Annotated in this window: 118 protein-coding genes (1 of these 118 running past the window's edge); 58 read left to right on the top strand and 60 right to left on the bottom strand. The window is 61.8% G+C overall.

Features of this window, described 5'->3' with window-relative positions:
* The 4 genes in view from glgB to HFC70_RS03765 are tightly spaced (at most 15 nt apart) and all read left to right on the top strand, a layout consistent with a single transcriptional unit that may run on beyond the window.
* On the top strand, positions 1-30 hold the 3' end of the coding sequence (gene glgB / locus HFC70_RS03780) for a 1,4-alpha-glucan branching protein GlgB (RefSeq protein ID WP_168471879.1). It extends 2184 nt beyond the left edge of the window; only the last 30 of its 2214 coding nucleotides appear in the window; the start codon falls outside the window, past its left edge; the stop codon is at positions 28-30.
* A 15-nt stretch (positions 31-45) separates the two neighbouring features.
* Entirely contained in the window at positions 46-1308 is a 1263-nt protein-coding gene (gene glgC, locus HFC70_RS03775; RefSeq protein ID WP_168471878.1) for a glucose-1-phosphate adenylyltransferase, read from the top strand.
* A gap of 5 nt (positions 1309-1313) precedes the next feature.
* Complete coding sequence (gene glgA / locus HFC70_RS03770; protein ID WP_168471877.1) at positions 1314-2747, top strand: glycogen synthase GlgA; 1434 nt, start codon at positions 1314-1316, stop codon at positions 2745-2747.
* A 7-nt stretch (positions 2748-2754) separates the two neighbouring features.
* Positions 2755-4383, top strand: a complete 1629-nt coding sequence (locus HFC70_RS03765) for an alpha-D-glucose phosphate-specific phosphoglucomutase (protein WP_168471876.1) — start codon at positions 2755-2757, stop codon at positions 4381-4383.
* 200 nt (positions 4384-4583) lie between these two features.
* Here the strand turns inward: HFC70_RS03765 and HFC70_RS03760 are convergent, their stop codons facing one another.
* Both HFC70_RS03760 and HFC70_RS03755 read right to left on the bottom strand, forming a co-directional pair.
* Positions 4584-5030 carry an SRPBCC family protein gene (locus HFC70_RS03760; RefSeq protein ID WP_168471875.1) on the bottom strand — a complete coding sequence of 149 codons (447 nt, stop codon included), beginning with the start codon at positions 5028-5030 and terminating at the stop codon, positions 4584-4586.
* 4 nt (positions 5031-5034) lie between these two features.
* Entirely contained in the window at positions 5035-5652 is a 618-nt protein-coding gene (locus tag HFC70_RS03755; RefSeq protein ID WP_168471874.1) for a TetR/AcrR family transcriptional regulator, read from the bottom strand.
* Positions 5653-5871: 219 nt separating this feature from the next.
* Here HFC70_RS03755 and glgX point away from each other — a divergent pair, with 219 nt between their 5' ends.
* From glgX to HFC70_RS03740, 3 genes are all read left to right on the top strand, one after another.
* Positions 5872-7842, top strand: coding sequence for a glycogen debranching protein GlgX (glgX, locus tag HFC70_RS03750; protein WP_168471873.1), 1971 nt, complete (start codon positions 5872-5874; stop codon positions 7840-7842).
* Between the two features lie 97 nt (positions 7843-7939).
* Positions 7940-8428, top strand: coding sequence for a MaoC family dehydratase (locus HFC70_RS03745; protein WP_168471872.1), 489 nt, complete (start codon positions 7940-7942; stop codon positions 8426-8428).
* A gap of 1 nt (position 8429) precedes the next feature.
* Positions 8430-9485: a DUF2332 domain-containing protein gene (locus HFC70_RS03740; protein ID WP_168471871.1), complete on the top strand. Its 1056-nt coding sequence runs from the start codon at positions 8430-8432 to the stop codon at positions 9483-9485.
* A 324-nt stretch (positions 9486-9809) separates the two neighbouring features.
* On the opposite strand, the gene HFC70_RS03735 is transcribed toward HFC70_RS03740, so the two are convergent.
* From HFC70_RS03735 to HFC70_RS03715, 5 genes are all read right to left on the bottom strand, one after another.
* On the bottom strand, positions 9810-10100 hold the full coding sequence (locus HFC70_RS03735; RefSeq protein WP_168471870.1) for a type II toxin-antitoxin system ParD family antitoxin: 291 nt from the start codon (positions 10098-10100) through the stop codon (positions 9810-9812).
* Positions 10101-10200: 100 nt separating this feature from the next.
* A complete protein-coding gene (locus HFC70_RS03730; protein ID WP_168471869.1) occupies positions 10201-10755 on the bottom strand; it encodes a sarcosine oxidase subunit gamma in 555 nt (184 codons plus the stop codon).
* On the bottom strand, positions 10748-13744 hold the full coding sequence (locus HFC70_RS03725) for a sarcosine oxidase subunit alpha (RefSeq protein ID WP_168471868.1): 2997 nt from the start codon (positions 13742-13744) through the stop codon (positions 10748-10750). The genes HFC70_RS03730 and HFC70_RS03725 overlap by 8 nt, the downstream gene beginning before the upstream one ends.
* Positions 13741-14055, bottom strand: coding sequence for a sarcosine oxidase subunit delta (locus HFC70_RS03720; protein WP_168471867.1), 315 nt, complete (start codon positions 14053-14055; stop codon positions 13741-13743). Before HFC70_RS03720 ends, HFC70_RS03725 begins: the two co-directional genes overlap by 4 nt.
* A 19-nt stretch (positions 14056-14074) precedes the next feature.
* Positions 14075-15328 (bottom strand): sarcosine oxidase subunit beta family protein, encoded by a 1254-nt coding sequence (locus tag HFC70_RS03715; RefSeq protein ID WP_168471866.1) that lies wholly within the window; start codon positions 15326-15328, stop codon positions 14075-14077.
* A gap of 300 nt (positions 15329-15628) precedes the next feature.
* Between HFC70_RS03715 and rpsU the strand changes: the two genes are divergently transcribed.
* A complete protein-coding gene (gene rpsU, locus HFC70_RS03710) occupies positions 15629-15868 on the top strand; it encodes a 30S ribosomal protein S21 (RefSeq protein WP_168471865.1) in 240 nt (79 codons plus the stop codon).
* A 132-nt stretch (positions 15869-16000) separates the two neighbouring features.
* Positions 16001-16879, top strand: coding sequence for a tetratricopeptide repeat protein (locus tag HFC70_RS03705; RefSeq protein ID WP_246735641.1), 879 nt, complete (start codon positions 16001-16003; stop codon positions 16877-16879).
* Positions 16880-16963: 84 nt separating this feature from the next.
* Here HFC70_RS03705 and HFC70_RS03700 read toward each other — a convergent pair whose 3' ends face one another.
* The 4 genes from HFC70_RS03700 to HFC70_RS03685 all read right to left on the bottom strand — a co-directional run bounded on the left by HFC70_RS03700 (position 16964) and on the right by HFC70_RS03685 (position 21766).
* The gene (locus HFC70_RS03700) at positions 16964-17758 is read right to left on the bottom strand and encodes an alpha/beta hydrolase (protein ID WP_168471864.1); all 795 of its coding nucleotides are present in this window, start codon (positions 17756-17758) and stop codon (positions 16964-16966) included.
* Between the two features lie 212 nt (positions 17759-17970).
* The gene (locus tag HFC70_RS03695) at positions 17971-18195 is read right to left on the bottom strand and encodes an aa3-type cytochrome c oxidase subunit IV (RefSeq protein ID WP_168471863.1); all 225 of its coding nucleotides are present in this window, start codon (positions 18193-18195) and stop codon (positions 17971-17973) included.
* Positions 18196-18329: 134 nt separating this feature from the next.
* The gene (locus HFC70_RS03690; protein ID WP_168471862.1) at positions 18330-19091 is read right to left on the bottom strand and encodes a hypothetical protein; all 762 of its coding nucleotides are present in this window, start codon (positions 19089-19091) and stop codon (positions 18330-18332) included.
* Positions 19092-19462: 371 nt separating this feature from the next.
* Positions 19463-21766, bottom strand: coding sequence for a bifunctional diguanylate cyclase/phosphodiesterase (locus HFC70_RS03685; RefSeq protein ID WP_168471861.1), 2304 nt, complete (start codon positions 21764-21766; stop codon positions 19463-19465).
* A 390-nt stretch (positions 21767-22156) separates the two neighbouring features.
* Between HFC70_RS03685 and HFC70_RS03680 the strand changes: the two genes are divergently transcribed.
* On the top strand, positions 22157-22720 hold the full coding sequence (locus HFC70_RS03680; protein WP_168471860.1) for a TRAP transporter small permease subunit: 564 nt from the start codon (positions 22157-22159) through the stop codon (positions 22718-22720).
* A 1-nt stretch (position 22721) separates the two neighbouring features.
* On the top strand, positions 22722-24560 hold the full coding sequence (locus HFC70_RS03675; protein WP_168471859.1) for a TRAP transporter large permease subunit: 1839 nt from the start codon (positions 22722-22724) through the stop codon (positions 24558-24560).
* A gap of 140 nt (positions 24561-24700) precedes the next feature.
* Here HFC70_RS03675 and HFC70_RS03670 read toward each other — a convergent pair whose 3' ends face one another.
* Entirely contained in the window at positions 24701-25807 is a 1107-nt protein-coding gene (locus tag HFC70_RS03670; RefSeq protein WP_168471858.1) for a TRAP transporter substrate-binding protein, read from the bottom strand.
* Positions 25808-26108: 301 nt separating this feature from the next.
* Here HFC70_RS03670 and HFC70_RS03665 point away from each other — a divergent pair, with 301 nt between their 5' ends.
* On the top strand, positions 26109-26861 hold the full coding sequence (locus tag HFC70_RS03665; RefSeq protein WP_168471857.1) for a gamma-glutamyl-gamma-aminobutyrate hydrolase family protein: 753 nt from the start codon (positions 26109-26111) through the stop codon (positions 26859-26861).
* Positions 26862-26867: 6 nt separating this feature from the next.
* Here HFC70_RS03665 and HFC70_RS03660 read toward each other — a convergent pair whose 3' ends face one another.
* The 3 genes from HFC70_RS03660 to HFC70_RS03650 all read right to left on the bottom strand — a co-directional run bounded on the left by HFC70_RS03660 (position 26868) and on the right by HFC70_RS03650 (position 29497).
* On the bottom strand, positions 26868-27827 hold the full coding sequence (locus tag HFC70_RS03660; protein ID WP_168471856.1) for a 2-hydroxyacid dehydrogenase: 960 nt from the start codon (positions 27825-27827) through the stop codon (positions 26868-26870).
* Positions 27828-27836: 9 nt separating this feature from the next.
* Positions 27837-28853 carry a LacI family DNA-binding transcriptional regulator gene (locus HFC70_RS03655; RefSeq protein ID WP_168471855.1) on the bottom strand — a complete coding sequence of 339 codons (1017 nt, stop codon included), beginning with the start codon at positions 28851-28853 and terminating at the stop codon, positions 27837-27839.
* A 152-nt stretch (positions 28854-29005) separates the two neighbouring features.
* Complete coding sequence (locus tag HFC70_RS03650; protein WP_168471854.1) at positions 29006-29497, bottom strand: MarR family winged helix-turn-helix transcriptional regulator; 492 nt, start codon at positions 29495-29497, stop codon at positions 29006-29008.
* A gap of 102 nt (positions 29498-29599) precedes the next feature.
* On the opposite strand from HFC70_RS03650, the gene HFC70_RS03645 reads away from it, so the two are divergent.
* From HFC70_RS03645 to HFC70_RS03635, 3 genes are all read left to right on the top strand, one after another.
* Positions 29600-30424 carry a creatininase family protein gene (locus HFC70_RS03645; protein ID WP_168472190.1) on the top strand — a complete coding sequence of 275 codons (825 nt, stop codon included), beginning with the start codon at positions 29600-29602 and terminating at the stop codon, positions 30422-30424.
* A 113-nt stretch (positions 30425-30537) separates the two neighbouring features.
* Positions 30538-31659, top strand: coding sequence for a GTP-binding protein (locus HFC70_RS03640; protein ID WP_168471853.1), 1122 nt, complete (start codon positions 30538-30540; stop codon positions 31657-31659).
* Positions 31659-32645, top strand: a complete 987-nt coding sequence (locus HFC70_RS03635) for a WD40 repeat domain-containing protein (RefSeq protein WP_168471852.1) — start codon at positions 31659-31661, stop codon at positions 32643-32645. The genes HFC70_RS03640 and HFC70_RS03635 overlap by 1 nt, the downstream gene beginning before the upstream one ends.
* Before the next feature lie 94 nt (positions 32646-32739).
* Here the strand turns inward: HFC70_RS03635 and HFC70_RS03630 are convergent, their stop codons facing one another.
* The 6 genes from HFC70_RS03630 to odc2 form a co-directional block, all read right to left on the bottom strand.
* A complete protein-coding gene (locus tag HFC70_RS03630) occupies positions 32740-33231 on the bottom strand; it encodes a chemotaxis protein CheW (RefSeq protein ID WP_168472189.1) in 492 nt (163 codons plus the stop codon).
* Positions 33232-33382: 151 nt separating this feature from the next.
* Positions 33383-34075 (bottom strand): OmpW family protein, encoded by a 693-nt coding sequence (locus HFC70_RS03625; protein ID WP_168471851.1) that lies wholly within the window; start codon positions 34073-34075, stop codon positions 33383-33385.
* A gap of 312 nt (positions 34076-34387) precedes the next feature.
* Positions 34388-34789, bottom strand: a complete 402-nt coding sequence (locus tag HFC70_RS03620) for a response regulator (protein ID WP_168471850.1) — start codon at positions 34787-34789, stop codon at positions 34388-34390.
* Between the two features lie 20 nt (positions 34790-34809).
* Positions 34810-36552 (bottom strand): PAS-domain containing protein, encoded by a 1743-nt coding sequence (locus HFC70_RS03615; RefSeq protein ID WP_246735640.1) that lies wholly within the window; start codon positions 36550-36552, stop codon positions 34810-34812.
* Between the two features lie 249 nt (positions 36553-36801).
* Positions 36802-37392: a GNAT family N-acetyltransferase gene (locus HFC70_RS03610; protein ID WP_168471849.1), complete on the bottom strand. Its 591-nt coding sequence runs from the start codon at positions 37390-37392 to the stop codon at positions 36802-36804.
* 91 nt (positions 37393-37483) lie between these two features.
* Complete coding sequence (gene odc2, locus HFC70_RS03605) at positions 37484-38617, bottom strand: ornithine/lysine decarboxylase (RefSeq protein ID WP_168471848.1); 1134 nt, start codon at positions 38615-38617, stop codon at positions 37484-37486.
* Positions 38618-39161: 544 nt separating this feature from the next.
* Between odc2 and HFC70_RS03600 the strand changes: the two genes are divergently transcribed.
* The 3 genes from HFC70_RS03600 (at position 39162) to HFC70_RS03590 (ending at position 41834) form a co-directional block, all read left to right on the top strand.
* Positions 39162-40055 (top strand): LysR family transcriptional regulator, encoded by an 894-nt coding sequence (locus HFC70_RS03600; RefSeq protein WP_168471847.1) that lies wholly within the window; start codon positions 39162-39164, stop codon positions 40053-40055.
* Between the two features lie 79 nt (positions 40056-40134).
* Positions 40135-40779, top strand: coding sequence for a DUF1007 family protein (locus HFC70_RS03595; protein ID WP_168471846.1), 645 nt, complete (start codon positions 40135-40137; stop codon positions 40777-40779).
* Entirely contained in the window at positions 40773-41834 is a 1062-nt protein-coding gene (locus tag HFC70_RS03590; protein ID WP_168471845.1) for a nickel/cobalt transporter, read from the top strand. The genes HFC70_RS03595 and HFC70_RS03590 overlap by 7 nt, the downstream gene beginning before the upstream one ends.
* Here HFC70_RS03590 and HFC70_RS03585 read toward each other — a convergent pair.
* The 4 genes from HFC70_RS03585 to HFC70_RS03570 form a co-directional block, all read right to left on the bottom strand.
* Positions 41825-42043: a hypothetical protein gene (locus HFC70_RS03585; protein WP_168471844.1), complete on the bottom strand. Its 219-nt coding sequence runs from the start codon at positions 42041-42043 to the stop codon at positions 41825-41827. The two genes, HFC70_RS03590 and HFC70_RS03585, sit on opposite strands and share 10 nt — an antisense overlap.
* The gene (locus HFC70_RS03580) at positions 42040-42732 is read right to left on the bottom strand and encodes a GNAT family N-acetyltransferase (RefSeq protein ID WP_168471843.1); all 693 of its coding nucleotides are present in this window, start codon (positions 42730-42732) and stop codon (positions 42040-42042) included. The genes HFC70_RS03585 and HFC70_RS03580 overlap by 4 nt, the downstream gene beginning before the upstream one ends.
* A gap of 86 nt (positions 42733-42818) precedes the next feature.
* Positions 42819-43526: a tellurite resistance TerB family protein gene (locus HFC70_RS03575; RefSeq protein WP_168471842.1), complete on the bottom strand. Its 708-nt coding sequence runs from the start codon at positions 43524-43526 to the stop codon at positions 42819-42821.
* A gap of 113 nt (positions 43527-43639) precedes the next feature.
* A complete protein-coding gene (locus HFC70_RS03570; protein ID WP_168471841.1) occupies positions 43640-44278 on the bottom strand; it encodes a 2-dehydro-3-deoxy-phosphogluconate aldolase in 639 nt (212 codons plus the stop codon).
* 157 nt (positions 44279-44435) lie between these two features.
* Here HFC70_RS03570 and HFC70_RS03565 point away from each other — a divergent pair, with 157 nt between their 5' ends.
* From HFC70_RS03565 to HFC70_RS03545, 5 genes are all read left to right on the top strand, one after another.
* Entirely contained in the window at positions 44436-44924 is a 489-nt protein-coding gene (locus HFC70_RS03565) for a CYTH domain-containing protein (RefSeq protein ID WP_168471840.1), read from the top strand.
* Positions 44908-45819, top strand: coding sequence for a CHAD domain-containing protein (locus tag HFC70_RS03560; RefSeq protein WP_168471839.1), 912 nt, complete (start codon positions 44908-44910; stop codon positions 45817-45819). Before HFC70_RS03565 ends, HFC70_RS03560 begins: the two co-directional genes overlap by 17 nt.
* Before the next feature lie 76 nt (positions 45820-45895).
* Entirely contained in the window at positions 45896-46597 is a 702-nt protein-coding gene (locus tag HFC70_RS03555; RefSeq protein ID WP_168471838.1) for a YafY family protein, read from the top strand.
* Positions 46598-46675: 78 nt separating this feature from the next.
* Positions 46676-47041 carry a VOC family protein gene (locus HFC70_RS03550; protein ID WP_168471837.1) on the top strand — a complete coding sequence of 122 codons (366 nt, stop codon included), beginning with the start codon at positions 46676-46678 and terminating at the stop codon, positions 47039-47041.
* A 124-nt stretch (positions 47042-47165) separates the two neighbouring features.
* Complete coding sequence (locus tag HFC70_RS03545; protein WP_168471836.1) at positions 47166-48110, top strand: rhodanese-related sulfurtransferase; 945 nt, start codon at positions 47166-47168, stop codon at positions 48108-48110.
* A gap of 33 nt (positions 48111-48143) precedes the next feature.
* Here the strand turns inward: HFC70_RS03545 and HFC70_RS03540 are convergent, their stop codons facing one another.
* Positions 48144-49199, bottom strand: a complete 1056-nt coding sequence (locus HFC70_RS03540; protein ID WP_168471835.1) for an AraC family transcriptional regulator — start codon at positions 49197-49199, stop codon at positions 48144-48146.
* Positions 49200-49372: 173 nt separating this feature from the next.
* Here HFC70_RS03540 and HFC70_RS03535 point away from each other — a divergent pair, with 173 nt between their 5' ends.
* The 4 genes from HFC70_RS03535 to HFC70_RS03520 all read left to right on the top strand — a co-directional run bounded on the left by HFC70_RS03535 (position 49373) and on the right by HFC70_RS03520 (position 52620).
* The gene (locus HFC70_RS03535) at positions 49373-50125 is read left to right on the top strand and encodes a hypothetical protein (RefSeq protein WP_168471834.1); all 753 of its coding nucleotides are present in this window, start codon (positions 49373-49375) and stop codon (positions 50123-50125) included.
* An 84-nt stretch (positions 50126-50209) separates the two neighbouring features.
* On the top strand, positions 50210-50782 hold the full coding sequence (locus tag HFC70_RS03530) for a TetR/AcrR family transcriptional regulator (protein WP_168471833.1): 573 nt from the start codon (positions 50210-50212) through the stop codon (positions 50780-50782).
* Positions 50783-50859: 77 nt separating this feature from the next.
* Complete coding sequence (locus HFC70_RS03525; RefSeq protein WP_168471832.1) at positions 50860-51897, top strand: NADP-dependent oxidoreductase; 1038 nt, start codon at positions 50860-50862, stop codon at positions 51895-51897.
* A 48-nt stretch (positions 51898-51945) separates the two neighbouring features.
* Positions 51946-52620: a type 1 glutamine amidotransferase domain-containing protein gene (locus tag HFC70_RS03520; protein ID WP_168471831.1), complete on the top strand. Its 675-nt coding sequence runs from the start codon at positions 51946-51948 to the stop codon at positions 52618-52620.
* Between the two features lie 84 nt (positions 52621-52704).
* Here HFC70_RS03520 and HFC70_RS03515 read toward each other — a convergent pair whose 3' ends face one another.
* The gene (locus tag HFC70_RS03515) at positions 52705-53769 is read right to left on the bottom strand and encodes a sensor histidine kinase (RefSeq protein ID WP_168471830.1); all 1065 of its coding nucleotides are present in this window, start codon (positions 53767-53769) and stop codon (positions 52705-52707) included.
* A gap of 282 nt (positions 53770-54051) precedes the next feature.
* Here HFC70_RS03515 and HFC70_RS03510 point away from each other — a divergent pair, with 282 nt between their 5' ends.
* Positions 54052-55665 carry a hypothetical protein gene (locus HFC70_RS03510; RefSeq protein WP_168471829.1) on the top strand — a complete coding sequence of 538 codons (1614 nt, stop codon included), beginning with the start codon at positions 54052-54054 and terminating at the stop codon, positions 55663-55665.
* A 10-nt stretch (positions 55666-55675) separates the two neighbouring features.
* On the opposite strand, the gene HFC70_RS03505 is transcribed toward HFC70_RS03510, so the two are convergent.
* From HFC70_RS03505 to HFC70_RS03495, 3 genes are all read right to left on the bottom strand, one after another.
* Complete coding sequence (locus tag HFC70_RS03505) at positions 55676-56059, bottom strand: hypothetical protein (protein ID WP_168471828.1); 384 nt, start codon at positions 56057-56059, stop codon at positions 55676-55678.
* Between the two features lie 123 nt (positions 56060-56182).
* On the bottom strand, positions 56183-56689 hold the full coding sequence (locus HFC70_RS03500; protein ID WP_168471827.1) for a GNAT family N-acetyltransferase: 507 nt from the start codon (positions 56687-56689) through the stop codon (positions 56183-56185).
* 110 nt (positions 56690-56799) lie between these two features.
* Positions 56800-57459 (bottom strand): hemolysin III family protein, encoded by a 660-nt coding sequence (locus HFC70_RS03495; RefSeq protein ID WP_168471826.1) that lies wholly within the window; start codon positions 57457-57459, stop codon positions 56800-56802.
* A 161-nt stretch (positions 57460-57620) separates the two neighbouring features.
* Between HFC70_RS03495 and HFC70_RS03490 the strand changes: the two genes are divergently transcribed.
* On the top strand, positions 57621-57995 hold the full coding sequence (locus HFC70_RS03490) for an MAPEG family protein (protein ID WP_168471825.1): 375 nt from the start codon (positions 57621-57623) through the stop codon (positions 57993-57995).
* Positions 57996-58007: 12 nt separating this feature from the next.
* Here HFC70_RS03490 and HFC70_RS03485 read toward each other — a convergent pair whose 3' ends face one another.
* Together HFC70_RS03485 and HFC70_RS03480 are read right to left on the bottom strand one after the other, a co-directional pair.
* Positions 58008-58328 carry a TraR/DksA C4-type zinc finger protein gene (locus HFC70_RS03485; protein WP_168471824.1) on the bottom strand — a complete coding sequence of 107 codons (321 nt, stop codon included), beginning with the start codon at positions 58326-58328 and terminating at the stop codon, positions 58008-58010.
* Positions 58329-58376: 48 nt separating this feature from the next.
* Positions 58377-58787 (bottom strand): universal stress protein, encoded by a 411-nt coding sequence (locus HFC70_RS03480; RefSeq protein ID WP_168471823.1) that lies wholly within the window; start codon positions 58785-58787, stop codon positions 58377-58379.
* A gap of 237 nt (positions 58788-59024) precedes the next feature.
* Here HFC70_RS03480 and HFC70_RS03475 point away from each other — a divergent pair, with 237 nt between their 5' ends.
* Positions 59025-59888 (top strand): VOC family protein, encoded by an 864-nt coding sequence (locus HFC70_RS03475; RefSeq protein ID WP_168471822.1) that lies wholly within the window; start codon positions 59025-59027, stop codon positions 59886-59888.
* A 119-nt stretch (positions 59889-60007) separates the two neighbouring features.
* Positions 60008-61123, top strand: coding sequence for an AI-2E family transporter (locus HFC70_RS03470; RefSeq protein ID WP_246735650.1), 1116 nt, complete (start codon positions 60008-60010; stop codon positions 61121-61123).
* A gap of 4 nt (positions 61124-61127) precedes the next feature.
* On the opposite strand, the gene HFC70_RS03465 is transcribed toward HFC70_RS03470, so the two are convergent.
* Positions 61128-63074, bottom strand: coding sequence for an EAL domain-containing protein (locus tag HFC70_RS03465; protein WP_168471820.1), 1947 nt, complete (start codon positions 63072-63074; stop codon positions 61128-61130).
* A gap of 370 nt (positions 63075-63444) precedes the next feature.
* Here HFC70_RS03465 and HFC70_RS03460 point away from each other — a divergent pair, with 370 nt between their 5' ends.
* Both HFC70_RS03460 and HFC70_RS03455 read left to right on the top strand, forming a co-directional pair.
* Positions 63445-64734, top strand: coding sequence for an NAD(P)/FAD-dependent oxidoreductase (locus HFC70_RS03460; protein ID WP_168471819.1), 1290 nt, complete (start codon positions 63445-63447; stop codon positions 64732-64734).
* A gap of 138 nt (positions 64735-64872) precedes the next feature.
* On the top strand, positions 64873-66996 hold the full coding sequence (locus tag HFC70_RS03455; protein WP_168471818.1) for a S9 family peptidase: 2124 nt from the start codon (positions 64873-64875) through the stop codon (positions 66994-66996).
* Positions 66997-67077: 81 nt separating this feature from the next.
* On the opposite strand, the gene HFC70_RS03450 is transcribed toward HFC70_RS03455, so the two are convergent.
* A complete protein-coding gene (locus HFC70_RS03450) occupies positions 67078-67698 on the bottom strand; it encodes a glutathione S-transferase family protein (protein WP_168471817.1) in 621 nt (206 codons plus the stop codon).
* A 234-nt stretch (positions 67699-67932) separates the two neighbouring features.
* Here HFC70_RS03450 and HFC70_RS03445 point away from each other — a divergent pair, with 234 nt between their 5' ends.
* Positions 67933-68244 carry a hypothetical protein gene (locus tag HFC70_RS03445; RefSeq protein ID WP_168471816.1) on the top strand — a complete coding sequence of 104 codons (312 nt, stop codon included), beginning with the start codon at positions 67933-67935 and terminating at the stop codon, positions 68242-68244.
* Between the two features lie 12 nt (positions 68245-68256).
* On the opposite strand, the gene HFC70_RS03440 is transcribed toward HFC70_RS03445, so the two are convergent.
* Positions 68257-68931 carry a TetR/AcrR family transcriptional regulator gene (locus HFC70_RS03440; protein WP_168471815.1) on the bottom strand — a complete coding sequence of 225 codons (675 nt, stop codon included), beginning with the start codon at positions 68929-68931 and terminating at the stop codon, positions 68257-68259.
* 165 nt (positions 68932-69096) lie between these two features.
* Positions 69097-69813 carry a cation transporter gene (locus HFC70_RS03435; RefSeq protein ID WP_168471814.1) on the bottom strand — a complete coding sequence of 239 codons (717 nt, stop codon included), beginning with the start codon at positions 69811-69813 and terminating at the stop codon, positions 69097-69099.
* 84 nt (positions 69814-69897) lie between these two features.
* Here HFC70_RS03435 and HFC70_RS03430 point away from each other — a divergent pair, with 84 nt between their 5' ends.
* A complete protein-coding gene (locus tag HFC70_RS03430) occupies positions 69898-70311 on the top strand; it encodes a helix-turn-helix domain-containing protein (protein ID WP_168471813.1) in 414 nt (137 codons plus the stop codon).
* A 381-nt stretch (positions 70312-70692) separates the two neighbouring features.
* On the opposite strand, the gene HFC70_RS03425 is transcribed toward HFC70_RS03430, so the two are convergent.
* The gene (locus HFC70_RS03425; RefSeq protein WP_168471812.1) at positions 70693-70968 is read right to left on the bottom strand and encodes a type II toxin-antitoxin system ParD family antitoxin; all 276 of its coding nucleotides are present in this window, start codon (positions 70966-70968) and stop codon (positions 70693-70695) included.
* Between the two features lie 266 nt (positions 70969-71234).
* Here HFC70_RS03425 and HFC70_RS03420 point away from each other — a divergent pair, with 266 nt between their 5' ends.
* Positions 71235-71723: a GNAT family N-acetyltransferase gene (locus HFC70_RS03420; RefSeq protein WP_168471811.1), complete on the top strand. Its 489-nt coding sequence runs from the start codon at positions 71235-71237 to the stop codon at positions 71721-71723.
* 45 nt (positions 71724-71768) lie between these two features.
* Positions 71769-72335, top strand: coding sequence for a DJ-1/PfpI family protein (locus HFC70_RS03415; RefSeq protein WP_168472187.1), 567 nt, complete (start codon positions 71769-71771; stop codon positions 72333-72335).
* A gap of 34 nt (positions 72336-72369) precedes the next feature.
* Here HFC70_RS03415 and HFC70_RS03410 read toward each other — a convergent pair whose 3' ends face one another.
* The 4 genes from HFC70_RS03410 to HFC70_RS03395 form a co-directional block, all read right to left on the bottom strand.
* Positions 72370-72594, bottom strand: coding sequence for a hypothetical protein (locus HFC70_RS03410; protein ID WP_168471810.1), 225 nt, complete (start codon positions 72592-72594; stop codon positions 72370-72372).
* Between the two features lie 90 nt (positions 72595-72684).
* Positions 72685-73602, bottom strand: a complete 918-nt coding sequence (locus HFC70_RS03405; protein WP_168471809.1) for a cytochrome c — start codon at positions 73600-73602, stop codon at positions 72685-72687.
* Positions 73603-73701: 99 nt separating this feature from the next.
* Entirely contained in the window at positions 73702-74145 is a 444-nt protein-coding gene (locus HFC70_RS03400) for a cytochrome c (protein ID WP_168471808.1), read from the bottom strand.
* A gap of 202 nt (positions 74146-74347) precedes the next feature.
* Positions 74348-74977, bottom strand: a complete 630-nt coding sequence (locus HFC70_RS03395; protein ID WP_168471807.1) for a LysE family translocator — start codon at positions 74975-74977, stop codon at positions 74348-74350.
* Between the two features lie 122 nt (positions 74978-75099).
* On the opposite strand from HFC70_RS03395, the gene HFC70_RS03390 reads away from it, so the two are divergent.
* The gene (locus tag HFC70_RS03390) at positions 75100-75795 is read left to right on the top strand and encodes a YafY family protein (RefSeq protein WP_168471806.1); all 696 of its coding nucleotides are present in this window, start codon (positions 75100-75102) and stop codon (positions 75793-75795) included.
* Here the strand turns inward: HFC70_RS03390 and HFC70_RS03385 are convergent.
* On the bottom strand, positions 75792-76643 hold the full coding sequence (locus tag HFC70_RS03385) for a metallophosphoesterase (RefSeq protein ID WP_168471805.1): 852 nt from the start codon (positions 76641-76643) through the stop codon (positions 75792-75794). The two genes, HFC70_RS03390 and HFC70_RS03385, sit on opposite strands and share 4 nt — an antisense overlap.
* 239 nt (positions 76644-76882) lie before the next feature.
* Between HFC70_RS03385 and HFC70_RS03380 the strand changes: the two genes are divergently transcribed.
* The 3 genes from HFC70_RS03380 (at position 76883) to HFC70_RS03370 (ending at position 78170) form a co-directional block, all read left to right on the top strand.
* Positions 76883-77374: a histidine kinase gene (locus HFC70_RS03380; RefSeq protein ID WP_168471804.1), complete on the top strand. Its 492-nt coding sequence runs from the start codon at positions 76883-76885 to the stop codon at positions 77372-77374.
* 101 nt (positions 77375-77475) lie between these two features.
* Positions 77476-77727, top strand: a complete 252-nt coding sequence (locus HFC70_RS03375) for a type II toxin-antitoxin system Phd/YefM family antitoxin (RefSeq protein WP_168471803.1) — start codon at positions 77476-77478, stop codon at positions 77725-77727.
* Positions 77724-78170 carry a type II toxin-antitoxin system VapC family toxin gene (locus tag HFC70_RS03370; protein WP_168471802.1) on the top strand — a complete coding sequence of 149 codons (447 nt, stop codon included), beginning with the start codon at positions 77724-77726 and terminating at the stop codon, positions 78168-78170. Before HFC70_RS03375 ends, HFC70_RS03370 begins: the two co-directional genes overlap by 4 nt.
* 111 nt (positions 78171-78281) lie before the next feature.
* Here the strand turns inward: HFC70_RS03370 and HFC70_RS03365 are convergent, their stop codons facing one another.
* Positions 78282-78884: a superoxide dismutase gene (locus tag HFC70_RS03365; protein WP_168471801.1), complete on the bottom strand. Its 603-nt coding sequence runs from the start codon at positions 78882-78884 to the stop codon at positions 78282-78284.
* Between the two features lie 213 nt (positions 78885-79097).
* Between HFC70_RS03365 and HFC70_RS03360 the strand changes: the two genes are divergently transcribed.
* Entirely contained in the window at positions 79098-79424 is a 327-nt protein-coding gene (locus tag HFC70_RS03360; RefSeq protein WP_168471800.1) for a hypothetical protein, read from the top strand.
* Positions 79425-79430: 6 nt separating this feature from the next.
* Here the strand turns inward: HFC70_RS03360 and HFC70_RS03355 are convergent, their stop codons facing one another.
* Together HFC70_RS03355 and HFC70_RS03350 are read right to left on the bottom strand one after the other, a co-directional pair.
* Positions 79431-79775 (bottom strand): YkgJ family cysteine cluster protein, encoded by a 345-nt coding sequence (locus HFC70_RS03355; protein WP_168471799.1) that lies wholly within the window; start codon positions 79773-79775, stop codon positions 79431-79433.
* 55 nt (positions 79776-79830) lie between these two features.
* Positions 79831-80712, bottom strand: a complete 882-nt coding sequence (locus tag HFC70_RS03350) for a branched-chain amino acid aminotransferase (RefSeq protein WP_168471798.1) — start codon at positions 80710-80712, stop codon at positions 79831-79833.
* 311 nt (positions 80713-81023) lie between these two features.
* Here HFC70_RS03350 and HFC70_RS03345 point away from each other — a divergent pair, with 311 nt between their 5' ends.
* Complete coding sequence (locus HFC70_RS03345) at positions 81024-81767, top strand: SDR family oxidoreductase (RefSeq protein WP_168471797.1); 744 nt, start codon at positions 81024-81026, stop codon at positions 81765-81767.
* A 95-nt stretch (positions 81768-81862) separates the two neighbouring features.
* Here HFC70_RS03345 and HFC70_RS03340 read toward each other — a convergent pair whose 3' ends face one another.
* The 3 genes from HFC70_RS03340 to xylF form a co-directional block, all read right to left on the bottom strand.
* On the bottom strand, positions 81863-82648 hold the full coding sequence (locus HFC70_RS03340) for an ATP-binding cassette domain-containing protein (protein WP_168471796.1): 786 nt from the start codon (positions 82646-82648) through the stop codon (positions 81863-81865).
* 12 nt (positions 82649-82660) lie between these two features.
* Positions 82661-83971: a sugar ABC transporter permease gene (locus HFC70_RS03335; RefSeq protein ID WP_168471795.1), complete on the bottom strand. Its 1311-nt coding sequence runs from the start codon at positions 83969-83971 to the stop codon at positions 82661-82663.
* Between the two features lie 149 nt (positions 83972-84120).
* Positions 84121-85158, bottom strand: coding sequence for a D-xylose ABC transporter substrate-binding protein (gene xylF / locus HFC70_RS03330; RefSeq protein WP_168471794.1), 1038 nt, complete (start codon positions 85156-85158; stop codon positions 84121-84123).
* A 241-nt stretch (positions 85159-85399) separates the two neighbouring features.
* On the opposite strand from xylF, the gene HFC70_RS03325 reads away from it, so the two are divergent.
* The gene (locus HFC70_RS03325; RefSeq protein WP_168471793.1) at positions 85400-86629 is read left to right on the top strand and encodes an ROK family transcriptional regulator; all 1230 of its coding nucleotides are present in this window, start codon (positions 85400-85402) and stop codon (positions 86627-86629) included.
* Between the two features lie 9 nt (positions 86630-86638).
* On the opposite strand, the gene HFC70_RS03320 is transcribed toward HFC70_RS03325, so the two are convergent.
* Positions 86639-88753 (bottom strand): EAL domain-containing protein, encoded by a 2115-nt coding sequence (locus HFC70_RS03320; protein WP_168471792.1) that lies wholly within the window; start codon positions 88751-88753, stop codon positions 86639-86641.
* A 189-nt stretch (positions 88754-88942) separates the two neighbouring features.
* Between HFC70_RS03320 and HFC70_RS03315 the strand changes: the two genes are divergently transcribed.
* From HFC70_RS03315 to HFC70_RS03300, 4 genes are all read left to right on the top strand, one after another.
* Positions 88943-89593: a haloacid dehalogenase type II gene (locus HFC70_RS03315; protein WP_168471791.1), complete on the top strand. Its 651-nt coding sequence runs from the start codon at positions 88943-88945 to the stop codon at positions 89591-89593.
* 228 nt (positions 89594-89821) lie between these two features.
* Positions 89822-91216 (top strand): family 16 glycosylhydrolase, encoded by a 1395-nt coding sequence (locus HFC70_RS03310; protein ID WP_168471790.1) that lies wholly within the window; start codon positions 89822-89824, stop codon positions 91214-91216.
* 47 nt (positions 91217-91263) lie between these two features.
* Entirely contained in the window at positions 91264-92034 is a 771-nt protein-coding gene (gene tam / locus HFC70_RS03305) for a trans-aconitate 2-methyltransferase (RefSeq protein ID WP_168471789.1), read from the top strand.
* Between the two features lie 133 nt (positions 92035-92167).
* Positions 92168-93439: an MFS transporter gene (locus tag HFC70_RS03300; protein ID WP_168471788.1), complete on the top strand. Its 1272-nt coding sequence runs from the start codon at positions 92168-92170 to the stop codon at positions 93437-93439.
* Between the two features lie 42 nt (positions 93440-93481).
* On the opposite strand, the gene HFC70_RS03295 is transcribed toward HFC70_RS03300, so the two are convergent.
* The 3 genes from HFC70_RS03295 to HFC70_RS03285 form a co-directional block, all read right to left on the bottom strand.
* Positions 93482-94234 (bottom strand): ABC transporter ATP-binding protein, encoded by a 753-nt coding sequence (locus HFC70_RS03295; RefSeq protein ID WP_168471787.1) that lies wholly within the window; start codon positions 94232-94234, stop codon positions 93482-93484.
* A complete protein-coding gene (locus HFC70_RS03290) occupies positions 94228-95295 on the bottom strand; it encodes an iron ABC transporter permease (protein WP_168471786.1) in 1068 nt (355 codons plus the stop codon). The genes HFC70_RS03295 and HFC70_RS03290 overlap by 7 nt, the downstream gene beginning before the upstream one ends.
* A gap of 121 nt (positions 95296-95416) precedes the next feature.
* Positions 95417-96556 carry an ABC transporter substrate-binding protein gene (locus HFC70_RS03285; protein WP_168471785.1) on the bottom strand — a complete coding sequence of 380 codons (1140 nt, stop codon included), beginning with the start codon at positions 96554-96556 and terminating at the stop codon, positions 95417-95419.
* Positions 96557-96669: 113 nt separating this feature from the next.
* Here HFC70_RS03285 and HFC70_RS03280 point away from each other — a divergent pair, with 113 nt between their 5' ends.
* Entirely contained in the window at positions 96670-97482 is an 813-nt protein-coding gene (locus HFC70_RS03280; protein ID WP_168471784.1) for a class I SAM-dependent methyltransferase, read from the top strand.
* A gap of 49 nt (positions 97483-97531) precedes the next feature.
* Here HFC70_RS03280 and HFC70_RS03275 read toward each other — a convergent pair whose 3' ends face one another.
* A complete protein-coding gene (locus HFC70_RS03275; protein ID WP_168471783.1) occupies positions 97532-98425 on the bottom strand; it encodes a LysR family transcriptional regulator in 894 nt (297 codons plus the stop codon).
* 145 nt (positions 98426-98570) lie between these two features.
* On the opposite strand from HFC70_RS03275, the gene HFC70_RS03270 reads away from it, so the two are divergent.
* From HFC70_RS03270 to HFC70_RS03255, 4 genes are all read left to right on the top strand, one after another.
* On the top strand, positions 98571-99752 hold the full coding sequence (locus tag HFC70_RS03270; RefSeq protein WP_168472186.1) for an MFS transporter: 1182 nt from the start codon (positions 98571-98573) through the stop codon (positions 99750-99752).
* A 32-nt stretch (positions 99753-99784) separates the two neighbouring features.
* On the top strand, positions 99785-100822 hold the full coding sequence (locus HFC70_RS03265) for an aldo/keto reductase (protein WP_168471782.1): 1038 nt from the start codon (positions 99785-99787) through the stop codon (positions 100820-100822).
* Between the two features lie 121 nt (positions 100823-100943).
* Positions 100944-101885: an SHOCT domain-containing protein gene (locus HFC70_RS03260; protein ID WP_168471781.1), complete on the top strand. Its 942-nt coding sequence runs from the start codon at positions 100944-100946 to the stop codon at positions 101883-101885.
* Between the two features lie 15 nt (positions 101886-101900).
* Positions 101901-102158 carry a BrnA antitoxin family protein gene (locus HFC70_RS03255; RefSeq protein WP_168471780.1) on the top strand — a complete coding sequence of 86 codons (258 nt, stop codon included), beginning with the start codon at positions 101901-101903 and terminating at the stop codon, positions 102156-102158.
* 87 nt (positions 102159-102245) lie between these two features.
* Here the strand turns inward: HFC70_RS03255 and HFC70_RS03250 are convergent, their stop codons facing one another.
* On the bottom strand, positions 102246-102635 hold the full coding sequence (locus tag HFC70_RS03250; protein ID WP_168471779.1) for a hypothetical protein: 390 nt from the start codon (positions 102633-102635) through the stop codon (positions 102246-102248).
* A gap of 235 nt (positions 102636-102870) precedes the next feature.
* Here HFC70_RS03250 and HFC70_RS03245 point away from each other — a divergent pair, with 235 nt between their 5' ends.
* The 3 genes from HFC70_RS03245 to HFC70_RS03235 all read left to right on the top strand — a co-directional run bounded on the left by HFC70_RS03245 (position 102871) and on the right by HFC70_RS03235 (position 105137).
* Positions 102871-104454 carry a helicase HerA-like C-terminal domain-containing protein gene (locus HFC70_RS03245; protein ID WP_168471778.1) on the top strand — a complete coding sequence of 528 codons (1584 nt, stop codon included), beginning with the start codon at positions 102871-102873 and terminating at the stop codon, positions 104452-104454.
* A 129-nt stretch (positions 104455-104583) separates the two neighbouring features.
* Entirely contained in the window at positions 104584-104832 is a 249-nt protein-coding gene (locus HFC70_RS03240; protein WP_168471777.1) for a BrnT family toxin, read from the top strand.
* Entirely contained in the window at positions 104829-105137 is a 309-nt protein-coding gene (locus HFC70_RS03235) for a BrnA antitoxin family protein (protein ID WP_168471776.1), read from the top strand. The genes HFC70_RS03240 and HFC70_RS03235 overlap by 4 nt, the downstream gene beginning before the upstream one ends.
* Before the next feature lie 66 nt (positions 105138-105203).
* On the opposite strand, the gene HFC70_RS03230 is transcribed toward HFC70_RS03235, so the two are convergent.
* The 3 genes from HFC70_RS03230 to HFC70_RS03220 are packed head-to-tail and all read right to left on the bottom strand — an operon-like array spanning position 105204 to position 107724.
* Complete coding sequence (locus HFC70_RS03230) at positions 105204-105983, bottom strand: MetQ/NlpA family ABC transporter substrate-binding protein (RefSeq protein WP_168471775.1); 780 nt, start codon at positions 105981-105983, stop codon at positions 105204-105206.
* Between the two features lie 42 nt (positions 105984-106025).
* A complete protein-coding gene (locus HFC70_RS03225) occupies positions 106026-106694 on the bottom strand; it encodes a methionine ABC transporter permease (protein ID WP_168471774.1) in 669 nt (222 codons plus the stop codon).
* Positions 106684-107724: a methionine ABC transporter ATP-binding protein gene (locus HFC70_RS03220; RefSeq protein WP_168472185.1), complete on the bottom strand. Its 1041-nt coding sequence runs from the start codon at positions 107722-107724 to the stop codon at positions 106684-106686. Before HFC70_RS03220 ends, HFC70_RS03225 begins: the two co-directional genes overlap by 11 nt.
* A 408-nt stretch (positions 107725-108132) precedes the next feature.
* On the opposite strand from HFC70_RS03220, the gene HFC70_RS03215 reads away from it, so the two are divergent.
* Entirely contained in the window at positions 108133-108609 is a 477-nt protein-coding gene (locus HFC70_RS03215; RefSeq protein ID WP_168471773.1) for a MarR family winged helix-turn-helix transcriptional regulator, read from the top strand.
* Entirely contained in the window at positions 108606-109055 is a 450-nt protein-coding gene (locus HFC70_RS03210) for a hypothetical protein (protein WP_168471772.1), read from the top strand. Before HFC70_RS03215 ends, HFC70_RS03210 begins: the two co-directional genes overlap by 4 nt.
* Positions 109056-109107: 52 nt before the next feature.
* Here the strand turns inward: HFC70_RS03210 and HFC70_RS03205 are convergent, their stop codons facing one another.
* From HFC70_RS03205 to HFC70_RS03195, 3 genes are read right to left on the bottom strand one after another with little or no spacing between them, the layout of a single operon-like run.
* Positions 109108-110481 (bottom strand): GH1 family beta-glucosidase, encoded by a 1374-nt coding sequence (locus HFC70_RS03205; RefSeq protein ID WP_168471771.1) that lies wholly within the window; start codon positions 110479-110481, stop codon positions 109108-109110.
* Complete coding sequence (locus HFC70_RS03200; protein ID WP_168471770.1) at positions 110478-110642, bottom strand: hypothetical protein; 165 nt, start codon at positions 110640-110642, stop codon at positions 110478-110480. The genes HFC70_RS03205 and HFC70_RS03200 overlap by 4 nt, the downstream gene beginning before the upstream one ends.
* 55 nt (positions 110643-110697) lie before the next feature.
* Positions 110698-111186, bottom strand: coding sequence for a nucleoside deaminase (locus HFC70_RS03195; RefSeq protein WP_168472184.1), 489 nt, complete (start codon positions 111184-111186; stop codon positions 110698-110700).
* Positions 111187-111194: the final 8 nt, after the last annotated feature.

The following is a 111194-nucleotide window of genomic DNA, read 5'->3' as shown; positions in this document are numbered from 1 at the left end:
GCCGTGATCATGCTCGAACTCGAAAACTGATGCGGGAGGAAAACAATGACGGGTAAACGGGTACAACCTCTGGCACGCGATGCCATGGCTTATGTTCTGGCCGGCGGGCGCGGCAGCCGCCTGAAGGAACTGACGGATCGGCGCGCCAAGCCGGCCGTCTATTTCGGCGGCAAGGCGCGCATCATCGATTTCGCCCTGTCCAACGCCATGAATTCCGGTATCCGCCGCATCGGGGTCGCCACGCAATACAAGGCCCATTCGCTGATCCGCCATCTGCAGCACGGCTGGAACTTCTTCCGGCCCGAGCGCAACGAAAGCTTCGATGTTCTGCCGGCCAGCCAGCGCGTCTCCGAGACGCAGTGGTACGAGGGCACGGCCGACGCGGTCTACCAGAACATCGACATCATCGAGCCCTACGGCCCGGAATACATGGTCATCCTGGCAGGCGACCATATCTACAAAATGGACTACGAACTGATGCTGCAGCAGCATGTCGACACCGGCGCCGATGTCACCATCGGCTGCCTCGAGGTGCCGCGCATGGAGGCCGTCGGCTTCGGCGTCATGCATGTCAACGAAAAGGACGAGATCAGCGCCTTCGTGGAAAAGCCGGCCGATCCGCCGGGCATTCCGGGCAACGAGGATTTCGCTCTCGCCTCCATGGGCATCTACGTCTTCCACACCAAGTTCCTGATGGAAGTCCTCAAGCGCGACGCCGCCGATCCCAATTCCAGCCGGGATTTCGGCAAGGACATCATTCCCTACATCGTCCAGAACGGCAGAGCCGTCGCCCATCGCTTTTCCCAGTCCTGCGTGCGCTCCGATTTCGAGCGCGAGCCGTACTGGCGCGACGTCGGCACGATCGACGCCTATTGGCAGGCCAATATCGACCTGACCGACATCGTGCCCGAGCTCGACCTCTACGACAAATCCTGGCCGATCTGGACCTATGCCGAGATCAATCCGCCGGCCAAGTTCGTGCATGACGACGAAGGTCGCCGCGGCTCGGCGATCTCCTCGCTGGTCTCCGGCGACTGCATCATCTCGGGTTCGTCGCTGTTCAAGAGCCTGCTGTTTACCGGAGTGCGCGCCAATTCCTATTCGCGGCTTGAAGGCGCCGTCATCCTGCCGAAGGTCCAGATCGGCCGGCACGCGCGCCTCACCAATGTGGTGATCGACCACGGCGTGGTCATTCCGGAGGGCCTCGTGGTCGGCGAGGATCCGGAAATCGACGCCAAGCGCTTCCGGCGCTCCGAAAACGGCATTTGCCTGATCACCCAGGCGATGATCGACAAACTGGATCTGTGAACCTCATGAATGTTCTTTCGGTCGCCTCCGAACTCTATCCGCTGATCAAGACGGGGGGGCTTGCCGATGTCGTCGGCGCGCTACCCTTGACGTTGAAGAGCCACGGGATCGCGACCAGGACGCTCATCCCCGGTTATCCCGGCGTCATGGCGGCGATTACCGGGGCCACCCCTTGCCTGGAGTTCGACGACCTGCTCGGCGAACAGGCCGTGGTGCTGGAGATCCACCACCAAGGCCTCGACCTGCTGGTGCTCGATGCGCCCGCCTATTTCGACCGCCCCGGCGGACCCTATGTCGACCAGGCCGGCAAGGACTTCCCGGACAACTGGAAACGGTTCGCCGCGCTCTCCATGGCCGGCGCCCGCATTGCCGCCGGCGCTCTGCCGGGCTGGCAACCTGATATGGTCCATGTCCATGACTGGCAGTCGGCCCTCACCCCGGTCTATATGCGCTACGCCGCGGCGCCGGAACTGCCAAGCCTCATCACCATCCACAATATCGCCTTCCAGGGGCAGTTTTCGGCGCAGATCTTTCCCTATCTCGGCCTGCCCGGCCATGCCTATTGGGAAGCGCTCGAATATTACGGAACGATCAGCTACCTGAAGGGCGGCCTCGCCACCGCCCATGCGATCAGCACAGTCAGCCCCTCCTACGCCGACGAGATCCGGACGGCGGAATTCGGCGTGGGCCTGGAAGGCGTGATCGCCAGCCGTGCCGCCGATCTCTACGGCATCGTCAACGGCATCGATGCCCGCACCTGGGATCCCGGCAGCGATACGCTGATCGCCGGCAATTATACAGCAGCCACCCTGAAGAAACGCGAGGCCAACCGAACGGCGCTGGCCGAACAGTTTGGCCTTGTGCAAGACAGCGGCCCAATTTTCTGCGTCATCTCGCGCCTCACCTGGCAGAAGGGCATGGATGTTCTGGCCGAGGTCGTCGACGATCTAGTGGCCCAGGGCGGCAAGCTTGTCATTCTCGGGGCTGGCGACAGGGCACTCGAAAGCGCCCTTTTGGGCGCCGCCGCCCGCCACCCCGGCTGGGTCGGCATGACGGTCGGATATAACGAAGCCCTTGCCCATCTGATGCAGGCCGGTGCCGATGCCATCATCGTGCCGTCGCGTTTCGAGCCCTGCGGCCTGACCCAGCTCTACGCCCTGCGCTACGGTTGCGTGCCTGTCGTGGCGCGCACCGGCGGGCTGAACGACACCATTATCGACGCCAACGAGGCGGCGCTTGCCGCCCGGGTGGCGACCGGAATACAATTCGCCCCGGTCAGCGCCGACAGCCTGCGCCAGGCCCTGCGCCGCACCTTCCGCCTTTATGCGGACGAAAAGGTCTGGCAGCAGATCCAGAAGCAGGGGATGAAATCCGACATATCCTGGGGCAAGAGCGCCGAGCGATATGTCGACCTCTACAACCGCCTCGTGAAAGGTTGAGACGAGCATGATCAATACGGTAGCGACAAAGCCCTATCTGGACCAGAAGCCCGGCACGTCGGGCCTGCGCAAGAAGGTGCCGGTTTTCCAGCAGGAGAACTATGCGGAGAACTTCATCCAGTCCATCTTCGATTCGCTGGACGATTTCGCCGGACAGACGCTGGTGATCGGCGGCGATGGCCGTTTCTACAACCGCGAGGTCATCCAGAAGGCCATCAAGATGGCCGCCGCCAACGGCTTCGGCAAGGTCATGGTCGGCCAGGGCGGCATTCTCTCGACGCCGGCCGCCTCCCATGTGATCCGCAAATATGAAGCCTTCGGCGGCATCATCCTGTCGGCCAGCCACAATCCCGGCGGTCCGACCGAAGATTTCGGCATCAAATACAATATCGGCAATGGAGGTCCGGCACCGGAAAAGATCACCGACGCGATCTTTGCCCGCACCAAGGCAATCGACAGCTACAAGACCGTCGAGGCCGCCGACATCGACCTCGATAGCATTGGGACGTCTGACGTCGCCGGCATGACCGTCGAGGTCATCGATCCCGTCACCGACTATGCCGACCTGATGGAAGAACTGTTCGACTTCGGCGCCATCCGCGACCTGATCAAGTCGGGCTTCCGCGTGGTGATCGATTCCATGAGCGCCGTGACCGGCCCCTATGCCATCGAGATCCTCGAAAAGCGCCTGGGCGCCGCTGCCGGCTCCGTGCACAATTCTGTTCCGCTGCCCGACTTCGGCCACCACCATCCCGACCCGAACCTCGTGCATGCCAAGGAACTCTATGACGACGTCATGAGCGCGGATGGCCCCGATTTCGGCGCGGCCTCCGATGGCGACGGCGACCGCAACATGGTGGTCGGCAAGGGCATGTTCGTCACCCCGTCCGACAGCCTGGCAATGATCGCCGCCAATGCCACCTGCGCGCCGGGTTATGCCAAGGGCATCGCCGGCATCGCGCGGTCCATGCCGACCAGTGCTGCGGCCGACCGTGTCGCCGAAAAGCTCGGCATCGGCATGTACGAAACGCCCACCGGCTGGAAATTCTTCGGCAACCTGATGGATGCCGGCAAGGTGACCATCTGCGGCGAGGAAAGTTTTGGCACCGGCTCGAGCCACGTGCGCGAAAAGGACGGTCTCTGGGCCGTGCTGTTCTGGCTCAACATTGTCGCTGCCCGCAAGGAAAGCGTGAAGGATATCGTCTTCAAGCACTGGGCGGAATACGGCCGCAACTATTATTCGCGCCACGATTATGAGGGCATCGACACCGACAAGGCCAACGGCCTGGTCGCAGCCCTGCGCGAAAAACTGGCATCCCTGCCCGGAACGAAAATAGGCGGCCTGATCGTCGCTTCCGCCGACGATTTTTCCTATCACGACTCGGTCGATCAGTCCGTCAGCAAGAACCAGGGCATCCGCATCCTGTTTGAAGGCGGCAGCCGTGTAGTGTTCCGCCTGTCGGGCACCGGCACGTCGGGAGCGACGCTGCGCGTCTATGTCGAACGCTACGAGCCCGATGCCACCCGTCATGACATCGAAACCCAGACAGCGCTGGCCGACCTGATCGCCGCCGCCGAAACACTGGCGGACATCAAGACCCGCACAGGGTTTGATGCGCCGACGGTGATCACCTGAACGGAGGCGGCGGGCTTCAGCCTGCAGCACCGCGTCTTGTTGTTTGCAGGCGGCGTTGCCTCGGTTTCCGTCATCCCGGCCTTGAGCCCGGATCCAGCCTGATCAAGTCCTTGATCACAAGAGACTCTTTCACGGCGCAGACGCGCCGTGACTAGATTCCAGCTTTCGCTGGAATGACGGCAGGGCGAGGTTACCCCGCCCTACTCCGCGATATTCGGCTCGACCAGCGTCGCCAGTTGCATCAGCGATTCCTGCCAGCCGAGATAGCAGGCCGCTTCCGGAATCACTTCCGGCACGCCCTCCTGGACGATCGAAAGTTCCGTTCCGCAGACCACCTCTTTCAATGTCACCGTCACCGTGATTACGCCCGGCAAGTTCGGGTCGTCGAATTCATCGGTATAGCGGAGGCGCTCGTTCGGCACGAGTTCGAGATATTTGCCGCCGAAGGAATGGGTCTGCTGCGTCGTGAAATTGCTGAACGACATCTTGAATGTGCCGCCGACTTCGGGCTCCAGATGATACATCTTGCCCGTGAAGCCATAGGGCGGCAGCCATTTGCACATGGCATCGGCATCGAGAAAGGCGCGATAGACCTTTTTCGGCGAGGCTTTCAGGACGCGGTGCAGTCGAATCGTGTGGGTTCCCATGGTCTTACTCCTCCTTTGACACGGGTTTTGAAAAGAGATGGTCGAGATAGGCGCGCAGGTGCCGCAGGCTGCCGCGCGCAATGTCGGGGTCTTGTTTGGCCTTGGCGTAGATGAAGGCCCCCTGCAGAACGGATTGCATGAAATAGCCGACGCTTGCCACGGTCCAGGTTGCATCCGGCGCATAGAGCGCCTTGGCCGCTTCAATGTCGCGCATCAGAACTTCGATATGCCCGGTCATGCCGAGATCGCAGGCCTCACGCAACGCCGGATGGGTGGCATAAGTCTCCTGCACGAGCGTTCCGAGCAGGCAGGTAAACTCCTGCACATCGCGGTCGAGGATATCAGTGCGGAAATCGACATAGGCCAGCAGCCGGTCGCGCGGGTCAGGCAAGGCCTGATAAGGCGCGCTTTCGAAGATCGAGCCGGTAAAGCGGTTCCAGTGGTCGACCGCCGCCAGAACCAGATCCTCCTTGCTCTTGAAATGATGAAAGAAACTGCCTTTGCTGACACCGGATGCGGCACAGATATCGTCGACCGTCGTCGCCGTATAACCCTTGGCCCGGATGACGCCGATGGCCGCTTCCAGAAGCTTTAGACGCGAAGGATGTTGAACATCACTCATCACATTGCCCTGCATACCGATTGGTTGGTATGCAGTAAACCAACCAATCGGTATGCTGTCAAGTCTACACCGAAAACAACTGCCTTTCCGGAACCTGCAAAGCGGCTGGCCGGAGATTGGACGAATATTGCCCGCCGAGGAATATCACTCGCCAACGCACCATTCTTCTGCACAATGGTCGCCAGGATGGATTCGCAACCCCAGCCGCGAAAGAGCCCCATGAGCCATACGCATCCAAGCCAGGGCGGTGTCAGCCTGACCAAGACAGGGGCGGACTTCACCGTCTGGTCCCACCATGCCGAACGGATCGAGCTCTGCCTGTTCGATACATCAAACGGAACCGAATTGTGCCGCCTGCCGATGGAGCGGACCGAGGGCGACCTGCATCGCCTGCATGTGGAAGGCACGCGCGAAGGCGCCCATTACGGTTATCGCGCCCACGGGCGTTACGAGCCTGATCACGGCTTCTGGTATGATCCGTCGAAACTGCTGGTCGACCCTTACGCCAAGGAGCTGGATCGTCCCTTCGTGCACGACGCGCGACTGAGCACTTTCGGCGAAGAGACCGCCGATCTGGTGCCGAAAGCCATCGTCACCCGCGACCGACCGGCCAAGGTGCTGATGCCGTTCCTGCCGCCTGGCGGCTTCATCTACGAGGTTGCCGTCCGGCCCTTCACGAAACTCCACCCCGGCATCCCCGAAAAGCTGCGCGGCACGGTCGGCGCGCTGGCCCACCCCGCCGTGCTCGAGCACCTGAAGAAGCTCGGCGTCGATGCCATAGAGCTGATGCCGATCACCGCCTGGATCGACGAGCGTCACCTGCCGCCGCTGGGACTGACCAACAGCTGGGGCTACAACCCCATCGCCCTGATGGCGCTCGATCCGCGCCTGGTGCCCGGCGGCGTTGCAGAATTGCGCGCCACCGTCGACGCGCTGCATGCCGAAGGCATCGGCGTGATCCTCGACCTGGTGTTCAATCACACCGGCGAGAGCGATCGCTACGGCACCACGCTGTCGCTGCGCGGTCTCGACAATCTGGCCGCCTATCGCCATGTCGAGGGCAATCCCGGCACGCTGGTCAACGACACCGGCTGCGGCAATACGCTGGCTTGCGACCACACCTATGTGCGAAGGCTGATCACCGACAGCCTGCGCCACTTCGTCCTCAATGCCGGCGTCGATGGCTTCCGCTTCGATCTCGCACCGATCCTCGGGCGCACCTCTCATGGCTTTCACACCACATCGCAGACCCTGCATGCCATCACCGCCGATGATGTGCTGGAGGATCGGCTGCTGATTGCCGAACCCTGGGATATCGGGCCGGGCGGCTACCAGCTCGGCAATTTTCCAAAACCCTTTCTCGAATGGAACGACCGGGCGCGCGACAACCTGCGGCGCTACTGGCGTGGCGACAGCCATATGACCGGCGCGCTGGCAACGGCACTGGCCGGCTCCTCGGATATCTTTGCGCGAAACGGCGACCGCCAGACCCGCAGCGTCAATTTCATCGCCGCCCATGACGGGTTTACGCTGTGGGATCTGGTCTCCCACACCCACAAGCGCAATGGCCGCAACGGCGAAAACAACCGCGACGGCCATGACGAGAACTACTCCTGGAATAATGGCGTCGAAGGCGAAACCCACGACAAGACCATCACCAAGAACCGCAAGCGCGATGTCGCGGCCCTGCTCTCGACGCTGTTTTCCAGCCGCGGCGCCATCATGCTGACCGCCGGAGACGAGGGCGGACGCACCCAGCACGGCAACAACAATGCCTATTGCCAGGACAACGAACTCACCTGGCTCGACTGGAAAAGCATAGACAGCGACCTGGTCGAATTGACCGCCGCGCTATCGGCCATGCGCAAGCGGTTTGCAGTCTTCGCCGAGACGACCTTCTTCATCGGCGAAAACGGCGATGTCGCATGGATCTCCTCCACCGGCGCGCCGATGACCGTGTCGGAATGGGAGGCGGCAGAAGGCCCGGCTATTGCCATGGTTCTGACCACCAAAGATCTAAAGCGCGGCGGCAATGCTCGCCTTGCCGTGCTGTTCAACCGCGCGCAGGAGGCCTGCGATTTCGAACTGCCGGCGGCCGCAGGGCTGAAATGGCGCCGCGTCTCGTCGGGCAAGAGCGTCGGCACCCTCCGCTTGAAGCCGCGCTCTGTCGAATTTCTGGTAGAACATTAAGGATTTAGCGGCCGTAACCCCCGGTCGCTGTATTCGCCGGCCGCGCCACACTCTATAAGACGCGCAAATACATTTTCAAAAGGATCGGTGAGCACATATGCCACGGGAGATTTCGCTGGCCGAAGTCGAGAGTTTGGTCGGGACGGAAGTCGGCCTGTCCAACTGGATGACCGTCGACCAGCCCATGATCGATGCTTTTGCCGCAGCCACCAACGACCACCAGTTCATCCATGTCGACCCCGTCCGGGCCAAGGCGGAATCGCCGTTCGGCGGAACGATCGCCCACGGCTTCCTGACCCTGTCGCTGCTCTCGGCGATGAACTACGATTGCCTGCCGGTGATCCGCGAACAGACGATGGGCATCAACTACGGCTTCGACAAGGTGCGCTTCATGTCGCCGGTCAAGAGCGGCACGCGCATCCGCGGCCATTTCACGCTGGCCGAAGCCCGCTTTCGCGGCGCCGGCATGCTGATGACCACCTATGAGGCCAGCATCGAGATCGAGAACGAGCGCAAGCCCGCCCTGACCGCGACCTGGATAACCATCGTCCAGTTCGACCCGAAAGATCGCCCAGCCGGAGTGTGAGATGCTCGAACCTGATCCGATCCGCCAGTCTTTCCGGCGCCAAGCAAGGGCCTGCGAGGATCTCGGCTCTTCATTCACGGCACGGCTTTGCACCCTGGCAGCGGACAATCTAGATGACCGCACCGCGGTCGGCAGGCGGGTCCTCGCCTGGACCGGCGAGCCGAGTGGTACAGGCGACGCCCTGGCGCTGCGCCTTGCCGGCTGCCTGCATGCCTTGGTGCTATCCGGCGCGGACAAGAGCCTTGCGGCGGTCTATCCGCCCCATGCAACGGATGACGACATCCTGTGGACCGCCTGCATTGAGGCGTTCAGGCGCAACGAGGCCTTCATTCTCGAGCGTCTGACATCGCCACCGCAGACCAACGAGGTGCGCCGCTCGTCAGCCCTGCTGCCCGGTTTCCTGGCCATCGCAAAGCTGTTCGGCAAGCCGCTCATCCTGTCGGAACTCGGCGCCAGCGCCGGGCTGAACCTGCAATGGGACAGCTACGCCTATCGCTTGGGCGACACGACCTGGGGCGGACAGTCGCCGGTGATGCTCTCGCCCGACTGGGAGGGCCCTGCCGCGCCGGAGGCAGACATCACGATTGCCGGCCGCGCCGGCTGCGACCTGAACCCGCTCGACCCCGCCTCACCGGATGATCGGCTGCGGATGCTCTCCTATATCTGGGCCGACCAGGCCGACCGGCTGGAGCGCATCCGGCTGGCGCTTGATATGGCTGTTCAGAGCGGCCTGAAAGTCGAGCGCGCCGATGCCATCGACTGGCTGAAAAGCCGGCTGGCCATGCGCCATACCGGCACCACCCATGTCATCTATCACTCGATCGCCTGGCAATATTTTCCAGAGGCCCTGAAGGCCGAGGGCGATGCCCTGATCGCGGCGGCCGGCGATAAAGCCACGCCTGACGCGCCGCTGGCGCGCCTGCAGATGGAAGCTGACGGCAAACCGGATGGCGCCGCCCTGACCCTGCAGATCTGGCCGACCGGCGAACAACACGACATCGGCCGCGCGGACTTCCACGGCCGCTGGATCAAATGGTCGGGCTGGCCGGGGGTTTAGTCGTTCTGCGGTGGCTGATCGGGATCGGCAGCATCGCGATAAAGTGCTTCGAAATTGCGCCCTCCATAGAAGATGTTCACGATCCGAACATTATTGTCTTCGACTTTATAGGCGATCACGGCAGAGCGTTCGAAAGCAATCGTTCTCAAACCCGGCTCAAGGTCGTCACGAGGGCGCCCACCAAACGGAACATTGCCGATATCGACGCATCGGCGCCTGATCCTGGACACGAAACCTCATGCAACAATCGCCGACTGGCTCAATTCCAATACAAAATGGAAAATATCAGTGAGATCTCTGACCGCTTCTGGTCGGAACGTGACCCTAACGGCCCGCACGGTCGCCCGCCGGCTTTGACGCTGCAAACAGCGCGTCCAGATGGGTGTCGACCTCTTCGATCGTCACATCACCTCTTGGGTCATCCAATGATCGACGAATGCGGTTGCGGATCAAGGACAATTGCTCGACCTCGCCGTTTCGCTGCTCCTGCCACTCCCGCAACGCATCGCCGATGGCGTCGTCTGCCGACCCGTAATCTCCGGCGGCCATGACCTCATGCAACGCACGCATGGTGTTGGGACTGACTGAAATTTCGATTTTATCGGCCTTTTTCATGCCATGGCCCTAGGAAAGCTCTGGACATTTCTAGCATGAAAACAGGCAATGACAAAAGAGGCAGCCCGGCAGCAAGTCAGCCGGACTGCACTGCCACAAATCACGCCGCCGCGTCTTCCGCGGCTTCCGCCAGCAGGCCGAAGGCGTATTCGGCAAATGAGCGCCAGCATTCCAGGCGGAACGTGTCGTCCGCCAGCCGGTAGAGCACGATCTCGATCTTGCCGAACACCGTGCGGGTGACTGCCCCGACCGGGAAGGCGGCAAGCGACAGGTCGAGCGGGCAGCCGGCATTGAGCGTGTTTTCGGCACCCGGACCGGAGACCATGATGGCGGTGTTGCGGTGCGACACATCGGTGGCCGAATGCACGGCACCGGACGAGGCGCAAAGCCCCATCAGGTCGCCACCCGTCTCGTCGATCAGCAGCCATTCGTCCGGACCGATCCAGAAGGCCGAACGGCCGTTGAGCGACGCCGAGGTCTTCGGCGTGACAGGCAGGGTAAGGCCAAGCGCCTTGGAAAGAGCAGCGACGGCATCCGCCCCTGCCCGCAGCGCCACCCGCGTGGCCGGAGCGGCAGGCGTCAGACGAACCAACAAGGATCCGCCGTGAAAGCCCTCGAGTACGGATTTGCGCGAAGCAACCAGACCATCAACCATGGATGCGTCCCCCTTCCTTGTCAAAGAACACCATGTCCGTCACCTCGACCGCGATGGTCTTGTCCTTCATCGGCACATAGAGCGTCTCGCCCAGCCGCGCCCTTCCGTTGGCGACCATGGCGAAGGCGATCGAGCGGCCGAGATTTTCCGACCAGTAGGACGATGTCACATGGCCGAGCATGGTCATGGGCTTGGGCTGGTTCGGATCGGCCACGATCTGGCCGCCCTCCTCCAGCACTTCGCCCGGATCCTTGGTCAACAGGCCGACCAATTGCTTGCGGCCCTGACGCATCAGGTCGGGGCGCTTCAGGCCGCGAATGCCGACGAAATCGGTCTTCTTCTTGGAGACGGCCCAGGCAAGGCCGGCATCGTCCGGGGTCAGCGTCCCGTCGGTGTCCTGACCGACGATGATATAGCCCTTCTCGGCGCGCAGCACATGCATGGTCTCGGTGCCGTAGAGGCAGGCACCCATGCCTTCCGCCCGCTCCCAGATGGCCTTGAACACGTCTGGACCGAAATCGGCCGGCACGTTGACCTCAAAACCAAGCTCGCCGGTGAACGACACGCGGAACAGACGCGTCGGCACGCCGCAGAATTTGCCTTCGGCCACACTCATATGCGGGAAGGCCTCGTTGGAGATGTCGATGCCCTCCACAAAGGGCGCGATGATATCGCGGGCCTTCGGTCCCTGCACGGCAATCACCGCCCACTGTTCGGTGGCCGAGGTCAACCAGACCTTCAGATGCGGGAATTCCGTCTGCAGATAGTCTTCCATGTGATTGAGAACGCGCGGGGCACCGCCGGTCGTCGTCGTCACATGGAAGCGATCCTCGGCGATGCGGCCGACGACGCCGTCGTCATAGATGAAGCCATCGTCGCGGGTCATGATGCCGTAGCGGCATTTGCCGGGCTTCAGCGTATCCCAGGCATTGGTATACATCAGGTTGAGGAACTGCGCCGCATCCGGGCCGACCACCTCGATCTTACCGAGCGTCGAAGCGTTGAACACGCCGGCCGTCTCGCGGGCGGTCTTGCATTCGCGGTTCACCGCCGCATGCATGTCCTCGCCGGGGCGCGGATAATACCAGGCACGTTTCCAGTTGCCGACATCCTCGAACTCGGCGCCCTTCGACGCCTCATAGGCATGCATCGGCGTCTTGCGGGTCGGGTCGAACAGGTCGCCGCGCGAATGGTTGATCAGCGTGCCGAAGGTCACCGGCGTATACGGCGCGCGGAACGTGGTGAGGCCGACCTGCGGGATCTCCTTGCCGAGCATTTCGGCGGCAATCGCCAGGCCGTGCATGTTCGACAGCTTGCCCTGGTCGGAGGCCATGCCATTGGTGGTGAAGCGCTTGATATGCTCGATCGAGTGCATGCCTTCGCGCACCGCCAGGCGGATGTCCTTGGCACAGACATCGTGCTGGAAGTCGATAAAGGCCTTCACGGTCGTATCGCGCCCTGCGCCTTCCGCAGCACCGATCATGCCGCCGGTCCAGTCAAAGGCGTTTGCGCCGATCAGCGCCGCATTGACGGCGCCCTTGGCGCCGACGGCCACCGCCATGTCGCGACCGGCCGCATAGGCCTCGTCGAGCACGGCCTGCAAATCGTCGGTGCCGTTGCAGGTGCCAACGCACAGGCTTTCCTGCGCGTAAACGTCCGGCAGGAAGCGATCGCGCGCCGCATCGAATTTCAGCTTGCCGCGCGATTGCGAGAACAGATGCACCGACGGCGTCCAGCCGGCCGAGATCAGCAGCGCGTCGACCTCGATCTTGCGGGCAGACCCGCTGCCGCCATTACGCCTGACGCTCATCGACTTGATGCGCAGCCGGCCTGCCGTATCGACCACGGAATGGCCGGTCAGGACCTCGATGCCCAGCGCCTTTGCTTCCGACAGAACCCTGTCGCCCGGCTTTTCCCGGCAATCGACGATGGAAGCGATGGTGACGCCGGCCCTCTTCAGGTCGAACGCCGCCTCATAGGCCGAGTCATGCGCCGTATAGACGCCGACCTTGGCGCCGACAGCCACGCCGAAATGGTTGAGATAGGTGCGGCCGGCAGACGCCAGCATGATGCCGGGACGGTCGTTATTGGCAAACACCATGTGCCGCTCGATCGAGCCGGTGGCCAGGATCACCTTCTTGGCGCGCACCTGCCACAGCCGTTCGCGCGGGCTGGTCTTGCCCGGCTTGGCGACATGGTCGGTCACCCGCTCGGCAAGGGCGACGAAATTGTGGTTGTAGTAGCCGAAAGCCGTGGTGCGGCTCATCACCCGGACATTGGGCATGGCGGCCAGCCGCGCCGCGGTCACCTGCGCCCAGTCATAGCCGTTATGGCCATCGATCACGGCACCCGTATCATAGTGCAGCGCGCCGCCCATTTCCGGCTGCTCGTCGCAGAGAATGACCTTGGCGCCGGCTTCGGCCGCGGCAAGGGCAGCGGCCAGACCAGCCGCCCCACCGCCGACCACCAGAACGTCGCAATGGGCGTAGCGGTTGGCGTAGTGATCCGGATCTTCTTCCTTCGGCGCGACGCCGAGACCGGCAGCCCGGCGGATGAAGGGCTCATAGACCGTGTGCCAGGCGGCCTTCGGCCACATGAAGGTCTTGTAGTAGAAACCGGCGGCAAAAAACGCCGAGAAGAAATCGTTGACGACGCCGACATCGAAGGTGAGCGACGGCCAGCGGTTCTGGGTCTCGACCTTCATGCCGTCGAACACTTCCTGCACCGTGGCGCGCACGTTCGGCTGCTTGCGCGCCGAATCCCGGGAAATGTCGAGCAGGGCATTGGGCTCTTCGGGGCCAGCCGTCAGGATGCCGCGCGGCCGGTGATACTTGAACGAGCGTCCGGCCAGATGCAGGCCATTGGCCAGCATGGCGGAGGCGACGGTATCGCCTTCGAGCGCCGTCAGACAGCGGCCGTCGAGGGTGAAGCGGGCGGTTCTGGCCGGGGTCAGGCGGCCTTTGCCGGGAATACGATTGGCGCCGCTCATTTCGAGGCTCCCTTCGAGATGGCGTCGAGGACGGACGCATCGGGCTTCGGCTCGCCGGCCTTGTAGGTCAGCAGGAAGCGGTCGCTGACGGTGTCGCGCACCGCGTTGAAGAAGCGGCCGCAGCCATGCATATGGCGCCAGCGCTCGAAAATCAGGCCCTTGGGATTGTCCCGCAGGAAGAAGAACTCCGCGAATTCGTCATCGGAAATCTCGGCGATATTGGCCGGACGCACGATATGCGCCTCGCCGGCGCCGCGGAATTCGAGTTCGGCGCGCTCTTCCTCGCAATAGGGGCATTTGATCAGCAACATGATGGGCGATCCTTCGAAATCAATGTGCCACAGCGGCCGCGGCCGCTTCGTCGATCAGACGGCCGGTGCGGAAACGGTCCAGCGTCAAACCAGAGGCCAGACGATGCGGCTCGCCGCGTGCGATCAGATGGGCAAACAGGTTGGCCGAACCGGGCGTCGCCTTGAAGCCGCCGGTGCCCCAGCCGCAATTGACGAACAGGTTCGGAACCGGCGTGACGCTCTGGATCGCCGAGCGGTCGGGCGTATTGTCGGTAATGCCGCCCCATTGGCGCATCATCTTGACGCGGCGGAACATCGGGAACAGTTCGCAGATCGCATCCAGCGTATGGGTGATGATCTGCAGACCGCCGGTTTGCGAATAGGAATTGTACTGGTCGGTGCCGGCGCCGATGACGAACTCGCCCTTGTCCGACTGCGAGATATAGGCATGCACCGTGTTGGACATGACCACGCAGGGGAAGATCGGCTTCATCGGCTCGGAGACCAGCGCCTGCAGCGGCGTCGAATGCAGCGGCACGCGCACGCCGGCCATCTGCATGACAACCGAGGAATGGCCGGCCGCCGACACGCCGACCTTCTTGGCGCCGATGAAACCGCGCGATGTCTCGACGCCGATCACCTCGCCGCTGGGGGCCCGGCGGATGCCGGTCACTTCGGTATTCTGGATGATGTGCACGCCGCGATCGGACGCGGCACGGGCATAACCCCAGGCCACGGCATCGTGACGGGCGGTACCGCCGCGCCGCTGCAGCGCTGCACCGTTGATCGGGTAGCGGGCGGATTTCGAGATATCGAGCGGCGGACAGAAGGCCTTGGCCTGCTCCGGCGTCATCCATTCGTTGTCGATGCCATAGAGATTGTTGGCATTCACATGGCGCTTGAACGACTGCTGGTCATGCACATTGTGCGACAGCATCAGCACGCCGCGCGGCGAGTACATGACATTGTAGTTGAGATCCTGGCTCAGGCCCTCCCAGAGCTTCAGCGAATGCTCGTAGATGTCCATGCTCTCTTCGTAGAGATAGTTGGACCGGATAATCGTCGTGTTGCGGCCGGTATTGCCACCGCCAAGCCAACCCCGCTCGATCACCGCGACATTGGTGATGCCGTGTTCCTTGGCCAGGTAATAAGCCGCCCCCAGGCCATGACCACCGGCCCCGATGATGATCACGTCATAGGCTTGCCGCGGCTCCGGCGAGGTCCACTGGGCGTCCCAGCCTTTGTGGCCACGCAGCGCTTCGCGCGCCACGGCAAAAACGGAATATTTGCGCATTCGCCTCAAACTCCTATGGTTCAGGCAATTGGGTAGGACCATACACCTCGCAAATCAAGTTGCGACGCACAGTTCGTTTTGCGACGCATTGACGCCCATCTTTCGACACGGCGCAAATAAGCGCCTTACCCTTTGCATTTTTCCGCGGCAAACTGCAGTCCGCATCTGGACTTTGAAATCACGATCTGTTATTTCGCGCCAAAATCGCCGGAAATGCGTTCCGGCGGATGTTTTACTTTGTTCCGCTGATGGCAGCATTGTTGCGGATCAACAACACGAAACCAAAGGAACGGGATAGACGTGCAGGTACTTGTCCGCGACAACAACGTTGACCAGGCGCTTCGCGCTTTGAAGAAGAAGATGCAGCGCGAAGGTATCTTCCGCGAAATGAAGATGCGCGACTTCTACGAGAAGCCGTCTGAAAAGCGCGCCCGCGAAAAGGCGGAAGCGGTTCGCCGCGTTCGCAAGCTGGCCCGCAAGCGCATGCAGCGCGAAGGCCTGATTGCTGCACCGGCACCCCGCGCAGCAGCTGCCCGTTAATCGGTCGCTATTTAGACGTTTTCCGATGTTAGAGGGCGGGGGCGACTGGTTCGCCGCCGCCCTTCCAGTTATAATGATCAGCATCATGGCCCGTCCAGGGCTTTGCATGCAGAACGGAAAGCTTGCCGCATAATGGCTGACACGATCGCTTTGTCTCGACCCTTTCTCTCCCGCTCGCCCTTTGCAAACTGCACGCGCTCTGCCGCGTCGGCAATGATGATCCTCGGTGCGCTGACCTTGGCAGGCTGCCAGTCGACCAGCCAGACGGACGACATGATCCGCGTCGACCGGGCGCAAGGCTCGGAAGAAAACATTGCGTCGCTGTCTTCGGTGATCAACAGCAATCCCCAGGATCCGGAAGGCTACAACGTGCGCGGTTCGGCCTACGGCCGCGCCGGCGAATTCAGCCGGGCGCTTGCCGATTTCAACCGCGCCCTGGAGCTGAACCCGCGTTTCTACCAGGCCTATGCCAATCGCGGCCTCGTCTATCGCAACATGGGCAAGCCGGTCGAAGCCGCCGCCGACTATAATGCGGCCTTGAAGCTCAATCCCAATTACGATGTCGCCTATATCGGTCGCGGTAACGTCTATCGCCAGGCCGGCCGCATCGACGAAGCCTTCGGCGACTTCAACCGCGCCATTCAGCTCGACACCACCGATGGTCGCGCCTATCACAATCGCGGCCTGATCTACCAGTTGCGCGGCCAGCACGACAAGGCGATCGACGATTTCTCCAAGGCGATCTCGCTGTCGCCGAGCGCACCGGAGCCCTATAACGGCCGCGGGGTGTCCTATGTCGCGCTGAACGACGACGAGAATGCCTTCGCCGATTTCAACCACGCCATCGAACTGGACGGCAAGGTCGCCGAATCCTGGGCCAATCAGGCGCTGATCTACGAGCGCCGCGGCGACAAGGCGCGCGCTGCGAAGTCCTATGCCCATGCGCTCGGGCTTGACCCCAAATACACACCGGCCCAGGCCGGCCTGGCGCGAACCCGGGCCGGAAGCTGAAAAAAGCCACATAGCCTGAAGACATCTGCGATGCCGGCACCGTCAGGGGTCGGCATTTTCATGTCGGGCTGCGGTCATTCACCGTCAGACCAGATTCTCGGCCCAGTTCAGCGCATAGTCCGCCACCTCTTCCCAACCGGGTTCGGACAGGATGAAATGCGAGCGTCCGGCAAACTGCTTGAAATCCGTACGGCTCGGCGATTTCCTCTGCTTCTCGAAGGCCGTACGGGCCATGGAAGGCGTCACCGTGCGGTCCATTTCTCCCTCGATGATCAACAGCGGCTGCAACCTTTCCTTCGGATGGATGACAAGGCCGATCCCTGTCGCTGCCTGATAGAAGATCCGCCCCGATGTCGGCACCACCAACCGCTCAAAGGCCGCCTGCTGGCTGGCCGCGTCCACCGTATTGGCGAAGTTCATGGCAAAGTGCTGGTGGCTGATCGTATAGGGCCGGTTCCATCCGTTCCAGCGCAGCAGGATGGGCAAGGCGCCGGCAAGCGTCGTACCATCGGGCACGATGCCGGCAAACGGTGCGGGGGCCACGGCTACCCCGGCCCGGCCGATACCCCGGTCGAGCAGCAACTGCGCCACCAGTCCGCCGAACGAATGGCCGATGATCAGCGGCGGCACCGGCAGCGTATTGATGATTCGCGCATAGTGATCGACGATCGTGCCGACCGTCATGCTGCCGAGGCCTGCCGGCGGATGGCTGCGCAGGGCAGCCGCCGGGCCGTCGATGAAGGGCCAGGCGGGAGCAAGGACCCGATATTCGGCAGCCTCGAAAACGGTTGTGAAGGGATCCCAGCACGCCGGCGTCATCCAGGCGCCGTGAATGAAAACCACAGGTTTGCGACTCGTATAGGGCACTTCATTGCTCATGGCGCTACCCTCAATATTGGCCGAAACTGCGTCGCCTACCCCTTATACTTTGCAAATGCCAATTATGACCGGGGGATGATCAACTAAAAATTGCCGATAGGCAATTGGTTTTGCTTCAGGGCGCAGCGGACAACAAAAAGCGCATCGGAAGCATGAAACCTCCGATACGCTGGGATAGGCCCGATTTTATGATGTCCGTATGCCGCTACTGCTTAGCGCAGCATGAAGACGCCCGCGACGCTCAGCACGATGAAGACCAGCACACCGCCGAGGAAACCGGCAGAGCTGAAGAAGCCCGCCGCCATGGCGATCATCAGCGCGACCATGATGGCCGTGCCGTACTTGGCGCCGGCGATGAAATAGTCGTAGGTCTTTTCGTGCGACGCATAGTCCATCGATGCGCCGGTTTCGACCGGACCCGTGTGATGTTCGCTCATAGTTTCGCTTCCCTCGAAATGGTCGGCGCTGCTGCCGAAGCCCTTGGTTCAGGCAGCGATATCAATCCCTGCCGCTATAAACCGAATACACAACGGATCTTAAAGACGCAACAAGATCGCGCAACACTTGAATCTCAGTAATCGATCCCGGCCTGCGCCCCCAAGATTGCCCCGGAAGCGACGAGGCGGGCAGAAGGAAGCACCGTCAGGCTCGGAGAGCCTCCCTGTTCGGGTCGGCCGAACATCAGCCGACGCTCGTGACTGGCCGAATCGAAGAACGGGTAGCGCCGAAGAAGCTTGTTGCCAACCGTATGGGTATTGGTTGACATCAATGTAAGCTCGAGCCCGTAGATTTCCGTCATCCGCCGCTCAACCAGCGTGTCAGCGTAGAATACCCTCTTGTAGAAGGCCGCATGGGGTGGCCGCACATGTTGCAGCACTCGGTCCGCCCTGAAATAGGCGGCTGCGACAATGCTGGGGCGGAGGGTGATATAGGGAATTACCGGCAACTCGGCAGCGACCTGCGGATCAGCAGCAAATCGAGCAGGATCAATGAGGGTCAACCCGGCGTCCAGCAGATCGTCCATGATATCAGGAAACACACCTGCCGACTGGGATACCCGATGGTCCGGCGTCACATAATGCAACCGGATCGTACTGACCAACTCCTCAAAGTAGTAGACCCCGAACACATAGGCATTCGGATCGAAATCCACATCGTCGATGAGCGTGTGGGAACCTACCGGCAGAACGCCGGCGGCCTTGTAGGCCTTGAAACGCAACCTTTCGATGTCACCGAAATCCTCGCTGCTCTCGATGCGGCGATACTCGATATTGTCTAGCAACGCCATCATCTTGTCGGGAAAGCTCTCGGCCGCAGGTTTAAAATCACTCATATGATCACTCATCAAAACCGTTAAAATTTTGAAAATATGATTACCATTTGGATAACGCCATCGCAGCATCAAACTGGTCCCTTTTAGTCAATTACTTTGTATTAAGGTTAACGAAAGAAACAGGGATTGCTAAAATCACCTAACAATTAAGGGGTTTTCCGCTCTCGCACCCTCAAAATGCGAAGACACCTCACAATTTCAGGAGGCTGTTTGGAAGCCGCTTTCGGTCCACGTGTTAAGCATAAGGCGGCCTCGCCGGCAGAGGCATCTGCACTTCGGCCGATGCCGCATGCCCGCCGTTCACCGGCATTGGGGGCACGGCGGCGGGCCGAGATATCGCTTGCGGATCTTGTCTTCGGGATGGGGAAATGTCAGGCGACGCGCGGGCCGCGACGCTGCAGCGGGCGCTTTTCGGCCTCGTTGCTTAAGGCCCGGATCTTCTCGGAGGCCACCGGCATCGAGAACAGATAGCCCTGGATCAGATCGCCGCAATTGTACTTGTTGATCAGCGCCAGCTGGTCTTCCGTCTCGACGCCCTCGACGACGATCTCCAGGTCGAGCTGGCGCGACAGGTTGACGATGCCGCGCAGCAGCTTGAGCCGGCGTGCATCCTCGCCGATGTTGCGCACGAAGGAGCGGTCGATCTTGACCACGTCGATCGGCAGCGTGTCGAGATAGCTGAGGCTTGAGAAGCCGGTGCCAAAATCGTCGATGGCGATGGTAATGCCCTTGGCACGCAGCATTTCGAGCAAGGCACGGACGGCAGACAATTCCTCCATCAGGCTGCTTTCGGTCACTTCCAGATGCAGCCGCGACGCAGGCAGGCCGGTCTCAGCCAGCGCTTCGATGATGGTGTCGGCGATCGCTCCGTCCCGCAGGTCATGCACCGACAGGTTGACCGATACCGCGATATGTTCCGGCCAGGTCATGCAGTCGCGGCAGGCCTGGCGGATCATGAACCGGGTAATGTCGGAGACGATGCCCATCTCTTCGGCAATCTGGATGAAGACATTCGGCGGAATGGCGCCCTTCTCGGGATGGGTCCAGCGTGACAACGCCTCACAGCACTCGATCCGCGAACCATCCGGCTTGAACATCGGCTGGTAGACGGCATTGAGCGACTGGGATTCGACGGCGGCACGCAGATCGGACTTCAGACGCTGGCGCTCGATATAGCGGGCATCCATCTCTTCGGCGAACAAAGTGAAGGCGCCCTTGCCGCGCGACTTGGATTCAAACAGCGCCAGATCGACCTTGATCTGCCATTCGTCCATACGCAGATCCTCACTGAGCATCATCACGCCGCCGGCCGAGAAGTTGACCCGGAAGGTCGATCCGTCGACCTCGTAGTCTCCGGCTGCCTGCACATGAATGGCGCGCATGCGCGCCTCCAACTCGATCGGGTCAGCAGCATCTGCCAGGAACAGCACGAACTGGTCGCCGACCAGATGCCCGGTCAGAACGTCGCTTCCGGCCGCTGCCGACAGCCGGTTGGCAATGGCCAAAAGCAGGCGGTCACCCGTCAGGTGGCCCTTTACGTCGTTGACATGCTTGAAGTCGTTGACGTCGAGGACGAGGAAGCCGACAGGACCGCTGCTTGTCCGATGATCGATACGGTCCTTGACAAGCTCGGCGAAATAATTGCGGTGCGGCAGGCCGGTCAGCGCATCGAACCGCACCATCTGCAGGATCTTGCGCTCGGCCCGCGCCCGCGCCGTCACGTCCTCGAAGATCAGCACCACGCCGCCTTCGGGGCGACGGCTGGCGGAAAACTCCAGGATCAGGTCGTCGGAGAACTGCATGACAGCCCGCGAGATCGATCCGTCGATCATCTGAGTCAGTTGCCTCTGGATCAGCGCCGGCATCGATCCGTCAACGAAAGTGTGCCGGACGCCATAGCGCAGCACCACATCGATATCGCAATTCTTCAGCCGGTTGCGCTCCCCCAGATGCAGCAGTTCGCAGGCCTTGCGGTTGATCACCTGGATCCGGTTCTGCGGATCGAGCATCAGCAGGCCATGCGTCATGTTGTTCAGCGCCGTATCGAAACTGTCGGCGATTTTCCGCATTTCGCGGGTGGCGATGACGTTTTCGTAAAGAAACTCCCTGACACCCTTGGCCATGACCTGCGTGGTCAGCACGAACGGTACCAGCATGATCGAAAGCAGCACCTTGTAGGGATCGTCCGAGAAAATGGCCCCGACGATGATCGGCAAGCAGCAGGCCAGGCTCTGAAGATTGACCGCGAGGCGCGAGCCGTAATTGCGCCCGACGACCGAGACCATCGACGCCATCGTGACGGAAATGCAAGCAAGTTCGACGAACGTGTCCTCGTAGGCGAGGATCGAATAGCCACAGCCCACGCCGAGAATGGCGGCGGTCGCGCCGCCACCCAGCACATAGCGGATTTCCCATCGGCGAATGTCGGTCACGTTCCACGCCGATTTGTCCACGGCGCTAAACTTGATGAACCAGAAGATGCGGTAGGCGAACACGGCCGCGAATCCGCAGGACAGATAGATGAAGTAAGGGTCCTGCGTCTTATGGAAGACAGCGACATAGGTCAGGATATGGACGACCATACCGGTGAAAAGTGTCTGGCGGTTGCCAAATAGCGAACTCACAAACGACAGATAGACATCGGTCGGCACAGTGTTCGCGGCGCGGGCCTTCATCTGTCGTCTCCTTTTGCAGGCCCGACAGTAGGATAAAACGTTTTAAAATTTGCTATCCAAATCGACGGGGTTTTACGCATTTTTGTAAGTGGTCCTTTACAGTCATAGCGAATTCCAGGCCCCGCAAACCGACCAAACCACCGTAAAGCCAAACCCTTAGCGTCCGTACTGCACAAACGCACAGCCCTGGCGCCACCCCCGATCCGGCCCATCTGCCATCATACCTCCCCGGATGCGGCGCCATCAAGGCGCAACTCCAATCGCGCAGACTATCAGGATCGACGAAAGTCCTATGAAGTATGGACTTTCGCCGTTCGAGACCTGCATGACGCCAGTTGCACGAGGTCGGCGCATGTTCTATGGACATGGTCAAGTCTAGGGGAGAAAAAAATGGGATTGCTATTGGCGATAAGCCGCCTGATCGACCGGATCAACGAGACAATCGGTCGATCAGTGTCTTGGTTGCTGCTCGCAGCCGTACTCATCAGCACGGGAAATGCGATCGTCCGCAAGATGTTCGACATCTCGTCCAATGCTTGGCTCGAACTGCAATGGTATCTTTTCGGCACAGTCTTCATGCTGGCGGCCGCCTATGCGCTTCTCAAGAATGAGCATATCCGCATCGATATCGTATCGAGTTCCTGGTCGAAAAGGACGCGCGACTGGATCGACCTGATCCTTCACACGATCTTCCTCGTGCCCTTCTCCTTCCTGATGGCCTACCTTGCCTGGCCATGGTTCTGGCGATCCTTTGCCAGCGGTGAAATCTCTTCCAGCGCCGGCGGTTTGATCATCTGGCCCGCCAAGGCAGCGGTCCTGCTCGGCTTCATGCTTCTGACGGCACAGGCCTTTTCCGAAATCATCAAGCGGGCCGCAATCCTCTTCGGCTATATGGAAGATCCGGTCGACACTGCTGCGGCAGCCGCCGAAACGCACAGCATAGAGGGCCGCTAGGATGATCGATTTCATCGCCCACAATCTCGCGCCGATCATGTTCACGACGGTCATGCTGATGCTGCTGCTCGGCTATCCCGTCGCCTTTACGCTGGCTGCCGGCGGACTGATCTATTTCGCCCTCGGTGTCGAGCTGTCCACCATCTCGCCGGAGATCCGGCTGTTCTGGCCGCTGCTGCAATCCCACCCGGAACGCATCTACGGCATCATGTACAATGACACGCTGCTGTCGATCCCCTTCTTCACCCTGATGGGACTGATCCTCGAGCGGTCGCGCATGGCGGAAGACCTGCTGGATACGATCGGTCAGCTGTTCGGACCGATCCGTGGCGGTCTTGCCTATGCGGTCATCCTGGTCGGCGCCCTGCTGGGCGCCACGACCGGCGTCGTTGCGGCATCGGTGATGGCGATGGGGTTGATCTCGCTGCCAATCATGCTGCGCTATCATTATAACCAGCCCCTGGTGGCCGGCACCATCGCCGCATCCGGTACGCTGGCACAGATCGTCCCGCCCTCACTGGTGCTGATCGTCATGGCCGACCAGCTCGGCCGCTCGGTCGGCGACATGTATGTCGGCGCGCTCTATCCAGCCCTGCTGATCGTCGCCGCTTACTGCCTCTACATCTTCGCCGTCACCATGGTTCGCCCCGACTGGGCGCCGGCCCTGCCGAAGGAAGCGCGCACGCTCGGTGATGGCGTGACGTCGCTGTTTGTGATGCTGGCCATCTCGGTGGCCCTGTATTTCCTCGGCCATGAAGTGCTTTTCCTCGGCATTGCCAGCCCGGAATGGCGGCTGGTTGCAGCCCTGGCCTTCGGAGTGATCACGGTCTACCTGATCGCGCTGGCCAATCGAACCTTCAGCCTGAACGTCATTTCCAGGCTGACCCAGCAGGTGGTCATCGTGCTGATCCCGCCGCTGGCGCTGATCTTCCTCGTGCTGGGCACCATCTTCCTCGGCATCGCCACGCCAACCGAAGGCGGCGCCATGGGGGCCGCAGGTGCCTTGCTGATGGCCGCGATGAAAGGCCGCCTGTCCATGGCGACCCTCAAGCATGCCTTGGATGCCACGACCAAGCTGTCGGCTTTCGTCATGATGATCCTGATCGGCGCACGCGTCTTCGGCCTGACCTTCTACGGCATCAACGGCAATGTCTGGATCGAGGAACTGCTGCTGGCACTGCCGGGCGGCGAATATGGCTTCCTGATCGTCGTCACCATTATTGTCTTCATCCTCGGCTGCTTTCTCGACTTCTTCGAGATCGCCTTCATCATGGTCCCTCTGCTGGCGCCGGTGGCCGACAAGCTCGGCATCGACCTGGTCTGGTTCGGGGTCATCCTCGGCATCAACCTGCAGACCTCGTTCCTGACGCCGCCCTTCGGCTTCTCGCTGTTCTACCTGCGCTCCATCACGCCGGCCGGTTCGTGGAAGGACCAGGTGACCGGCAAGATGATGGCCGGGGTCAGCACGATCGCTATTTACAAGGGCGTTTTCCCTTACATCGTCATCCAGTTCATCATGATCCTGGTGGTCATTGCCTTCCCCGGTCTGGTGATGCGCTACAAGAGCGGGCACGAAACCGTGGATCCCAGTACCATCCAGATCCAGATCCCGGGCTTTGGCAACAACAACTCCAATGCATCGGGTGCGACACCGCAGGCACCGGGTGGTCTCGGATTGCCACCGCTCGGCTCCGACGGCAAGGGCGGTCAAGGTCAAGCTCCGGCCTTCGGTCTGCCGCCGCTGGGCGGCAACGGCAACAACGGCTTGCCCGGCCAAGCTCCGGCCACGACCACCCCTGCCCCCGGCATGGACCTCAGCCAGCCGCCGAAGTTCAACTAGCGGCATTGTCGCAAGACGAGCTATGAAGGTATTTGAAAAGGCCCCGCATCGGGGCCTTTTTTCATCAAGCAGACGCCATGCAAAAAGCCTCGGGACGATGGTCATCCCGAGGCTTTCTCATGAAACGAGGCAGGAGAAGCTTAGAGCTTGCCGTTGCGCTGCTGGATCATCATGAAGGTGTCGAACGTGTATTCCGACAGCTGCATCCACAGATAGCCTTCGCGCTTGAAAGCCACCTGGTCTTCGTAGATCTTCTTGAAGTCGGCATTGGTCGCCGAAATCTCGGCATAGACTTCGAGGGCGGCATTGTAACAGGCCTCGAGGATTTCCTGGCTGAACGGACGCAGGATCGTGCCTTCGCCGACCAGCTGCTTGATCGCCGTCGGGTTCTTGGAATCGTATTTCGCCATCATGTTGGTATTGGCGAAAGAGCAGGCATCCTGCAGAATGGCCTGGTAGCCCTTCGGCAGGTCGTTCCACTTGTCGAGATTGACGAAGGAGTGGATGACCGGGCCGCCTTCCCAGAAGGCCGGGTAGTAGTAATACTTGGCCACCTTGTAGAAGCCGAGCTTGTGGTCGTCATAGGGGCCGACCCATTCGGCGGCATCGATCGTGCCCTTTTCCAGCGCCGGATAGATATCGCCGCCAGCGATCTGCTGCGGAACACCGCCGAGCTTTTCGATGACCTTGCCGGCCAGACCGGCGATGCGCATCTTGACGCCCTTGATGTCGTCGACGGTGTTGATTTCCTTGCGGAACCAGCCACCCATCTGCGCACCGGTATTGCCGGAGATCATGCCGTAGAGATTGTGCTTGGCATAGAACTCGTTGAGCAGCGTATTGCCGTTGCCGTTATAGAACCACGAATTGGTCAGGCGGGCATTGAGGCCGAAGGGAATGGCCGTACCGATCGCGAAAGTCGGATCCTTGCCGACATAGTAGTAGGAGCAGGTATGGCACATCTCGACCGTGCCCGCGCTGACGGCATCGGCTGCCTGCAGGCCCGGAACGATTTCGCCGGCGGCAAAAGTCTGGATCGTGAAATTGCCGTCCGTCGCCGCAGCGACCCTGGCCGCGACATCTTCCGCGCCCCCAAAAATCGTGTCGAGCGACTTCGGAAATGACGACGTGAGACGCCAGGTGATTTTCGGATTTGTCTGCGCGATGGCAGGGGCTGCGAGTACAGTGGACGCGGCAGCACCTGCACTGGCGACACCTGCGTTTTTGATAAATGAACGACGATCCATGCATTGACCTCCCAACATGGTTGCTCTGCCAACAAGTACCTTGCGGCCTCCTCCCAGCAGCAATGCTGGCGAGCTAACCATTTTGTCCAAAGCGTTTCAAGCACGATGCCGATATTCTTTTGACTAATGCCGCGAAGGACTTGCACAAGGGCAATCACTTGCGGACAAAGGTGCGGCGGAATGCTTTCACGCAGGCGCAACCTGAGAGAAGAAACGTGCGGTGCGCGGCGCGATTATCCGTTGACTTGCCCTGGACACTGGCCGCACAAAGCCATGACAGACGAATATCCCGGAGCCTTCCATGCCCAAGCCGATCATCGCCATTCCCGCCGATATCAGAGAATTCGACGGAACGACTTGGCATGCCGCGCAGAATCAGTATGTCCGCGCCGCCCTGAAGGTGGCCGATGTCATGTCCTTCATCATCCCCGCCTTCGAGGCCGGCAATGACACGGACGCCATTCTCGACCGAGTCGACGGGCTGCTGGTCTCGGGCTCGGCGACCAATGTCCATCCCTCGCTCTACGGCCAGGAAGCCCGCGACAGCGACGGCCCCTTCGATCCGGCCCGCGACGCCACCACCATGCCGCTGATCAAACGGGCGCTCGATCGCGGTATTCCGCTGCTGGCCATCTGCCGGGGTATTCAGGAATTGAACGTCGCCCTTGGCGGAACATTGGCCAGCGAGATCCAGGAGCAGCCTGGCGTCTGGGACCATCGCAAGCCGGCCGATGTCGACCGCGACACGGCGTTTGCGGTCCGCCAGAACGTCATCGTCGCCAAAGGATCCTGCATTGCCCGCTATCTCGGCACGGGCGAGGTCATGGTCAACTCCCTGCACCGCCAGGCGATCTCGAAAACGGCACCCCGCCTGCAGGTCGAAGCCGTCGCCGAAGACGGCACGATCGAGGCCGTCTCGGTGATCGATGCCAAGGGTTTTGCCATCGGTGTGCAATGGCACCCGGAATACTGGGCAGAGACGGATGCCCCGTCCCGCGCCCTGTTCGAAGCCTTTGGCAACGCGGTCCGCGCCTATGCGGGCGACCGCAGCTAGTCCGAGCTATTTCGGCGGCGTTTCCGGAACCGGCGTCAGCACTGTGCCGTTGCCAAACCAGCTGATCAGGTTGTCGACCACCAGGTCTGCCATGGCATTGCGCGTCGGCACGGAGGCCGAGGCGACATGCGGCAGAAGCGAGGCGTTCGGCAGGTCGATCAGCGCCTGCGGCACCTTCGGCTCCTCCTGAAACACATCGAGCCCCGCGGCAGCGATCGTGCCGTCCTGCAAAGCGGCGATCAGCGCGTCTTCGTCGACGCTCCAGCCGCGGCCGACATTGATCAGCACGCCGTTAGGCCCCAGCGCCTTCAGCACCGCGGCATCGATCGCCTTATGGGTCTCGGCTGTCTTTGGCACGATGCAAATCAGCGTATCGACCGCAGCGGCCAGATCCAGCAACGAGGCGTGATAGCCATAGGGGCAATCGGCCTTCGGCCGGCGGGTGTGATAGCTGATCTTGACCTTGAACGGCTCCAGCCGCTTGGCGATCTCGCCACCGATGCGCCCGAGGCCAAAAAGACCGACATGGCGACCGCGCAGCGACAGCGGCGAGAGCGGGAATGGCCCGTTGTTGGCCCAGCGTCCCTCCCGCAGATAGGCCTCGGTCCGCGGCAATTGCCGGACCGTGTTGATCAGCAGCGCAATGGTCGTGTCGGCCACTTCGTCGTCCAGCACATCGGGCGTATTGGTGACGATGATGCCACGGCTGGCGGCGGCCGCCACATCCACGCCATCATAGCCAACGCCGAAATTGGCGATGATTTCCAGATTGGGCAGCCGTTCCATCCAGGCAGCCGGAACCGCGCCGGACACGGCAATGCCGCGCACCCGCGCCGCATCCGCCTCGCCAAGCTCCAGTGGCGCGCCTTGCGGCGCCGTCAGGATATCGAACTCGGCCTGCAACCGGTCAAGGACGCGCGGGTGTATCTTGCCCGGCACGAGAATGGCGGACTTTTGCTGGCTCATCGTCTCTCCTTAGCGTTTGATTGGTCCGGTCGACTGCCGGATCCGCATTTCCGGCTTGATCAGGTGGATGCCGTCCGGCTCGTGACTGCCGGCCAGCTTATCCAGAAGCGCGCGGGCTGCAAGCCTTCCGACCTCGGCCTGACCATTCCATACGGTCGTCAGCGATGGCGTGGCGATGGAGGCCTCCTCCAGATCGTCATAGCCCGTCACGGAAATATCCCGGCCCGGCGTCAGGCCGGCGCGCGCGATGCCGTTCATCAGGCCGATGGCCACCAGATCGTTCCAGCAGACGGCCGCCGTCGGCTTTTGCGGCAGCGACAGGAAATTCACCGCAGCCTCGAACCCGCCCTGCTTGGTGCGCGGGCCTGGGATGCGAAGCTCGGGATCCACCTCGATTCCGGCCTTGCGCAGCGCGTTGACATAGCCTTGGTAGCGGTCGCGGCCGGTCGAGGTCTGATCGGTGCCGCCGATCATGGCGATGGTGCGGTGGCCAAGGCCGATCAGGTGATTGGTGGCCAGCGATATGCCGTAGCTGTCGTCGCCGCGATAAGTCGGCAGGTCGACCCCGTCCATGGAACGCGCCACGAGGATCGCCGGCATGCCGTTTTCCTCGGCGAGCATCACATCCTCCGGCGGCGTGCCGATGGCCGGCGACATGATCACGCCGTCGCCGCCGAGCTGCAGCAGGGTTTCGATGAACATCCGCTGCTTTTCGACGGAATCGTAATGGTTCGACAGGATGAAGGTCTGGCGGCTACGGTCGAGCTCGCTTTCGATGGCTTTCAGAATCTCGCCGTAGAACGGATTCATGATGTCGTGAACGACAACGCCGATAATGCCGGAGCGCGACGTTCTGAGACTGGCGGCACGGCGGTTGTAGATATAGCCGAGAAACCGCGCCTGTTCCTTGATCTTCTCGCGTGTGTCAGTCGCCACAAGCGGACTGTCGCGCAGGGCCAGCGATATGGTGGCGGTGGACAGGCCGAGACTCTCGGCGATCGTTGACAGCTTGATTTTCTGTGCCACGTGTCCTCCCACTCGGCAGATCAAACAGGACCCGGCGCCAATCTGGACGCGCAAGTTCGATTAAACATTTTAATTAAACAATTTAATCCCGTTTCGCAATTGCCTTTTTCTTTGGAAATTCAGTCCCGCCGACGGCCTGCGTCAGCGTGCCATTACGGATCACTCGACTGCAGATTGGCATCCATTGTCGCCAGCAGCCGCAGCAGCTGCTTCACTTCCTTGCCCGACATGCCCTTGGTGGCGCGTCGGTCGCAATCCACTGTTGCCGCCTCGATGCGCTCAGACGAACTGCGTCCCGTTTCCGTCAGGTAGACCTTGGTCAGCCGTGCGTCCCGATCGTCGGCGCGGCGTTCCAGAAAACCTTGCGCCTCCATGCGGCCGATGGTGCGGGTCATCGTCGGCGCCTTGACGCCGAGCTGCTGGGCAAGCGCACCGGGCGTCTGGCCGTCTTCCGCCGACAGGAGAAGAATGACGCCGTCCTGACCCGCATAGAGCCCGCTCGCAGACAGGCTGCGCGACTGCAGGGTACGCATGCTGCGCGCCGCCTGAGTAATGGCGGCGCCAAGACCGGCCAGCGAGACGTCGTCTGCCTCTTTTTTCTTGCCCGATTTGTTTTTCTTGTCGCCCTTGTCTTTTTTCGACATCTTCCCCCCTGTGCCGCCCGCGGCGTTTGGCCGGCTATTCCTATGCCGGCTAACGTTTATACGGCCTTAAAAGCAATGTCGAGAATGAGAAATACACTGCCGATGCACCGCCCCGACCCGCATTTTCCGCAAAACGATCCGTATCTGACACCGGCGGCGCGCGCAGGCTGGATTGCCGTCCTGCCGCTCGGCGCCCAGGAGCAGCACGGGCCGCATCTGCCCTTCAACACCGACACGCTGATCGCCGCAGGGCTGGTGCAAAGGCTGATTGCCGCCCTGCCCGCCGATCTGCCTGCAACCTTCCTGCCGACCGAACCCATCGGCTATTCGATCGAGCACATGGATGTGGCCGGCACGCGCACCCTGGCCTTCGACGAAGCGGTGTTTCGCTGGCTCGGCATTGCCGAAAACCTGTCGCGCCAGGGCATCCGCAAGTTCGTCATGCTGAACGCCCATGGCGGCAATGCGCCGCTGATGACCATCGTTGCAACCGAGGCCCGCATCCGCTTCGGCATGCTGGCGGTCGCCACCAGTTGGACCCGGTTCGGCCAGCCGGAGGGCTGGATCAGCCCGAGCGACAAGGCGGTCGACATCCATGGCGGCGATATCGAGACCTCTGTGATGCTGGCCCTCCATCCGGACAAGGTCGACATGGCCAAGGCCGCCGATTTCCCCTCCAGACAGTCCGAATTCGCCACCCGCTTCACCCATCTGCGCGCCTATGGACCCCATGCCTTCGGCTGGAAGATGACCGACCTCAACCCTGACGGCGTAGCCGGCAATGCCGCAGCGGCGACGGTCGAAAAAGGCGAACGCCTCCTCGCCCATGCGGTAACGGGCATCATCGACCTGCTGCGGGATGTCGATCGGTTCGATATCACCGCTGATTTTGCCCCGGTCCATAGTGCACCGACAATACCAAGGTAGCGGCGGCACGCATACACCAACAAAACCCTTTGAACTCATGCGCGGCTGCGCCTATATGGAGGTAATACCATAACAGCGCGCATTGCCGCCCATCCCATCGATCGAGGTTTTCCATGACCGAAACTGCTGCCATCAAGCCTATTCCCGTGACCGTTCTGACCGGCTATCTCGGTGCCGGCAAGACGACGCTGCTGAACCGCATCTTGTCGGAAAACCACGGCAAGAAATATGCGGTCATCGTCAACGAATTCGGCGAGATCGGCATCGACAACGACCTGATCGTCGAATCGGACGAAGAAATCTACGAGATGAACAATGGCTGCGTCTGCTGCACCGTGCGCGGCGACCTGATCCGTGTCGTCGAAGGCCTGATGCGCCGCCCCGACCGCTTCGACGGCATCATCGTCGAAACCACCGGCCTTGCCGATCCTGTTCCGGTTGCCCAGACCTTTTTCATGGACGACGACGTGCGCGCCAAGACGGAACTGGACGCCGTCGTGGCGCTGGTCGACGCCAAGCATCTGCCGCTGCGCCTGAAGGACAGCCGCGAGGCCGAAGACCAGATCGCCTTTGCCGATGTCGTTGTGATCAACAAGGCCGATCTCGTCAGCCACGACGAACTGCATCACATCCAGGATATCGTGCGCGCCATCAACCCTTCGGCCCGCGTCTACACGACGACCCGTTCGGGCGTCGACCTCGGAAAGGTCCTGAACCAGGGCGCCTTCAACCTCGAGCGGGCGCTTGAAAACGATCCGCATTTCCTCGATCACGACGACCCGGACCATGTCTGCGGCCCCGATTGCGGCCATGACCACGGGCACGATCATCACGACCATGGTCATGACCATCATGATCATCACCACCATGATCACGATCATGCGCATGGCCACGGCCATGATCACCACGATCACGGTCCGTCGGCCATCCATGACGTAACCGTCGTCTCGGTGTCGTTGCGCGGCGGCGAGATGAACCCCGAGCGGTTCTTCCCCTGGATCCAGAAGGTGACGCAGACGCAAGGCCCGAACATCTTGCGGCTGAAGGGCATCATCGCCTTCAAGGGCGACGCCGAACGCTATGTCGTGCAGGGCGTGCACATGATCATCGAAGGCGACCACCAGCGCGCCTGGAAGGATGGCGAAAAGCATGAAAGCCGTCTGGTCTTCATCGGCCGCGATCTCGATCGCGAAAAGCTCGAAAAGAGCTTCCACGCCTGCGAGGCCGCCGCCTGATGCCGACGGTTGCTCCGCTTGATCTTGAAGGCCATGTGCTGACGGCTAGTTTTCTCGGTGATATCCCGGTTTTTGCAACCTCCGCCGGCACCATCCACCGCATGGACGGCGGCGAGAAGGTGACAGAGTTGCATCAGGGCTTGCTGACCTGCGTCAAGGATACCGCGAACCAGACGCTGCTGACCGGCGGCGAAGACGGCAAGGTACAGCGCATCGCCCATGATGGCACGGTGAGCGAACTTGCCCATGTGCCGCGCAAGTGGATTTCCGTGGTCGCCAGCGGCCCGCAGGGCGCCGTCGCCTATGCCATCGGCAAGACGATCTTCGTTCGGCTTTCCGATGGCACGGTCAAGCAATTCACCGAGGAACGCACCGTCGAAGGCCTCGATTTCGCGCCCAAAGGCCTGCGCGTCGCGGCGGCCCGCTACAATGGCGTGACTCTGCATTGGGTCGGCACATCTGGCGCGCCGGTCGACCTGGAATGGAAAGGCGCCCATACCGGCGTCACCTTCTCGCCGGATGGCCGCTTCGTCGTTACCACCATGCAGGAAAATGCCCTGCATGGCTGGAAACTCGACAGCAAGGCCGCCGACAGCCGCCATATGCGCATGACCGGCTATCCGGCCAAGGTCAAGTCGCTATCCTGGTCGGTGAAGGGCAAGTGGCTCGCCTCCTCCGGCGCTCCGGCCGCTATCGTCTGGCCGTTTTCCGGCAAGGACGGCCCGATGGGCAAGACGCCGCTGGAACTGGGCACCCGCGCCAACATCATGGTCAGCCAGGTCGCCTTCCATCCGGTCGAAGAGGTGCTGGCGATCGGTTTCATCGACGGCATGATCCTGGCGGTACGGATTGCCGACGGCAAGGAGGCGCTGCTGCGCCGGCCCGGCAAGGGCGCCATCACCTCGCTTGCCTGGAGCGCCACCGGCAAGCTGATGGCCTTCGCCTCGGAAGCGGGCGACTGCGGCATCGTCGATATCGCGGCATAACCAAGGCCCAACGCGCGGGACGACAGGAAATCAAACGCCAAGCGGCGGCCCTCCGGCCGCCGTTTCCGGTTGCGCTGAGATGGCTAACGATCCGTCAGAACTCTTCCCAGCCGGCATCGCCGCCGCCACCGCGGCCGCCCACAATATTCAGGCTGGCCGCAAACAGTTCTTCCAGGTTGAGAAAGCAGATCATCGCGTCCTGATGCGCCAGGATGCCTTCGGAAAATTTGGCGGCCTGCCCGGCGGTCTGCGGCACGGGCTGCAGGCTCTCGGCGGGAACGGTCAAGATATCCGAAACCCCTTCGACCAGCAGGCCGAGCGTCATATTGTTGACGTCTGTGACGATGATGGCGCTTCGCTCCGACGCTTCCGTGCCCGGCATTCCGAGCTTGACGGCAAGATCGATGATCGGAATCACGGTGCCGCGAAGATTGATCACCCCCAGGACTTCGTAGGGCGCGTGCGGTATCGGCGTGACCGGCGCCCATCCACGTATCTCCCGAATCGAGCGCGTCTTGACGCAGAAGGATTGATCATTGAGTCGGAAAGCGATGATTTCCAGGAACTCGGCAGCACTGGCGGTCATGTTCACGCAAGGATCCTCGCGATGTCGATTATCGGTATCTTTGCTTGTACGCCGGGAATCTGGTGCAAGGCTGGCCTTCTCGCCACGGATTGACCCGCACAAACAAAACGGCCGCCCGGAGGCGGCCGTCGCTATGCATACGATGCCCGGATTAGAAGCGATAGGTGATACCGGTGCCGATCAGCCACGGATCGAGCTTGGCCTTGCCGGTAAATTTCGTGCCGCCGATCGTCGTCTCGTAATCGGCTTCGAGGAACAGCTTCTTGACGTCGAAGTTGACACCCCAATGCTCGTTGAGCATGTAGTCGAAACCGACCTGCAGGGCGGCGCCGAAGGTGTCCTCGACATCGAGATCCGATGCTGTCGAGCCGGACTGGTTGTAGAATATGGTGTAGTTCACGCCTGCGCCAACATAAGGCTTGAAGGCGCCGAAGTCGGTGAAGTGATACTGCAGGGTCAGCGTCGGTGGCAGCACCCAAGTCTTGCCGATCTTGTCCAGTCCCGCCACGCTGCCTTCGCCGTAAACATTGGCGTAGGTGGTGCCGAGAATGAGTTCTGCAGCAATATTGTCGGTGAAGTAGTAGGAAATATCCAGCTCGGGGATGACGCTGTCGCTGTAGGACAGATCGGAGCCGGCGACGCCATCGACCGAACCTTCGTCATTGGTGATGACGCCAAGGCCACGAACGCGGATCTGCCAAGGGCTCTGCGGTGCCAGCGACTGGGCTTCCGGTGCCGCATCCATAACCGGCGCGAGATCCGCCGCCAGGGTCGCCTGACCAAACAGCGCGAATGCAGCGGTTGCGGCGAGGGCGGCAATCCGCCCGGTCCTAATTTTCGTCATGTGTCTCTCCTGATCGAATTCTCGCTTAACGCAGGAGGAAACTAGCGCCGAGCCCGCCGGCAAGTATTTGATGCAAATCAATACATATAAAGTCCGCCATCTATCGGACAAGTTTGCCTTGGGATTGTCACAATTTGGCAACGCTATTTTCTGACGAATTGCAAGTTCGGGTAGTATCGGCCGCAAGGTCGATGCGGCCGACAACACAAAACGCGGCGGATCGGACGCCGAGGCGATTCGAGATTCGGACGAGAGCGCTGACTATACGGCGGCCTGACCTTTCGATCAGTCCCGGCCCAGCCCTGTCGCCGTTCAGAAGCCGCGGCCGGTGCGCTTGTCATTCTCGATACGCGTCACACAGCCGGTAAGCTTGGCCAGAAGAATGTCGAAATCGATCGGCTTGGTCAGATAATCGGCCGCGCCGGCCTGCAACCCGGCAATCAGGTTGTCCCTGTCGGCAAGCGCGGTCAGGAAGATAAACGGTATGTTGGAGAATTCCGGATGGTTGAGCTGGATATCCGCCAGCAACTGATGCCCGTCCATTTCCGGCATGGTGATATCGCAGATGACGATATCCGGCCACTTGGTCAGGATCATTTCTAGACCTTCCCGACCATTTGTTGCCTGGAGCGTCTTGAAACCCGCATCCTCCAGCTCTTCCACGACCAGCGAACGGATCTGGTCTTCGTCTTCAATACAAAGGATTGTGATCATACTGGCACCGATATTCCGCCTCAGGCGGCCTCTATGGTTGGGATGGAAGAATTGTTGGCAGCAGGCGTAGCTATGGGGAGTGTGACGGTGAAGACCGAACCGCACCCTTTCTGGCTGGTGACCGAAATCGAACCCTGGTGCAGCTCGAGAATCTGCTGCACCAGGTTTAGGCCGATACCCGTTCCGGCAATTCCGGTCGAGGTACGGGCTCTGAAGTAGCGCTGGAACATTTTCGGCAGGTCATCGGCATCAATGCCGATACCCTGGTCCTTGACTGAGACATGGACAAAACCGTTCTCCTGCCAACCGGTGATGAAAATGTCCGGTGCGTTGGCCGCATATTTCGCCGCATTCGACAGAAGATTCGTGAAGACCTGCTGAAGCGCCGACTGGTCGGCCAGGATTGTGGCCGGCAGGCGCTCAAGATCGAGATGGAACCGATGCGACGGGCTAATGCCCTTCTGGCCCGCGCAACAGAGTTCTATGAGTTCGCTCAGCTTGCAATTCTCGGGCTGGATGCTGATCACGCCATGATCCAGCCGACCGACGGCCAGAATGCTTTCCATCAGGCTGACCATGCGCAACACGGAGGCGCGGATCTGGTCGACCTTTTCGCCGATGAACTCGTCCGTGATCTCGCGTTTGCGCCGGGTCAGTCGTTGTGCCGCGCCATCGATGATTGCCAATGGCGTGCGAAACTCGTGCGACGCCATGGCCACAAACTGCCGCTGCTGCTCATTGACGTGACGCTCGTGGTTGAGCAACCTTTCAAGCTTCTGTGCCTGAAGCTCGATTTCCGCCGTGCGGGCCCTGACGATGTCCTCAAGTCTATCGCGATGATGCAGCAGTTCGCGCTCGGCCGTCTTGCGGGCCGTGACATCCACATAGGTGATCACACAGCCGCCGCCCGGCGACGGCGCGGAGCGAACCTCCAGGACCAGGCCCGTCGCAGTATCGCGATCGAACGAATGTTCGAGAAAGAGCTTTACATGACGAATGCGGTCCTGCGCCAATTCCTCGATATCGCCCGGCCCATATTCACCACGCGCCGCGTTGAAGCGCAGGATATCCTTGAAGCTGCAGCCGACCGGAAACCGTTCCGCGGGCAGGTCGAGGATTTCGTAAAACCGCTTGTTCGTCATCGCGACGGTCAGATCCTCATCAAGCGCGCAGACCCCACCAGGGAAATTGTCGACCGTCATCCGAAGCAGATGAAAAATGTTCTCGTGCAGGACATGGCCGTCACCTTCAGCCGCCTGCAACGGTTGCCCATCCGGTGCCGGAGACGCGACAGTCCGCATTTCCTGCTCCTGCTTGGCGAGAATGACCGTCGATATATCCCCCACCAGCGCATTCAGGACATCTAGATGTGCGTAGTCTCCTTCTTCCTCATTCCCGACATAGACCGCCAGCGCGCCGATCGGATCGTCCGTCGCACCGGCAATCGGAACAAGAATGCGGTGCATCGGCAATTGCGGGTCCGGCCCCACCTGTATGGAAGGGCTGATCTCGACATAGGTCTCAAGCTGCGACCAGTGCACGTTGTAATAGCCGGCAAGCATGGCCTTCTGCCGGCCGCTGCCGAGGAGATAAAGTGCAGCACTGGTCCTCAGTTCCAGTTGTTTGGTCTCAACGATGACCCGAAGGATATCAGGAATGAGTTGCGCCATGATCCGATCGGAGTAACCCACACGCAGGATCAGTCGGCCGGTGGCATGGCCCCAGCCGGCGATCTCCATATTGCCCATCCGTCGCCTGTGCATGATCTGTCTGTCCGCTCTTTGCCGCGACAACAGGATGACCGTATCGGGTGAACATTCACTTAAGAGCGCGCGAATATAGTCGTAGGCGTGCAACCGCTGGATTGCAGATTGGCGTCACAGGACCCGCCCGGCCATCGGCCGGCACCATGAAAAGGACGGTGAACCCGCCCGATCCACCGTCCTTTTCGTCTGTCTTCATGGCCCGCGCCGAAGAGTGTCTCCCGGACCCCGATGCCGAGGCGGCCGCCCTCAGGCAGCCTTGCGCTGCGGCAACTGGGTAAGCTTGCGGCCGCTGGCAACCACCATGCCGGCAACGCCTTCGAGCCAGCCCGCCTTGAGTTCGAGCGCCAGGAAGCGCGCCCGCGCAAACGGCCCCGGCATGACCAGATGCTGCGCCTTTTCGGCAAAGAAGCCGAAGCGCTCGTAATAGGCGGCATCGCCGACCAGCAGCACGGCGCCATGGCCGCGCTTCTTGGCTTCCACAAGGGCGGCGCGCATCAGCGCCGAGCCGATGCCCTTGCCAGCCTGGCCGCCATCGACCGCCAAGGGACCGAGCAGCAGCCCATCGACGGCATTGCCATCGCGGCTGATTCCGGCTTCGATGTTCCACAAGCGAACGGTGCCGATCACATGCCCCTTGCGGTCACGCGCCACGAGCGCCAGGCCATCGGCCGGCACACGACCATGACGAATGCGCTCGGAGGACTTGTTGCGGCGATCGGCACCCATGGCGCGATCAAGCAGCGCTTCGCGCGCCACGACGTCAGCCGGCGTTTCGGAATCGATGACAAAGGCGGCCGGCGCGAAAAAAGCGCGCACGGTATCGAGAACAGCGGCCATAGCGGCCTCCCGTAGCAAGATGTGTTTCGAATAATGGTGGATTACGCCGCGCCGGGTGTCCGGCGCGGTCGTCGGATGATCTGAAGGATCTTCAGATCACATAGGTCTTCAACGGATCGAAACCGTTGAAGGCGACCGCCGAATAGGTGGTCGTGTAGGCGCCGGTGCCTTCGATCAGAACCTCGTCGCCGATCGTCAGGGAGACCGGCAGCGGATACATGTTCTTCTCGTACATCACGTCAGCGCTGTCGCAGGTCGGGCCGGCCAGCACGCAGGGCTCCATCGCATCGGCATCACGGATCGTGCGGATCGGATAGCGGATGGCTTCGTCCATGGTCTCGGCGAGACCGCCGAACTTGCCGATATCGAGGAACACCCAACGGTGCTCGTCATTGTCCGACTTCTTCGAGATCAGCACGACCTCCGCCTTGATCACGCCGGCATTGCCGACCATGCCGCGGCCCGGTTCGATGATGGTCTGCGGAATGTTGTTGCCGAAGTGCTTGCGCAGCGAGCTTGCGATCGCCTGGCCGTAGGCTTCAGCCGACGGAATGTCGCGCAGGTACTTGGTCGGAAAACCACCGCCCATGTTGACCATCTTCAAGACGATGCCCTGCTTGGCAAGCGAGCCAAAGACGCGCTTGGCATCGGCAAGCGCCGAATCCCAAGCATCGACCTTGGTCATCTGCGAGCCGACATGGAAGGACACGCCGAAGGATTCCAGGCCCAGCTGGTGTGCATAGACCAGAACGTCGACGGCCATCTGCGGAACGCAGCCGAATTTGCGCGACAGCGGCCATTCGGCGCCTTCGCCATCGGTGAGCACGCGGCAGAATACACGGGCGCCGGGAGCGGCACGGGCGATCTTTTCCACTTCTTCGTGGCTGTCCACGGCGAAGAGGTTGATGCCGAGCGCGTGGGCGCGAGCGATGTCGCGTTCCTTCTTGATGGTGTTGCCGAAGGAAATGCGGGCAGGCGTCGCACCGGCGTCAAGCGCCATCTGGATTTCGGCGACCGAGGCGCAATCGAAATTCGAGCCGAGCGAAGCAAGCAGCGCCAGAACCTGCGGTTCCGGGTTGGCCTTCACGGCATAGTAGATCGCGCTGTCCGGCAAAGCGTGACGAAACGCGCCGTAGTTTTCGCGAACAACATCGAGGTCGACCACAAGGCAAGGACCTTCGGGACGTCGGGTGTTGATGAAGTCGAGGATGCGTGCAGTGGTCATGGTCGAATTCCCTAGTGTTCCAAGCTCCAGCACGAGCTGGAGGACAAAGGGCATACGAGCGTGCGATCAAGGAACCAGCCGGTGGAGACCCCGGATCCTCAACACGCGCTCGATGCGCAAATGATGAACCGATTCCCGGCCAAGGGAATCAATTCGGCTTTGTCTGCCATGGATTGGAGGGGATACCCGACCGCACTTCCGGCAATGATGGTGTGCCTCTTCAAAATCCCCGGCTGATGGAAAGCCGGGAGAGAACAAAAAGGCCCGCACCGTCGTTGCTTCGTATGTCCTCGCATTTTCCGGTTGGCCGGAATAGCGACTGGAGGGGTTAATTCCAGGTACCTTACCGATGACCTCACCTTAGGGATAAATCCCATTTCGAGGGTCGGCGGACACACACGGGCACGTGCGACTTTGGGCTGACAGGGAGATAAGAATATTCGGCGTCATAATCAAGAGGTTTTTGCACCTGGCACCACAAAATCGGTTGAACGAATTGGGTGAACTGTTCAGAATATGAAGACAGCTTGCGAGGAGACGCCCAATGGATACCCTGACGCGCATTAGAGCGTTCATCGATGTGGTCGAGGCGGAAGGCTTTTCCGCCGCAGCCCGCAAGACCGGCCGCTCCAAGGCGCTGCTCTCCAAATACGTGCGCGAACTGGAGGATGAACTGGGCGCCCTGCTCCTGAACCGCACCACAAGGCAGTTCTCGATGACCGAAGCGGGCCACACCTATTACCGCACCGCCGCCGACATCCTGAAGGAGATCGACAACCTCGCCGACCTGGTGCGCGAGAACAATGCCGATCTCAAAGGCAAGCTGAAGATCACCGTGCCGCGCACCTTCATCGATGCCGACGTGGGCCAGTCGCTGATCGATTTCGCCAAGGAACACCCGGATCTGGCGCTCGAGATCGTCGCGGAAGACCGATTCGTTGACCTGATCGAGGAAGGCTTCGACCTCGCCATCCGCATCACCAAGCTCGATGATTCAGGCATGATTGCCCGCAAGCTGTCCGATTTCCGCGTCTATGCCTGCGCCACACCGGCCTTCCTGGAACAATATGGCCCCCTCACCCACCCGCAGGAACTGTCCAAGGTGCCGTTTCTGGTCGACACCAATTCCCGCAACCACAATTCGGTGCGCTTCTTCGAGCCGGACGGCAGCGCGATTTCCGTCGCCGTCACCGGCCCGATCGAAGTCAACAGTCCGCAGGCCACCCTGCGCGCCGCGCTGACGGGCCTGGGCGTTGCCATCATCCCGGACTTCATCGTCAAGCCGCATCTCGACAGCGGCGCCCTGGTCTCGCTGTTCGACGACTATCTGCCGGCCAATCGCGGCATCTACGCGATCTATCCGCATCGCCGCTACCTGCCCGCCAAGGTGCGCGTCCTGGTCGATTTTCTCTATGGCTGGTTTCGGCGCAATGCCTGAGCAAAGGCCGATGGGGCCGCATTTCCGTCCCATTTTTCGGCGATGCAAAGGCCCAGTCAAAACGGGCAAAACGCGGCGCATGACGAGACGATCGAACATCCTCCTGGCCGGCTTGCTGGCGCTGGCGCCGCTTCCGGCAAGCGCTCATCCGCATATCTTCGCCGAGGCCCGGCTCGAAGTCATCGCCGGCAAGGATGGCAATGTCTCGGAACTGCGCAATGTCTGGCGCTTCGACGATATCTTCTCCTCCAGCGTGCTGATGGATTTCGATACCAATACCGACCTGAAGCTCGATCATGACGAGTTGCAGGAAATCGCCAAGACCATCCGCGAATCGCTCGGCGACTACGGCTATTTCACCTTCATCACCAGCAACGGCGCCCCCATTCCGGTCGGCAAGCCCGACACGTTCACCGTCGATTTCAAGGACAACCAGTTGCTGGTCTTCTTCACCATCAAGCCGGAAAAGCCGCTGGCCATCAAAGGCAGCTTGAGCTTCGGCGTGCATGACCCGACGCTTTATACCGCGATCGACTTCTCCACCGACGAGGCCATGGCCATCGAGGGCGACGGCTTCAAGTCCTGCAAGCACAAGGTGGTGCGGCCCGATCCCGACGAGGTAATCGCCCAGAACCAGTCGAACCTCACCGAAGCCTTCTTCAACGACCCGGCCGGCACCGACATGGGCAAGCTGTTTGCCACACGGCTGGAACTGACATGCTGACGGCGGGCAGGATCACCCGTATCGCGGCTCTCGGCCTTCTGCTGGGACTGTCCGCCACCCTTGCCCATGCCGCATCGCCGCTCGGCATCGGTACGGCAGAGCCGTCTTTCCAGGTCGCCGGCCCGTTTGGCGGACTGCTTGCCTGGATCAACACCAACCAGCAGGCCTTCTACCGCGCCCTGACCGGCGCGCTGAAGGCCATGCGCGACAACCCCGCCCATCTCGCCACCCTGATCGGCCTGTCCTTTGCCTATGGCGTCTTCCATGCCGCAGGGCCTGGCCATGGCAAGGCGGTGATCTCGTCCTACATGATCGCCAACGAAACGGAACTGAAGCGCGGCATCGTCATCTCCTTCGTCTCCGCCATGCTGCAGGGCGCCGTCGCCATTGCGCTGGTCGGCTTCGCCTATCTCCTGCTGCGCGGCACGGCCATTTCCATGACCGATGCCACCCGGGCGATGGAAATCGCCAGTTTTGGGCTGATCATCGCCTTCGGCGTCTGGCTGCTGGTCAAGAAGCTGAAGGGCTTGGCGCCCGCCCGCCGTTTGGCGATGCCGGTGAGCGCTGGCCTGTTTGACAATGCCACACCCGGCTCGGCCAGGACGGGCACCACAGGCCTGACCTTTCAGGCCGTGTCGATCAGCCACGACCACGATGCCCTGTCACCCGGTTCGACCTGCCCCGACTGCGGCATGACCCATCTGCCGGACCCGAAACTGCTGGCTGCGCCGGATTTCCGGCTGCGCGAAGCGTGGTCGGCCGTCATCGCCGTCGGCCTCAGGCCCTGTTCCGGCGCGTTGCTGGTCATGACCTTCGCGCTGCTGAACGGGCTTTATCTCGGTGGCGTTTTGTCGGTCTTTGCCATGGCGGTCGGAACGGCGATCACCGTCTCAGCGCTCGCCGCCATTGCCGTGACGGCCAAGGACATTGCCGTGCGTCTGTCCGGACCGGGGTCGCCGACGGCCCGGCGGGTGGCCACAGGGCTCGAAATTGCCGGCGCCCTGCTGGTCATTGTTATGGGCGCCCTGCTGCTGGCGGCCGCCCTTCAGTCCTGAATCTTGTGGCGGCGCTGATAGCGGGCGCGGAACCAGAAGATCACGAAGAACGACAGGACAACCACCGAGCCGAAGGCCGCGGCCAGGATTGTCGAAAACTGGGCGATCCACATCACGATTTTCGGCATCACGAACAGCAGGACGCCGACGCCGATCAGGATGACGGCCGCGGCTATGGCCGAGGAGCGGTCGTTGCTGGAATTGCTCATGATTGTGCTCCGGCCTTCATTCCGGCCCGGATATCCTCCAGCCGGCGGACCTGCTGGCCCTTGTCATCAAAATTATCCGGCGCAAGCCAGGCTTCGAACGCCGCATTCACCACAGGCCATTCGCTGTCGATGATCGAGAACCAGGCCGTGTCGCGATTGCCGCCTTTGGAAATCATGTGCTGGCGAAACACGCCTTCGAAAGTGAAACCGTAGCGCAGGGCCGTCGTCTTGCTTGGCTGGTTGTCGTTGTGGCATTTCCATTCGTAGCGGCGGTAGCCGAGATCCTCGAAGACGTGCTTGGCCATCAGATAATGCACTTCGGTGGACAGCGGCGAGCGGCTCATCGCCGGCCCATGCGCCACGCCGCCGATCTCAACCACCCCATTGGCCGGATCGGCGCGCATGTAATTGGCCATGCCGACGATCTGCCCGGTCGCCTTGTTGCGGAACACATGGGTGATCCAGCCGCCCTTTTTCATGGCGTCGAGCCAGGCGCCGAAATCCTCGACCCCGCCGAAATCGTCATTGCTGAAATAGGTGAGCAGCGGATTGATCGCCATGCCGCCAAGCCCGTCCCACAGATCCTGCAGATGCAGGTCCCGGTCATAGGGCTCGATGGTGACGAAACGGCCGGACAGGTTGACCGGCTTGGGGGCCGGGCAGCCCTTGAAGGTGGAAAGATCGCGCATGTTCATCCCTGACATCTCATCGTCAGAGGATTAGGCCAGCCGCCCTGCAAAGGCAACCGGCCATCACCGAGCGGCAAAACCGCGGATCAGACCTTGGCGGCCGAGACGGTGGCCTCGATATGATCGACCAGCGCATCCGGCAAGGCCAGACGACCGGCGAGCAGATCGAGGTAGCCGCGCTCGGCACGGGTGTCGGGATCGATAGCCAGCCGTGATGCTGTGTAGAGCTCGACCTTCTGCTCTTCGGTCACGGCAGCGGCGACCAGCGCATCGATATCGGTCGGCTCGCTCAATTCCCTCTCGATAAAGGCTTCCGCTTCCGCGCCGATGCCCGACAGATGTACCTTGCCCATGATATTGGCGCGCTCGGCTGCGTCGATATGACCATCAGCTTTCGCAGCAGCGATCATGGCGCGCACGAGGGCAAGGGCAAAGTCGTTGGTGGCAGCCGGCGCTTCGAGGCTGAATGGCGAATCAGCCGGCGGCGGCAGGATCTCCGGCAGTTCAGGCAGATGATCGCTGTTCGACGCCTCGGGCTGCTGGCCGGACTTGTAATTCTTGTAGGCCGCATAGCCAAGGCCGGCAATCGCCGCCATGCCGCCGATCTTCAGGGCATTGGCCGCCAGCGATCGGCCCGTCTTCGTGCCAAGAACAGCCGCCACGATCGCTCCAGCAGCCAGCGGATTGTTTTTCGCCGTCTGCACTGCATCGCTTGCCCGCTGCCGCACGGAACCGCCTGCCATCGGCACCTGCGAACCGAGAAATTGATCAAGCAGCTTCTTCGCATCGAACATTCGTCATATCTCCTGGCCGTTTTGATAGGTCGGAAGGTAGATAGGAACGGCGAAGGGGAATTGCAAAGAGACGCGACCGGCTTCAGGCAAGCCGGCCGATCGGTTTGGGGGGATCAGCCGGCCAGGGCGCAGGCTTCTGCGGCCAGCTTGGTGATGCCGGCCCAGTCGCCCGCGGCAACCAGTTCCTTCGGCGCTACCCAGGAACCGCCGACGCAAACGACGTTCGGCAGCGACAGGTAGTCTTTGGCGTTCTTCAAGGAAATGCCGCCGGTCGGGCAGAACAGCGTGCCGGCCAGCGGCGAGGACAGCGCCTTGAGATAGGCCGCGCCACCCGCCTGTTCGGCCGGGAAGAACTTCAAGACCTCATAACCTTCCTCGCGCAGCGCCATGACTTCCGACGCTGTCGCCGCGCCCGGCAGAAGCGGAATGTCGGAGCCGCGGGCAGCATCGAGCAGTTCCTGCGTCGTGCCGGGGCTGACGATGAATTGCGAACCGGCATCGATGGCGGCCTGGAAATGGGCGGCATTGAGGATAGTGCCGGCACCGACGACGGCGCCTTCCACTTCATCGGCGACGCGCCGGACAGCGTCGAGCGCTGCCGCGGTGCGCATGGTGATTTCGATCGCCTTCAAGCCGCCGGCCACCAGCGCACGGGCCAGCGGCACGGCGGTTGCGGCATCCTCGATGATCAGAACCGGTACCACCGGCTGCAGCTTCAAAACGGACAGGAGCTTCTCGGTCTTCATCCCCATGGCGGTCCACCCTTCTTAAAACGATTGAATTTGGCCAAGGATTATCGCGAGGCTGCATCATTGTCGAGACAAATGCGCGCTATATCGCTTGAGGCGATTTCGCGCCTCGAATGATTACGATAGGTTAGCGTAAAGTTCGGATCGAGCGGAACGGATCATGGCCAAGGAAATCGAGCGTAAGTTTCTGGTTCTCAACGACGACTGGCGCCCGCTTGCGACCTCGTCCACGCCCATGCGCCAGGCCTATATTGCCAGCATGGACGACCGCTCGGTGCGCGTGCGCACCCGCAACGGCACCTCTGCCATGCTGACGATCAAGATCGGCCAGAGCCAGTTGGTGCGCGACGAGTTCGAATATCCCATTCCGTTGACAGACGCCGAAGAACTGATGACCATGGCCATCGGCCGGGTCATCGAGAAGACCCGCCACACCGTGGAAAATGGCGGGTTCATCTGGGAAGTGGATGTCTTCGAGGGGGCCTACCAGGGCCTCGTCATCGCCGAGGTGGAAATGCGAAGCGAGACGGACGATCCGGCCCGGCCCGCCTGGCTCGGCGCCGAGATCACCGGCGACCGGCGCTATTCCAACCAGTCGCTGGCAATCGAAACATCTCCGACGGAATTTAAAAATGGCCTATCGCATTAAACCGACGCACGACTTCACCGACGAGATCAGGCGGATTGCCATCGAGCAATTGCAACGGGCCACATCCGCTTTCGAGGAGCAGCCGGACGGCTTGCACGAGGCGATCCACGAGGCCCGCAAGAAATTCAAACGGGTAAGAGCGCTCTATCGCCTCGCCGCCCGTAACGACAAGGACTTCGCCGACCAAGAGAATGCCAGGCTGCGGGATATGGCGCGCTCGCTGTCGCTGGTGCGCGACGCCACGGCGCTGACCGAAACCGTTGCCTATCTGCAGGCCCACGCCGAAACGCCGGAGGAGGAGCGTGCGCTTACCGCCGCTCTCAAGACCCTCACCGAGCGCCGCGACGGCGTGGCGGCAGACGAGACCGACCTGACGGACAAGGTGGCGGCCGCCATCGAGACCTGCCGCGCCGCCATCGCCGCCGTCGAGGCCCAGACCTTTCCCGACAGCCCGCGCAAGGCCGGCCGGCTTCTGGCCAAGGCTTGGCGCCGGAGCTTGGAAAAGGCCAAGGCGGCGCTGGCCGGCTGTCACGACAGCGCCCATGCCGAGGTGTTTCACAGCCTGCGCAAATCCGGTCAGACCTATTGGATGCATCTGTCGCTGTTGCGCGACCTATGGCCGGCGGCCATGCGCGCCAGGCAGGCCGAGGCCAAGCATCTGGTCGACACGCTCGGCCACGAACACGACCTGTCCCTGCTCATCGAGCTTCTCGACCTGCATCCCGACATGCTCGGCGGCAGCGAAGATCTGTCGCTGGTGCTCGGCGTCATCATCCGCCAGCAGCAGGCGCTGCGCCGCGACGCCATGCAGCTTGCCGACGATGTCTTCGCCTACGATCCCGAGCACGAGGCGGACGTGATCGAAACCCTGTGGTTGATGGCCGCAAGGGACTAGCCGACTCGCCCATGACGATCGACAACTCTACGCGATGCTGCCATTTTTTGTCAGTCTCATAGGGTAGAGGAAGTGAATGTCCCGTTCCGAACGATTGCTCGATCTTCTCCAGGCACTGCGCCGCCATCGCCGCGCCGTCAGCGGGCAGATGCTGGCCGAGGAACTGGGCATTTCGCTGCGCACGCTCTATCGCGACATCGCCACCCTGCAGGCCCAGGGCGCCGATATCGAGGGCGAGCCGGGCGTCGGCTATATCCTGCGCCCCGGCTATATGCTGCCGCCACTGATGTTCTCGCTTGAGGAAATCGAGGCCCTGGTACTGGGCTCGCGCTGGGTCGCCAAGCGCGCCGACAGCCAGTTGCACGACGCCGCCCGCAATGCGCTGGCCAAGATCGAGGCGGTGCTGCCGGCCGATCTCAAGGATCATTTGCAGACCTCCGGCCTGCTGGTCGGACCGGCAGACCGCATCGATGATGGCACCATCGACGTCCCGGCAATCCGACAGGCCATCCGCGGCGAACAGAAGCTGAAGATCGCCTATGCCGACGCGAAGGGAGACCTCAGCGAGCGCATCGTCTGGCCGGTCGCGCTTGGCTATTTCGAAAAGCTGCGGGTCCTCATCGCCTGGTGCGAGACGCGCGCCGCCTTTCGCCATTTCCGCACCGACCGTATTACCGTGCTGGAACCGATCGATCTGCGCTATCCGCGCCGCCGCCTGCAATTGCTGAAGGAATGGCGGCAGGAGCAGGGCATTACCGATTTGCAGCAACCATACTGACAGAAATTGGCAGCATCGCCCACTAATCTCCCTCTCGTCCCCGGAGAGAACTTCCGGACGAACCCAAGGAGATTGACGATGACGCCGACCATGACCATCCTTTATGTCGACAAGCCCGCAACCAGCGCCGCCTTTTACGAACGCCTCTTCGGCTTTGCCCCGGCCGAACTGTCCGAGACCTTCGCACTCTTTGTCCTGCCCGGCGGCCTGGTGCTGGGGCTCTGGTCGCGGGCGACGGTCGAACCGGCCGCCACGCTGACCGGCGGCGGCTGCGAACTGGCGATCCGGGCGGCAAACGCCGCTCTGGTCGATGAAACCCACGCGGCGTGGAAGGCGCAGGGCGTAACGGTGCTGCAGGCCCCGGTCACGGCGGAATTCGGCCGGACCTTCACCATCGCCGACCCGGACGGCCATCGCATCCGCGTCTTCACCCCACCCGTCTGACCGGCATTGCTTCGGCCGCAGCCGTCACGCGGCAGCATGGTCCGTGGATTTGACGAATTTCAAACTTCATCGACCAAGCGAAAATGCGTTGCACGGCAGCGGCTGAGGCAGTATTTCCAGCCTCATGACAGACAATCTACAAGCCCCTCGCCACGAAGAGGGCGGCGCGTTCTGCGTTGCCGCGCTCTATCACTTCGCCCATTTTCCACGGTTCGAGAACTTTCGCGAACCGCTGGACGCGCTGTGCAAGGCGGAAGGGGTGAAAGGCACGCTGCTTCTGGCCCATGAGGGCATCAACGGCACGATTGCCGGCACGGACGCCGCCATCGCCAAGGTTTTGACCTTTCTGCGCGCCCAGCCCGAATTCAGCAAGCTGGAGCACAAGGAAAGCCGCGCTTCCAAAATGCCCTTCTTGCGCATGAAGGTGAAGCCGAAGAAGGAAATCGTCACCATGGGCGTCGAGGATATCGACCCCAACAAGATCGTCGGCACCTATGTCGATGCAAAAGACTGGAACGAGCTTATCTCCGATCCGGAGACCATCCTGATCGACACCCGCAACGATTACGAGACGGCGATCGGCATTTTCCGCGGCGCGATCGATCCGAACACCAAGACGTTCAGGGAATTTCCCGACTGGGTGAAGAACAATGCCGGCCTGCACAACAAGCCGAAGATCGCCATGTATTGCACCGGCGGCATCCGCTGCGAAAAGGCGACCGCCTTCATGAAGCAGCAGGGTTTCGAGGAGGTCTACCACCTGAAGGGCGGCATCCTGAAATATCTGGAGGAAGTGCCGGAGGAACAGAGCTTGTGGGACGGCGCCTGCTTCGTCTTCGACGAACGCGTCTCGGTGACCCATGGCCTGAAGGAAGGCAATCACCTGCTCTGCCACGCCTGCCGCAACCCGATCACCGCAGAGGAGATCGCCTCCCCGCTCTACGAGGCCGGCGTCTCCTGCCCGCATTGCTATCATGAGCGCTCGGAAGAAGACCGGCTGCGTTATCGCCAGCGCCAGAAGCAGATTGATCTCGCCAAGAAGCGCGGCGAGCGGCATATCGGCAGCTGAGCGCGGCTTGCCGCCACCGCCGGGGCGGCGCGCTCAGGCGGCCTCGGCTTCGTCTGACCGCTGATACAGCCGCCGCCAGGCCGTCGGGCTCAAACCCGTCACCCGCAGGAACTCGCGATTGAAATTCGATTTGGTGAGGAAGCCGGCGTCGAAGATGATGCGGGTCACCGGCTCGTCGGTCGATGACAACAGCCGTTGCGCTTCGGCAATCCGGTAATTGTTGACATATTGCGAGACGCTCATGCCGTGGATGCGGTTGATGGCGTTGGAAACGCTGCGGGCCGGCAGATGCAGGCGCCGCGCCAGCTTTCCCAGGTTCAGATCGAGATCGCGGTAGAGTTGCCGTGCCTGCATCAGGGCATCGACCGCGCCGGCGATTTCGGCGTCCGCCTGGCTCGCCGGCACATTTTCAGCGCCGCCGTCGAGGGTCTCGTTCTCCGGGGTCTCGTCAGCCGGCAGACTCGGTTCGGTGGCGGAGGCAGCGATGCCGAGCAATAGCAGCACCAGCGCCGTCCCGCCGGAAACCAGCCACGCTGCATGCCGGCCATCGCCCCACATCACGTCGAGACCGATGGCAATATCGGAAAGGGCCGAGCCGATCAGCGCGAAGGCGGTCAGTTGCAGGGCGCGATAGGACCGCAGCACGCCATCGAGCCGCGAGGCCGCCAGGCCGTCCGGTCCGTTGCGGCCAAACCACAGCAGAGCCACCCCATAGGCGAAAAAATCGAGGATGATCAGCAGATCGATCGGTTCCCGCGCGAAGATGAACATCAAAATCGCCGCAAGGCAGGGAAGCAGATGCGGCCAACTGGTGCGCAGCGATAGCTCCCGGCCATCGCCGGCAAGTCCCTTGAAGGCCAGATAGGCAAGCGGCGGAATGAGCGTCGCCATGACCGCCAACACCGGGACGATCTCCGTCAGGCCATAGCCCCAGCGCAGGCCGACCAGCACCGACTGGCAGGCATAGACCGCGACCAGAAGCAGGAAGGCACGGTTCTCCCGACCGTGGTCATCCGATCGCCGGATCATCCGGATGAGGAAGGTCAGCAGAAACAGCGAGACGACGAAGGGCAGCGGAATAAAGATCATCGGGAAGCGTGGCTTTGCAGAGAAGACGGAAGGGAGGGACAAGCAACGGACAGCTGTTACCATGCCCTCAAGCGCGTTCAAGGTCGACCTGAAACAGGTTTTAGGTCGAGGAGAGCACGTCTTTTCCGACATCACATCGGCATCGGTTCACTCCAACCCTTGAGGGCCCTGCCATGACCATCCGACTGACCACCACCCAGACTGTCCTTCTCTCCTGCACCGCAGTGACCATCGCGCTCCTTGCCATGGGCCAGGTTAACCTGTGGTGGGGCACGCGCCGTATCCCGGCCGGCACGCTCGATTTATCTGAGGTCTCCAGCGTGCGCATCACCGGCGACGCCAGTCTCGTGGACATCACCACGGACGCAGCAGCACCGCAGACGGCAACCCTGTCGTCGCGCAATTCCGGCTGGGCCGCCGTCTGGCAATCCGGCTGGTTTTCCGGCGGCTGTGGTTCGCCCGGCCGCATGCACATCGAAGATGCGATGCTCATCGTCGAGGTGGGACCGCAATCCTCTTGGCTCGATCTCTCCGATTGCACCACCGAGTTGGTCGCCAATCTGCGGCCGGAGACCGCCATCATGATCGACCAGAAGGCATCCCGGATACGGCTCGCCGGCGATTTCTCGACGGTGGCGATCAACAGCGATGCCGGCGACGTGGTGCTGGAGGGCCATGCCACGGATCTATCGATTTCCGGCCAGGCGCTGCGCGCCCGGCTGGCCTTCGAGCGCGTGATGCGAGACGAAACCATTGCGCTGACCGGCAAGATGATGAGCACAACGCTGCAATTCATCCAGCCCGCGCCGATCAGCTACCTGGTCGAGGCCACCGCCTCCTATATCGACAGTGCCTTGCCCAACACATCAGGCGCCAGACCCGAAATCCGCATCAAGGGCGAAATGGTACACACCACGATCCGCTGACGGCGAGCGCCTCCTCCAGCACCACGACGATGATTCCCATGGGCACCACTAGACGATCGGTCTAGTGGTGCCCATATAGTGTCCATGGAAGACACACGCACCCATATTCTCGACACCGGCCGGGCACTGACGGCGCAGCGCGGCTATACCGCAGTCGGGCTGAGCGAGCTGTTGAAGACGGCGGGCGTGCCGAAAGGTTCGTTCTACCACTATTTCGCCTCCAAGGAGGCCTTTGGCTGCGCGCTGCTGGACGCCTATGTGGCGCAGTACCGCACCGACCTCTCGCACACGTTGGGCGCCGAAGGCCGGCCCGCCGCCGCCCGGCTGCTCGCCTATTTCGAACACTGGCGCGAGCGCCAGATGAGCGACAATGCCGAGGACAAATGCCTCGTGGTCAAGCTATCGGCCGAGATTGCCGACCTGTCGCCTGATATGCGTGCCATCCTGAACGACGGGGTCGCGCGCATTATCGAACGGTTGGCGAAGACCTTGCACGAAGGCCAGGTCGACGGCTCAGTCAGTCCGGCGCTCGATCCGGAGAGTGTCGCCACCACCCTTTACCAGATCTGGCTGGGGGCGAGCCTGATGGCAAAACTTTCCGGCACATCCGACCCCTTCGATCAGGCGATCGCAACCACACGGACGCTGATGTCCTGAAGCCACAACCGGAGTTGTGGTCTTTGCCAAGAAGGCCCGCTCCAGCCGATCAATTCCATCCATCAATGGAGACGACCATGACCCAGTCCGCCACCATCAACCGCCGTTTCGTCCTTGCCGAACGTCCCAAGGGTGAACCGACCGACGCTACCCTTCGGCTGGAAACCGCCGAGATCCCGACGCCCGGCGCCGGCCAGATGCTGCTGCGCACCGTCTATCTGTCGCTCGACCCCTATATGCGCGGCCGCATGAGTGATGCGCCGTCCTATGCCGCTCCGGTCGAGATCGGCGGCACCATGGTCGGCGGCACCGTGTCGCGCGTCATCACCTCCAACCTGTCGGGCTTCAAGCCGGGCGACTGGGTGGTCGGCTTTGCCGGCTGGCAGGATTATGCCCTGTCGGACGGCAAGGGCGTGAACCCCCTCGGTGCCAACCCCTCCCATCCCTCCTGGGCGCTCGGCGTCACCGGCATGCCGGGTTTCACCGCTTGGGCGGGCCTCAAGGAGATCGGCCAGCCGAAATCAGGCGAAACGCTGGTGGTCGGCGGTGCAACCGGCCCGGTCGGTGCCACCGTCGGACAGATTGCCAAGATCCTCGGCTGCCGGGTCGTCGGCATTGCCGGCGGCAAGGAGAAATGCGCCCATGCGGTCGAGGGGCTCGGGTTCGACGCTTGCGTCGACTACAAGGCCGGCGATTTCGTCGCACAACTGGCTGCCGCCACGCCGAAAGGAATCGACATCTATTTCGAGAATGTCGGCGGCAAGGTGTTCGATGCGGTCGCCGAGCGGCTGAACACCAATGCCCGAGTTCCGGTCTGTGGCCTGATCGCCCAATACAACGCCACCGGCCTGCCGGATGGGCCCGACCGCCTGAGCTGGCTGATGGGCCTGATCCTGCGCAAGCGCCTGACGCTGCGCGGCTTCATCATCTTCGATGACTTCGGCCATCTTTATCCGGCGTTTGCCAAGGAGATGGGCGGCTGGGTCGCCGCCGGCCGGATCCAGTATCGCGAAGAGGTGATCGACGGGCTGGAACAAGCGCCGCGCGCCTTCGTTGGCCTGCTGCGCGGCGAAGGTTTCGGCAAGCGGGTGATCCGCGTCGGCCCCAACGACTGACCTTTAAGAAACAATAGAACATTGAAATTCCCAAGGAAGGAATACCCCATGAATATCCTGATGGTTCTGACCTCCCACGACCAGCTCGGCGATACCGGCAAGAAGACCGGCTTCTGGCTTGAGGAATTTGCAGCGCCCTATTATGTGCTGAAGGATGCCGGCGCCGACGTCACGCTCGCCTCGCCAAGGGGTGGCCAGCCGCCACTCGATCCGAAAAGCGACGAAGCCGATGCCCAGACGGAAGCCACCCATCGTTTCAAGGCCGACACGGCGGCCCAGGCAGCCCTTGCCTCGACCATGCCGCTCTCCGATATCGAAGCGGCCGAATTCGACGCCGTGTTCTATCCCGGCGGCCATGGCCCGCTCTGGGATCTGGCTGAAGATGGAAACAGCATTCGCCTGATCGAAGCCTTTGTTGCAACGGATCGGCCCGTCGGCGCCGTGTGCCATGCGCCGGGCGTCTTGCGCCACGTTAGGGCTGCCGACGGCAAGCCGCTGGTGTCCGGTCGCCGCGTTACCGGCTTCACCAATTCCGAAGAAGAGGCCGTCGGTCTGACCGATGTCGTGCCCTTCCTGGTGGAGGACATGCTGATCGCCAATGGCGGTCATTATGAAAAGGGCGGGGACTGGGGCGTGCATGTGGTCACCGACGGCAAACTGGTGACCGGCCAGAACCCGGCCTCTTCGGAAGAAGCGGCCAAGGCATTGCTGGCCCTGCTCTGAACGCATCCATCCGAATAAGCGCCCGGCTGAGTTGACCTGCGGCCGGGCGCTGCCTTTGAGACGTGATCTACAACGTCTGACCGCTCAGACTGGAGCAGTCTCATCGGCCGAGGCAGGCGCTGTTGCCGAGTGTCGCAAGGACACCAGCGTGCCGGGACCAGCATCGGCAATCTCGATCACGGCATCGACCTGGGTGGCCAGGGCCTTGACGATATTGGTGCCGAGGCCGGGCTTGGCGCCATCCTCCACGGTCGGCATGCCGATGCCGTCGTCGCCGACCGACAGAACCCAGTCGCCGCCGCTGGATCGATAATCCACGACGATACGGCCGCCGCGCCCCTCGGGAAAGGCATGTTTCAGGGAATTGATCACCAGTTCGGTGACGATCAGGCCCAGGCTGATCGAGATCTCGGCCTTGACGATGCTGTCGTCCACCGTCACCGCCAGCGAAACCAGATTGCGATCATGGATCATCGACGCGCCGATGCTGCGGCAAAGGTCGTCGAAATAGCTCCGCAGTCGCACCTCGGCCACTTGCGACGTGGCCAGTTGTTTTTGCAGGGCCGCGACCGACATCACGCGGCTATGGGCATCGTAGAGGTGGCCGCGCGTCTCCTCGGATTGAATCTTGCGGGCACTCTGCATCAGGACGCTGGCAATGATCTGCAGGCTATTGGCCACCCGGTGCTGCAACTCCTGCAACAGCACGGCCTTTTCCCGCACCAGGTCGTCCTTGGCCTTCTCGTTGTGGCGAGCCGCAGTGACATCCAGAACCGACAGCAGAAGACGGATATTGGCACCGTCGGGATACTCGATCTTGTGAGCGTTGATAACCAGATGGGCGGGCGGCCGGTCGAGACGCTTGAGCGTCATTTCATACCCTTCGACCTCGGCATAGCCTGATGCCGTGGCGCGCAGCAGCGAATCCAGCTGCGGCACGTTCCATTCCCCCGCCCCCAGATCCGCCATCGGCTTCCCGATGGTTGTAGAGGAGTTGATGTGGAAGGCACGGCAGAAGGATTTGCTGGCCGCGACAATCAGCAGATTGCCATCCAGCATCAAAAGCGGAGCATCGGAAGACAGAATGACTTCCAAGGCAAGGTCGAACGCCCGTATCGGCGGCGGCGGTGGTGGGGCAATGCCGGTCATATCGTACCCCTTCGGGCAACGGAGGCTTTCGGAGCGAAAGCAAAGCAAGGGGAGATTTCCCCATGCTGGATCGGACCCAACAACGGGTCCGCAGCTCCTCATTGAGGTAAGGTTACCACAGCAGCACACGCGAACCTAAACAATAGCATGACCATACGCGAAATGCTGCATTGCGAATTGACGGATGCCAGATCCGCCGCAAAGGCGCGTGCAACGCCGATTCCACTTTAACCTCTCGTTCAGTCCCGCGGTCTATCGTCGCCAGCGTTTCAAGGAGATGTCATGACGACATATTTCGCGACGGCCATCAGGGCCGCGACCAAGGATGAGACGTGGGTTCTTGACACCGGGACGTCGCTCTCGACCAAAGGCACCGCAATCGACGCGGCGGGCATGACGACCGGCCAGAGCTTCATCATCAAGGGCAGCCTGACCTCGACCGGCGGCACGGCCTTCGTGCTTGGCAGTTCGGCGCTTGCCGACAGCGCCACCTCCATCCGAATAGACTATGTGGCAAGCTTCACCGCCAGCGGCATCGGCATCCTGGCCTATGGCGGCGGCGTCGACTTTCTCAATATCGGAACTGTGAAGACCGGATCGACCAGCTTGAAACTGCTTGGCGACGGCAATACGGTGGAGAACGACGGCACCATGGTCTCGACCGGCGGCTCGGTAATCGTCACGGCGGGCGATGGCGATACGATTGCCAACGATGACGGCAGCCTGAAAGGCAAGGGCAATGTCATCGTCTCGTCGGGCGACAATGTGACGATTGCCAACAATGCCCTGATCGTTTCGACCATGGCGCGCGGCATCGTCTCGACCGGATCGAATGCCGAGATTACCAACAACGAAACAATACGCTCGGTTCTCGACGGCATCCGCTCGACCGGCGACGGCGCCGACATCAGCAACACCAAGCTCATCACCTCGTCGGCCGGCGCTGGTATAGCAAGCCTCGGCGACGACGCGTCCATCACCAATACCACCACCGTTTCGGGCAAGACCTACGGCGTGTCAACGTCCGGCGACGATCTGACCCTGGCCAATTACGCCACGATCAAGTCGACCGGCACCGCCGTCCGTTCGACCGGCGACAATGCGACCATCGTCAACAAGGCGCTGCTGTCGGGTGACGTGGCGCTGGCGATATCCGGCGACGGCAGCACGGTCACCAATACCCATATCATCAAGGGTATATCAGAGACGAAGGCGGCGATCATCGTCTCCTCGACCGGCGACACGACCTTCAAGACGACCGGATCGGTCCATGCCGCCTCCGGCGTGGTCTTCCAGTCCGGCCAGGGCACGGAGACCGTGACGAATAGCGGCAGTCTGTACGGCGATGTAAAGCTCGGCGCCGGCAACGACACCTTCATCTCGCTGAAAGGCGAAGTGACCGGAACCGTCTATGGCGGCGCCGGCAACGATCTCTACAAGATCGGCATCGATGCGACGCTAAAGGAATATGCCGGCCAGGGCGTCGACACGGTGCAGTCGACGATCAGCTGGGCGCTGGGCGCCAATTTCGAGAACCTGACGCTGATCGGCTCGTCGAAGATCAACGGCACCGGCAACGGCCTCGACAATACGATCATCGGCAACAGCGCCGCCAATGGTCTGACCGGCGGGCGCGGCGACGACGTGCTGACCGGCAGCGGCGGCGCCGACACCTTCGTCTTCGCCAGCCTGTCCGGCGAAGACACCATCACCGACTTCCAGAACGGCAAGGACCACATCGACCTCACCGGCTATAGCGGCATCGACGATTTCGGCGATATCTCGTCGATCAGAACCGTGCAAGGCGACACTGTCATCACCCTGTCGGGCGGCGACACGATCACGCTGGAGGATATCAAGGCGGCGACGATCACCGCCGATGATTTCCTGTTCTAGGTCGAAGAACTCAGAGCACCACGACGTTGATGTAGTCCGGAAAGATGTCGATGCAGACATCCGGGGTGCCGTTGACGATGGCATCCTCGGCATCGGCATCGATACTGCCAGCCCGCAGCCAGCTTTCGAGCGCGGCGCGATTGGCCTTCGAGCTGAAGGTGGAATCGTCTTCGTCGCTCGGGTCGCGCTTGCCGAAAGCGTGGAAATTGGCGCGGTCCTGGCGGATGATCGCCGCCGCATTGTCGAGCGGATAGCCGTCGGAGGCGAAGTGGTCGCGCTTGCCCATGGTCGCGCAATAGCTTTCGATCGGGTCGCTGGCTGTCTGCGCGGACAGAGGACCGGATACGAACAGGATGGCGGACGACACCAGCAAAGCCGAAACGATTGTTTTCATTGTAATCCCCTAATGCAACGTGGCCGCATAAATGCACGTCCGCGACGGTCCGTCGACGGGATTTTTTGGGCAAAGCCCCACAATCATTGCCTATTGCCAAGAATAGTCAGCGGCACCGGGCCATCAGCCTTCCAGCTTCAGTTCCATGGCCGCAAGATCCAGCCAGCGGCCGAATTTGGTGCCGACTTCGCGGTGAATGCCGACCAGACGGAAACCAAGGCTCTCGTGCAGACGGATCGAGGCGGCATTCTCTGCCTCGATTGCCGCTATCATCACATGCACCTTGGCCGCCCTCGCCCGCTCGATCAGCGCCTGCATCAGCAGCCGGCCGATGCCGCCGCCGCGGCAGTCCTTGTCGACATAGACGGAATGCTCGACCGTATGGCGATAGCCGTCAAAGGCGCGCCAGTCGCCATAGGAGGCATAACCCGCCACCTGTCCGTCCCGCTCCGCGACCAGAACCGGAAAGCCCTTGGTACGGCGCAGATCCATCCAGGACCGGCGATTGTCCAGATCCACCAGAACCTCGTTCCAGATCGCCGTCGTATGTTCGACGGCGTGATTGTAGATATCACGGATAGCGGCAAGGTCGGCCTCGCCGGCATCACGGATCAGGACAGAAGAAGACATTGACGAATTATCCATTAAGCTTGACGTTCGTCCACTTTATAAGACGATTTTCGCACCTGTCCAGCGTCGGATGAAAATTCGCGCGATGCCGATCTGCAGAATATCGATAATCAGGCACCGTGGCTGAAGGCAGTCAGCACGGCGGAATAATGCACCGCAGCGGCTGTTACCACGAAACCGTGCCAGATGGCGTTCTGGAAACGCAACCGCTCCCAGACATGGAAGACGACGCCGGCCGAATAGATCACCCCACCCACGACGATCAGCAGCATGGTGACATAGGGCAGGTTCTGCGAGATCGGGCCGATGGCCAGAGCGCCGCTCCAGCCCATGCCGAGATAAAGCAGGATGGCGAGCCGATCGTAGCGGCCGGGCACCAGGCATTTCAAGGTGATACCCGCCGCCGCCATGACCCAGATGCCAATCAGCAATGCCAGCACGGCCGGATCATGGGCGCCGCGCTCCAGAAAGGGCGTGTAGGTGGCGGCAATCAGGATGAAGATCGCCGAATGGTCGAACCGGCGCAGGAACCACTTGGTGCGCGAATGCGGCCACATATTGTAGGTGAAGGACACTGAAAGCGCGATGACCAGCCCGAGCCCGTAGATCCAGGCGGCGGCCAGTTCGCCATAGCTCGACCAGACCGTGGCATAGAAGATCAGCACCGTGGCACCGATCAGCGCAAACACGACCCCCACGCCATGGACGATACCATCGGCGACCAGTTCGCTGACATCGTATTTCCGTCCGAAGCGGAATTGTTCGCCCATTGTCTTGCACCCGCCATTGCCGATGACACCCCTCGTAACGGCCATCATGAGCCAATTTATGGCCATCGGCAAGATCGTCGACAATGGCTCGGAATCTCACACCCTTGCGCGACGCGGAGCTTTCGCCTAGCCCTTTGAGCGCACACGTTAAGGAGCTCCCCATGCGCTTCACCGTCCTTTCGACCTTTTCGGCCCTGGTCGCCTATACATGGTTCTTCGTGAAGGTCGCCCGGGCCCGCCAGCAGTTCGGCATCAAGGCGCCGAAAACCACGGGTGACGAGAATTTCGAGCGGATTTTCCGCGTCCAGCAAAACACCGTGGAGCAGCTGGTGCTCTTCCTGCCGGCGCTATGGATGTTCGGATCTTATGTCTCCGATCCGATCGCCGGCTTGCTCGGGCTCGGCTGGACCGGGGCGAGGGTCCTCTATGCGGCCGAATACTACGCGGACGCGAAAAAGCGCGGCCCGGGAGCCGCGCTGTCCTGGTTGATCTCGCTGGTTCTTCTGGTCGGCGGCACGGTCGGCGCGCTTCTTTAGAAAAGCGGCCGATCAGAGCTCGGCAGCGCATTCCTGGCAGAACGGCGTATAGGGTACGGCCGCTAGGCGCTCCGGTGAAATCGCCTGACCGCATTTGACGCAGGTGCCAAAAGTGCCGTTGGCAATCCGGTCGAGGGCGGCATCGATGGCCTTCAGTTCATTCTCGCCGGCCTGCCCCATTTCCTCGAGTACCTCGTCGTTTTCGGTCTCCGTGGCACGGTCCTCGTTGTCGGCGCTCTTCTGCCGTCCGAGATCGTCGTCGATCCTGTGCAGACGTGCGTTAAGCTCGCGCTGCCGGTTGCGCAGGATGGTCTCGTATTTCGCCATGTCCATTCCGGGTGTTTCCTCGTTGTTCTTATCGCTGAAGATAGGGCCCTGCCGTCACCGGTCAACAAGCACCGAGCACTTGGAATGGCGCACGACGCGATCGGCTGTGGCGCCGATGAAGTAATTGGCAAAATCCGGCACATGGGATGCGATGATGATCAGGTCGGCGGCATGCTCGTGGGCGGCCGCCAGGATTTCCCGGGCCGGCGCGCCGCTGCGCAACTCGACGCGCGCATCAATGCCGGTCTTTTCCTTGAGTTCCACCAGCTTGGCCTTGCCGTCCTTGATGGCATTCTCGATGATGTCGACCGGCAGGTCGATGGCCAGGTAGCCCGGCATGTCCTCGACCACGGTCAGCAGCACGATCTGGCCGCCGGCATCCAGCAGCGTCGCCGCCTTGCGCAGGATCTTTTCGCCCTTGTCCAGAGCACCGCAATCGACCGGAACGATGATTTTCTTGTACATGTCGCTCTCCTTTTGGCAGCGGACCGAAACGCGCTCCGCCGTTCCTCTCTGGCTGGACTATTCCACCCAACAGCACATCGCTGCATTGATCAAGATCAAGTTCTGGACCGCCGCATCGTCAACAATCAGCGAACGATGATTTGACATTATGCGATCTTCCGTGAACACCGAGGCGGTGCCATATTGGTGTCAGCACAGACGATCCAAACGCCGGCTTTCCGGCAGGGAGACGACACAATGTCCATGACACATCAGAGTTTTGCGCTCACCCGGCCGGTGCATGTCGGGCAATCCCATCTGGTGGTGCGCGACCTCGATACGGTCGCCGCCTTCTACCAGACCATCCTCGGCCTGCAGATCATCGAGAAGAGCGCCAGCGGCGTTGTCCTCGGCGTCAATGGCGCGCCTCTGCTGACGTTGACGACACGAGCGGATGCGGCAAAGGCGCCGCGGACCGCCGCAGGCCTGTTCCACACCGCCTTCCTGATGCCGGATCGGGCAGCGCTTGCCCACTGGATCGCCCATATCGCCCATAACAACGTGCAACTCGACGGCGCTTCCGACCATCTGGTCAGCGAGGCCATCTATCTGTCCGACCCGGAAGGCAACGGCATCGAAGTCTATGCCGACCGGCCGGTCGAGGACTGGACCTTCCATGCCGACGGCACCGTGGAGATGGCGACCCATCGCCTCGACCTGCAGGCACTCTACGACAGCGCTCCCAAGACGGTGTGGCAGGGCATGAAGGACGGCACGGCGATCGGCCACCTGCATCTGCAGGTCGGCAATATCCCGCAGGCCGACGCCTTCTATGAAGGCGTTCTCGGCCTCAAGAAGATGGCCGCCTATCCCGGCGCCAGCTTCTTTGGAGCCGGCACCTATCACCACCATATCGCGGCCAATATCTGGAACAGCCGCGGCGCCACGGCCCGCAGCGGCGCCATGACCGGTCTGTCGGATTACACCTTGCGCTTCAACGAACCACCGGCGCTGGAAAAGGCGCTTGCCGCCCTGGAAACGCTGGAAATTCCGGTGACGCGTATCGCCGAAGGCCATGCCCTCAAGGATCCCTGGGGCATCGGGCTGACGCTGGTTGCCTGACACCGGAAAGCCTGCCCGAAAAAATCTCACGCCCGGCGGAACCGGGCGGGCCCCGCCGCGTTGTTCCGCATCGCAATCGGGGATGGCTGACAATGGACGACAAAGCGACCGGGGCGGACATGCCGCGCGATACGCACGCGCGCGCTGCAGAAAAGGCCGGTCGTAATCACCGCAAGACGATCCATCGTGTCCGGATTCGCAAATCCGGGCTCGATCTTGCCTTGGTCTGGTCCGTCATCGGCATTTTCCTGATCATGGCCGTGGCGGCAATTTACATTGCCAAGGCCGTCCTGATGCCGATTACGCTGGCCGTGGTTGTCGGCCTGATCCTTGGACTTGCCGCCGACCGCCTTGGCGAACTGGGCGTGCCGCCCATGGCCAGCGCCTTTATTCTGTCAACGCTGTTCGCGCTGATCGTCATTCTGGGGGCCAATGCGCTGCTGACGCCGATGGCTGAGCTTGCGCAAGAGGCGCCTGCTATGGCCGAGCGGGCGATCGAACGCTGGGTGCCGTATCTCGAAAAGATCGAGTGGCTGCACATCACCAGCGCCACCTTTCGCAGCGGCCCCGTGTCGATCGAGGCCGTGCTGCAAAATACCGGCAGCATCTTGTCGACCGTGGCCAGCAATGTCACCCCGGCGATCGTGCAGGGACTGATCTTCTTTGCCGCCCTCCTGCTGTTTCTCGGCAGCCGGCTGGCGATCCGCAAGGCGCTGATTATCGGCTTTAGCGACCGCGCCAGACGGCTTGCCGCCATCCGCACATACAATGCCATCCAGACAGCGCTCGGATACTACTTCGCCACCGCCTCGCTGATCTATGCCGGCGTCGGTCTGTCCATGGTGCTCATCTCCTGGATCGGCGGCCTCCAGATGCCGATCCTGTGGGGCTTCTTCGCTTTCCTCTCCAGCTTCGTTCCCTTCCTGGGAGTGACCATCATGACGCTGGCGCTCGGCGTCGCCGGCATGCTGACCCACGACAGTCTGATCCTTGGCCTGGCGCCGGCCGTGGCTTTCTTCACGGTGCATGCGGTGGTCGAAAATCTGGTAACACCGGCCGTCATGGGCAAGCGACTGGAAATCAACGCTTTCGCGGTCTTTGTCGCGATCATCTTCTGGACGTGGATGTGGGGCGCGGTCGGCGCCATGCTCGCCCTGCCGCTATCGCTGATCGGCATGACCGTTTTCAACGAACTGATGCCGAAGCAGCGGCACCTGCCGCGCCTGCCGGGATAGAGGGTCAGGAAACCCGGCGCTCGACCCTGTCGTCTTCGGCCGACAGATATTCGAGGACCTCGGCTACGGGCATCGGCCGGCCAAAATAATAGCCCTGAACGTAGCGCGCGCCAGCCGCCTGCGCGGCCTCCATCTGGCCGACGGTCTCCACCCCTTCGACAAGGCAATCCAGATCCAGGTTGCGACAGAGATCGACCATGGCGCGAATGATGTTGTGGCCGATCGCGCCATCGCCCAACTGGCTGACGAATCCCCGGTCGGTCTTGATCTTGTTCAGCGGAAAGCGATGGATATAGCCGAAGCTGGAATAGCCGGACCCGAAATCGTCGAGCGCGATCCGGCAACCCATTTCGGACAGGGTGGTCAGCGCTTGCCTGGCACGCTCGAAATCCGTCATCATCGCCGTCTCGGTAATCTCGAATTCCAGCCGGCCGGGCTCGATGCCGCTCTCCCGGACGATCGAACAGATATTGGCGATCGACCGTTCCGAGACGAGATCGCATGCCGAAAGATTGAAGGCGACACGGATATCGGACGGCAGGTCGGCCATGGCGCCCAGCGTCTTGCGCAACAGGGTTTCGGTGACCATCTCGATCAATCCAGAACGCTCCGCCGCCGCAATAAAGATGTCGGGCGCCACCTTGCCGAGCCGTGAGCTGTCCCAGCGCGCCAGGGCCTCGAAGCCGACGGTACGCCGTGCGACCACGTCGACCTGCGGCTGGAAGACGACAGACAGTTCGCGATTAAGATCGGTGATGCGCAGCACCTGCTCGACACGACCCATATTGCCGATGTCGGCCTCATGGCGATCGTCGAAGATGACGATGTCGCCGCGGCGGTGGCTCTTGGCGCTGTAGAGCGCATGGTCGGCGCGCTCGTAGATCTCGCTGGCCGTGCGGCCATTGCGCGGGAACTGGGCGAAGCCGCCTGAGCCGGAAATAGTGACATCCCGATCGCCGACCCGAAACGGCCGCCTGAGCGACTCGATGGCGCGCCGACCGAGCGCCAGCAACGCCGCATCTGTGATCGGCCGGGTAATCAACAGAGAGAATTCATCGCCGCCGAGCCTGGCGACCATGTGCTCCTGGACGAAAATCGATCGCAAGCGCTCGCCGACCTGAATTAGCAACTCATCGCCGACCGCGTGGCCATAGAGGTCGTTGACCGGCTTGAACCCGTCAAGATCGATAATCCCCATATAAAAAGGACCGGAATTGGCCTCCGGCTCCAGCAAGGCTTCCAGCTCGATGAAGAATCGGCGGCGGTTCGGCAGATCGGTCAGCGCATCCTTGTGCGCCTGTTCCTGCGCCTTGCCGCGCAGTGCATCGGCGAGGATCCGTGCCTTGACGGCCCGTCCGATGGCGTTACGCATCAACAGCACCATGCCGAAAGCGACGAAGGCGCAAGCAATGCCGAGCATCGCATATTGTTCGAAGATATCCGGCCCCAGGCCGTAGGCCATCCACAGCATGGTGGAAAGCGACAGCACGGCGCCGCCGATCACCACGCGCAAGGTCGCCCCGACCGTCACCACCGACATCATCGACAGGATGAAATAGGAGAGCCGCGCCGGCTCCGGGTGGAAGTGCAGGAATGCGAGGATATTGGCATAGATCAGCAGACCGACAACGGCGCTGGCCGCCTCCAACTGCCGAATACTGCGATAGTCCGCCAGCCAGCGATGTTCCGCCATGAGCAGAAGTGCCGCCGTTATCGCCGACAGGAGCGACATGACCAGGAAGCCGCCGGTCGTTTCCAGGAAATAATAGACGATGATGATGCCGCCGAAATAGGTCGCAAGCGGCGTCAGGGCCCGGGCGATGATCGGATGGATGGCCTTGGCCACTTCCTGCTGCAACAAAAGCGCATCAGCACGGCGAAGCGCCTCTTCCTCAAGCAGGATATCCGCCGCATCGACCTGTGGCACTGTCATCGATACCAGTCTCGCCACACGGCGCTCCATTCTGCCGCGCGGCGCGTCCGATCGGGCGCGACGGAACCGCGGCAATAGTCCAAATTCGCGGATATCCCTATTCGATCTAGGTCGACCGACAAGGATATGCGGAGCGCGACATGCCCCTGATCTGCCGGGCAGGCGATCCGCGTGCGCGTTCGCCGGTCATGTCCAGCATCGAGAAGAGATACAGGAGCACATTTGAGAATTGGTGAATGTAAGCGATCTAATTGACCAAACAGGTGCCGGAGGACGGCAGGCTTGCCACACTTATTTTTCCGGTCTTGACAGATATCAATTCATACCTTCAATAATTCATATATACGATATTTAATATCTAACGCTTTACGCAATGGGAGGATTGTCTATGGCGCATGTGGTGGTTCTGGGTGCCGGTCTGGGCGGCACGATCATGGCGTATGAATTGCGGGACGCGCTGGGGCGCGAACACCGCGTCAGCGTGGTCAGCAAGGGGTCGAAATATTCCTTCGTCCCCTCCAATCCGTGGGTCGCCGTCGGGTGGCGGGATCGCGACAGCATCGAGGTGGATCTGGCGCCGGCCTGCCGCAAACGGGATATCGCCCTGCATCCACAGGGCGCCAAGCGGCTGCATGCGACGGAGAACCGCATCGAGCTCATGGACGGCACATCCCTGGACTACGACTATCTGGTCATCGCCACCGGGCCGGAACTGGCCTTTGACGAAATCCCCGGCTTCGGCCCGGCCGCCCACACCCATTCGGTCTGCCATATCGACCATGCGCTGGACGCCAAGGCGGCCTTCGACCAACTGGTCAAGACACCCGGTCCCGTGGTGATCGGCGCGGCACAGGGCGCTTCCTGCTATGGCCCGGCCTATGAATTCGCTTTCATCCTGGAAAAGGCGCTGCGCGACGCAAAGATCCGCGACAAGGTGCCAATGACCTTCGTCACCTCGGAACCCTATATCGGCCATCTCGGTCTCGATGGGGTCGGCGATACCAAGGGCTTGCTCGAAAGTGCCCTTCGCTCCAAGCACATCAAGTGGATATGCAACTCGAAGGTACAGAAGTTCGAGGCCGACAAGGTGACGGTCGAGGAGGTCAACGATGACGGCTCGACCAAGGCGATCCATGAAGTCGCATCGTCCTACACGATGATGCTGCCGGCCTTCCGCGGCGTCGAGGCGGTGCGCGATATCGAGGGCCTGACCAATCCGCGCGGCTTCATCCTGGTCGACAAGCACCAGCAGAACGGCAAGTTCCAGAACGTCTTCGCCGTCGGCGTCTGCGTCGCCATTCCGCCGACCGGCAAGACTCCCGTTCCGGTCGGTGTGCCGAAGACCGGCTTCATGATCGAGAGCATGGTGACGGCGACGGCCCAGAACATCGCCCGGCTGGTCCGCGGTGAGAAACCCAATGCGCAGGGCAGTTGGAACGCCGTGTGCCTGGCCGATTTCGGCGACGGAGGCATCGCTTTCGTGGCACAGCCGCAGATCCCGCCGCGCAATGTCAACTGGTCGTCGCAGGGCAAGTGGGTCCATGCCGCCAAGATCGGCTTCGAGAAATACTTCCTACACAAGATCAAGAGCGGCCAGGCGGAGCCCTTCTACGAGAAGCTAGCGCTGCAGGTGCTGGGTATCGACAAGCTGAAGGCGGTCAAATTCGAGGACGTGTGATTGCGGATCACGCGGAAAGACCGGCAGGGCTGCGGCGCCGATGGCGCAGTCACGGTTCATTCTCCCCTTGATCGGTGCCCGCCGCCTGTCTATCTCTCAAGGCCAGTACCGATACCTCCGATAGAGCGAGACCAGCCCTTGTCCTCCACGCCAAAGTCCGTTTTCCAGAACCTGCCCGAGGCTCCCGTCGCGCTGAAGAAACCGCACCGGGATACCCGCCACGGCATAACCCGCACCGACGACTATGCCTGGATGCGGGCCGAAAACTGGCAGGCGATGTTCAAGGATCCGACGCTGCTGGACGCGGAACTGCGTCGTCATCTGGAGGCGGAAAACGCCTATATGGACGCGGCCATGGCCGACACCAGAGACCTGCAGAAAAAGCTGTTTGCAGAGATGAAAGGCCGCATCAAGGAAGACGATTCGTCCATTCCGATGAAGGATGGACCGTTTGCCTATGGCACGGCTTTCGTCACCGGCGGCGAACAGCCCCGCTATTTCCGTGTTTCCCGCGATGCCGACCACAAGGACGAAACGATTCGCCAACTGCTGCTCGACGGCGACAAGGAAGCCGCAGGCAAGGATTATTTCCGCCTGGCCGGCATCGACCATTCGACCGATCACAGCCTTGGCATCTGGGGATATGACGACAAGGGCTCGGAATATTTCACGCTGCGGGTGCGCGATCTCGCAAGTGGCGAAGACCTCGACGACGTGATTGAAAATACAGGCGGCGACGGCGCCTGGGCGCCGGACGGCAAGAGCTTCTTCTATACGTTACAGGACGAGAATCATCGTCCCTCCAAGGTCTTCCATCACATCATCGGCCAGCCGCAATCGGCCGACCGGCTGGTCTATGAGGAAGCCGACCCGGGCTTCTTCATGGGCGTCGGCGGCTCGCTGCTCGACGACTACATCTATATCGACATCCATGACCACGAGACCTCGGAATACCGCATTCTCTCGACCGGGGACCTGACTGCCGAGCCGGCCATCGTCGCCGAGCGCGAGGAAGGCGTCGAATATTCGATGACCGAAGGCGGCGACGTCTTCTACATCCTGACCAATGCCGACGGCGCCAAGGACTTCAAGATCTGCGTGGCGCCGGTGGCCACGCCGGGCAAAGAGCACTGGGCGGAACTGGTGCCGCACGAGCCGGGCCGACTGATCCTCAGCCATATGGCCTTCGCCCGCCACCTGGTCTGGCTGGAGCGCCGCGACGGCCTGCCGCGCATCATGATCCGCGACCGCGCGACCGGAGAAGAGCATTCCATCGCCTTTGCCGAAGAGGCCTATTCGCTCGGCCTGCAGGGGGCTGCCGAATACGACACCAATGTCATCCGCTTTTCCTATTCCTCAATGACCACCCCGAGCCAGCTTTACGACTACGATATGGCGACCCGTGAGCGCACGCTGCTGAAGACCCAGGAGGTGCCGTCCGGTCACAATCCCGACGACTACGTCACCCGCCGCGTCTTTGCGCCCGCCCATGACGGCGAACTCGTGCCCGTCACCCTGCTCTACCGCCGGGATACCGCGCTCGACGGCACCGCGCCCTGCTTACTCTATGGCTATGGCGCCTATGGCATGACCATTCCGGCCGGCTTCAACACCAATTGCCTGTCGCTGGCCGATCGCGGCTTCGTCTATGCCATCGCCCATATCCGCGGCGGCAAGGACAAGGGTTTCCAGTGGTACGAAGACGGCAAGATGGAAAAGAAGGTCAACACCTTCAAGGATTTCATCGCTGCAGCCGACCACCTGGTAGCCGAGAAGTTCACCTCCTACGAGAATATCATCGCCGAAGGCGGATCGGCCGGCGGCATGCTGATGGGCGCGATCGCCAACATGGCACCGGAAAAATTCGCCGGCGTGATCGCCGCCGTGCCCTTTGTCGACGTCTTGAATACCATGCTCGACGATACCCTGCCGCTGACCCCTCCGGAATGGCCGGAATGGGGCAATCCGATCGAGTCGGAAGAAGAATACCGCTGGATCGCCGCCTATAGCCCTTATGACAATGTCGGCGCAAAACCCTATCCGCCGATCCTCGCTCTGTCCGGCCTCACCGACCCGCGCGTCACCTATTGGGAACCGACCAAGTGGGTGGCCAAGCTCCGCGAGCACACCACAGGCGAAGCACCGATCCTCTTGAAAACCAACATGGCCGCCGGCCACGGCGGCAAATCCGGCCGCTTCCAGCGCCTGGAGGAAATCGCCTTCGAATACGCATTTGCCATCAAGGTGGCGGGCAAGATGTGAGGGTATGCTCCTTGCAGCAATGCCGGATCAGATCTGGCATTGCTATAGCGCCAGGCATCTATCGATCTCCGGGCTTACCTATTACCCCTTCAACCATGCCAGCACAGCCTTGACCGCCGGGCGCTCGGCCATGCGGTTGCGGTGGTCCAGCACCTTCGGGAAGCGGGCCGGATCGACGCCATCGGATTCCAGCCAGCTGGCGATCGTGAAAAGATAGGGATCGGCGATCGTATACTGGTCGCCCATGACCCAGGGGCCGGCGAACATCGTCGTTTCGATCAGTTCGAAGCAATCGGCCATATTCTTCGGAACCTTGAGCTTCATTGCCTCCAGCGCCGCCGGATCGTCCGCCCAGCGGCTGCCGCGCGGCCGGTGCGCGTGGGCGACATGCACCGTCGAGGCCAGATAGGCATTGAAGGACTGAATCCGCCCGAAAGCAAACGCGTCGTCGAGTGGCGCCAGCCCGGAGCCGGGATGCGTTTGGGCAATGTAGGCAAGAATAGCGGGATTTTCGGTCAGAATGCCACGATCGGTCGCCAGTGCCGGCACCCGGGCCTTCGGATTGATGGCCAGGAAATCCGGCTGGTGCTGGGCGCCCTTTGCCAGTTCGACTTTTTCGGCCACATAGTCCGCCCCTGCCTCCTCGAGCGCGATATGCGCGGCAAGCGAACAACTTCCCGGTGAGACATAGAGTTTCAGCATATGGTTTCTCTCCCGATTTGCCTGGTACCGCCCGCAGAGGTAGCACCAGCCGGGCCGTCTTGCCACATCGGCGACACCACATAGCAGGGAAAAACGCCGCTATGCCCCCAGATTTGGTCGCAGCAAACGCCATGCCACATTCCCACCGATGCGCGGAAAAGGCGAATGACGCAAGCCTCGCGCAAGCTTCAAGGGTTAATAAAAGGTTAACGAGCAATAATGAGAGGGTCTGCTATGAGGATCGACAGCAGCCTAAGCAATTCTTATTACCAGAACCGCTATCTTTACAGCGGCATTGAAAGCGACGACAGCGCAGCTGAAGTCGTGACGGCGACGCGCTCGCGCGCCTCAGGAAGTGTCGCCGTCAGCAGCACGCTTCTTTCCTCGTCGCTTGCCAATGCGCTCTGGAGCATCGAAGGCGGGAAAAAAGCCGCTACCGCCGTGCCGACAACAGCTCCTGCCGTAAAAGGAGAGCGCGTTCAGGCCTCGCCTTCCGAACAGATCGAAGCCTTCTATCTTGAAAACATGACGGCCGACGACCAGTAGGCCCGTCTGCAGCTAGGTCGAGCGAACCTCAAACGGACGCTCTACCTTGTCGTACTTCGACTGCGCCGGACATTCGAATCCGGTCAACTTCATGACAAAATCGACCCGCTCATCCAACGCCTCGGTACAGGCCATCTCGCAGCACAGCAACGTCTTGATATGGACCGGTCCCAGGATGATACCCATGATCGGCTCGAGCATGGCAATCGCACGGGTTGCCTCGACCATCCCAGCCTTTTCCAGTTCCAGCAGGCGATCGGAAATCGTGCGGCGGAACCGTTCGATATAGTTATAGTAGAAGCTGGCGGCCAGTTCCGGCGTCTTCGGTGCTTCCGAAATCACCAGACGCGTCAGCGCAATCTGCCGAGGCGCCAGAATGGCGCGGGCGATCGTCGTGAAGGTTTCGCGCAGCAGTTCGGGTGAGGCGGGACCATCGCCTGGAACCTCCGGAAAATCAGGCATGACATCGCTCTGCAGCAAGGCGGCAAACAGCGATTCCTTGTCCGTAAAATACTGGTAGAGCGTCTTCTTCGACATTTCCGCCGCGCGGGCAATCTCTTCCATCGTCGAGGCACCGTAACCCTGCTCGACAAACACTCGCTCGGCGGCCTCCAAAATCAGCCGTCGACGTTCATCCACGGAAAAGGCAAGCGGACGCCCTCCCCGCGATTTTACTGCTATTGACATTCCCCAGCTCCAAGAGGCGCCCGGCCAAGAAGGCCGATACACCCACCTTCAGTCTTGTTTCATTTTTGTATCCCCACGGAAAAGTTACCATCAAAACCCATATAAACCTAGCAAAAGATGAAGCGAGCCGTTGACAAAAGTACATTTTTGGTCGCAACGGCCCGATTAATGAGTGTGTTCCGGATGAGAATGAGGCCGATGGTTGTGATTGCAAGAGCCCTCTGCGTGGTCATGGCCGGCCTTTGCTTGCCCCGTCGTGGCGGCCGATCCACCCGCACGCCATTCCGCCAGCGACTGGCGCAAAATCTGGAAGGACGAGGACAGGAACAGGCCTGCCATGATGCCGGCAACGATCAGATCCGGCCAGGCAGTCGCCGTGCCCCAGACCGCAACGGCGGCAATCATCACGATCACATTGCCGATCGCGTCATTGCGCGAGCATAGCCAGACGGACCGTACATTGGCATCGCCGTCCTTGTAGTTCATCAGCAGGACGACGCTGAGCAGATTAGCGACCAGCGCCAGAAGGCCGATCGCCCCCATGACGGGCGCTTCCGGCAGGCCCATGTAGAACACCCGGTAAATCGTCGAGCCGAACACCCAGAGCCCCATCAGGAAGAGGCTGCCGCCCTTGGCCGCTGCCGCGAGGCTGCGCACCTTCAGGGATGCGCCGATCACGGCAAGCGAGATACCATAGGTGACCGCGTCGGCGAAAAAGTCGAGCGCATCGGCCTGAAGCGCTTGCGAACGCGCCATCTGGCCCGCCGTCATTTCCACGGCAAACATCGCCGCATTGATGAAGATGACGGCCCAGAGCCGTCTCTTGTAGGTATCCGACATTCCGTCGAAGGGGCCATGGCTGTGGCCGCAACTGGCGCTCATGAAACTATCCTCTCGGTCTTGATTCCGTCTGGATCCTTTCATAATCTCTCTAGTCACTAGAGGTTCAAGAGGAATTCTGAAGAAATGTACGGGATCGGCGAGATTTCGAAACGCACGGGCGTCAAGGTGCCGACCATCCGCTATTACGAGCAGATGGGACTGCTGCAGGCGCCGGACCGCTCCGAGGGCAACCAGCGCCGCTACGGGCGCCATGAACTCGACCGGCTGACCTTTATCCGCCATGCCCGTGATCTTGGCCTGACCATCGAGGCCATCCGCGATCTGATCGCGCTTAGCCAGCATCCGGAGCGCCCCTGCGGCGAGGCGGACCGCATCGCCAAGGCGCATTTGGACGATGTGCGCGAAAAGATCGAAAAGCTGCGTCGGCTGGAGACCGAACTGGAACGCATCGTCTCCCATTGCGATGGCCATTCGATCGAGGACTGTTATGTCATCCGGGCGCTATCGGACCACGGGCTGTGTGGGCATGAGCATTAATGACTATCGAGTTTGGGAACACACAAAGAGCTCTCGGCTACGCGCCAGCGTGAGACTCAGGGACCATCAAACCCAAGATTCCTCTCCCTCAATACCGACGGATCGATATTGCGCCCCGCATAAAGGAATCCCAGGATAATCAAGTTATTTTCGCGAACGACAAAGGCAATGCTCAAGCGCTTGCGATAGCCGATCAGGCGTAACCGTTGACATTGGCATCTCTGATCGAGCCCCGTTCCGGAAATTCGCTCAGTCGATAGAGATAGTCCCTCACACCCCGGATATAGGCTCAGGCAGACTCAGGGCCAATGCGTTCGGAAATGTAGTCATATATCGAATTCAGTTCGCTTTCCGCCTCCGGATGGATAACGAGCGAATGGGTCATTTATCCCGTTGTCCGGCGAGCTTTGTTTGGTGGCGCAACTCAAGAGCCGAAAAGACCTCGTCGGCGGGCCGGAGAATCGATGGTTCCTGTTCGGCACTCAGCATTCGGCGAGAGACATCTTCGACGAGCCAGCGATCATGGCTATCGTGAAGATCCTCCAGCATCTCAAGGCCTGCTCTCACGACATCGGACGCATCCGCATAGAGACCCGTCGAAAGTTGTCTCTCAATGCGTTTCTCATCACTCTCGCTCAAAACCAACCGGACAGACATTGGACATTTCCTGTTGCACGACGACGTAATTGTATCAGCGAACCGGTTCTGGGAACAGCACCCGGCTGCTCTTGACAATCGATTGAATCCGGCGCATCTAAGCGCCCATGATCGACACGCGCACCATCATCTCCTGCACGTATTTTTGGGCCTACCTCTAGAGGGCGGCTCGACAGATGACAATGTCAACAGGCCGCCGTCAGGCGGCCTTGTTGTTTCAACCAGCTTCCCCTGACGGCGCACAGAGAACTTAAGGGAAGTTCGTCATGACCGAAGATACCGATATCACGCTGCCGCGCCCGCCGGTGGTCGTCATTCGCAGCGCCAAGCCGCATGACCTGCCGGATTTGAACCAGATGATCGCGGCTCTTGCTGCCCATCACGGCGACGCCGCCGAAATCACCCCTGAGAAACTGCAGCGCGACCTGTTCGGCCCCCTGCCCTGGATTACCGCCCTGGTGGCCGAAGGCGACGACGGGCTGATCGGCTACGCCATTCTCGTGCCGCTCTACAAGGCGCAGGAAGGCAAGCGCGGCATGGACCTGCACCATCTCTATGTCCGCGACGGCCAGCGCGGCAATGGCATCGGCCATCATCTGGTGACCCGCGCCCGGGAGATCGCCCGCGCGGCCGGCTGCGACTATCTGTCGGTCAGCGCGGCAACCGGCAATTTCGCCGCCCATCGCTTCTACGAGAACATGGACTTCATCCCGCGGCCGGTCACCGGCATGCGCTATATGCAGGCCCTCTCCTGAACGTTTGAAACGAGGTTTGCCATGACCAGCACGACGACTCTGCCCGTGACTCGCATAGCCATTGCCCTGACCCCCGATTTTGCCGATTGGGAATGCGCCCTGCTGATGGCGGTGGCGCGCTCCTATCTCGGCGTGGAGGTGATCACCGCCTCGCCGGACGGCGGGCCTGTCATCTCGATGGGCGGCCTGAAGGCGACGCCTGACATCGGCTATAGTGCTCTGGACGCAGCAGCTTTCGATGCGCTGGTAATCCCCGGCGGGCTGTCCTGGGAAAAAGGGGCGGCACCGGATTTCGGCCCGCTCGCCCGGTCCTTCAAGGGTAAGGGCAAAGTAGTGGCCGGCATCTGCGCGGCAGCAAGCGCCCTGGCGGCAACCGGCGTGCTGGATGACGTGGCCCATACCGGCAACCGACTGGCCTCGCATCAGGTCTATCCGCACTATCAGGGCGCCGCCCATTATCGCGACCAGCCGCAGGCCATGTCCGATGGCCGCGTGATAACGGCGCCCGGTACGGCGCCTGTCAGCTTCACGGCGGAAATCCTCAAAGCCCTTGATCTCTGGACGCCCGAGGCGCAGGACGAAATCACCGCCTTTGCCCGCGAGCACGGATAGGCCTGAGCAGCAATGCACCAGGCTTATGCGGCGATCAATGAAAGACCGGCGGGTTCTTCGACCATTGCTGCAGGGTGGTTTTGATCAGGATCAGCGCCGCCTGAAAGGCGTGGTCGCGCTCGCGTGGGTCGGCAATGCCGCTCAGGCGCGCTGCAAAGGCATCGACCGTCTGGCTGACCCAGCGGTGCAGGGCCGGATCGGGATAACTGTCGAGAAGCGTGCGAAGCGCGCTTTCCATTCGCCTGCGTTCATTGCTCATGCAGCATCCATCTCCTCCGTCTTCCCCGGGCCGGCACTCTGAACGCAAAGGCTTACGCGACGCTGGACGGATTTGCCGGCATCGGCACCATCATGGCACCGCCGGGATCGCCTTCAGATAGGCAGCAATCGCCTCGCGGTCGGCAGCGGGCAATTCCGCCATGTTCTTCTGCACCTCGACCATCGAACCGCCGACGCTGTCGAAATCGGGCGTGAAGCCCGTTTCGAGATAGCTGGCAATTTCGCCCTCGCTCCAATTGCCGATGCTCTTCGAGCCGGGCGTGATATTGGGGATCGTGCCTTCGCCCTCAGGATTAGGTCCTCCTGCCAGCCATTGGCCCGACTTGAACCCGCCCAGCGCATCGCGCGGACTGTGGCACTCGCCGCAATGGCCGGGGCCTTCGACCAGATATTGGCCACGCCTCGCCACGTCATTGGCGTTGGCGATCTCGACCCGCGGCGTATCGGTGAAATAGAGCAGTTTCCAGCCGCCCAGCACCAGGCGAATGTTGAAGGGGAACGGCAATTCATGCGGCGGTGCCACAGCGGAACTCGCCGGCAGTGTCTTCATGAAACCGTAGAGGTCGTTGATATCCTTCGGGCTCATCCGGGCATAGGAGCCATAGGGAAAGGACGGATAGAGATGTTCGCCCTGCCGCCCGACGCCGCGCGTCATGGCATTGCCGAATTCGGCAAGCGTCCAGCCGCCGATGCCGGCTGTCGCGTCGCTGGAAATATTGGGCGCATGAAAGGTGCCGAACGGGCTTTTGAGCGGTGCGCCACCCGACAGCACCAGACGGGCATCGCCTTGCGATCCGGCAGCGGCATGACAGCTGGTGCAGCCGCCGGCGAAGAATACCGTGCGGCCATTGGCAAGATCGGGCTCACCGAGATCCGCCCAGACGCTGTCGCTCTGCGGGTCAGGTGCCGTCACCAGCAGAAAACCGCCAGCGCCAACCACGCCGAGCGCCACCAGAGCGCCGAGACCCTTGAGCCATTTCGATGCCATGGCATCCTCCGCAAACATAGATGACGTCAGAAAACCAAAATGCCATGGCCATCCGCGCACAAAGACAACGGCGAATGGCCACGGCAGGACCGATAAGGCTTACTTCTTCAGGCGGAAGGTCTGGTGGCAATCGCCGCAGGTGCCGCCGACGGCCTTCATCACCGCGCCAACGCCAGCCTGGTCGGCCGGCATGGCGGCCAGCTGCGCTTCGGCGGCCGTGACCAGGGCGGCGGACTTGGCCTTGAAGCCTTCCATGTCTTCCCAGATCTTCGGGCTGGCTTCGGTATCCAGGCCCACTTCCGAACCCGCCGGGAATTGATCAGGGAACGTCTTGCCGACCTCGGCCATGGTGGAGAGCGACGCTTTGATCACTTCGGCATCGAACGGTTTTTCGCCCTTGGCGATGGCGCCGATGGCACCCATGGCGCCGCCGACCTTCTTCATCATTTCCTGACGGACGACCTGCGGCTCGCCGGCAGCAGAAGCCGCGGCGATGCCAAGACAGAGAGTTGCGGCCGCAGCCAGGGCGAGTTTCAGCTTCATCGAAGAACGCTCCTTGTAGAGAAAGCCGGGCGGACCGGCGATTGCAATGGGCAAGCCAGCTGATGTTTGCAGACTTCGATGTCAGGAATGAAGTCACAATGCGGTGAAGTCCGGGCCAAACGGCAAGGATTTGATGTTCAACAAGAAAACTGCCCGAGATGCATCTTTTGGGTGCCAGACGGCGACGGCATGTGTCTCACCCTCACGCCCATTCGTGAACTAATGTCAGGACAGCCGCGGCGATCAGCAAAAGACCGGCGCCGCGGCCGATCGCCTTGGTGACACTTGGATGCGACACCAGCGCACGCCGCGCTCCATGGCCCGCCAGCGCCACGCCACCGTAAACCAGGCCCTGCACCAGCATGGTCATCAGCCCCATCACGACGCCCTGCAGCCAGAGCGGGCCATAGTGGCTTTTCAGAAATTGCGGATAGACGGCGATGACGAAAAGATAGGCCTTGGGGTTCAGCAGGCAGGTCGTGACCGCCTGGCGAAAGGTGACCCACAGACGGTGGAGATGGCCAGCGTCCACCGTCGCGACGGTGATCGAGCTTCGGACCAGTTGCAACCCGACCCAGACCATGTAACCGGCACCAATGACCAAAAGCGGCCCGAACAAGTTTGGCGCCAGCGCCACCAGCAGTCCCGCACCGAGCGTCCCGAACAGGGTGTGGATTGCGCCGCCAAGCATCATGCCGCCGGTGGCGGCAAGGCCGGACCGCCGTCCACCCGACAGCGAACTGGCCAGCACATAGATCATGTCCATGCCGGGCACCAGGATGATGCCGGTCAGAAGGAGAAGAAAAATCCAGAGATTTTCCGCGTAAGTCATGTCAGTATCCTTGAACGAATGAGGACGGCGCTGAAACTTCTTCATGAAGTTTCAGAGAGTTGAGACGTCCATACAATTCTCCTCCTGACAGCGTTGTGTCAGGAGCGTTCAAGGAGACAGCATTGCGCAAGGCATCGCGACTGTTCGAGATCATCCAGATCCTGAAACGTGCCCGTCAGGCGGTGACCGCCCAGGCCATTGCCGAACAGCTGGAAGTGACACCGCGGTCGATCTATCGCGACATCGTGGCGTTGCAGGCGATGCGCGTGCCGATCGAGGGCGAGCGCGGGCTCGGCTATATCCTGCGGCCAGGCTTCGACCTGCCGCCGCTGATGTTTTCGGTCGAGGAGACGGAGGCAATCGTGCTGGGCTTGGCGCTGCTGGAGCGCACCGGCGACAAGGCGCTGAAGCAGGCCGCCAAAGGCGTCAATGCCAAGATCGCCGCCGCCGTGCCCGAGCCGCTACGACAGGTTCTGGAAAGCAATGCGCTACAGGCCTGGGGCAGCATCGCGCCGGCACCGGAAGGCATCGACCTCGGCATGGTGCGCCATGCCATCCGCGACGAGCAGAAGCTGCTGCTCGACTATCGCGACGAGTGGGGCAATGCCACGGAGCGGCTGATCCGGCCGCTGGCGCTGATCTACTATTCGGCGACGGCGGTAATCGTCGCCTGGTGCGAGCTGCGCCAGGCGATCCGCAACTTTCGCGCCGACCGGGTGGAGGACTGCCAGCCGGACGACGCCTTCTTCCGCGGCGAGGGAAACCGTCTGCGGGATCTGTGGATCAGCGGCTGGACGAGCAGTCCCGTCCCGATCTAAAGCGCCAGGCTGCGGCTCTCCTCCCGGCCGAAGCCGATGATCTCGACGCGATCGGCATAAAGCTCGACCACGGCAAAGGCACTCTCGGTTTCGCCATCCACCATGCCCTTGAAATTGACGAAGTGGCAGGCGCCCAAGAACCCATAGTTGCCGACATGATTGTGGCCGCAGAGATAGGCCGCAACAACCGGCGACGCAGACAGCAGCGCCGCCACCTGTTCCGCATCCCAGAGATTGTGGTCCGTTTGCGGATAAAGCGGATAATGGCCCATCACCACCACCTTTTCGCCCGCCTGTTCGGCCAACAACAACCGTTCGCCAAGCCAGCCGATCTGCGCGGCGCTCATGCCGGCATTCCACGGCTTGGCATTGATAGCACCGGCCTGCTCAAGGGCAGCAAGCCGATCGGCGGCCTCTGCGCGGCGCGCATCGCCGGGTGGCGGGGCAAACAGCGAAATCTCGTTACCGTCGAGCAGGATGAAACGCCATCTATCGCGCACAAAGTCGTAGTAGGGCGCCGGCATGCCGAGACGGGCATGAACCTCGCCAAGCAGTTCCGGCACCACCGCAAAATCATGATTGCCCGGCAGGAACAGGCACTCATGCCGCGAGCCTTCATAGAGCGGCAGGATACGGTCGAAATTGTCGAAATCGCGGTCGATGAGATCGCCCAGCGTTACGACGAAGGACAGGTCCAAACCGTCGAAATGGCTGAGCGCCTGCTGGAGCTTGGCAAGGCTGTTGGCATAGTGGCGATCAAGCTGGATATTCGACGCGATCGGCGCATATTGTGGATCGGCGACAACGCCGAAGCGAAGGAGGGGACTACCGGATTGTTCAGGGAGCATGGAACGGCGCATTCGCAAGAGGAGACTGGCGCGGTCGATAAGACCTCTGTGTGACAGAGGCGTGACATCGGACCACCGCAGGCGGCCGCTGGCGTTTCTGACTTTTATTGTGCCACGGCCTGCGCCATCATCGGAATATAAGGATATTCGTGCTACGCGAGCGTGGTTTCAGTTCGCTTTTGACAGCAGCCCGCCGTTCTGCCTGACCCAATCCGCCATTCCCAAAGGAGAGACACCCGATGAAGACCCTTCTTGCCGCCGCCCTGATGGCGCTTGTGTTGCCCTACAGCTCGCAGGCCGCCACTCTGCTGTTTCCGAGCGACACCCCGGTCGCCTCGATCACCATTCCCGACACATGGAACCCGGAGGAAACCGCGACCGGCATCCAGGCCGTCTCCGATGACGACGCCATCTATTTCTCGATCGACGTGGCCGAAGAGAAGACCAGCGACAAGGTCATCGAGGATGCCTTCGCCTTTTTCGAGGAAAACGGCATCACCATCGATCCCGCCACCCAGAAGGAGTCGGAAGACAAGTTCAACGGCATGACCATGAGCAATCTCGACTGGTCCGGCAAGGACAAGGACGGCCCGGTCAACATCGGCCTGTCCTTCGTCGCGCCGAAGCCCGACAAGCTGCTGGTCATCACCTACTGGGGTACCAAGGGCGAACAGGAAAAGCATGGTCCGGTGTTGATGGAAATCATCAACTCGCTGAAGCCTGCCAAGTAAGCAGGCGGAGCGCTTGTGGGGCGGAAGTATACCCGCCGGCTTGATTTGAAGGACGCCCGGCCCTATTGTGGTCATATGTGATCACAATAGGGCTTTTCGTTATGTCGACCGTCAGCCTGAAAGATGCCAAGGCCGGATTTTCCAAGCTTGTCGATGATGCGGTCAATGGCGAGTTCGTCACCATCACCCGCCATGGCAAGCCAGCCGCGGTTCTGGTCTCCGTCGAGGCTGCCGAAGCCGCCAGGAAATCCCTGAAGACGGATCGCCCGAGCTTTGCGAACTACCTCTTGACGTTTCCGGGTGGCATGGAGCCGCAGCGCAACCCGTCTCCGTCGAGGGATGTCGATCTTTGAACGGTTATCTGCTGGACACCAACGTCATCTCCATGCTGTCGCCGTCCAAGGCGGATATCCCTCGTGATTTTCTCAGCTGGATGCGCGAGCAGGATGCACGAAACGCCCTCTATCTCTCGGTGGTAACGATCCAAGAGATTGAAAAAGGGCAGCATTTGCTGGAGGCAAAGGGCGCCACAGCCAAAGCCGAGGCGATCCGTTTATGGCTGCGCGGGCTGGTCCATATCTTCCAGGATCGCATTCTTCCCATTGACATGGACATTGCCTCGATCGCCGGCGGCCTCGAAGCCCAGACTATGACTGCCGGCCACAACCCCGGTATGGCCGATGCCCTGATCGCCGGTACAGCAAAGGCCCGTGGGCTGGTCGTGGTGACGTGGAACACGCGCCATTTCTTGCCATTTTCGGCAAATGTCGTCGCGCCGACCGACCTTCGAGTGTAGAGCGCGGCATTTGCACCGGGCAATTCGCCTGTAAATACTCATCCCCCGACACAAAAAACGCCCGGCGCATCGCTGCACCGGGCGTCTCACAATCAGGCCTTGAACGCGAGCTTACTTCGCGGCGGCTTCGTACATTTCCAGCACGTAATCCCAGTTGATCAGGCTGTCGACGAAGGCTTCGAGGTATTTCGGGCGGGCGTTGCGGTAGTCGATGTAGTAGGAATGCTCCCACACGTCGACGCCGAGGATCGGCGATGCGCCATGGACCAGCGGGTTCTCGCCATTCGGAGTCTTGGAGATTTCCAGCTTGCCATCCTTGACGGAGAGCCAGGCCCAGCCGGAGCCGAACTGCGTGGTGCCGGCCGCGATGAAATCGGCCTTGAACTTGTCGTAGCCACCGAGATCCGAGGCGATCGCCGTTTCCAGCTTGCCGGGCAGCTTGGTGCCGCCGCCGTCCTTCTTCATCCACTTCCAGAAATGGATGTGGTTGTAATGCTGGGCGGCATTGTTGAAGAGGCCCTGGTTGGTGCCGTAGGACTTCTTGACGACTTCCTCGACCGACAGATCCGAAAGGCCGGCATCGGCGGCAAGCTTGTTGCCGTTGTCGACATAGGCCTTGTGGTGTTTGTCATGGTGATATTCGAGCGTCTCTTTCGACATGAAAGGAACGAGCGCTTCGTAGTCATAGGGAAGTGCGGGCAATTCAAAAGCCATGGTGTATTCTCCTCTTGGCAAAGATTGCGGGAATTCGGCGGGTGCTCGGGAACATAGGAGCGGAACCGTTCCGAGGCAACCTGCCATTTGCCAAATTGTTCCATGGAAAGAGAAGTTTGTGCCTCGGTGCATCGCACATCTGTCAAAATCGTCCGGCAGGCTGCAAGCATCGAAACCACGATTGCCCGTTGTCAAAAACCCAAAGGAAACACCATGATTCGTCTCTTTGCAGCCCTGGCTATTTCCAGCCTTTGCCTTGCCGTGCCAGCCCTGGCCTCGTCCGACGACGCCTGGGCCGAGTTCGCCGCCAAGGTCGAGACGAAATGCCTCGCCGCCGCTGCCGACATGCTGGAAAAGCCAACGATCGCCGTCGATCCGTTCGGCACGGAAAGCTATGGCGTGGCTGTCCTGAGCGGCAAGCCTAGGGGAGCCGAGGGATCGGTCAGCTATCTCTGCGTCATGGACAAGAAGACGGAAACTGCCGAAATCGGCAGCGAATTGGGTGCCGACACGCTGACCGTGACAATCCCCGCCAAGTAACCACCGTCACTCCTCATTCATCCCTTCGAAATCCGGCAGATCGTCGACCGGCATGCCGAGCGCCTGCCGGGCGATGCGACATTCGGGGTCGCCGGGCATGCAGGTGCGACACACATGCGGCCGATCGGCATAGACGCCGCAGCCGACATGCTTGCCGAGTTCCCCGGTCAGCGCCAGGCAGCGTCCGGCCTCGAAGCGCATGCCGCTTTCATCGGCCGCGATGAACTTTTCCGGAATGCGGGCAATCTCCTCGTCGGTTTCCAGCGAGAAGCGCGGCCAGTCGGCCGAATAGGCGCAACAGGCCCCGCAGGTCTGGCAGTCGAAGATATCGGGCGGCGAGGTTTCAAGCATCGCCTACCCAAAGCAGATCGCGGCGCGGAAATCCAGCAGAGAGGTGCCGCCCTGATCAGGCGTCGTTGCTGGAGCGCGCCCAATCCATGTAGAGGTCCAGCGCCTTGCGGGTCACTGGGCCCTCCTGCAGGTCGCGGCTGTCGAGCTTGGTCACCGGCACGACCTTCGAATAGTTGCCGGAGGTGAAGATCTCGTCGGCGCCCATGAAATCCTCGACCGACAGGGTCTGTTCGCGCACTTCGAAACCGGCCTGGCGCAGCAGCGCGATGACGCGGGCGCGGGTGATGCCGGCAAGGAAGGTGCGGTTGGCAGCCGGCGTCAGCACCACACCGTCCTTGACCATGAAGACATTCGAGGAGGCGGTCTCCACCACATTGCCGTTCATGTCGCGGGCCAGTGCATTGTCGAAGCCACGCGACCGCGCCTCGATGATCATCCGGCCGGAATTGGGATAGAGGCTGCCGGTCTTGGCGTCGGTCAGGGCGCATTCCGGCGTCGGGCGGCGGAAGGGCGACAGGGTCAGCGATGAGGGTTTTGCGGTGTGCATCGGCGCTTCGAACAGGCAGAGCGCAAAGCGCGTCGACTCCGGATCGGCGGCGACGACCGAGCCCATCTGCCCATGTTCGGCCCAGTACATCGGCTTGATATAGATCGCGGTCTTGCCCTCGAACCGGCCGATGCCGTCCCAGGCGAGCTGCTCGATCTCCTCCGCCGTCTTAAGCGGCTTCAAGCCGATATTGGTCGCCGAACGATTGACGCGCTGGCAATGCAGGTCGAGATCGGGCGCGATGCCGTCGAACCAGCGGGCCCCGTCGAACACCGTCGAGCCGAGCCACATGGCATGCGAGGTCGGCCCGATCAGCGGCGGATTGCCGGCGATCCAGTCGCCATCGACAAAAGTCCAGGTGGGCGTGCGGGCAGACGTATCGACAGCCATTTCGGTCTCCAATCTTCAAGTTCCCGGCAGGAAAGGACAGGAGAACCGCAAAGGTCAAGGATAAACTCGCCGCAAGAGGCCAATGCACACCGGCTTTGGCCGGCCGTGTCGGCTTTTTGCCGATTTCACCGATGGATCAACAGCTTGGTGAATGGGTCGATCAATCCACGTGATGGGAGGTCCTTTCAGGTCGACCATCGTGGCGCGAATGCCGGCGCAGTGCCAGCAACAATCCGCTGCCGCAGGAATCGGGTGGCGGTACGCTCTGCCGCTGGCTATCGCTGCCGCCTTGCCAACAAGGAGAACCCAACATGCTGACGAACAAAGTGGCCATCATCACTGGCGCATCATCCGGCATCGGCCGCGCCACAGCGCTGCTGTTTGCCGCGCAGGGAGCGGCCGTCATTCTCAACGCGCGTGGAGAAGCGGCACTGGAGGCGGTGGCCGACGCGATCCGCGCGGCAGGCGGCAGGGCCCATGCGGTGGCCGGCGATGTCTGCGTGCCGGACACCCATGATGCGCTGGTCGCCGCGGCGCGGCAGACCTATGGCGGACTGGACATTGCGGTCAACAATGCCGGCGCTGTCGGGCCGGGCAAGCCGCTTGCAGATATGACCGTGGAGGAATGGCAGGCTGTGCTGACGGCCAACCTCACCTCGGCCTTTCTCGGCGCCCGGAGACAGATCCCGGCCATGCTGGAGCGCGGCGGCGGCGCGATCGTCTTCACCTCGAGCTTCGTCGGCACAAGCGTCGGCCTGCCCGGCATGACGGCCTATGGTGCGGCAAAGGCCGGCCTGATGGGTCTGGTCAAAGGCATTGCCGCCGATTACGCAGTCCACGGCATCCGCGCCAATGCCCTGTTACCGGGTGGCGTGGATACCGCCATGGCGGGCGACGAGGCGCAAAAGGCCTGGGCCGCCGGCCTGCACGCCATGAAGCGCATCGCAGAGCCGCAGGAAATCGCCAAGGCCGCCCTATTCCTGGCCAGCCCCATGGCCAGCTTCGTCACCGGATCGGCGCTCTATGCCGATGGCGGAAACGCGGCGGTGAAATAGCCACTCGTCGTCCGCGAGGTCCTCGCCGAGACCCCGCCCCTCATCCGCTTCTAGGGAGAAAGTGAGGGGCGTATCTCATCGCGGGAACTATACTCTCACCCCGTCGCCATCGCCCCCGGTCCGGGCGTCGCACCCGGCGGCACCTTGCCGAGGATGATCATGCCCAGCACTTCGTCCTTGGTGACGTCGCTGGTGCGGGCATGACCGACGACCTTGCCGTTCTTCATGACGAAGACGCGGTCGGCGAGATCGAAGACGTCGTGAATGTCGTGGCTGATCAGGAAGATGCCGATGCCTTCGCGCTTCAGCTGCAGGATCAGCTCGCCGACTTGCGCGGTTTCCTGCGGCCCGAGTGCTGCCGTCGGTTCGTCCATGATCAGGATGCGGGCATCGAACAGGATGGCGCGGGCGATCGCCACGGATTGCCGCTGGCCACCGGACAATGCCTTGACCGGCTCCTTGAAGCGCTGGAAGTTCGGATTGAGCCGGCCCATCACCTCGCGGGTCTTGGCCTCCATCGCCACGTCGTCCAGCGTGCCCCAGGGGGTGCGCAGCTCGCGGCCGAGATAGAGATTGGCGGCGGCATCGACATTGTCGGCGACGGCGAGCGACTGGTAGATCGTCTCAATGCCGTATTTCTTGGCATCGCGCGGGTTGTTGATCTCGGCGGTCTCGCCATTGATGCGGATCTCGCCGCCATCGCGCCGGTAGGCGCCCGACAGGATCTTGATCAGGGTCGACTTGCCGGCGCCGTTATGGCCGAGAAGGGCAACGACCTCGCCGGGGAACAGATCCACCGAGGCATTGTCGACGGCATGGATACCGCCAAACGAGATGGAAACACCGTTCATTTCCACAAGGGGAGTGCGCTGGTCTGACATGGTTCGGACTCCTTACTTGGCACGAGCGCGGTAGACGGTGTCGGCCCAGACGGCAAGCACCAGAACGATACCGACGACGATACGCTGCAGCGGACTGTCGATGCCCAGAAGCACCATGCCCGATTGCAGCGACTGCATGACGAGAGCGCCCAGCATGGCGCCGGCCACCGTGCCGACACCGCCGGCCAGCGACGTGCCGCCGATCACAGCCGCCGCGATGGTGTAGAGCTCGTCGAGTTCGCCCTGCGCATTGGTAGCGGCGTTGAGACGGGCGGTGGAGATGGCCGCCGCGATGGCGCAAAGCACACCCATCAGCGCGAAGATGCGGATCGTTACCCAGCGGGTCTTGATGCCGGCAAGTTCCGCCGCTTCCGGATTGCCGCCGAGCGCGAAGACATAGCGGCCGAAGCGCAGCCGGGTCGAGATGAAGGTCATGACAATACCGACGGCAACGGCGATCAGCACCGGCACGGCGATGCCATGCGGGATCAGCAACCCGCCATCCGGCCAGGCGATGGCATTGGCCTCGGCATATTTGCGGGCGATGTTGATCGGCCAGTAGTAGAGATTGGCGACCCAGACGGCACCGAGCACCAGCGCGCAGGACAGGACCGACAGGAAATATTCGGCCCATAGCGGCCGGCGCGGAAAGCCGAAGCGCTTGCGCTGCTTGCGGGCATTGACGATGGCCCCGAGGATGGCAAGGCATGCGACCAGGCCGACGATCCAGCTGGCCGTGGCGCCGATCGAGCCTTCCGTGCCGCCGCCCATCAGGCGGAAGGTCGGGTTCATCGGCGCGACCGTCTGGCCCGAGGTGACGAACCAGGTCGCGCCGCGCCACACCAGCAGGCCACCGAGCGTCACGATGAAGGACGGCACCTGCAGGAAGGCGATGATGGCGCCATGCAGCGCGCCAATGGCCGCACCGACGGCGATGCCGCAGGCAAGCGTGATCACCCAGATCCAGGAATTGTCGAGACCCAGATATTGCGGCAGAATCTTGGCCTGTAGCACACCCATGACGATGCCGCAGAAGCCCAGCACCGAGCCGACCGACAGGTCGATATTACGGGTGACGATGATCAGCACCATGCCGGTCGCCATGACGGCGACCGACGAGGTCTGCACGGTCAGGTTCCACAGGTTGCGCGGCGTCAGGAACAGCCCGCCGGTCAGGATCTGGAAGCCGATCCAGATGAACAGCAGCGCGCCGATCATGCCGAGCAGCCGCGTATCGATCTCGGTGGCGCGGAAGAAGCGCTTGATCGGGTGCTCCGCGCTTTGGCCGCGCGTCGTCTGGGTGGTCTGTATCGTATCGGCCATGCCCTGCCGTTCTCCCCACTGTATGCAATTGCATGGCGGCCTGGCGCCGCCTGCTCCTCAACCGCTGCAAAGTATCCGAATTTCAAGGCAACGCCGCAACGGCTTGCGTTGCGGCGTTGCCTCTCACTCAGGCTTTGAAACGGAACCCGTTACTTGCAGGCGGCAACGTCGGCCTTGGCACCCTGGCAGGCTTCTTCCTTGGAGATCCAGCCGGCATCGATGACGACGTTCAGGTTGTCCTTGGTGATGGCGAGCGGGGCGAGGAAGACCGACTGCATTTCGACGCCCTTCGGGCCGCCCTTGAAGGAGGTCACGCCTGGGATTTCATTCAGCTTCTTGCCACCGGCGAGTTCCACGGCGATTTCAGCCGCACGCTTGCCGAGTTCGCGGCTGTCCTTCCAGACGGACACGGTCTGGGTGCCGAGTGCGACGCGGTTCAAGGCTGCCTTGTCGGCATCCTGGCCGGAGACCGGTACGGAGCCAGCCAGGCCTTGCGCATCAAGGGCTGCAATCGCGCCGCCGGCGGTGCCGTCGTTCGAGGCAACCACGGCGTCGATCTTGTTGTCGTTGGCGGTCAGGAACTGCTCCATGTTCTTCTGGGCAATTTCCGGCTTCCAGCCGTCCGTATAGGCTTCACCGACATTCTTGATCTTGCCGGCGTCGATCGCCGCCTTGACCACTTCCATCTGGCCCGAGAACAGGAAGTCTGCATTCGGATCGGAAGACGAACCCTTGATGAAGACGTAATTGCCTTCCGGCTTCGCCTTGAAGACTTCGGCAGCCTGCAGACGGCCGACTTCCTTGTTGTCGAAGGTGATGTAGAAAGCGGCCGGATTTTCGATCAGGCGGTCGTAGCCGACCACGGGAATGCCTTCGGCAGCAGCCTTTTCGATGGCCGGGCCGATGGCATCGCTATCCTGGGCCAGAACGATCAGCGCATTGGCGCCCTGCGAGATCAGCGATTCGATATCGGTGAGCTGCTTGGCGGCGGACGACTGGGCGTCGGCCGAGATATACTTGTCGCCGGACGCTTCGAGCGCTGCCTTGATGGCGGCCTCGTCGGTCTTCCAGCGCTCTTCCTGGAAATTCGACCACGACACGCCGATCGTCAGATCCTTGGCGCTGGCCACGGAATGAACGCTGACGATGACCGCTGCACACGCCATCAGTTTATAGAATGACTTCATCTTACCCTCCCGAGTGTTTACGGGCCGCCGCGCCAGACCTCCCGTCCGCGCTGACACCCCGCTTAAAAACACTGTCGCCCGCCTCCGGCCTCTCGGCCGATGCTTTTTCTCGACAGTCGAGAAAATAAGTGTCAGAAGAATGCAAGGCTGTCAACATGGCTTGTCGAGGCTTGCCAACGGGCCGGGCAGATGCTTTGGGAGGAGCATGGGTGCAATCGAACTTGAGGACGGGGCGTAACGCATGCTGACCAAGTCCAGCACCGAAATGGTGCGTCAGCAGAACATTGCGCTTGCCCTTTCTGCGCTGCGCCGGAACGGCCCCCTCTCCCACACCGACATCTCCGCCTTCACCCATCTGTCCTCGGCCACCGTTTCGGCCATCACCGCCGATCTGGAACGGCTCGGCGCGATTGAAAAACACGAGCAGCATGTCGCCGGCAGCCGCGGCCGGCCGCGCGTCCTGTTCGGCCGCAAGCGCAATTTCGGCTATGTCGTCGCGGTACGGATCTCCTCCGACACGGTGCAATATTCGCTGGCCGACTATGCCGGCACGCTGATCGATCGGTTCGAGGACCCGCGTGACCATACCGCCCCCTCGACGTCACGATTCATGCTCGGCTTTCGCGATGCGCTGTCCCGGCTCGCAGCGCGATCCAAGCTGGAATTCGCGCAGATTGACGCCCTGTCGATTTCCAGCAAGGGTCTGGTCGATTCCGGCGCCTCCCGTCTGCTCTGGTCACCGGTATTCGGACGGGAGATCATCGATTTCTCGTCCGCCTTGCAGGTCGCTCCAAATACCCGCATCCGGCTCAACAACGAGACACTGCTGGTCGCCCACGCACTGGCCCTCAAGGCCGACAAAACCGGCGGCATGCCTTTCCAGTCGCTGGCGGCCCTGTCGCTCGGCCACAGCATCGGACTTGGCATCGCGCAGCGCGGCCGCGATGGCGGGATCGAGGTCAGTGCGCCGAATTTCGGCCATATGCTGAATGCCGCCGACGGCAAGCTGTGTCGCTGTGGCTCCTACGGCTGCGTCGAGGCCTCGGCCGGCTTCTACGGCATCCTGCGCACCGCCTTCGAAGTGCCGCCGGATACGATCCCGGCGAAATTCGTGCCGCTGGTCGAAATGGACAAGATCGCGCTGCGCGCCCGGCAAGGCCATCGCATGTCGGAATATGCCTTTCGCCAGGCGGGTCTGGCGCTTGGCCAGGGCCTGTCGCGCATGCTGAGCCTCTACGACACCATGCCGATCGCCATCACCGGTCCCGGCACGCGCTTCATCGACCTGCTCAACCGCGGTATCGAGGAAGGCCTGCAGCAATCGCTGCAGGTGCGCGTCAACGGCATGCCGCACATCATGATCGTGCCGGAGGAAGCGACCTTGGTGTTCGATGGCCATGTCGACCGCGCCCTGACCGAGATCGACCACGATGTGGCAGGCTTGAGGACGGACGAGGCGGCAGCGCGCTGAGATCCCTGATCAGGCCTTGGCGGATACCCATCCTGTCATCTCATCCGACAGCGGCGGCGCATGGGTGCCGACAAAGCGCAGCAGGCTCACCGCCAGATCGGCCTCCGGCAACGGTCGGGAGTAATAGAAACCCTGCACCATGCCGCAACCGAGATCGGCGAAATACTTTGCCTGTTCCGGCGTCTCGATACCTTCCACGGTCATGCGCTTGTCCAGCGCCTTGGCAAGACCCGTGATCGCCTCGATGATCGGCGTTGCGGTTTCCGGCGATTCCGACCATCCGGTGACGAAGGAACGGTCGAGCTTGATCTTGTCGACCGGTAGATGCCAGAGATAACTCAGGCTCGAATAGCCCGTGCCGAAATCGTCCATGGCCAGTGACACGCCGATCTCGTGCAGCTTCAGCAGTTCGGCGATTACCGCATCATTGCGGTCGAGAAACAGGCCTTCGGTGATTTCCAGTTCCAGCCGATGCGCCGGCAGGCCGGTTTCCGCAAGGGCGGCCATCACCACTTCGGCAATGCCGGGCTGTTCGAAATGCCGCGCACGGAACTGCACCGGCGAGAGATTGACCGCCATGAACGTATCGGCCGGCAGGTTCGCGGCAACCCGGCACGCCTCGCGGATCGTCCAGGCGCCGATTTCGCAGATCGCGCCGCTGGCCTCGGCCACGGAAATGAAATCATCGGGCGGGATCAATCGTCCGTCCGTTCCGCGCAAGCGGATCAGCGCTTCGAAGCCCTTGATCCTTGCCGTCACCGCATCGTGAACGCTCTGATAATGAAGTTCGAAACCGCCTTTGGACAAGGCCTTCTCGATCATCGCCAGCAGGCGCTGGCGGTCTTCCAACGTATCGCGCATCGCCTGGTCGAAGATCAGCGCATTGGCTCCGGGCGAATGCTTGGCCGTCGCCAGCGCGATTTCCGCCTTTTGCAGCAACTGCTCGACGCAGCGCTCCCCATCACTGCCCTGGATCGCCGAACCGATGCTGACTAGCATCGGGATCTCCGCCTGATTGAAGCTGAAAGGTTGCTCCATCAAGGCCATCAGGTTAGCCACGAAGGCCCGGACCTCAGCCTGGCTTTCCGGCCCCAACCCGGCGACCACAAACCGGTTTCCGCCAAGACGTCCGATCAAAGTGTGTTCGGGCAGACCTTCGCGCAGCCGGCGGACCGCATCGCGGATCATCTGGTCGCCGCAGGGCGTGCCATGCAACTGGTTGGCGGTCGCCACTCCGCCCAGATTCAGCAGGTGAATCGAAAAACCCGACTTGTAGGTCTTGTCCTTCAGAACAACGGAGGTGATGTCGATGAAGCTCTGGCGCGTCAAAACGCCTGTCATCGTATCGAAATTCGTCAACTCGCTCAATCGGCGCGCCACCTCCTCCTTCTCCCGGGTCCGACGATCGACGATCCAGGCAACGACCAGAAGGGTGAGGACGACCGGCAGCATCACCGCACCGATCGAGCCCAACACCATATAGCTGCGCTTCTCGGCAGCGGCATAATGCGGTTCCAGCAGATTGCTGATCTCCAGAATACCGCGCACATCGCCAAGCTTCCAGTCACGCTTTGGCGACATGACATCGCTATTGTGACAGGAGACACAGCTGGGCTCATCCATGCGATCGGCTATGGCCGTGTGCAGGTATCGCTTACCGTCGATCGTATCCTCGTGACTGACGACACGGCTCGGTTCCTTTTTCAAGGTTTCCCACAACTCCTTCTCATCGGCGCTCATTGGAACCGGATCGCGATAAGGCCAGGAATAGGGACTGATCAGTTTCAGGCGGCTTTGTTCGTCGCCGAGCTTGGCTGCAACTTCCTGCAGAAACGTGGTCGGCAAAGGAATGGCGTTGGGCAAATTGGCATGATTGACCGCAAACTTGAAGTGATCGGATTTGCCGACCTTCACGGCAACCGTCTTGCCATAATAGGAGCGCAATATCCGGGCTTGCTGTAGCATATTGATATTGCTGTCATAGGCGGTATCGAGAGCAGCGGTTCTAAAGGCTGTCGGCAGATAAAGGGAAAGACCGATGAAGGCCCCGACGACAATCAGCACCAGCGGCATGACCAGCCGCCAGATCAGTCGTGGATGGGAGAGCATCAGCTTGGTCTGCACGATGGGTTTCTCGGATTTTGCCCAAACAGGAAATCTGTCGTCGCATACGACCATTAGCAGGGCTTTTCTAAGTATCTGTTAATGTATTCTCTCGGCGAGCCAATTGAGCGGTCGGATCGAAGGGCATTCTATACTTGTCGGCTCCACGCCATCGACCTATGACAGAGTAACGGCTTTCGGGAGGCGACATTGTCCAGCGCAGCTTATGTTTTCGATGCTTACGGCACCTTGTTCGATGTGCATGCGGCCGCGCGCCGCCATGCATCCCGTGCCGGACCGGACTATCAGCTTCTTTCGGATCTCTGGCGAGCCAAACAGCTTGAATATTCCTGGGTGCGCACCTTGATGGAGGTTTACCAGGACTTCTGGGCATTGACCGAGCAGGCGCTCGACTATGCGCTGGCCCGGTACCCCAGCGTCGACAAGGCGCTACGCTCCGATCTTCTGGAGGCCTATTGGCGGCTCGATTGCTACCCGGAAGTGCCGGCCGTCCTGAAGGACCTGCGCCAGCGCGGGGCGAAAGTGGCCATTCTCTCCAACGGCTCACCCGCCATGCTGGAAGCAGCCGTCGCCAATGCCGCCCTCGACACGGTGATCGACGATATCTTCTCGGTCGATGCGATCCGTGCCTACAAGACGGCGCCTGCCGTCTACGATCTGGTGACGACGAAATACCGGCTCTATCCGAATGCCGTCTCCTTTCAATCGTCAAACCGCTGGGACGTTGCCGGCGCACGCAAGTTCGGCTTCCGCACAGTCTGGGTCAATCGCGCCCAGATGCCGGACGAGTATTTCGACCTCGGACCGGATCTCATCCTGCCGTCTCTCGACAGTCTTTGAGACGAAATCGGCTGGCAAAAATGCCGGCCCGATTTGGCACATTTTTCCCCCATCGTCCCAAAGCCGGGCACAGATGACCTCCGCCTAAGGGAGCATGAAACCACCCTTTGCGGAACCTGTGTGCCTTGCCGGCGAATTCATGCCCTTGGCCTTAACGGAGGGGATCGCACTGCTATGGTCGCCGCGGCGGAGGAACTGGGAGGTTCCAGAAAGCGCGAAGAGGATAACATGGCCAACTCTATCACGAATGCCCTCGGTCTGCCGCTCTACTACAGCGGAAGCTCGACCGCCTGGTTCTCGGCAACCGGTTCCGGCCCGACGCTCAATGGCACCGCCGGCAATGATTCGATGTGGGGCGACAGTTCCGTCAACGTGACCATGGTCGGCGGCACTGGCGACGACATTTATTACCTCTATTCCAGCATCAACCGCGCCAGCGAGACGGCCGGCCAGGGTGTCGATACCATCGAGACCTGGATGAGCTACACGCTGCCGGATAATTTTGAAAACCTGAAAGTGACCGGCGACGGACGTTATGCCTTCGGCAATAGCGCCGACAACATCATCACCGGATCCTCGAGCCGCCAGACCTTCGATGGCGGTGCCGGCAACGACGTGCTGGTCAGCGGCGGCGGCGCGGACATCTTCATCTTCACAAAGGGCAATGGCAGCGACCTGATCAGCGGTTTCAGTTCCGACGATACGATCCGGCTCTACGAGTACGGGCTGACGTCCTTCGAAGACGTTCTGGCCAACATCACCCAGGAAGGCAGCAATCTGCGGCTTGATCTCGGCGGCGGCGAAAGCCTGGTGCTGACCAATACGACAGCCTCCTCCCTGACCGCCGGCCAGTTCAAGCTAAGCCTCGACCGCACGCAACTGACCCAGACCTTTTCCGACGACTTCAACGCGTTGTCGCTTACCGATGGTGACAGCGGCACCTGGGACGCGAAATTCTCCTGGGCCCCGGAAAAGGGCAGCAGCCTGACCGGCAACGGCGAGCTGCAATGGTATATCAATCCTGATTATGAAGGCACGTCGTCGGTCAATCCCTTCTCCATCGACAATGGCGTTCTGACTATCACCGCAGCACCGGCATCGGCCGACGTGCAGGCGGAAATCGAGGGCTACGACTATACCTCGGGCATGCTGACCACCCATTCGTCCTTCGCCCAGACCTATGGTTATTTCGAAATCCGGGCCGACATGCCGAGCGAACAGGGCACATGGCCAGCCTTCTGGCTGCTGCCGGAGGACGGTTCCTGGCCACCGGAACTCGATGTCGTGGAAATGCGCGGCCAGGATCCGAACACCGTGAATGTCACCGTGCATTCGAACGAAACCGGCGAGCAGACCTCGATCTCGTCTGCCGTGCAGGTCAGCGATACGGCAGGTTTCCATAACTACGGTGTGCTGTGGACGGAGGAGGAAATCGTCTGGTATTTCGACGATGTCGCCGTGGCGCGGGCCGATACGCCCTCCGACATGCATGACCCGATGTATATGATCGTCAATCTGGCGGTCGGCGGCGTTGCAGGAACACCGTCGAGCAGTTTAGATGACGGAGCCGAGATGCAGATCGACTACATCAAGGCCTATTCGCTCGATGACTGGCAGATCTAGGACTGCCGCCTCGATGCCGAGCCTCAAACGCGCGAGGAAACGTCGCCATGGCCTGGTCCGCCGATCAGTATCTAAAATTCGAAGACGAGCGAACGCGGCCAGCCCGCGATCTGCTGGCCCAAGTCCCCTTAAGCGGCGCAGACGCCGTCTACGATCTGGGTTGCGGGCCGGCAAACTCCACCGAATTGCTCGTCGAGCGGTTCGGCTCCGCCGCCGTGAGCGGGCTCGACAGCGATCCCGATATGCTGGAAAAGGCGCGGCGGCGTTTACCTGGCCTATCTTTCACCCAAGCTGACCTTGCCGATTGGCAGCCGGAAACGCCGGCTGATCTCCTCTACGCCAATGCCGTCTTCCAATGGCTGCCCGATCATTTGACGATTCTGGACCGGTTGATGGACAGCCTGAACAGTGGCGGGGTGCTGGCCGTGCAGATGCCGGACAATCTCAATGAACCGAGCCATGTGATGATGGAGGAAAGCGGTGCGGCGGGACCCTGGGCGCCGGCCTTTGCCGGCGGCAGGATGCGGCGGGCACCCCTGCCCCCGCCGTCCGCCTATATCGACCGGCTGGCGCCAAAGGCCGCCCGCGTCGATGTCTGGCATACGATCTACAACCACCCGATGGCGAATGCCGAGGCGATCGTCGAGTGGGTCAAGGGCACCGGCCTGCGGCCCTATCTCGACAAGGTCGAACCAGAACACCGCGACGCTTTCATCGCCGACTACACGGCGCGCATCGACAAGGCCTATCCGCCCATCGCCGACGGCCGCCGCCTGCTGCGCTTCCCGCGCCTGTTCGTGGTGGCAGTCAAAGCCTGATTACGAGGGCAAGAGCGAGCTTCGGCCCCGCCCTCAATTCAGTATTCTCTGAAGTGCAGGCGGCCATATTGCTTTGCGAAAAATTTGATGGTCAACCTGTGCAACAAGCCGCAAAGGCACAGGGAATACCGTATTGAAAGACAAACTCGGCCGCAATTTCGCGGCACTTTTCACCGCCAGCGCCGTCTCCAATCTGGGCGACGGCATCGGCGTGGTGGCATGGCCCTGGCTCGCCTCGCTGCTGACCCGCGATCCGCTGGCAATCGCCTTTGTCGCCACGGCCCTGCGCCTGCCGTGGTTTCTGTTCGCGCTGCCCTCGGGCGTCATCACCGACCGCATCGACCGCCGCAAGCTGGTGGTGGCCATGGATCTCGCCCGCTTTGCACTTCTAACGGGGCTTGCCGCATCCCTCTGGCTCTCCGGCTCGGCCAATGGCACACCGGGCACCGGCTGGCCGAGCCATCCGCTCTATTGGATACTGCTGATCTCGGCGCTGGCTGTCGGCTTTGCCGAGGTGTTGCGCGACAACGCCGCCCAGACCCTGATGCCGGCCATCGTGCCCGCCTCGCGGCTGGAAGCCGCCAACGGGCGGCTGTGGAGCGTCGAAGTAATGATGAATTCGCTGATCGGCCCGCCGCTGGCCGGGCTCGTGCTGACCGTCGCCGTGCCGCTGGCCTTTGCCTTCAACGGCATGGGCTTTGCCATTGCCGCCGCCCTGGTGATGTCGATCCCCGGCAACTTTCGCCCGACCCGCGCCGAGCCGAAGCACTGGGTGACGGAGATGCGCGAAGGGGCGGCCTTTCTCTGGCGCAATCCGCTGCTGCGCGATCTGGCGATCGGCCTTGGCGTGCTCAATGCCGCTTACCTGATGATGCAGATCGCGATGATTCTTTACAGCCAGGAGGTCCTGGGCCTTTCCTCCACGCAATATGGCCTGCTGCTGACGGCCGGCGCCTTTGGCGGCATTCTGGGCGGCGTCCTGGCCGAACGCGTGGTGCGCCTGATCGGCACCGGCATGGCGCTGCGGCTGACGCTGGTCACAGCCCTCTTGCAGGCCGTGGTGATGGCCAGCATTCCCCATGCCGCACCGATCTGGGGCGCCATCCTCATGGCCGAATTCACGGGCATGGTCTGGAACACGGTCACGGTGACGCTGCGCCAGCGGCTGGTCCCGCAGCACCTGCTCGGCCGCGTCAACAGCGTCTACCGCTTTTTCGCCTGGGGCACGATGCCGCTCGGCCTCGTGGTTTCCGGCCTCTCGGTCAAGCTCGCCGAACCCCACATGCCCCGCGCCATGGCCCTCACCACCCCCTTCATCATCGCCGCCATCATCTTGTTGCTGCTGGTCGTGCTGATGTGGAAGAGGCTGTCGACGCAGGCCATCGAGGGGGCAAGGTTCGAATGAAGCAACCGGGCTTCTGTCACCGAGGATTGCCTCCTCGCTCGCTCAATTCACCGCATTGTCGACGATGACCATGGGGCGGCCGAGCGTGCAGGGCTCGATGCGGGCATCGACGCGGTAGACGTCGCGCAGCATGGCAGGCGTGATGACATCGCGGGTCGGGCCGCAGGCGGCCATGCGGCCATCGGCGATCACGAGGGTATTGGCACAGTAGCGCAGGGCGTGATTGAGGTCATGCAGGGCGATCAGCACCGCCATGCCGCTGCGCGCCGCCAGACCCGACATGAAATGCAGCACTTCGACCTGCCGGAACAGATCGAGCGCCGAGGTCGGCTCATCCATCAGCAGCACTTCCGGATTGCGCACCAGGGCCTGGGCGATCGACACCAGCTGGCGCTGGCCGCCCGACAATTCGCCGAGATTGCGGAAGGCGAGATCGCTGATGCTGAGCGCTTTCAGGATGCGGTCGATGGCCTTCAGCTCGTCTTCGTCCACTTTCCAGGTCGAGCCCTGCTTGGCGGCCAGCAGCACGGATTCGTAGACTGTCAGCACGGCATTGGCGCCGGTGTCCTGCGGCATGTAACAGATCGCCTTGTCGGTTTCGGTGCCGCTCAGATGCACGACACCCTCGCCTTTCAGCAATCCGGCGATGCGCTTGAACAGCGTCGATTTGCCGGCCGCATTGGGTCCGATGACGGCGGTCAACTCGCCACCCTTGAGGATATCGGTGGAGATATCCTCGAAAATCCGCACCTTGCCGTAACGGGCACCGAGATTTTCAAGCGCGAGCGCTACCATGACCGCCTCCGGCTGCTGAAGATGAGGGAGAAGAAGAAGGGCACGCCAACCAGCGCCGTGATCACCCCGATCGGCAGGATGGCGCCGGGGATCAGTATTTTCGACACGACCGAGGTGGTGGACAACAGCAGCGCGCCGCACAGCACCGAGGCCGGCAGGAAGAAGCGCTGATCTTCGCCGACCAGCATGCGGGCGATATGCGGGCCGACCAGGCCGACGAAGCCGATGGTGCCGACAAACGATACCGGAATGGCGGCCAGCAGACTGACCAGCATCAGGGTTTCGAGCCGCAGCCGGCGGATGTTGACGCCGAAGCTGGCGGCCTTTTCATCGCCGAGCCGCAGTGCCGTCAGCGCCCATGCGCGGCGCATGAACAGCGGCGTGGCGAAGGCGAGAACGGCAGCGGTCACCGCGACCTTGGTCCAGGTCGCCTTGGTGAGGCTGCCCATGGTCCAGAACACCACGGCGGCCAGCGCCTGTTCGGAAGCCAGATATTCAAGCAGGGCCAGCGCCGCATTGAAGGTGAAGACCAGCGCGATGCCGAGCAGCACGATGGTTTCGACGGTTACGCCGCGCAGCGTCGAGGCACCGTAGATGAACAGGGAGGCGAGCATGGCCATCAGGAAGGCGTTGATCGGCACCATATATTGCACGGCGGCCGGAAAGATGGCGATGCCGCCGACCAGCGCTAAGGCCGCGCCGAACCCGGCCGCGGCCGAAATGCCGAGCGTAAAGGGACTGGCCAGCGGATTGGCAAGAATGGTCTGCATCTGCGCACCGGCCAGCGACAGACAGGCGCCCACCGTCACCGCCATCAGGGCGATCGGCATGCGGATATCCCAGATCACCACCCGCAATTGCTGGTCGACGGAGGCGGCGTCCCAAAGCGCCAACAGCACCTGCGACAGCGTGTAGCGCGCCGGGCCGAGCGCCATGTCGAAGGCGACGCTGAGCGCCAGCGCCACGACCATGCCGCAGATCAGCAGGATGCGGCGGAAGGCGAGCGCACGGTAAAGAGCGCGCCCTTCTGCCGCCGGGAGAGTTTCGCCAAGTGCAGCCATCAATTGCCACCCTGTCCAATTAAAAAGAACGCCCGGCCAGCGAGTGACGGACGAGACCTGTTGAAAATAGCTGAGAGCCGGCGGGAGGCTTGCCCCACCGGCGCTCGATTGCGGTTTGGTATCAATGGCCGGCGTTGAGCGAGGCGAAGTAGCCCGGACGATAGGCAACCGGCAGGAAGCGCTCATGCAGCTCCTTGAAGGTGGCATCGGCATCGAGATCCTTGAACAGGTCGGGATGCAGCCATTCGGCCATCTGCTGGACGGCGACGAACTGGTAGGGGCTGTTGTAGAACTGGTGCCAGATGGCATGCACATTGTGGTCGGTTACGGCCTTGACGCCCGTGAAGGCCGGCCGATGCATCAGCTTTTCAAGCTTTTCCGTCGCCTTGGCCTGATCCGCCCCCGGACCAACGCCGACCCAGGCGCCGCCTGGAACGTAGAGTTCCCAATTGGAGCCGGTAACGATGACCTGGTCAGGATTGGAGGCGATGATCTGCTCGGGATTGACCGTGCCGAACGTGCCCGGAATGATGTCCTTGGCCATGTTGATGCCGCCAGCCATCTCGACCATCTTGCCGAAATTCTCGTTGCCGAAGGACATGCAGCAATCTTCGCTGTAACCGCCGGCGCGCTCGACGAAGACCAGTGGCTTCTTGGCATCCGGCGCCTTGGCCAGCGTATCGGTGACCTTGGCGATCTGCTCTGAACGGAAGGCGACGAACTCTTCTGCGCGGGCTTCCTTGCCGAACAGCTTGCCGATGATACGCATGGATTCATCGGTGTTCTGCATCGGCTTTTCACGGAAGTCGATATAGACCAGCGGAATGCCGACCTTGGCGAGCTTCTCGATATAGCCGCTTTCTTCGGTGGCCGACTTGGCCTCGGTGTTCATGATGATGACATCGGGCTTCAGCGTCACGGCCTGCTCGATATCGAAAGTGCCGTCCTTCATGCCGCCGAAGGTCGGGATCTTGCCCATCTCAGGGAATTTTTCAAGATAGGCGTTGTAGCCATCCAGGTCCGCCTTCTTGAAATCGTCGCGCCAGCCGACGACACGGGCAAACGGGGCATCGGTATCCAGGGCAGCGGTGAAATAGATCTGACGGCCTTCGCCCAGGATCACCCGCTCGACCGGTACGCTGACTTCCACTTCGCGCCCCGTGATGTCTTTGATTTTGATCACTTCGCCAGCCAAAGCAACACTCGAAAAAAGGACGAGCGAGAGCGCGGCGGCGGTGGCCACCCTGTTGAAAATACCCACGATTTGTCTCCTGTAAATGAGTTCGCGGTGGATTATTATTTTATGACTTTATTAGTCAACAAATATCTTTTAGAAAGCTTCCAATCTCTCTCACCTTTGGAGTTCAGACACTCATGACCCCGGCCAATTCCGCGGCAAATACCCTCAGCAATTACGATCTCCGCGACGAAATCAAAGCCTATTGGTCGGCCCGCGCCGAGACGTTCGACACCCAGCCGGGACACGAGATCTTCTCCGAGCCGGAGCGCCAGGCCTGGCACGCCCTGATCCGCAGGCATCTGGGCGATGGCGCCGGCCGCAAGGCCCTGGACCTCGCTTCGGGCACCGGCGTCGTATCGCATCTGCTGGATGATGTCGGCTTCCAGGTGACGGGGCTCGACTGGGCCGAACCGATGCTGGAGCGCGCCCGCGCCAAGGCGAAATCGCGTGGCCGCAACATCACCTTCGTGATGGGCGACGCGGAAAACACCATGGAACCCGACGGTGCCTATGACGTCATCACCAACCGGCATCTGGTCTGGACGCTGGTCGATCCGAAATCCGCCTTCATCGAGTGGCGGCGCGTACTCAAAACCGGCGGCATCCTGCTGATCGTCGACGGCGATTTCGTCAATCCCGGCCTTGCCTCGCGGCTTGCCAAGACGATGACCGCCATCGCCGTGAAACTGGGCCTGACCAAGGCGAACAACCATCGCGGCACCGGCGCCATGGCCGACACCCACCAGAGCATCCTGTCGCGGGTCTATTTCTCGCAAGGCGCCCGCGCCGAAGCAGTGGTGGAACTGCTGAAAGAGGCAGGCTTTTCCGACGTCGTGGTCGACACCGACATGCGCGCCATCCACAAGACCCAGGCCAAGAATTTCGGCTTCTTCAAATCGCTGGAGCGCGCCACCCAGCACCGCTACGCCATCCGCGCGGTCAAATGAGGTTTGCCTCCGGCTTTCTCTTTGAAAGGGAGAGGCGGAGGTGGGTTACTCACAACCGCTCGGCCAGGAAATCGATATAGGCGCGGATGCGCACGGCCAGATGTTCGTGGCCGGCATAGACGGCGTGGATTTCCTCGATGTCCTCGGGATTGTAATCCTCCAGCACTGTGACCAGCCGGCCGGCCTGCAGGTCGGGCTCGATATGGAAGCGACCGATGCGGCCGATGCCGAGGCCCGCCAGGCAGAATTGCCGGATGATCGAGCCGCTGCTGGCCTTCAGGTTTCCGGGCACCGGTCGGGTCTCAGCAAGGCCGGTGTCTGGATTGCGGAATCGCCAGCCTTCGAAAGAGCGCCGGAAGTTGAAATTGATGCAATTGTGGTGATCGAGATCGGCCGGGGTCAAGGGAAGGCCATGGCGTTCGATATACTCCGGTGAGGCGATGATCGCCTGCCGGCTTTCCGACAGTTTGCGGGCCTTCAGGCTGGAATCGCGCATAGGCCCGTGGCGGATGGCGATATCGACCCGGTCGCCGATCAGGTCGACAATGCCGTCCGTCAGCGTGATGTCGAGTTGCACATCCGGATAAAGCGCCAGGAAGTCCCCCGCCAGCGGCAGGATATAGCGCTCGCCAAAGCCGACCGAGGCATTGATCGACAGAGGGCCGCGCGGCAGCATGCGCCCGCCGCCCGACACCATCGCCTCAGTATCGGCGATCTCGGCCAGGATGCGCTGCGCCCGCGCCAGATAGGTCTCGCCCTCCGGCGTCAGTTGCAGCATGCGCGTCGAGCGCACGATCAGCCGCGTGCCGAGCCGGTCCTCCAGCCGTGTCACCAGCTTGCTGACCGCAGACGGCGACAGCTTCAGGCGCCGCCCCGCTTCCGAAAAGCTCTTGAGCTCGGCCGCCAGCACAAACACCTGCATTTCTCCGGCCCGGTTATCCATGGCGGCTCCTCATATGTGATTTCATTTCACAGGTGATTGTCCATTACTCCGCATTCTCAAACAAGTGGGAAGCGCCGATATTCGCCTCACCAAATCCATCCCTCACCCACCCGCGCCAAACGCGGATCAGGAAAGGCACATGTCCATGCCTCTGGCACTATTTGCTCTGACGATTGCGGCCTACGCGATCGGCACCACAGAATTCGTGATTGTCGGCCTTCTGCCGACAGTCGCCTCCGACCTTCAGATCACCCTGCCGCTGGCTGGGCTGATCGTCTCGATCTATGCGCTCGGTGTCACCTTCGGGGCGCCGGTGATCACCGCTCTGACGGGCAGGCTCGGCCGCAAGCCGCTGCTGCTGGCGCTGATGGCGCTGTTCATTGCCGGCAACATGGTAGCGGCGATGAGCCCGTCCTATGGCCTGCTGCTGGCCGGCCGCGTGCTGTCCGCCTTTGCCCATGGCGTGTTCTTCTCGGTCGGCGCAACGATCGCCGCCGGACTGGTGCCGGAAAACCGCCGCGCCTCAGCGATTGCCATGATGTTCATGGGCCTGACGGTTGCCATCGTCACCGGCGTACCGCTCGGCACCTATATCGGCCAAACCTTCGGCTGGCGCTCGACCTTCCTGGCCGTCTCGGGTCTTGGCCTCGTCGCCTTCGTCGGCATCGCCGCCCTGCTACCGGCCAACCTGCCGAAGGCGGCACCCGCCAGCCTGATGGACCAGGTCCGCGTGCTCGGTTCTGGACGCCTGCTGCTGGTCTTCGCCATGACGGCGCTCGGTTATGGCGGCACCTTCGTCACCTTCACCTTCCTCGCATCGATCCTGGAGGACATCACCGGCTTTGCCGCCTCCAGCGTCAGCCTCGTGCTGGTGCTCTACGGCCTGGCCATCGCCGCCGGCAATATTGCCGGAGGCCGCATTGCCGACCGCGATCCGGTCAAGGCGCTGACATGGCTGTTCACATTGCAGGCAGCGGTCCTGGTGATATTCACCTTCACCGCCCCCTTCACCATCCCGGCGCTGATCACGCTGACCGCGCTTGGCTTCCTGTCGTTTGCCAATGTGCCGGGCCTGCAGCTCTATGTCGTCGATATGGCGAAACGCTTCCGTCCCGGCGCCGTCGATGTCGCCTCGGCACTCAACATTGCCGCCTTCAATCTCGGCATTGCCGCCGGCGCCTGGATCGGCGGACTGGTGGTCGCCTCGCCGCTCGGCCTCGGCGCCACGCCGATGGTGGGTGCGCTGATGGTCACAGGCGCCCTTGGCCTGACCATCGTCAGCGGCCTGCTCGACCGCCGCGGCGACACCCTCGTCACCGCCGTCTGACAGGCTTTTCGTTCCAAATAAGGATACCCATCATGGAATACCGCAATCTCGGAAAATCCGGCCTCAAGGTGCCGGTCTTGAGCTTTGGCGCCGGCACGTTCGGCGGCTCCGGCCCGCTGTTCGGCGCCTGGGGCAATACCGATATCGACGAGGCCCGCCGTCTGGTCGACATCTGCCTGGAGGCCGGCGTCAACCTGTTCGATACGGCCGATGTCTATTCGAACGGCGCCTCCGAAGAGGTTCTCGGCGCCGCCATCAAGGGCCGTCGCCATGACGTCCTGATCTCCACCAAGGCCGCTCTTCCGACCGGCGGCGGGCCGAACGACTGGGGCTCGTCGCGCCACCGGCTCATCCGCTCCGTCGATGCTGCGCTGTCGCGGCTCGGCACCGACCACATCGATATCTTCCAGCTGCACGCCTTCGACGCCTCGACCCCGGTCGAGGAAGTGCTGTCGACGCTCGACATGCTCGTTAAAGCCGGCAAGCTGCGCTATATCGGCGTCTCCAACTTTTCCGGCTGGCAGATCATGAAGTCACTTGCCGTATCGGACAGGCAGGGCTGGTCACGCTATGTGGCAAACCAGGTCTACTATTCGCTGCTGGGCCGCGACTACGAATGGGATCTAATGCCGCTTGGAGAAGATCAGGGCCTCGGCGCGCTGGTCTGGAGCCCTCTCGGATGGGGACGCCTGACCGGCAAGATCAGCCGTGGCAAGCCCTTGCCCGAGGGCAGCCGCCTGCACGCCACGGCGGAGTTCGGCCCGCCCGTCGAGGACGAACACCTCTACCGCGTCGTGGATGCGCTGCAGATCGTCGCCGAGGAGACCGGCAAGACCGTAGCGCAGGTCGCGATCAACTGGCTGACGCGCCGGCCGACGGTGTCGTCGGTGATCATCGGCGCCCGCAACGAGGAACAGTTGCGCCAGAACCTCGGCGCCATCGGCTGGTCGCTGACGGACACGCAGATGGCGACGCTGGATGCCGCCAGCGCCGTGACGGCACCCTATCCGCATTTCCCCTATCGCCGACAGGACGGCTTTGCGCGCCTGTCCCCGCCGCTCGCCGGATAGCCCAGTTCTTCGACCGCGCTGCGCGCTGTCATCAGCCAGCCGGCCGTGCTAGAGAAATTTCAAAGGCACGGCTGGCGGGCAGAGGCTCGTCGAAGGCTGCGGGATGGAAGGAACGACCGGCATGCGAACACTCAGCGACGAAGGCCTGCGCACCCTCACCGACATTGCCACCCGGCACGGCGTCAGCCTCGATGCGGTCGAGCATCTGCTGATGGCGGTCATGGCCGGCCAGGGCAATCAGGCGCAGTTCAACCATCCCGATCTCGGCGGCATGGGGCAATGGTCACAGGGCGGCATGACCATGGTCGGCGACATGTTCAACCATGGCCTGAAGGCCCGGGTCGACACGCTCTGCACGGAACTGTCCGGGCTGGTGCTGGTGCGCAATAAGGATCTTCTCATGCCGATGGCGGCAAGCCACCAGTCGCAATCCCAAGGCAACGGCCAATACCAGAACGGCCAATATCAAAACACTCAGTTTCAGGGCGGTTTCCAAGGGCAATATTCCCCAGGCCAGCAGTCTCAGGGCCAGGGCGCCAGCCTGTTCGTGCCCGGCGCCTTCACCCAGGGCAACTGGTGGCCGGAGGGTCTCGGCCACGCCGCATCCACCGGCGCCCAGAACAACCTGCGCTATGCCTTCTTCCCGACGAGCCACCGGCTGGCGATCGACGTGAACGGCCAGGTCACCGTCTACGACACCAAGGACCACCAGATCGGCGGATTCTCGCAGCAGCAGGGCGGCGATCAGTCGCTGAGCTTCACCTCGCAATACGGCCTGGTGCGGCTTTCCGACCTCGCCGTGGTGTCGCCCGCCGGCGAGACAGCGGCGACGCCAAATGATGCGACGCCCCCGATCATGGAACCGATCCATGAAATGCCCACCACTCCGGCATCGCCCGAAGCACCTGCCACGATGCCCGTCTCTACACCTTCGGCTGCAGCTCTCTCATCCGACGACGACATATTCAACAAGATCGAACGGCTGGCCGGCCTGCACGCCAAGGGCATCCTGACCGATGCCGAATTCGAGACCAAGAAAGCAGAACTGCTGGCGCGACTTTAGGTATGAGGAAGGCGAATGAACGCGAACAACGAGCCTTTGCACCCGGTCTTGGCAACACCTGACGACGATGCTCCGGATTTGTCCGAAAGCCCCTGGCTGGAAAAGCTGGCAGCAGTGCCGGTCCGACGCGGTCGCCCGAAAAGCGGCACCACCAAGGCATCAACCACGATCCGCATCGATCAGGATGTCATCGACAGCTTTCGCCGCGACGGTCCCGGCTGGCAATCGCGGATCAATGCGGCACTCCGCGAATGGCTGCAACGCCGGACATGACGATGATCCTCCTCCCCAGCTGATACCTTACAAAAAAAGCCGCCGGATCGCTCCGACGGCTTCTCTCATGGATTGCCAAGCGTCGGCTCAGACGAACTGGCTGAGGCCCGGAACCGAGGCGACGACATTGTCGACCACTTCGTCGCCGGCATATTCGCGGGCGGCAGCGATGGTTTCCTTGGCGAGAGCGGTGATTTCGCCCATGCCGAGGCCCTGCGCCATCAGCTGCTGGCCGAGGCCCATGATGCCGCCGCCGCCGATGGCGCTCATCAGACCACCGAGCAGGCCCTTGCCTTCGCCTTCGCCATTGTGCATGGCAACCAGTTCCATGGCGCCGGGAATGGCTTCGATCATCTTGGCGACCGGACCGTCTTCAGCTTCGCGCTGGAGGAAACCGAGCATCATGCCGACGGCCTTTTCAGCGACATCGGGAGCAATGCCGACTTTGTCGGCGATGCGGGAAACGAGTTCATTCATGGGGGCCTCCTGAAGGTTATTTGACGTTCACGTCAACGTAATTCACGTCGGTTCCGAACGCAAGTTGCCGAAGCCCCGGGCCCTGGTGTTTTCCACCACCCTGCGCACCGCCTCGCCTGTTGTCGGTCCTTGATACTATCCTTATAAGAGCTCTACGATGATTCAATGAAAAGATGCGGTTGAGGCGCAATGACGCTGTCGTGCCCGGCCTATTCACAGGATGAGGACAAGGCGCATGCTTGTTGACGGTAAGCTCTATATCGGCACCAGCCGCAATCCCGACGACAGCATGAACAAGGGCGAATATCTCGACCTGAAATTCGGCAACCGTCACGGCCTGGTGACCGGCGCCACCGGCACGGGCAAAACCGTGACCCTGCAGGTTCTGGCCGAGAGCTTTTCCAATGCCGGCGTGCCAGTGTTCTGCGCCGACATCAAGGGCGACCTCTCGGGCATTGCCGCCATGGGCGAGCCGAAGGGCTGGGTGACCGACCGTGCCGCGCAGATCGGCTTTACCGATTTCGCCTTCCAGGAATTCCCGGTGATCTTCTGGGATCTCTACGGCGAAAAAGGCCACCGGGTGCGCACCACCGTCGCCGAGATGGGCCCTCTGCTGCTGGCCCGCCTGATGGACGCTTCTGAGGCCCAGGAAGGGGTGCTCAACATCGCCTTCAAGATCGCCGACCAGGGCGGCCTTGCCCTGCTCGACCTGAAAGACCTGCAGGCGCTGCTCAATTATATGGGCGAGCATGCCACCGAATTGTCGAGCCAGTTCGGCCTGATCTCCAAGTCTTCCGTCGGCTCATTGCAGCGCGGACTGCTGATGCTGGAACAGCAGGGCGCCGAACATTTCTTCGGCGAACCCGCCCTGAAGATCTCCGACATCATGCGCACCACCAATGACGGTCGCGGCGCGATCTCGGTGCTGGCGGCCGACAAGCTGATGATGAACCCGCGGCTCTACGGCACTTTCCTGCTGTGGATGCTGTCGGAGCTGTTCGAAGTGCTGCCGGAGATCGGCGACCCGGACAAACCCCGGCTGGTCTTCTTCTTCGACGAGGCCCATCTGCTGTTCAACGACGCGCCGAAGGTGCTGATCGAGCGCGTCGAACAGGTGGTCCGCCTGATCCGCTCCAAGGGTGTCGGCGTCTATTTCGTGACGCAGAACCCGCTCGATGTGCCGGAAACGGTGCTGGCCCAGCTCGGCAACCGCGTCCAGCATGCACTGCGCGCCTATACCCCGCGCGAGCAGAAAGCCGTCAAGACGGCGGCCGAAACCTTCCGCCCCAACCCGGCCTTCGACTGCGAGACGGTGATCACCACGCTCGGCACCGGCGAAGCGCTGGTCTCGACGCTTGAAACCAAGGGCGCGCCGTCCATCGTCGAGCGCACGCTGATCCGCCCGCCCTCCGGCCGGCCAGGCCCGCTGACCGACGCCGAGCGCCAGGCCGTGATCAAGGTCAGCCCAGTATCCGGCCTCTATGACGAGGACCTCGACCGGGAATCGGCCTTCGAAATCCTCGGCGCCCGCGCCAAGCAGGCCGCAGAGGCGGAAGCCGCCCGCAAGGCCGAGGAAGAGGGCCGCTCACCGCCGGACGACAAGGACAGCGCCGCCGGCCGCTGGAGCCTGCCGGGCTTCGGCACCGACAGTGACGACGACAACCGTCGCCCGACCACCAAATCCTCCACCACCACCCGCCGCTCCGGCTATCAGCGCGAAACGGTCATTGAAGCTGCGATGAAGAGCGCAGCACGCTCGGTCGCGACATCGGTCGGCCGGGCGCTCGTTCGGGGAATCTTGGGGAGTTTGAGGCGGTAGCGACGCCTCGGCTCTGTCCGTCTTCAGACGGCAAACGGTCGACTTAAGAGCGTCCTCGCGCGGGCGCTTTTTATTTCCGTATACACAGAATCCTTTGCGCCACAGCCAATTTCCGTATATACACAATCCATGGACATCGTCTGGGATGAGCACAAGCGCCGAGCCAATATCGAGAAACATGGCCTCGACTTTGCCGATCTGTCCTTGACGTTTTTCCTGAATGCCTGGATGCGCCCGGCAAAGCTTGGGCGCATCCAGGCAGTCGGCAAGCTGGACGACGGGTCGATTTCCGTAATCTTCATGACCCTTGGCAGCCAGGGCCTTTCGGTGATCTCGATGCGTCCGGCCAATGTGAAAGAAAGGAGCCTGATCCGATGAAACGACACAAGACCCGCCCCGGCTTTGAGGAAGGTCGCGGGTATAGCCGGGAGGATTGGGAAGCGGTTTCAGACAATCCCGAGCTCACCGCCGAACAGCTTGCCGAAATGCGCCCCTTTCGGGACGTGTTTCCCGAATTGGCCGAGCAGATCGAGAAGAAGCTGGCCGGGCGGCCGAAGCTGGATAACCCAAAACAGGCGATCAGCATCCGCCTCGATGCCGAGGTGATCGAGCGGTTCAAGGCGTCGGGAGACGGCTGGCAATCGCGCATGAACGAGGCGCTGCGCAAGGCGGTCGGCCTGTAAGTCACAGGCTGACGGGAATATCGAGCCAGAGGGCCAGTCGATGCCGGTCCTCTGGCCGTTTTCGTCTTACCAGGCCGGGATGACCGCGCCCTTGAACTCTTCCTGAATGAACGCCTTCACGACATCGCTGTGATAGGATTCCAGCAGGGTCTTGACCCAGGCGGCATCCTTGTCGGCGCTCTTGACGGCGATCACGTTGATGTAAGGCGCCTTTTCACCCTCGCGACCGATCGGGTCCTTGGCCGGATCAAGGCCGGCTTCGAGCGCGTAATTGGTGTTGATCACCGAGGCGTCGACATCGTCGAGCGCGCGCGGCAATTGCGCGGCATCGAGTTCGGCGAAGGTGATGTTCTTCGGGTTCTCGACCACGTCGGCCGGACCGACCTTGAGACCGGCATCAGGCTTGAACTTGATCAGGCCCTTGTCGGCAAGGATCAGCAGCGCACGGCCGCCATTGGTCGGGTCGTTCGGGATGGCGACGGTGGCGCCATCGGCCAGTTCGTCGAGGCTTTTGACCTTCTTGGAATAGATGCCCATCGGGAAATTGACCGACTGGCCGACGCTGACGATGTCGAAGCCGCGGTCCTTCACCTGGTTGTCGAGATAGGGCTGGTGCTGGAAGGAATTGGCGTTGAGATCGCCATCGGCCAGTGCCTGGTTCGGCACGACATAGTCGGAAAATTCGAGGATCTCGAGGTCGAGGCCCTTGGTGGCGGCGACTTCCTTGACCTTTTCCATGATCTGCGCGTGCGGACCCGGCGTCACGCCGATCTTGATGGTTTCGGCAAGCGCCGTGCCAGCCGAGAACAGGGCGGCGAGCGAGGCCGCGAGGATCAGTTTCTTCATGGGATGTCTCCTTGGGTTTCCTGGTTGCTCTTGGAATAACGGTCAGTTTTTGCGGCTGCGCTTGTCGAAGCGGCGGGCCAGCGCATCGCCGGCGCTCTGCAGCGCCTGCACCAGCACGATCAGCACCACGACCACGGCCAGCATGACATCCGGCATGAAGCGTTGGTAGCCATAGCGGATGCCGAGGTCGCCGAGCCCGCCGCCGCCAACCGCGCCAACCATGGCCGAATAGCCGACCAGGCTGACGGCGGTCATGGTAAGCGCCAGCACGATGCCCGGCCGGGCTTCGGCGAGCAGCACCTTGGTAACGATCTGCACCGGCGTGGCGCCCATGGCGCGCGCTGCCTCGATCAGGCCCTTGTCGACCTCGCGGATCGCCGCTTCGATCAGCCGCGCCACGAAGGGCACGGTCGCGACCGTTAGCGGCACGATGGCAGCCGACGTGCCGATCGAGGTGCCGGTGATGAACCGCGTGAACGGAATGATTGCCACGACCAGGATGATGAAGGGCGTCGAGCGGGCGGCGTTGACGACCAGGCCGAAGATCCGGTTGATCACCGGCGCCGCAAACAGCTCGCCCTTGCCGCTGGTGGCGAGGAACACGCCGATCGGCAGGCCGATCAGCGTTCCGATCACGCCGGCCACCGCCACCATGTGCAGGGTTTGCAGGAGTGCTTTGGAGAGCACGGCAAAGAGCATGTCAGGCGCCATAACCGAGCACCTCCGTGGCAAGACCGGTTTGCTGGAAAAAGCCATTGGCGCGCGCAAGCGTCGCCGGATCGGCAGGATAGGCAACGACCAGGGAGCCATAGGGCTCGCCGGCAATATCGTCGATCGCGCCGGCCAGGATGTTGACTTCAGGCCCGAGTTCCGCGACCAGCCGGGCGGTCAGCGGTTGGAAGGCCGTATCGCCGAAGAAGATCAGCCGCACGAAGGCGCGGTCTCCGGCGGCCGGGATCGGCTGCAGATCGGAGCTGATCCATTCCGGCAGCCTGGCGCCGATACTGGCCGACAGCAGGGCCTGGGTCGTCTCGTGCCGGGGCCGCGTGAAAACGTCGAACGTGCGCCCGGCCTCGACGATCAGCCCGCGATCGATGACCGCCACATGGCTGGCAATGGTCTTGACCACTTCCATTTCGTGGGTGATCAGCAGCACGGTAAGGCCAAGGTCGCGGTTGATGCTCTTCAGCAGTTCCAGGATCGATTGGGTGGTTTCGGGATCGAGCGCCGAGGTCGCCTCGTCGGAGAGCAGCAGCTTCGGTTCGGTCGCCAGCGCCCGGGCAATGCCGACGCGTTGCTTCTGGCCACCCGACAGTTCGGCCGGATATCGTTCCGCCTTGTCGGACAGGCCCACCAGATCGATCAACGGCCTGACCCGCGCCTCGATCGCCTTGCGATCGAAACCGGCAATCTCCAAAGGCAGGGCGATATTGTCATACACGGTGCGCGACGACAGCAGGTTGAAATGCTGGAAGATCATGCCGACCGAGCGGCGTAGCGTCCGCAGGCCCGCCTCGTCCAGCCCGCCGACATCGACGCCATCGACCAGAACCTTTCCGGCCGACGGCAGTTCCAGCCCGTTGACCAGCCGGATCAGCGTCGACTTGCCGGCGCCCGAGCGGCCGATGATGCCGGTGATCGCGCCCTTCGGCACGGTATAATCGATACCCGCCAGCGCCGTGAAAGCCGGCTGGCCATGGCTGCCGCCGAAATGTTTGGTGACGCCCTGAAAGGCGACCATCGGCTGGGCTGAAACGGCGGAAATCTCGGCAGCGACACTCATTGGCTGCCTCCGCATGAGCCATCGCGCGTCAAAACTCGGTCGGTCATGAAAGTCTCTTCGGTGAAGGCCGCCATAAGACGGCAAAGATGGTCGAATGTCGGGAAATTACCGCGACATACACATTCGGACGGTTGCGCGCCGCTCTAACATCTTTGGTTTCACCTTTTCAAACTCTGTTTGCACAGGCCTGCTATGCCTTTGCCAAGATCTGCCTTGGTTATGACGCCTCGGCCACCCCATGCCGAGAGATTTTATTCTGTAGACGAGTGCGATCACGCAAAATTCGCCCAAACTTCACCTCAGCGACAATTGACAACCAGATGTCATTTCGGTAACTAGATGTCAAATTGAAGAGGCCAAACAGACATGAATGACATCCGCAGCCCCGCGGCTCTGGCCCTGACCGACATCGTCCTGACGGTCTTCCGGATGAACGGACGCCTGCTGTCGGGCGGAGACCGGTTGGTTGCGCCGATCAACCTCACCAGCGCCCGCTGGCAGGTGCTGGGCGCCATTGCGCTTGCCGGCCGGCCGCAGACCGTTCCGCAGATTGCCGACACCATGGGCATGACGCGGCAGGGCGCGCAAAAGCAGATCAGCCGGTTGGAAGAAGACGGCTTCGTCGAAAGCCGGGACAATCCGCGCCACAAGCGCTCCCCCCTTTATCACCTGACCGATAAGGGGCTCGACGCCTATCGCAAGACCGAGGAACTCAACCTCGGCTGGGTGGAGGCCCTGACGGATGGACTGGATCTCGGCATGTTGCGACTGACCGCCGATGTGCTGAACGATATCGACCGGCGCCTGAAACACGACACCTATCTGGAGAACATTGCCCCATGAAAGCCATGCTCCATGCCATCGCCGGAACCCTGGCCCTGATGATCGTCGCCGCCTTCCTGACCTCGACGCTGGTCTCCGAACTTCTGCTCGAGGCGGCGGATGTCGTCGCGGTCAAGACCTGGATCTTCTACGGCATCTTTGCGCTGATCCCGCTGATGGCGGCAACCGGCGGCCTCGGCGTTTCTCTCGCCTCCGGCCGCACCAGCCCGCTGATCGATCGGAAGAAGACCCGCATGAAGCGCATCGCCGCCAATGGCCTGCTGATCATGCTGCCGGCAGCGGTCTTTCTCTCCTTCAAGGCCTCGGCCGGAGAGTTCGACGCCATCTTCTATATCGTGCAGGCCGTGGAGATTGCCGGCGGCTTTGTGCAGTTTGCGCTGCTGAAGCGCAATTTCGCCGATGGCCTGACCATGATGGCCAAACGGCGCATGGCGATCCGCGACTGAGACGGTCCGGACTCCCCTGCGCCTTCGATTGGCGGACCTGTCTCCGGCTCCGTCAATCCGCCTTATGGTTGCCCGCTGGAAACTGGCCGGCGAGGTCGCTATACCACTTGCCGCTCTTCTTCACCGTGCGAACCTGCGTGTCGTAATCGACATGGACCAGGCCGAAGCGCATGCTGTAACCCTGCGCCCATTCGAAATTGTCCATCAGGCTCCAGGCGAAATAGCCGCGCATCGGAAAACCGTCCTGGATCAGGTCGGCAACGACGCCGAGATGCTCGGCGTAATAATCGAGCCGCGGCTGGTCATCGACCTCACCGTTTTCGACGCCCATATTGTAGCAGGCGCCGTTTTCGGTGATGTAGCAGACCGGCAAGTCGTAGCGCTGGTAAAGCCCTTCCACCAGCGACTTCAGCGCCGGCGCATAGACCTCCCAGCCGATATCGGTCTTGACGGTGGAGACCGGCGGCGCATCGACGGTCGCCGGATAGACGGCGCCTTCGCTCGGATCGGCGGCAACCCGCATCGGCGTGTAGTAGTTGAGCCCCCACCAGTCGAGTTTCTGGCTGATGATCGCCAGGTCGCCCTCCTCGATCGGCGGCATGCGGTCACCCAGCGCCTCCATCATGTCGGCGGGATATTCACCCTTGAACACCGGGCCGAAAAAGGCGCCGTTGTGGAACTGGAAGGCGCGTTCGGCCGCGGCCGTGTCGGCCTCGCTGTCGGAGCCGGCAATGACCGAATGGGCGTTCAGCACCAGGCCGGCCGGCACCTGCGGCGCCACCTGGCGGATCGCATCGATGCCGAGGCCATGGGCGAGATTGGTGTAGTGCAGGGCGGCAAGGGCTGCCTCCATGTTGCGCTCGCCCGGCGCATGAATGCCGTAGAGATGGCTTAGCCAGACCGAGCACCACGGCTCGTTGAAGGTCGCCACCGCATCCAGCCGGTCGCCGAGCCGCGCCATGACGATCTTGGCGTAGCGCTGGAAGGCATAGGCCGTGTTGCGCGAGGTCCAGCCGCCGTCGCCCATCAGCGTCAGCGGCAGGTCCCAATGATAAAGCGTCGCATAGGTCTTGATGCCGCGCGCCTTGCAGCCGTCGATCAGCTTGTCGTAGAAATCCAGACCCTTCTCGTTGATCGGGCCGGTGCCGTCGGGAATGATGCGCGGCCAGGCGATCGAGAAGCGATAGGCCGAAACGCCCATCTCCTTGATCAGGTCGAGATCCTCTTCCCAGCGATTGTAGTGGTCGCAGGCGATATCGCCATTGTGCCGTCCGAACACCCGGCCCGGCATGTTGGAAAAGGCATCCCAGATCGACGGCTTGCGGCCATCGACCTTGGTGGAGCCTTCGATCTGGAAGGAGGCGGTGGCAACGCCAAACAGGAAATCGCCGGGGAAGCGGGCCGCAAGTGTCTTCGGATCGATCATATCGGGAACTCGTCTTTATCTTGGGGGAACGGACGGCGGGCCGACAACGCCACGCCCGCCATGAATTTGATGGCCAGCGGTTTAAACCAAGACTGCGCCCGGGTGAAGGCAGCAATCATCACAAACTGCAACGTTTCAGACGACAGATTGATGAACGCCACCGCAATTTCAGGGGATAAAGCCTTTCACCGACAGCAAAAAGCCCGGCGCCAGCCCCTACCAGACGCCCTCGTGCAGGGCCGCCGATTCCTCGCAGAGCATCGGGCCGATCACCTCGACCTTGCGCTGGCCGGCATCGAACACCACCCGGCAGGGCAGGTCGAGCGTCGGATTTTCCGGATGATTGCCGGTGATCTCCTTCAACTGATGCTCGCTGATGCCATAGACCAGCCGCCCGACCCCCGCCCAATACATCGCGCCGGCGCACATGGCGCAGGGCTCGGCCGAGGAATAGAGCGTGCAGGAATTCAGAAACTTCGGATCATACTGCTGCGAGGCCCGCGTCATCAGCACACGCTCGGCATGGCCGGTCATGTCCTTTGTCGGGTTATAGGCATTCTCCTGCTCCATCAAGACAACCCCATCCGGCCCGACCAGGATCGACCCGAACGGATGATTGCCATTGCGATGCGCCCGCGCCGCCACCTCAAAGGATCTGCGCAACAGCGCTTCGTCATCCAGGGCGGCGGGGGGAGATGGGGTCATGGGTGGAG

The organism is Agrobacterium sp. a22-2, assembly GCF_012276985.1.
In the GTDB taxonomy this organism is placed as follows: domain Bacteria; phylum Pseudomonadota; class Alphaproteobacteria; order Rhizobiales; family Rhizobiaceae; genus Allorhizobium.
The sequence above is the reverse complement of the archived record's forward strand: the minus strand, read 5'-3'. Positions and strand labels throughout refer to the sequence as shown.

Excerpts from the sequence above, each read along its gene's own strand:
- glgC (WP_168471878.1), top strand. The coding sequence starts at position 46 with ATGACGGGTAAACGGGTACAACCTCTGGCACGCGATGCCATGGCTTAT.
- glgA (WP_168471877.1), top strand. The coding sequence starts at position 1,314 with ATGAATGTTCTTTCGGTCGCCTCCGAACTCTATCCGCTGATCAAGACG.
- HFC70_RS03765 (WP_168471876.1), top strand. The coding sequence starts at position 2,755 with ATGATCAATACGGTAGCGACAAAGCCCTATCTGGACCAGAAGCCCGGC.
- HFC70_RS03760 (WP_168471875.1), bottom strand. The coding sequence starts at position 5,030 with ATGGGAACCCACACGATTCGACTGCACCGCGTCCTGAAAGCCTCGCCG.
- HFC70_RS03755 (WP_168471874.1), bottom strand. The coding sequence starts at position 5,652 with ATGAGTGATGTTCAACATCCTTCGCGTCTAAAGCTTCTGGAAGCGGCC.
- glgX (WP_168471873.1), top strand. The coding sequence starts at position 5,872 with ATGAGCCATACGCATCCAAGCCAGGGCGGTGTCAGCCTGACCAAGACA.
- HFC70_RS03745 (WP_168471872.1), top strand. The coding sequence starts at position 7,940 with ATGCCACGGGAGATTTCGCTGGCCGAAGTCGAGAGTTTGGTCGGGACG.
- HFC70_RS03740 (WP_168471871.1), top strand. The coding sequence starts at position 8,430 with ATGCTCGAACCTGATCCGATCCGCCAGTCTTTCCGGCGCCAAGCAAGG.
- HFC70_RS03735 (WP_168471870.1), bottom strand. The coding sequence starts at position 10,100 with ATGAAAAAGGCCGATAAAATCGAAATTTCAGTCAGTCCCAACACCATG.
- HFC70_RS03730 (WP_168471869.1), bottom strand. The coding sequence starts at position 10,755 with ATGGTTGATGGTCTGGTTGCTTCGCGCAAATCCGTACTCGAGGGCTTT.
- HFC70_RS03725 (WP_168471868.1), bottom strand. The coding sequence starts at position 13,744 with ATGAGCGGCGCCAATCGTATTCCCGGCAAAGGCCGCCTGACCCCGGCC.
- HFC70_RS03720 (WP_168471867.1), bottom strand. The coding sequence starts at position 14,055 with ATGTTGCTGATCAAATGCCCCTATTGCGAGGAAGAGCGCGCCGAACTC.
- HFC70_RS03715 (WP_168471866.1), bottom strand. The coding sequence starts at position 15,328 with ATGCGCAAATATTCCGTTTTTGCCGTGGCGCGCGAAGCGCTGCGTGGC.
- HFC70_RS03705 (WP_246735641.1), top strand. The coding sequence starts at position 16,001 with ATGGCTGACACGATCGCTTTGTCTCGACCCTTTCTCTCCCGCTCGCCC.
- HFC70_RS03700 (WP_168471864.1), bottom strand. The coding sequence starts at position 17,758 with ATGAGCAATGAAGTGCCCTATACGAGTCGCAAACCTGTGGTTTTCATT.
- HFC70_RS03695 (WP_168471863.1), bottom strand. The coding sequence starts at position 18,195 with ATGAGCGAACATCACACGGGTCCGGTCGAAACCGGCGCATCGATGGAC.
- HFC70_RS03690 (WP_168471862.1), bottom strand. The coding sequence starts at position 19,091 with ATGAGTGATTTTAAACCTGCGGCCGAGAGCTTTCCCGACAAGATGATG.
- HFC70_RS03685 (WP_168471861.1), bottom strand. The coding sequence starts at position 21,766 with ATGAAGGCCCGCGCCGCGAACACTGTGCCGACCGATGTCTATCTGTCG.
- HFC70_RS03680 (WP_168471860.1), top strand. The coding sequence starts at position 22,157 with ATGGGATTGCTATTGGCGATAAGCCGCCTGATCGACCGGATCAACGAG.
- HFC70_RS03675 (WP_168471859.1), top strand. The coding sequence starts at position 22,722 with ATGATCGATTTCATCGCCCACAATCTCGCGCCGATCATGTTCACGACG.
- HFC70_RS03670 (WP_168471858.1), bottom strand. The coding sequence starts at position 25,807 with ATGGATCGTCGTTCATTTATCAAAAACGCAGGTGTCGCCAGTGCAGGT.
- HFC70_RS03665 (WP_168471857.1), top strand. The coding sequence starts at position 26,109 with ATGCCCAAGCCGATCATCGCCATTCCCGCCGATATCAGAGAATTCGAC.
- HFC70_RS03660 (WP_168471856.1), bottom strand. The coding sequence starts at position 27,827 with ATGAGCCAGCAAAAGTCCGCCATTCTCGTGCCGGGCAAGATACACCCG.
- HFC70_RS03650 (WP_168471854.1), bottom strand. The coding sequence starts at position 29,497 with ATGTCGAAAAAAGACAAGGGCGACAAGAAAAACAAATCGGGCAAGAAA.
- HFC70_RS03645 (WP_168472190.1), top strand. The coding sequence starts at position 29,600 with ATGCACCGCCCCGACCCGCATTTTCCGCAAAACGATCCGTATCTGACA.
- HFC70_RS03640 (WP_168471853.1), top strand. The coding sequence starts at position 30,538 with ATGACCGAAACTGCTGCCATCAAGCCTATTCCCGTGACCGTTCTGACC.
- HFC70_RS03635 (WP_168471852.1), top strand. The coding sequence starts at position 31,659 with ATGCCGACGGTTGCTCCGCTTGATCTTGAAGGCCATGTGCTGACGGCT.
- HFC70_RS03630 (WP_168472189.1), bottom strand. The coding sequence starts at position 33,231 with ATGACCGCCAGTGCTGCCGAGTTCCTGGAAATCATCGCTTTCCGACTC.
- HFC70_RS03625 (WP_168471851.1), bottom strand. The coding sequence starts at position 34,075 with ATGACGAAAATTAGGACCGGGCGGATTGCCGCCCTCGCCGCAACCGCT.
- HFC70_RS03620 (WP_168471850.1), bottom strand. The coding sequence starts at position 34,789 with ATGATCACAATCCTTTGTATTGAAGACGAAGACCAGATCCGTTCGCTG.
- HFC70_RS03615 (WP_246735640.1), bottom strand. The coding sequence starts at position 36,552 with ATGCACAGGCGACGGATGGGCAATATGGAGATCGCCGGCTGGGGCCAT.
- HFC70_RS03610 (WP_168471849.1), bottom strand. The coding sequence starts at position 37,392 with ATGGCCGCTGTTCTCGATACCGTGCGCGCTTTTTTCGCGCCGGCCGCC.
- odc2 (WP_168471848.1), bottom strand. The coding sequence starts at position 38,617 with ATGACCACTGCACGCATCCTCGACTTCATCAACACCCGACGTCCCGAA.
- HFC70_RS03600 (WP_168471847.1), top strand. The coding sequence starts at position 39,162 with ATGGATACCCTGACGCGCATTAGAGCGTTCATCGATGTGGTCGAGGCG.
- HFC70_RS03595 (WP_168471846.1), top strand. The coding sequence starts at position 40,135 with ATGACGAGACGATCGAACATCCTCCTGGCCGGCTTGCTGGCGCTGGCG.
- HFC70_RS03590 (WP_168471845.1), top strand. The coding sequence starts at position 40,773 with ATGCTGACGGCGGGCAGGATCACCCGTATCGCGGCTCTCGGCCTTCTG.
- HFC70_RS03585 (WP_168471844.1), bottom strand. The coding sequence starts at position 42,043 with ATGAGCAATTCCAGCAACGACCGCTCCTCGGCCATAGCCGCGGCCGTC.
- HFC70_RS03580 (WP_168471843.1), bottom strand. The coding sequence starts at position 42,732 with ATGCGCGATCTTTCCACCTTCAAGGGCTGCCCGGCCCCCAAGCCGGTC.
- HFC70_RS03575 (WP_168471842.1), bottom strand. The coding sequence starts at position 43,526 with ATGTTCGATGCGAAGAAGCTGCTTGATCAATTTCTCGGTTCGCAGGTG.
- HFC70_RS03570 (WP_168471841.1), bottom strand. The coding sequence starts at position 44,278 with ATGGGGATGAAGACCGAGAAGCTCCTGTCCGTTTTGAAGCTGCAGCCG.
- HFC70_RS03565 (WP_168471840.1), top strand. The coding sequence starts at position 44,436 with ATGGCCAAGGAAATCGAGCGTAAGTTTCTGGTTCTCAACGACGACTGG.
- HFC70_RS03560 (WP_168471839.1), top strand. The coding sequence starts at position 44,908 with ATGGCCTATCGCATTAAACCGACGCACGACTTCACCGACGAGATCAGG.
- HFC70_RS03555 (WP_168471838.1), top strand. The coding sequence starts at position 45,896 with ATGTCCCGTTCCGAACGATTGCTCGATCTTCTCCAGGCACTGCGCCGC.
- HFC70_RS03550 (WP_168471837.1), top strand. The coding sequence starts at position 46,676 with ATGACGCCGACCATGACCATCCTTTATGTCGACAAGCCCGCAACCAGC.
- HFC70_RS03545 (WP_168471836.1), top strand. The coding sequence starts at position 47,166 with ATGACAGACAATCTACAAGCCCCTCGCCACGAAGAGGGCGGCGCGTTC.
- HFC70_RS03540 (WP_168471835.1), bottom strand. The coding sequence starts at position 49,199 with ATGATCTTTATTCCGCTGCCCTTCGTCGTCTCGCTGTTTCTGCTGACC.
- HFC70_RS03535 (WP_168471834.1), top strand. The coding sequence starts at position 49,373 with ATGACCATCCGACTGACCACCACCCAGACTGTCCTTCTCTCCTGCACC.
- HFC70_RS03530 (WP_168471833.1), top strand. The coding sequence starts at position 50,210 with ATGGAAGACACACGCACCCATATTCTCGACACCGGCCGGGCACTGACG.
- HFC70_RS03525 (WP_168471832.1), top strand. The coding sequence starts at position 50,860 with ATGACCCAGTCCGCCACCATCAACCGCCGTTTCGTCCTTGCCGAACGT.
- HFC70_RS03520 (WP_168471831.1), top strand. The coding sequence starts at position 51,946 with ATGAATATCCTGATGGTTCTGACCTCCCACGACCAGCTCGGCGATACC.
- HFC70_RS03515 (WP_168471830.1), bottom strand. The coding sequence starts at position 53,769 with ATGACCGGCATTGCCCCACCACCGCCGCCGCCGATACGGGCGTTCGAC.
- HFC70_RS03510 (WP_168471829.1), top strand. The coding sequence starts at position 54,052 with ATGACGACATATTTCGCGACGGCCATCAGGGCCGCGACCAAGGATGAG.
- HFC70_RS03505 (WP_168471828.1), bottom strand. The coding sequence starts at position 56,059 with ATGAAAACAATCGTTTCGGCTTTGCTGGTGTCGTCCGCCATCCTGTTC.
- HFC70_RS03500 (WP_168471827.1), bottom strand. The coding sequence starts at position 56,689 with ATGTCTTCTTCTGTCCTGATCCGTGATGCCGGCGAGGCCGACCTTGCC.
- HFC70_RS03495 (WP_168471826.1), bottom strand. The coding sequence starts at position 57,459 with ATGGGCGAACAATTCCGCTTCGGACGGAAATACGATGTCAGCGAACTG.
- HFC70_RS03490 (WP_168471825.1), top strand. The coding sequence starts at position 57,621 with ATGCGCTTCACCGTCCTTTCGACCTTTTCGGCCCTGGTCGCCTATACA.
- HFC70_RS03485 (WP_168471824.1), bottom strand. The coding sequence starts at position 58,328 with ATGGACATGGCGAAATACGAGACCATCCTGCGCAACCGGCAGCGCGAG.
- HFC70_RS03480 (WP_168471823.1), bottom strand. The coding sequence starts at position 58,787 with ATGTACAAGAAAATCATCGTTCCGGTCGATTGCGGTGCTCTGGACAAG.
- HFC70_RS03475 (WP_168471822.1), top strand. The coding sequence starts at position 59,025 with ATGTCCATGACACATCAGAGTTTTGCGCTCACCCGGCCGGTGCATGTC.
- HFC70_RS03470 (WP_246735650.1), top strand. The coding sequence starts at position 60,008 with ATGCCGCGCGATACGCACGCGCGCGCTGCAGAAAAGGCCGGTCGTAAT.
- HFC70_RS03460 (WP_168471819.1), top strand. The coding sequence starts at position 63,445 with ATGGCGCATGTGGTGGTTCTGGGTGCCGGTCTGGGCGGCACGATCATG.
- HFC70_RS03450 (WP_168471817.1), bottom strand. The coding sequence starts at position 67,698 with ATGCTGAAACTCTATGTCTCACCGGGAAGTTGTTCGCTTGCCGCGCAT.
- HFC70_RS03445 (WP_168471816.1), top strand. The coding sequence starts at position 67,933 with ATGAGGATCGACAGCAGCCTAAGCAATTCTTATTACCAGAACCGCTAT.
- HFC70_RS03440 (WP_168471815.1), bottom strand. The coding sequence starts at position 68,931 with ATGTCAATAGCAGTAAAATCGCGGGGAGGGCGTCCGCTTGCCTTTTCC.
- HFC70_RS03435 (WP_168471814.1), bottom strand. The coding sequence starts at position 69,813 with ATGAGCGCCAGTTGCGGCCACAGCCATGGCCCCTTCGACGGAATGTCG.
- HFC70_RS03430 (WP_168471813.1), top strand. The coding sequence starts at position 69,898 with ATGTACGGGATCGGCGAGATTTCGAAACGCACGGGCGTCAAGGTGCCG.
- HFC70_RS03425 (WP_168471812.1), bottom strand. The coding sequence starts at position 70,968 with ATGTCTGTCCGGTTGGTTTTGAGCGAGAGTGATGAGAAACGCATTGAG.
- HFC70_RS03420 (WP_168471811.1), top strand. The coding sequence starts at position 71,235 with ATGACCGAAGATACCGATATCACGCTGCCGCGCCCGCCGGTGGTCGTC.
- HFC70_RS03410 (WP_168471810.1), bottom strand. The coding sequence starts at position 72,594 with ATGAGCAATGAACGCAGGCGAATGGAAAGCGCGCTTCGCACGCTTCTC.
- HFC70_RS03405 (WP_168471809.1), bottom strand. The coding sequence starts at position 73,602 with ATGGCATCGAAATGGCTCAAGGGTCTCGGCGCTCTGGTGGCGCTCGGC.
- HFC70_RS03400 (WP_168471808.1), bottom strand. The coding sequence starts at position 74,145 with ATGAAGCTGAAACTCGCCCTGGCTGCGGCCGCAACTCTCTGTCTTGGC.
- HFC70_RS03395 (WP_168471807.1), bottom strand. The coding sequence starts at position 74,977 with ATGACTTACGCGGAAAATCTCTGGATTTTTCTTCTCCTTCTGACCGGC.
- HFC70_RS03385 (WP_168471805.1), bottom strand. The coding sequence starts at position 76,643 with ATGCTCCCTGAACAATCCGGTAGTCCCCTCCTTCGCTTCGGCGTTGTC.
- HFC70_RS03380 (WP_168471804.1), top strand. The coding sequence starts at position 76,883 with ATGAAGACCCTTCTTGCCGCCGCCCTGATGGCGCTTGTGTTGCCCTAC.
- HFC70_RS03375 (WP_168471803.1), top strand. The coding sequence starts at position 77,476 with ATGTCGACCGTCAGCCTGAAAGATGCCAAGGCCGGATTTTCCAAGCTT.
- HFC70_RS03365 (WP_168471801.1), bottom strand. The coding sequence starts at position 78,884 with ATGGCTTTTGAATTGCCCGCACTTCCCTATGACTACGAAGCGCTCGTT.
- HFC70_RS03360 (WP_168471800.1), top strand. The coding sequence starts at position 79,098 with ATGATTCGTCTCTTTGCAGCCCTGGCTATTTCCAGCCTTTGCCTTGCC.
- HFC70_RS03355 (WP_168471799.1), bottom strand. The coding sequence starts at position 79,775 with ATGCTTGAAACCTCGCCGCCCGATATCTTCGACTGCCAGACCTGCGGG.
- HFC70_RS03350 (WP_168471798.1), bottom strand. The coding sequence starts at position 80,712 with ATGGCTGTCGATACGTCTGCCCGCACGCCCACCTGGACTTTTGTCGAT.
- HFC70_RS03345 (WP_168471797.1), top strand. The coding sequence starts at position 81,024 with ATGCTGACGAACAAAGTGGCCATCATCACTGGCGCATCATCCGGCATC.
- HFC70_RS03340 (WP_168471796.1), bottom strand. The coding sequence starts at position 82,648 with ATGTCAGACCAGCGCACTCCCCTTGTGGAAATGAACGGTGTTTCCATC.
- HFC70_RS03335 (WP_168471795.1), bottom strand. The coding sequence starts at position 83,971 with ATGGCCGATACGATACAGACCACCCAGACGACGCGCGGCCAAAGCGCG.
- xylF (WP_168471794.1), bottom strand. The coding sequence starts at position 85,158 with ATGAAGTCATTCTATAAACTGATGGCGTGTGCAGCGGTCATCGTCAGC.
- HFC70_RS03325 (WP_168471793.1), top strand. The coding sequence starts at position 85,400 with ATGCTGACCAAGTCCAGCACCGAAATGGTGCGTCAGCAGAACATTGCG.
- HFC70_RS03310 (WP_168471790.1), top strand. The coding sequence starts at position 89,822 with ATGGCCAACTCTATCACGAATGCCCTCGGTCTGCCGCTCTACTACAGC.
- tam (WP_168471789.1), top strand. The coding sequence starts at position 91,264 with ATGGCCTGGTCCGCCGATCAGTATCTAAAATTCGAAGACGAGCGAACG.
- HFC70_RS03295 (WP_168471787.1), bottom strand. The coding sequence starts at position 94,234 with ATGGTAGCGCTCGCGCTTGAAAATCTCGGTGCCCGTTACGGCAAGGTG.
- HFC70_RS03290 (WP_168471786.1), bottom strand. The coding sequence starts at position 95,295 with ATGGCTGCACTTGGCGAAACTCTCCCGGCGGCAGAAGGGCGCGCTCTT.
- HFC70_RS03280 (WP_168471784.1), top strand. The coding sequence starts at position 96,670 with ATGACCCCGGCCAATTCCGCGGCAAATACCCTCAGCAATTACGATCTC.
- HFC70_RS03275 (WP_168471783.1), bottom strand. The coding sequence starts at position 98,425 with ATGGATAACCGGGCCGGAGAAATGCAGGTGTTTGTGCTGGCGGCCGAG.
- HFC70_RS03270 (WP_168472186.1), top strand. The coding sequence starts at position 98,571 with ATGCCTCTGGCACTATTTGCTCTGACGATTGCGGCCTACGCGATCGGC.
- HFC70_RS03265 (WP_168471782.1), top strand. The coding sequence starts at position 99,785 with ATGGAATACCGCAATCTCGGAAAATCCGGCCTCAAGGTGCCGGTCTTG.
- HFC70_RS03260 (WP_168471781.1), top strand. The coding sequence starts at position 100,944 with ATGCGAACACTCAGCGACGAAGGCCTGCGCACCCTCACCGACATTGCC.
- HFC70_RS03255 (WP_168471780.1), top strand. The coding sequence starts at position 101,901 with ATGAACGCGAACAACGAGCCTTTGCACCCGGTCTTGGCAACACCTGAC.
- HFC70_RS03250 (WP_168471779.1), bottom strand. The coding sequence starts at position 102,635 with ATGAATGAACTCGTTTCCCGCATCGCCGACAAAGTCGGCATTGCTCCC.
- HFC70_RS03245 (WP_168471778.1), top strand. The coding sequence starts at position 102,871 with ATGCTTGTTGACGGTAAGCTCTATATCGGCACCAGCCGCAATCCCGAC.
- HFC70_RS03240 (WP_168471777.1), top strand. The coding sequence starts at position 104,584 with ATGGACATCGTCTGGGATGAGCACAAGCGCCGAGCCAATATCGAGAAA.
- HFC70_RS03235 (WP_168471776.1), top strand. The coding sequence starts at position 104,829 with ATGAAACGACACAAGACCCGCCCCGGCTTTGAGGAAGGTCGCGGGTAT.
- HFC70_RS03230 (WP_168471775.1), bottom strand. The coding sequence starts at position 105,983 with ATGAAGAAACTGATCCTCGCGGCCTCGCTCGCCGCCCTGTTCTCGGCT.
- HFC70_RS03225 (WP_168471774.1), bottom strand. The coding sequence starts at position 106,694 with ATGGCGCCTGACATGCTCTTTGCCGTGCTCTCCAAAGCACTCCTGCAA.
- HFC70_RS03220 (WP_168472185.1), bottom strand. The coding sequence starts at position 107,724 with ATGGTCGCCTTTCAGGGCGTCACCAAACATTTCGGCGGCAGCCATGGC.
- HFC70_RS03215 (WP_168471773.1), top strand. The coding sequence starts at position 108,133 with ATGAATGACATCCGCAGCCCCGCGGCTCTGGCCCTGACCGACATCGTC.
- HFC70_RS03210 (WP_168471772.1), top strand. The coding sequence starts at position 108,606 with ATGAAAGCCATGCTCCATGCCATCGCCGGAACCCTGGCCCTGATGATC.
- HFC70_RS03205 (WP_168471771.1), bottom strand. The coding sequence starts at position 110,481 with ATGATCGATCCGAAGACACTTGCGGCCCGCTTCCCCGGCGATTTCCTG.
- HFC70_RS03195 (WP_168472184.1), bottom strand. The coding sequence starts at position 111,186 with ATGACCCCATCTCCCCCCGCCGCCCTGGATGACGAAGCGCTGTTGCGC.